A 96,937-nucleotide genomic window follows, 5' to 3' on the forward strand; every position below is an offset into this window, starting at 1 on the left:
AGAAGAGGCGGGTTTCTAACAGAGCAGTATGTTACTTAGTCGTTAACTGGCTGCGGTTTAGTGGCTGGCGCAGTGGCTTGATTGGCCGCTGCATGAGCACCAGCAGAACCTTTGCCTTCAAAATTGAAGGAAGGGCGCTGCCATTCACTTTGCTTAGGTGCTTCTGGCTCGTAGCTTGGAGCCGGTGCCTTGGTCATCGGAGCGGTAGCAATATGCTTATAGAGCACATCCGGCACGTCCTGAACAGGTGAAGACGGTGCTTGTTCAACAACTTGCTGTTGCTGCACAGGAGCAGAAACCGTTTCCTGTACCACTTCTTGAACCGCTTCGGTTTCAACTTCCGGCTGTGCTGCTATTTCCTGTTCAGGAACGGCTGCGAACGCTGGAGCTTCGACTTCTGCTGGCACATCAACTACAAGGCTAATGAATGTTTCAGCCACAGTTTCAACCGGAGCTTCTACAGGTTGTACAACATCTTCGGCCGCTGGGCTGCTGATGGTAGCCTGACTGACTTCGGTTTGTGGTTCTGCGTATTCTACAACAGGTTGAGTTTCAACCACTTGCTGCTCCTGCACGGCTTGTGCAATAACCGGAGCAGCAATGCTGGCGACAGCGACGACTTCAGTTGTGATATCAGCAGCAGATTCCACCTGAACTTCAGTTGGCTCAGCCAGTTGCGTCACTTGAGTGACAGGGTAACTTACCCATACCTTGCCTGACGCCATTTCTGGTGATGCAAAAGCACCGGCCAATGGCATTGGAGAATGGTTAGGATAACGCTCGTCACGATAACGACGACGACGCTGACCGCTAACGCGCAGGTGTCGCGGTGAGCGGCGTGAGCGGCGTGGCATGCCGTTTTCACCGTTATTACGGCTGTCTGCCTGTGCATTATCTTCAGAATGAACAGCAACGGTTTCAGGCAGCAGTTTCACGTTTTCTGCCGCTACGACAACCTGAGGCACTTCAGCTCTCACTGGGAGCGCTTTGGGTGCCAGCAGTTCTTCTGCTGCACGATGCAGTTCCTCTTCCGCAGACAGTACGCGAACTTTCTGCGACAGCGGACGACGCTGACGGCGCTGCATTGGCTGCTGGTGACGCTCTTCCTGATCTTCGTCGTTGCTGACCACTTCGCTATCAACGGTTTCCAGCACTTTGACGTCTTGCGGAGCCTGGCGTTTTTCTTCCTGGCGGCGGCGTTGACGTTCGGAGCGCTGTTCACGGCGTTGCTGTTGCTCATCACGCTGTGCTTTAGCGGCTTCTTCAGTCTGGACTTCATCGGTAACAACAACAGGTGCCGTTTGTTGTGCATTGCGGCGGTTATTACGACGCTGATCGTCACGGCCTTCACGTGGTTCGCGGTTTTCGCGCGGTTCACGGTTATCACGCTCGCGATTGTCACGGCTCTCGCCACGCTCTTTACGATCCCCACGCTCGCCACGTTCTTTATTACGGGCAGTACCCTGACGGCGTTGACCACGACGATCTTGACGGCGGTTGTCACTGTTTTCTGTCTGAACAACTTCTGCCGGTTGGGCTTCGGTTTTCGGCTCTTCTTCGCTGGCGAAGAAAGATTTCAGGCCACCGAACAGACGGCTTAACAGACCAGGCTTGGTTTCCACTGCGACTGGTGCTGCCGGTTTGACGGCGGCTACAGGTTTGGCAACAGCAGGTTCTTCGTCCGGCGGTGGAGCATCAGCACCCAAGGAGAAGGAAGCCAAAGCCGGTTGTTCAGGACGCTTGCGCTCAATTGGCGCATCTTCCTGTGGCTGAGCCATTTCTTCTTCATGCAGTTTCGGCAGTAGGTAGCTGAGGGTAGGGGTTTCTTCGCCCTTGCGCACGCGCAGTACCGAATAATGCGGAGTTTGCATTTGATCGTTAGGCACGATGATCGCTTTCACGCCACCCTGACGTTTTTCGATCGCACTGACAGATTCACGCTTCTCGTTCAGCAGGTAAGAAGCCACCTGAACGGGAACGATGGCATGAACTTCTTTGGTGTTCTCTTTCAGCGCTTCTTCTTCGATCAAACGCAGAATCGACAACGCCAGCGATTCGTTATCACGAATGGTACCCGTGCCGCTACAGCGTGGGCAGACGTGATGGCTGGATTCACCCAGGGATGGGCTGAGGCGTTGACGCGACATTTCCAGCAGGCCGAAACGCGAGATTCTGCCAATCTGGATACGGGCACGATCCTGACGGACCGCATCGCGCAGACGGTTTTCCACTTCACGCTGATGTCGCACTGGCGTCATGTCGATAAAGTCGATAACGATCAGGCCACCTAAGTCACGTAGGCGCAACTGGCGGGCGATTTCGTCTGCGGCTTCCAGGTTGGTATTAAACGCGGTTTCTTCGATATCTCCGCCGCGGGTTGCACGCGCGGAGTTGATATCGATAGCGGTCAAGGCTTCGGTGGTGTCGATAACAATGGAACCACCAGAAGGCAGACGCACTTCACGTTGGAATGCAGATTCGATCTGCGATTCGATTTGATAATGGCTGAACAGCGGGATTTCACCACTGTACAACTTGATTTTGCTGCTGAAATCCGGGCGGCCCAGGGCTGCGATATGCTCTTTGGCCAGATCGAGAACTTTCGGGTTGTCGATCAGGATTTCACCGATGTCAGGGCGCAGATAATCGCGGAAGGCACGTACGATAACGTTACTTTCCTGATGGATCAGGAATGGCGCAGGGCGACCTTCGGCGGCTTTTTTAATCGCTTCCCAATGCTTCAAGCGGAAAGAGAGGTCCCATTGCAGCGCATCGGCAGACTTACCCACGCCTGCGGTACGGACAATCAGGCCCATGCCATCTGGCAATTGCAGGGAAGAAAGGGCTTCTTTCAGTTCGGTACGGTCGTCACCTTCGATGCGGCGGGAAATTCCCCCGGCACGCGGGTTGTTCGGCATCAGTACCAAATAACTACCGGCCAGACTGATAAAGGTGGTTAATGCCGCGCCTTTGTTACCGCGCTCTTCTTTATCAACCTGAACGATAACTTCCTGGCCTTCGCGCAGCACATCTTTGATGTTCGGGCGACCATGGGAAGAGTAATTGCTGGGGAAATATTCGCGAGCGATTTCTTTCAGGGGGAGGAAACCATGTCGTTCTGCGCCGTAATCTACAAACGCTGCTTCAAGACTGGGTTCGATTCGAGTGATTTTGCCTTTGTAAATATTCGCTTTTTTCTGTTCATGGCCTGGACTTTCAATATCCAGATCATACAGCCGCTGTCCATCTACAAGGGCAACACGCAACTCTTCCTGCTGAGTTGCGTTAATCAACATTCTTTTCATCTTAACTTACTCGTTATTTTTACATTATCGACAAAGCTGCGGGCAAAATAACCTCATGGCCGGGTTAAAAACCGAAAACCCCGTGTCTTCTCGCAAAGCCGTCAACCTCACGGTTGTCGCCTGCATAGGGGCGCATTATCTCGGTAAGCCTGTATTTCTTTGTGAAAACAGCGCTTTTTGACTCAGGGAATAGCCTCTGATTTACGTCGACAGAGCTGATTCCATTTGCCGGCCAAGCTGCAACCCGCAGCCCGCTAATTGTTTGATTTCACATTACGTCTTACGCCATTGCTGCGTTTTTGTGCTACCAGACAAACTGTATAATTCCACACTTCTCCCTGTTTTAACGGGAATCAGCACGGAAAGTCACTTCATTATTCCATTGCTGACACCGTTATAGCAAGGTGACTTTTCCTTAACTGCGGAAGAAATCGCAAACGTTCAAACCGGCTTGCTGCCTTATTGTTCGCTGTAATTTCTCTTGCAGTCAGAATGACAGTTAAGCACATAAAAAGAGGTGGCGCTATTTACTCGCTCTATTTAGAATCCCGCCTCATGAAAACGAACATTCCCGCAGTACAATTAATCACGATTTCTGACGATGAAGCCGGTCAAAGAATCGACAACTTTTTGCTGGCCCGTCTTAAAGGCGTACCTAAGAGCATGATTTATCGCATCGTGCGTAAGGGTGAGGTGCGGGTAAATAAAGGTCGCATCAAAGCCGAATATAAACTGGCGGCTGGTGATGTGGTGCGCATTCCACCAGTGCGCGTGGCTGAACGTGAGGACGCACCGGTATCCGTCAAACTGGATAAAGTGGCGGCGTTAGCCGATTGCATCCTTTATGAGGACGATCATCTGTTGCTGCTGAACAAACCTTCAGGGACTGCGGTACACGGCGGCAGCGGCCTGAGTTTTGGCGTGATCGAAGGGCTGCGCGCGTTGCGGCCTGAGGCACGATTTCTGGAGTTGGTACACCGTCTGGACCGTGATACCTCTGGCGTGCTGATGATCGCCAAGAAGCGTTCCGCGCTGCGTTCATTGCATGAGCAATTGCGCCTTAAAGGGATGCAGAAAGATTATCTGGCCTTGGTGCGTGGTCAGTGGCAATCGCACTGTAAGGTGGTTCAGGCACCGTTATTGAAAAACATCCTGCAAAGTGGGGAGCGTATCGTACGCGTCAGCAGCGAAGGCAAACCCTCGGAAACCCGTTTTAAGGTGGAAGAGCGCTTCGAGCATGCCACGCTGGTGAAAGCCAGCCCGATCACCGGGCGGACTCATCAGATCCGCGTACATACCTTGCACGCTGGGCATCCTATCGCTTTTGACGATCGCTATGGTGACCGTGAGTTTGATCGTCAACTGGCGGGCAGCGGGCTAAAGCGTCTGTTCCTGCATGCGGCGGCATTACGCTTTGAACACCCGGCCACCGGCGAAACGATGCGTATCGAAGCGCCAATGGACGATGAGTTGCGGCATTGCCTACAGGTTTTGCGCAAGCAAACCGCAAAATAGCCTTATGCCAGCGGGTTGATCCCTTCAGCCCGCAACATTTCCAGCAGTGCGATCAGCGGTAAACCAATCAACGTATTCGGATCGCGCCCTTCAAGCCGTTCAAACAGGGCAATACCCAAGCCTTCACTTTTGAAACTGCCAGCACAGTTGAGTGGTTGCTCCAGGTGCACGTAGGCTGCGATCTCGGCATCGGTTAGCGGTCGAAAATGGACATGATAGGGTTCACACAGCGCCTGCATATGCTGGCTACGGCTATTATAAAGTGCCAGTCCAGTATAAAAGGTGACTTTTTGGCCGCTGGCTTGGCGCAGTTGCTCGCGGGCATTCTCCTCGGTGTGCGGCTTGCCGGTGATATGACCGTCGATGACACAGACTTGGTCGGAGCCGATAATCAGATGATCAGGATAAGCAATGGCAAGTGCCTGAGCCTTGGCAGTTGCAAGCCGCAATACCAGAGCTTCGGCACTTTCACCAGCCAATGGCGTTTCATCCACTTGCGGTGCTGCACAAATAAAAGGCAGCTGTAATTTTTCCAGCAGCATTTTGCGGTAGGTCGATGTTGAGGCAAGTAATATTCTTTGCATATATTTTTTTCGCAAACCGTAGCGTTAATAAGGCAGCCATTTTAAACTGTCGGCCGCTGTGGAAGCGAATATTGGTGAAAGGTGCCGTTTTACGGCCTTTTTCTTTGACTCTATGTCGTTACAAAGTTAATATGCGCGCCCTATGCAAAAGGTAAAATTACCCTTGACCATTGATGCGGTACGTACCGCTCAGAAACGCCTGGACTATGTTGGTGTCTATGGTTCTGAGCAGGTTACACGTGTTGCCGACTCCGTGGTCAGTGTGGACAGTGATGTCGAGGTTTCGTTGTCGTTTGATATCGACAATCAGCGCCTCGCGGTGATAACAGGGCAGGCAGATGTTGCGGTAACGCTAATGTGTCAACGCTGTAACGTCCCGTTCGAGCATCATGTTCACACAACATATTGTTTTAGCCCGGTCGTCAATGATGAGCAGGCTGAGGCATTACCGGAAGCGTACGAACCGATCGAAGTTGACGAGTTTGGCGAAGTCGATCTGTTGGCAATGATTGAAGATGAAATTATTCTCTCGCTGCCTGTCGTTCCGGTACATGAATCTGAACACTGTGAAGTGTCCGAAGCGGACATGGTGTTTGGCAAACTGCCTCCAGAGGCGGAGAAACCAAACCCATTTGCCGTATTAGCCAGTTTAAAGCGTAAGTAATTGAGGAGTAAGGTCCATGGCCGTACAACAGAATAAACCAACCCGTTCCAAACGTGGCATGCGTCGTTCACACGATGCGCTGACCACCACCACCTTGTCTGTAGATGCGACTTCTGGTGAAACTCATCGTCGTCACCACATCACTGCCGACGGTTTCTACCGCGGTCGCAAGGTTATCGGCTAAGTCAGCGATACTTTGAATCGTCTAACCCTGGCGTTAGATGCTATGGGCGGGGATTTCGGTCCCTGCGTCACAGTGCCTGCTTCATTGCAGGCACTGGCCTCTAATTTACAGCTTCATCTCCTGCTCGTCGGCGATCCCGACATCATCTCTCCTTTACTTGCCAAAGCCGATCCGCTTCTGCTGGAACGCTTGCAAGTTGTGCCCGCCGAGTTTGTTATTGCTGGCGATGCCAAACCTTCACAAGCGATCCGCGCCAGTCGTGGGACTTCCATGCGTATTGCGCTGGAACTGATTAAAAGTGGTGAAGCGCAGGCCTGTGTCAGTGCGGGTAATACCGGTGCCTTGATGGGGCTGGCCAAATTGCTGATAAAGCCGCTGGACGGCATTGAGCGCCCGGCCCTGATGACGGTGCTACCGAATCAGCGGCGCAGTAAGACCGTGGTGCTGGATCTGGGGGCCAACGTGGAGTGCGACAGCACCATGCTGGTGCAATTTGCGGTGATGGGGGCGGTGATGGCGGAAGAAGTGTTGGGCATTGCGCAGCCCCGTGTGGCGCTGCTCAACATTGGTGAAGAAGAGACCAAAGGCCTGGATAATATCCGCGAAGCTGCGGCCGTGCTAAAAAATACTCCGGCAATCAACTATATTGGTTACCTGGAGGGAAACGATCTGCTCACCGGTAAAACCGATGTCATGGTCTGCGACGGCTTTGTGGGTAACGTCACCCTGAAAACCATGGAAGGTGTGATAAGGATGTTCTTATCGCTGCTGAAGTCATCCTCAGAGGGTGGCAAGCAGGCATGGTGGTTGAAGTTGTTGGGCCGATGGTTGCAAAAAAGGGTGGCAAAGCGTTTCGGTCATCTGAACCCCGACCAGTATAATGGTGCATGTCTGTTAGGATTGCGGAGCACCGTAATCAAAAGCCACGGCGCGGCGAACCAAAGCGCGTTCGCGGTCGCTATCGAACAGGCTGTGCAGGCGGTGCAGCGGCAAGTTCCTGACAGAATTGCTGCGCGCCTTGAAGCTGTATTACCCAAGAGTGACTGATCGTACATGTATACAAAGATTCTCGGTACGGGGAGTTATTTACCCGTACAAGTGCGCACCAACGCTGACTTAGAAAAAATGGTGGATACCTCTGACGAGTGGATCGTCACGCGTACCGGTATCCGTGAGCGTCGTATTGCTGCTGCCGATGAAACCGTGGCAACCATGAGCTTCCAGGCCGCGACCCGCGCCATGGAAATGGCAGGTGTGGCTAAAGAAGATATCGGCTTGATCGTGGTGGCAACCACCACGTCGAGCCATGCGTTCCCAAGCTCTGCCTGCCAGTTGCAGCAGATGTTGGGTATTGTGGATTGTGCGGCTTTCGATATTGCTGCGGCCTGCGCCGGTTTTACCTATGCCTTGAGCGTGGCCGATCAGTATGTGAAAAATGGCGCGGTGAAACATGCGTTGGTGATCGGTTCAGACGTACTGTCACGCACGCTGGATCCTGAAGATCGCGGCACTATCATCCTGTTTGGTGATGGTGCGGGCGCGGTAGTGCTGGGCGCATCCGAAGAGCCGGGGATTATCTCAACGCATCTGCATGCCGATGGCCGTTACGGCAATCTTCTGGCTCTGCCTAACAAAGATCGTCAGAACCCGGATCAACCGGCCTATGTCACCATGGCAGGTAACGAAGTTTTCAAAGTGGCAGTGACTGAACTGGCACATATTGTTGATGAAACGCTGAAAGCCAATGATTTGGATCGCAGCGAGTTGGATTGGCTGGTACCGCATCAGGCCAACCTGCGTATCATCAGCGCAACAGCGAAAAAATTGGGTATGGGGATGGATAAAGTGGTGGTGACGCTCGATCGTCATGGTAACACCTCTGCTGCCTCCGTACCGTCGGCGCTTGATGAGGCCGTGCGCGATGGGCGTATCCAGCGTGGTCAGTTGGTGTTGCTGGAAGCGTTTGGCGGCGGCTTTACCTGGGGTTCGGCGCTGGTTCGTTTTTGATTTAACAGGAAGATAAAAATGACGCAATTTGCTTTTGTTTTTCCAGGTCAAGGATCACAAACCGTTGGCATGTTGGCCGATTTGGCCGCACAGTTTCCGATCGTGGAACAGACTTTTAGCGAAGCTTCTTCGGCTTTGGGTTACGACCTGTGGCAACTGGTGCAGCAAGGTCCGGTAGAAGAACTGAACAAAACCTGGCAGACCCAGCCAGCACTGCTGGCGGCATCGGTGGCGGTTTTTCGCGTCTGGCAGCAGCAGGGCGGTAAAACCCCAGCCATGATGGCGGGCCACAGCCTGGGTGAATACTCAGCGCTGGTGTGTGCGGGCGTGCTGGAGTTTGCTGCGGCAATCCGTTTGGTAGAGCTGCGCGGTAAACTGATGCAGGAAGCCGTACCGGAAGGTACCGGTGCCATGTACGCGATTATCGGTCTGGACAACGAAGCCATTGCCAAAGCTTGTGAAGAATCTGCCCGAGGGCAGGTGGTTTCGCCGGTAAACTTCAATTCGCCGGGGCAAGTGGTTATTGCAGGCAATAAAGATGCGGTTGAACGCGCGGGGGCTGCCTGTAAGGCTGCTGGCGCCAAGCGTGCGCTGCCATTACCGGTGAGCGTTCCTTCGCATTGCGCATTGATGAAACCTGCTGCCGATAAACTGGCGGTAGCGTTGCAGGACGTGACATTCAGTGCGCCGCAGGTGCCGGTGGTCAATAACGTTGATGTCCGTGCTGAAACTTCGCCAGAAGCTATTCGCAGCGCGTTGGTGCGCCAGTTGTACAGCCCGGTGCGCTGGACTGAAAGCGTGGAGTTTATGGCAGCAGAAGGCGTGACATCACTGCTGGAGATCGGCCCAGGGAAAGTTCTGACCGGTCTGGCCAAACGTATTGTTGATACCCTGACGGCTGCGGCGGTCAATGACACCGCCACTTTGTCAGCGGCGCTTGAACAATAAAGAGGAAAACAATGAGCTTCGAAGGAAAAGTTGTTCTGGTCACCGGTGCAAGCCGTGGTATTGGCCGAGCTATTGCAGAGTCATTTGTTGCACGCGGTGCTAAAGTGATCGGTACGGCCACCAGTGAAAGCGGTGCGCAGGCGATCGGTCAGTATCTGGGTGATAACGGTAAAGGGTTCATGTTGGACGTTGTTGATGCTCAATCTATCGACAGCGTACTGAAATCGATTCGTGAAGCATTTGGCGAAATCGACATTTTAGTGAATAATGCCGGCATTACGCGTGATAACCTGCTGATGCGAATGAAGGATGATGAGTGGCAGGATATCCTGGACACTAATCTGACCTCGGTATTCCGTCTGTCAAAAGCGGTAATGCGAGCTATGATGAAAAAGCGGTTTGGCCGTATCATCACCATAGGTTCTGTTGTAGGTACCATGGGTAATGCAGGGCAGGCAAACTACGCGGCGGCTAAAGCCGGTCTAATAGGTTTTAGTAAGTCTTTGGCACGTGAAGTTGCTTCACGTGGCATTACGGTCAACGTCGTGGCACCTGGCTTTATTGAGACGGATATGACACGGGCGTTGACAGAAGATCAACGCGCAGGCATTTTAGCCCAGGTTCCGGCTAGCCGGCTTGGGGACGTTAAAGAAATTGCCAGCGCTGTTGCATTTTTAGCCTCTGATGAGGCTGGCTACATCACCGGTGAAACGTTACATGTCAATGGCGGCATGTACATGATTTAAAAAATGTGAAAACCATTTGCGTTATTTGCGGCAAAAACCGCAAAATAGCGTAAAATCGTGGTTTGACCAGCCGGGATTTAGTTGCATCTTTTTCAACATTTTATACACTACGAAAACCATCGCGAAAGCGAGTTTTGATAGGAAATTTAAGAGTATGAGCACTATCGAAGAACGCGTTAAGAAAATCATTGTTGAGCAACTGGGTGTTAAACAGGAAGAAGTTTTAAATAACGCTTCTTTCGTTGAAGATTTGGGCGCTGATTCTCTTGACACCGTTGAGCTGGTAATGGCTCTGGAAGAAGAATTCGACACCGAAATTCCAGACGAAGAAGCTGAGAAAATCACTACTGTTCAGGCAGCTATTGATTTTATCAACGCTAGCCAGCAGTAAGCGAACATATCTAGGCGGTCACTCGACCGCCTAAGTTTTTTCTATCCCTAGTGTCATATTTTCCCTCCTTGGAGGACAAACGTGTCTAAGCGTCGAGTAGTTGTGACCGGACTGGGCATGTTGTCTCCTGTCGGCAATACGGTAGAGTCCACATGGAACGCTCTTCTTGCCGGTCAGAGTGGCATCAGCCTGATCGACCATTTCGATACTACTGCCTATGCAACCCGTTTTGCTGGCTTGGTAAAGAATTTTAATTCTGAAGATTTCATCTCGCGCAAAGATGCGCGCAAGATGGACGCCTTCATTCAGTACGGCATCGCCGCCGGCATGCAAGCCATGCAGGATGCGGGGCTGGAAATTAACGAGGCCAACGCTAGCCGCATTGGTGCCGCTATTGGCTCCGGTATTGGTGGCTTGGGTTTGATCGAAGAGAACCACAGTTCACTGGTTAATGGTGGCCCACGGAAAATCAGCCCGTTCTTTGTGCCTTCGACCATTGTGAACATGATTGCGGGTCATCTGACTATCATGTACGGCATGCGTGGCCCAAGTATCTCTATTGCCACCGCTTGTACTTCAGGTGTCCATAACATCGGCCATGCCGCGCGGATCATTGCTTACAATGATGCTGATGTGATGCTGGCCGGTGGTGCAGAGAAAGCCAGCACCCCGTTGGGCGTGGGGGGCTTTGGTGCTGCTCGTGCGCTCTCTACCCGCAACGATAACCCGCAGGCGGCGAGCCGCCCTTGGGATCGAGACCGTGATGGTTTCGTGCTGGGTGACGGTGCGGGCATGATGGTGCTGGAAGAATACGAGCACGCGAAAAAACGCGGTGCGAAGATTTACGCAGAAGTTGTCGGCTTTGGTATGAGCAGCGATGCTTACCATATGACGTCACCACCAGAAAACGGTGCAGGCGCCGCGTTGGCAATGGAAAATGCGCTGCTTGATGCAGGTATAACCGCGTCACAAATTGGCTATATCAACGCGCATGGCACCTCGACGCCGGCCGGTGATAAAGCCGAAGCTCAGGCGGTGAAATCCGTGTTTGGCAGCAATGCTAAAAGCGTGATGGTCAGTTCCACCAAATCGATGACCGGCCATCTGTTGGGTGCTGCAGGTGCGATTGAGTCAATCTTTACCGTGCTGGCATTGCGCGATCAGGCCGTGCCGCCAACCATCAATCTGGATAATCCGGATGAAGGTTGCGATCTGGATTTTGTTCCGCACGAAGCACGCCAGACGAAAGAGATGGAGTATACCCTGTGTAACTCCTTCGGTTTTGGTGGTACTAACGGCTCGCTGATTTTCCGTCGCGTGTAGTTAAGCTCATCAGCAATTGATAAAAGCCCGGTTCATTTTGGATCGGGCTTTTTTTATGTGCCCGGCAGTAGTGCCTCTGCTGCTATCGTTTTATGCGGCTGTTATGCTGTGGTGAAGCCTATAGGGAGGGGGAACATATGTACTGGATCAACGGACAACAGCATGATGCCTTGGCACCCAGCGATCGCGGTTTGCAGTTTGGTGATGGCTGTTTCACTACGGCGAGAGTTGTGGCAGGGAAAATCGATCTTTTGCCCTGGCACATTGACCGGATGCAGCAGGCGGCGCAACGTTTGCTGTTGCCTGCCGTTGACTGGCTGGCGTTTGAACGTGAAATGGTGCATGCGGCAGAATCTATCCCATTGGGCGTGGTCAAAGCGGTATTGACGCGTGGCAGCGGCGGGCGGGGTTACAGTCCGCACGGCTGCGAACATCCCACTCGTATTATTTCACGCAGCACTTACCCCCAGCATTATCTGCAATGGCGCGAGCAGGGGATCCGTTTGGCGTTAAGCCCGATCCCGTTGGCTCGCAGCCCGTTACTGGCCGGGTTGAAACACCTTAACCGCCTGGAGCAGGTGTTGATTCGCGCGCATCTTGACCAGACTGATGCCCACGAGGCGCTGGTGCTTGACACTACCGGTATGCTGGTGGAATGCTGTGCGGCTAATTTATTCTGGCGTAAAGGGAAAACGGTCTTTACGCCGAATCTGGATCAGGCGGGCGTTGCCGGGTTGATGCGCCGACGGGTGATTGAGTTACTGACAGGCAGTGAATATCAACTGCACCTGGTCAGTGAACCGCTGGAAACGCTGGCCGATGCTGATGAGGTCTTGGTGAGCAATGCGTTGATGCCATTGCTGCCAGTGAATGAAGCACAGTCATGGTGCTATCACTCGCGCCAGCTGTATGACTTTTTGCGTCCACATTGTTAATGATGGCTGATTGATGAAGAGAAAAAAGCTCAAAATTGCGTTGCTGGTTCTTGTCCTGATTGTGGCTCTGCCGTTTTGGGGGCACCAGAGAGTTGAACGCTTCGCTGACATGCCGCTGGCGATCCAGCAGGAAACCCTCTTCAAGCTGCCCGCTGGTACCGGACGCGTGGCGCTGGAAGGGCTATTGGTGCGCGATAAACTGATCCACAACGGCAGATGGTTCCCTTGGTTGCTGCGGCTGGAACCAGAATTGGCCATGTTCAAAGCGGGTACTTATCGTTTCACGCCGGGGATGACGGTGCGTGAAATGCTGAAACTGCTGGCGAGTGGTAAAGAGGCGCAATTCAGCGCGCGCTTTATCGAAGGCTCGCGCCTGCGTGACGGGTTGCAAGTGTTGCAGCAAGCCAAATATGTCAAACACACCCTAGCGGGTAAAAGTGAGGCTGAGATTGCGCTGGTGCTGGGGCTACCCGCCGGTAGCAGTCTCGAAGGGCGCTTGTATCCTGATACTTATCTTTATACCGCTGGAACCAGCGATCTGGCGCTATTGAAACGTTCACATCTGCGCCTGAACAAGGCGTTGCAGGAGATTTGGGATTCGAGAGACACCACTCTGCCGTATAAAACGCCGGATGAGTTGTTGATCATGGCCTCAATCGTTGAGAAAGAGACCGCCATAGCGGAAGAGCGTACCAAGGTGGCTTCGGTGTTCGTCAACCGCTTACGCCTGGGGATGCGTTTACAGACTGATCCAACGGTGATCTACGGCATGGGTGACAGCTATACTGGCAACATCAGCCGTAAAGATCTGGAAACTCCAACGCCCTATAACACTTATGTGATCGGTGGCTTGCCGCCAACGCCGATTGCGATGCCGAGCCGGGCTTCATTAGAGGCAGCAGCCAATCCAGAAAAAACGGCTTATCTCTATTTTGTTGCCGACGGTAAGGGCGGGCATACGTTTACCACCAATCTGACCAGCCACAATGAGGCGGTGCGCACTTATCGCCAGGTGTTAAAGGAAAAGAATGAAAAGTAAATTTGTGGTTATCGAAGGGCTGGAAGGCGCAGGCAAGACTACCGCGCGCAACACTATCGTCAGCGTGCTGAACGAGCAGGGGATCACCGATATCGTTTTTACCCGTGAGCCCGGTGGCACGCCATTGGCAGAAAAACTCCGCGACTTGTTCAAGCGCGGGACTGACGGCGAATTGCCGACCATCAAAGCAGAAGTGCTGATGCTGTATGCCGCCCGTGTCCAGTTAGTTGAAACCGTGATCAAACCCGCGTTAGCACGCGGTGCCTGGGTGGTAGGCGATCGCCACGATCTCTCTTCACAAGCCTATCAGGGCGGTGGAAGAGGGGTCGATCCGCAGTTGATGGCGTCACTGCGCGATACCGTACTGGGCGATTTTCGCCCTGACTTGACTATCTATCTCGATCTGCCACCGCTGGTTGGGCTGCAACGGGCGCGGGCGCGTGGTGAGTTGGACCGTATTGAACAGGAAGCGTTGCCGTTCTTCGAACGCACCCGCGAGCGCTATCTGCAACTGGCTGCACAAGACAGCGCCATTGTGACCGTGGATGCAGCCCAACCACTGGATCAGGTGACCGCCGATATTCGCCGAGTGGTAGCGCAGTGGCTGCAACAGCAGGAAGGGGCGTAATGAACTGGTATCCGTGGCTTAACGGACCTTATCGCCAGTTGGTGGGGCAATATGCGGCTGGTCGCGGCCATCATGCCTTGCTTGTGCATGCCGCACCGGGCAACGGTGATGAGGCGTTACTTTACGCATTAAGCCGCTGGCTGATCTGCCAGCAGCGCAATGGCGAAAAAAGCTGCGGGGAATGCCATAGCTGCCGGTTGATGCTAGCGGGGAACCACCCGGATTACCACGTGCTGGCGCCGGAAAAAGGCAAAAGCAGCTTGGGCATTGAACCTATTCGCCAAGTGATCGAGATCCTCTACTCCCACGCGCAGCAGGGCGGTGCGAAGGTGGTTTGGCTGCCGCAGGCTGAACTGCTGACCGAGGCCGCGGCCAATGCGTTACTGAAAACGCTGGAAGAGCCGCCAACCAACACTTTCTTCTTACTGGCCTGCCGTGAACCTTCGCGCCTGCTGGCTACGCTACGCAGCCGCTGTTTTTATTGGCATCTGGCGAGCCCTGATGAAGCCCTTAGTCTGCAATGGTTAAACCGTCAGGCCCCGGGTAATCAGAGCGATCGTCTTACTGCATTGCGGCTGCATGACGGTGCGCCGATTGCTGCCGAACAGTTACTGCAACCACAGTACTGGCAGCAGCGTACGGCGCTGTGTACGGCGCTGAATACTGCCTTGCCGCAGCGCGATATGCTGGCGCTACTCCCGGTTCTTAATCATGACGACGTCGCTGAACGGTTGCACTGGCTGTGCACTTTGTTGGTAGACGCAATGAAGTGGCAACAGGGGGCGGTGGGTTATGTGTTGAATCAGGATCAGCAACCGTTGGTACAGCAACTGGCCAGCCGCCTGAGCAGCACTTCATTGCAGCAGATCGTGCAACAGTGGTTGCATTGCCGCCAACAATTGCTCAACGTTATTGGTGTTAACCGCGAGCTATTGCTCACCGAACAGTTACTTAGCTGGGAGCAGATGTTAGGCTCCGCTGGCTATTCACAACCCCACTCGCTGTAAAAGAGTTTATTACTATGTTGTTAGTTGATTCGCATTGCCATCTTGATAGCCTGGATTTTGATGCATTGCATCAGAATGTTGATGATGCCTTGGCAAAGGCCAAAGCGCGGGATGTAGGCTACGTGCTGGCGGTAGCTACCACGCTGCCGGGTTACCAAGCCATGACACAATTGATCGGCTCGCGTGCCGATGTGGCCTTCTCCTGCGGCGTTCACCCGTTGAACCTGGAAGATGGCTACGATTACGCTGAACTGCGCCGCTTGGCGGCGGCAGAGCAGGTGGTGGCGTTAGGGGAAACCGGGCTGGATTATTTCTACCAGAAAGACAATATCCCGCTGCAGCAGGCTTCTTTCCGTGAGCATATCCGTATTGGCCGCGAACTAAGCAAGCCGGTAATTGTGCATACCCGCGATGCTCGCGAAGACACATTAGCTATTCTACGTGAAGAGAATGCACAGGAATGTGGTGGGGTGCTGCACTGCTTCACCGAAGATTTACCCACGGCTCAGGCATTGCTGGATCTGGGTTTCTACATCTCTTTTTCCGGCATTGTCACCTTCCGCAATGCGGAGTCATTGCGTGAGGTGGCGCGCTATGTGCCGCTGGATCGCATGCTGGTGGAAACCGACTCTCCCTACCTTGCGCCAGTGCCACACCGGGGCAAAGAAAACCAACCTGCCTATGTACGTGATGTTGCTGAATATCTTGCCGTATTAAAAGGCGTAAGCCTGGAAACGCTGGCAGAAGCGACCACCGCCAATTTTTCACGCTTATTTCATATCAAATTGTGATCTTTCGCCTAGGCTTAGGGTGCAGTTGATAGGAACGCAATTCTTTTTAAGCTCGTAATTAATCGCCGAAACGGGTAATGTTCCCACCCGTTTTATGGCGGTAGTGGGTCTCTTTTTCATCGAAAAAGACAAAAAGTAGGCGATTTAGACAGAGGCCTACGGTCTTATTCATTGAAACGTGACTGCCATCAAACATTACTCGGGGTATTTATTTTACTCTGCGTAAAAATTCAAGGGGTGCTCAGACACCCTGAATTGCAGGGGTTTTCTCCCCTCCTTGCAGCGCGAAAATTCGCGAGAAGTAGCAAAGCATCATTACTCAGGAGCACACTCAACTATGTTCAAGAACGCATTTGCAAACCTGCAGAAAGTAGGTAAATCGCTGATGCTGCCGGTATCCGTATTGCCTATTGCAGGTATTCTGCTGGGCGTCGGTTCCGCCAACTTTAGCTGGCTGCCTATGGTAGTCTCCCACGTAATGGCAGAAGCTGGCGGGTCTGTATTCGCCAATATGCCGTTAATTTTCGCCATCGGTGTGGCCTTGGGCTTCACTAACAACGACGGTGTTTCCGCACTGGCCGCTGTGGTGGCTTACGGCATCATGGTGAAAACCATGGCCGTGGTTGCTCCGCTGGTTCTGCATCTGCCAGCCGAAGAGATCGCAGCCAAACACCTGGCCGATACCGGTGTGCTCGGGGGGATTATCTCCGGCTCCATCGCTGCCTACATGTTCAACCGCTTCTTCCGCATTCAATTGCCGGAATACCTGGGCTTCTTTGCCGGTAAGCGTTTTGTGCCGATCATCTCTGGTCTGGCGGCGATTATTCTGGGCGTGATTCTGTCCTTTATCTGGCCTCCAATCGGTACGGCTATCCAGACCTTCTCACAATGGGCGGCTTATCAGAACCCAGTGGTTGCGTTTGGTATTTACGGTGTCGTTGAGCGTGCTCTGGTGCCGTTTGGCCTGCACCACATCTGGAACGTACCATTCCAGATGCAAATCGGTGAATTTACTAACGCAGCAGGTCAAGTGTTCCACGGTGACATTCCTCGTTATATGGCGGGTGACCCAACTGCGGGTAAACTGTCCGGTGGCTTCCTGTTCAAAATGTACGGCCTGCCTGCTGCTGCGATTGCCATCTGGCATTCAGCTAAGCCGGAAAACCGCGCTAAAGTCGGCGGTATCATGATCTCCGCCGCGTTGACCTCGTTCCTGACTGGTATTACCGAGCCGATCGAGTTCTCCTTTATGTTTGTTGCGCCGATCCTGTACGTGATCCACGCACTTCTGGCGGGCTTGGCATTCCCAATCTGTATTCTGTTGGGTATGCGTGACGGTACCAGCTTCTCGCACGGTCTGATCGACTTCATCGTACTGAGCGGCAACAGCAGCAAAATCTGGCTGTTCCCAATTGTCGGTATCATTTACGGTCTGGTGTACTACACCATCTTCCGCGTGCTGATTGCAAAACTGGATCTGAAAACTCCTGGTCGTGAAGATACGACGGCTGATCAGGTTACTCAGGGCGGTTCTGAGATGTCTGCAGCTTTGGTTCAGGCATTCGGCGGCAAAGAAAACATCACTAACCTGGATGCTTGTATCACTCGTCTGCGCGTTAGCGTGGCCGATGTATCCAAGGTTGACCAGGCTGGGCTGAAGAAACTGGGGGCTGCGGGTGTTGTGGTCGCAGGTTCTGGCGTTCAGGCCATCTTTGGTACCAAGTCTGATAACCTGAAAACAGATATGGACGAGTACATCCGTAACCACTGATTCAGGCTGGGGAGCTTATGGGGGAGGCCGATGGTCTCCCTTTTTTTGTTTGCAGCTTGGCTGGGTAAACAAAAAGACCAGCCTGAAAGCTGCTCTGGATTATACGGGGGCTGCTACTGGTGGATGCCGCTGATTTGCAACAGCGCAGCTTCAGCTAAAAATGCGGATCGGCTTTTAAATTCTGGATGTGTGGCGACACAGCGGTCGATACGGTCAATTAACGATTTGGGAAGAGTGACGTTAATTTTTTCTGACCCACCAAGCAGACGAGAAACATCAATGTCTACAACAGCCCAAGTATAACCAGCGAATTCAGGATCCTTTGCTAATTTGCCAACACTGGAAACGGCAGGAATATCCTGACCCATTTCTACCATAACTTCGATATGACCATTAATCGCCTCTTTGGCGGCTGAGATAGCTTCATCCAGAGTGTCACCTGCTGAAAAACAACCGGGTAAATCTGGAACGATCACGCCGTATGCATGCTGATCGTCGCCTGCTTCAATTGCAATGGGATAAAACATAATTTAAACCTCTTTCGGGAAAGCAGGATTAAATCCCCGCTTGTTTCCTGATGCTCTTAACCGTGCCTGCCGGTAAATCTTTTTTAGGGTGCGGGATAGTGACTAAGCCTGGCTTAGTCGGGTGAGTGAAATGGTGGTGGCTGCCGTTAACCCTGACCAGAATCCATCCATCTGCAACCACCTCCTTCACAATCTGTTTACTGTTCATCTCCCCACCCTATCTCGTCCTATTGAAAAATAATAACCCCAATAACTCCCAAATGAAAGTATTCTAGGGTTATTGGGGTTATCATCTTTGCTGCTACAAGCCAACCGTCCCTGGATTACTGCTAAGAAAATCAATATAACAGGTTGATAACATTTTAATTTTTTATTGAGAATGGCGGTGAGAATTTCATTTTTTATGGTTTTTCGGTAACGTATTGAGATGCTGCTTTCCCGTTCATTCTGAAGAGGTCTATTGATCAAGATGAATAACCAAGAGAGGCTCGAACCTTTGTCGTTGTTGAGTACTCAGGTGGAGCTGCGGCCATTACAGGCAATTCATCGTGAAGCATTGGTTAATGCGGCTGCGGATGGTGAGCTATGGACGCTGAAGGTGACCGTGGTACCGAATGCTGACACGGTTGATAAATATATCGAGACCGCGCTGGCAGGGCGTGAAGCGGGAACGATGTTGCCGTTTATTATTGTACAGCGTGCTACGGGTCGCATCATTGGCAGCACTCGTTTCTGGAAGCTTGATCGCCTCAATCGCAAAATGGAAATTGGCCATACTTGGCTGAGCCAATCGATGCAGCGCACCGGTATCAATACAGAAGCGAAATATCTGTTGCTGACTTATGCCTTCGAGGTATTACAAGCGGTGCGGGTGCAGTTCACTACTGATGAGTTAAACGAGAGATCCCGTGCGGCGATCCTGCGTATTGGTGCCAAGCAGGAAGGGATCATACGGCATGAGCGAATTATGCCGGATGGTCGTAAACGCAACTCGGTCAGATTCAGCATCATTGATGATGAATGGTATGCAGTGAAAGCCGCATTGGAGCGGATGATGGCGCGTTAATTGTCCACAGAGATCAGTTACAGATTGATGAGTCACCCGATCTGTAACTGCGTGAGCAAGCACCTAGTGTTGAGTCGTCTGCTGCATGGTGTTATGGCCGTCGGTCAGGGCTTTTTCATCGGCGGAAATGCTACCCGAATTCTTGGCCCAGACCCCTTACTGAGTTTTAGTGACCAGTTGGTGAGACGCATTCAGATCCCCATTCAGCCCAAGCCCGCAGGTTTACCGTTCAAACCGACGATAGGTTCCCCACGCCACCATCAATTAACAACTCGATAGACCGGTCCGCTTTAGTGAATTGCAACGAGCGATCGCCCCGATTGCGCAAAAAGAGCTGACGCGCCAACTGCGCCAGTTTGAACAATGTGGTCTTGTCACCCGCAAAGTGTATGCACAAGTGCCTCCACGAGTGGAGTACCAGATTACGCCACTAGGTAAAACGTTGCGTCCAACGCTGGACTCGCTTGCCGAGTGGATGCGTAGCAATGCGCCGCAATTGATTAGTGGCTAGCATAAGCACGGCTGTTCTGATGCGATACCAGCGCTTGTTGAGTAATTCTCCATCACTCAATGCAGGAAATGCGCAATCAGGTTGAAAGCGGTAGAATCTGTCACTCATACTGCGTAAATCTTTTTATATTGCACAAGGAGCTTGAGATGGCCGAAGAAACTATTTTCAGTAAAATTATCCGCCGTGAAATCCCAGCAGATGTGGTCTACCAAGATGAGTTGGTCACTGCATTTCGTGATATCGCCCCACAGGCACCGACCCATATTCTGATCGTGCCGAACGTGCTAATCCCTACCGTGAATGATGTCACTCCCGCGCATGAAGCGGCGTTGGGCCGCATGATCACCGTCGCGGCCAAAATTGCCGAGCAGGAAGGGATTGCTGACGATGGTTACCGCCTGATCGTTAATTGCAATCGCCACGGCGGGCAAGAGGTCTATCATATTCACATGCATTTGGTCGGTGGACGCGTGCTGGGCCCGTTGTTACCACGTTAATTGAACATCACGCACAATCCCTAAACAGTGCGTTGTTTCTTATCAGCTTTGGGTTCCGTTGAGAGGGTTAATGAAAAAGTATCTATTTGTGGCATTGGCTGCGTTAGTGTTGACCGGCTGTCCGTCGCATCCACCAGAACCGCAGCAACCCCCCGTGGTCGTTGAACCGGTTCCACAACCACAACCAGAACCTAAACCGCAACCCCCCGCTCCCGAACCGGTGCCACAGCCGCCGAAACTCCAGCAGCTTGACTGGTTGAGCAGCGTGCAGCCGTTAGTCAATGACATGCTGAAAGCCGATGGCGTAAGCACCGGCAGTGTATTGCTGCTGGACAGCGTCAAAAATAACACCAACGGTGCGTTGCAAATCGCGCAGGCGACTTCTGCCTTGCATCAGGCGTTGGCGTCTAACCAAACCTTCAGCATCGTGCCGGAAGCGCAGTTGGCCAGCGCCAAACAAACGCTCGGCCTGTCAGCGGAAGACAGCCTGGGTTCGCGCAGCAAAGCTATCGGCCTGGCGCGTATCGTCAATGCACAGTACGTGCTGTATAGCGACGTCAGTGGCGACGTAAAGGCCCCGACGATGGACATGCAACTGATGCTGGTACAAACCGGTGAAATCGTCTGGTCGGGTAATGGCGACGTCAAACAGTGAGGCTGAACTTCGGCGCTTAATCAGTCACAGGCTACCGGCGGTCAATACCGCCGGTTGTCGTTTCAGCCCGGTGCAGGGGCTGACCGGTGAAAGCTGGCGGATCGAAGGTGAGGGGATAGATCTGCTGGCACGCCAGCAGACGCAGGATAAGTACGGGCTTGGCGTTAGCCGCCGCCGTGAGGGGCGTTTGTTGCAGCGCTGTGGGGCGGGGGTCGGGCCGCAGATTTTGCTGCAAACGTCTGGCTGGCTGATTGTCCAATGGCTTACAGGCGAAAGCGTTAGTGAATCGTCTTTTCTGGCATTAAATGAAAGTGGCGAACTGGCGGCGTTGATGGCTCAACTGCATCACCAGCCGCTAAGCGGTTATCGGTTGAATCTGCAACAACAGTTTGCCCATTATTGGCAACGGCTTGACCGGCGGCGCATCACCCCTGCCTGGCTAGGTTGGCAACAGGCATTTATGCAACGCACGTCGCCGCAGCCGTTAATGTTGGCTCCGTTACATATGGATGTTCATGCTGGCAATCTGCTGATGCAAGGTGAGCGGTTAAGGCTGATTGACTGGGAGTATGCCGCTGACGGCGATATTGCCCTCGAACTGGCCGCACTGTTTCGTTTCAATCAGTTCTCACCTGCCGCCCAGCAACATTTTTTACGCCACTATGTGCAGCAGGGCTATGCAGATCGGTGGCAACTGGCTGCGCAGATACAACGCTGGCTGCCGTGGGTGGATTACCTGATGCTGATGTGGTTTGAAGTCCGTTGGTGGCAAAGCGGGGATCGGGAGTTTTTGCGCTGGGGCGCAGCTTTATACCGGCGTTTTTGTTTATCATCCCCCTGTTCTCAATGAATTAATCAAGTGAGGTGGCCGTGGGCCCAGTAATGCTAGATGTCGTCGGCTACGAGTTGGACGCAGAAGAACGTGAGATTTTAAAGCATCCTTCGGTTGGCGGCTTGATCCTGTTTACCCGTAATTTCCACGACGCCGAACAGTTGCGTGAACTGGTGCGTCAGATCCGTGCGGCATCCCACGATCGGCTGGTGGTGGCGGTGGATCAGGAAGGCGGACGCGTGCAGCGTTTCCGCGAAGGATTCACCCGTTTACCGGCGGCACAATCGTTCGCGGCGCTCAACGATGCGCAGGAAGGTGGACGGTTAGCTGAGGAGGCAGGGTGGTTGATGGCAGCGGAAATGATCGCCCAAGACATCGATATCAGCTTTGCTCCGGTGCTGGATTTGGGCCATGCCAGCGCGGCGATCGGTGAGCGATCTTTCCACAGCGATCCGCAGCAGGCGTTGGCGATGTCCGAACGTTTTATTCAGGGGATGCACAGCGTGGGCATGAAAACCACCGGTAAGCATTTCCCTGGGCACGGCGCGGTGACGGCGGATTCTCACAAAGAAACCCCGCGCGATCCGCGCCCGCTGGCACAAATTCGTGAGCATGATATGTCGATTTTCCGCGAACTGATTGCCCGTAATCTGCTCGATGCCGTGATGCCTGCTCATGTCATCTATACTGAAGCAGATCCGCGCCCGGCCAGCGGTTCGCCTTACTGGCTGAAACAGATTCTGCGCCAGGAACTGGGTTTTGACGGTATTATTTTCTCTGACGATCTGTCGATGGAAGGGGCGGCGATCATGGGCAGCTACGCTGAGCGTGGTCAGGCGGCGCTGGATGCTGGTTGCGATATGATTCTGGTATGTAATAACCGTGCAGGTGCGGTCAGTGTGTTGGATAACCTGTCCCCGGTCAAAGTAGAAAAACTGAAGCGGTTATATCATCGCGGTCAGTTCACCCGTCAGGAACTGCGCGATTCCGATCGCTGGCAGCAGGCGCACCAGCAGTTGAGCGCGTTGAGCGAACGCTGGGAAGAACACAAACAGCGTTCAGCAGGGTGAATGATTAGGGCGTCGCGTGCGGCGTTAATGATGGGGGCAGGTGGCCCCTAGCTTGTTGCGAGGATCTACATGATTATCTATTTGCATGGCTTCGATTCCAACAGTCCCGGCAATCATGAAAAGGTTTTGCAGTTACAGTTCATCGATCCGGACGTGCGTTTTATCAGTTACAGCACTTTGCATCCACGCCATGATATGCAGCATTTATTGAAAGAGGTGGATAAAGCGGTTCAGCAGGAAGGGGATAACCGCCCGCTGATCTGTGGTGTAGGTTTGGGGGGCTTTTGGGCTGAACGTATCGGTTTCCTGTGCGGAATTCGTCAGGTGATTTTCAACCCGAACCTGTACCCGGAAGAACACATGCATGGCAAGATCGATCGGCCGGAAGAGTATCGCGACATTGCCACCAAATGTGTGGAGGATTTTCGTGAGAAAAACCGCGAGCGCTGTCTGGTGGTGCTTTCCCGCCATGATGAGGTGCTAGACAATCAGCGCAGCGCAGAATTGCTGGGCAAGTACTATGAGATCGTCTGGGACGAACAGCAAACGCACAAGTTCAAAAATATCTCGCCGCATCTGCAACGCATTAAGGCGTTCAAGACTCTCGCGTAACAGTTTTATAACGTTATTTAAGGTCACAATGGCAGCTCCCTAAAGGGCAGCCATTGTGGTTTTTTCGGCTCTTTCACGTCTTTTTCTGTTGGCCAGCGATAAAATTCGAAATTGTGATCGGGGGCTAACTATTTGAATCACAATCCCCAAAAAATCCCTTCGTCCAGCCTTTAACCAAAAAAGTTTGATGTACATCAATTTTGGTATGACCAAATAACCTCTCATGCTATTCTGGCCTCAGATAGCAGGTTTAATTTAAGCGAACTGACTGTATTCTAAGGATATTATTCTTTACCCTTAGATAACAATAGGTTCACATTTAGGGGGTTATTTTGACAACGCCAATGAAGAAAATTGTGATTGTCGGCGGTGGTGCCGGTGGTTTGGAACTGGCGACCAGTCTGGGGCACAAATTGGGCCGCAAGAACAAAGCCGAGATCACGCTGGTGGATCGCAACCACAGCCATCTATGGAAACCGTTGCTGCATGAAGTGGCTACCGGTTCGCTGGATGACGGCGTTGATGCGCTGAATTATCTGGCACATGCCCGTAATCACCATTTCAATTTCCAACTCGGCTCGCTGACCAACATCGATCGTGAAAAACAGACGCTGCAACTGACTCAGATCTGCGATGAGCAGGGCATTGAGCTGGTTCCTGCGCGCGAACTGCGTTACGACATTCTGGTGATGGCGCTCGGCAGTACCTCAAATGATTTCGGGACTCCAGGGGTGAGAGACCACTGTATCTTCCTGGACAACCCGCATCAGGCGCACCGTTTCCATAATGAAATGTTGAACCTGTTCCTGAAGTTCTCGGCCAAACCCGGCGATAAAGAAAGCGTCAACATCGCGATTGTGGGCGGTGGTGCTACCGGCGTTGAACTGTCTGCTGAACTGCATAACGCGGTGAAACAACTGCACAGCTACGGTTTTGAAGGGCTGGACAACAGCGCGCTGAAAGTCACGCTGGTTGAGGCCGGTGAGCGCATTCTCCCAGCGTTGCCACCGCGTATTTCTTCGGCAGCCCACCAGGAGCTGAATAACCTGGGCGTGCGCGTGCTGACCAATACCATGGTGACCAGCGCCGATGAAAATGGCCTGAATACTAAGGGCGGTGAGTTTATCAATGCCGATCTGATGGTGTGGGCGGCCGGAATCAAGGCCCCGGACTTTATGAAAGATATTGCCGGGCTGGAAACCAACCGTATCAATCAGTTAGTGGTAGAGACCACGCTGCAAACCACCCGCGATCCTAACATCTTTGCCATCGGTGACTGTGCTTCTTGCCCGCGTGAAGGCGGTGGTTTTGTACCACCACGAGCACAATCTGCGCACCAGATGGCATCACGCTGCTTTACCAATATTCTGGCGCTGATAAATGGTCAGCCTTTGAAGCCTTATGTGTATAAAGATCATGGCTCACTGGTATCGCTTTCGCGCTTCAGCACCGTCGGCAGCCTGATGGGTAACCTGATGCGAGGTTCGATGATGATCGAAGGGCGCGTGGCACGCGTGGTGTATATCTCACTGTACCGCATGCACCAGGTAGCACTGCACGGCTATACCAAAACTGGCCTGATGATGCTGGTGGGGGGGATCAACCGCGTGATCCGCCCGCGCCTGAAAATGCACTGATACCGCTTTACCGTTTTAGTGAGATCGATAAACCCACGCAGGTTCGCCGCGTGGGTTTTTTTATACTAACGTGCCGCAGAATGAGCGGTAGGTGAGTGATTGACTAGCAGAGAATATGGGGTTACTAGGCAAATATCTTAAGAATTATCTCAAATGATAAGAATTGGTGCGGTTTTCCTGCTATTTGCTCACTGAGTCTTATTGCGGGGGGGCGGATTATTACGCAGACTTCATCTCGTTTACAGACGGCGCGTCGCGCACGCCGTAAACCGGAGACCGCGTACCGCCGATGCGCAGAAGAATAAACGTGGTGCAACGTCGGTAGATTTTCCGGTACAAAATGCGTGGTAACACATTCAGGAGGACTTCCTGTGAACAAATCAATGTTAGCCGGTGTTGGGATTGGGATTGCCGCCGCTTTGGGGATTGCTGCCGTAGCCAGTCTGGACGTGTTTTCTGCCGGTCCGCAATATGCGCAGGTTCTCACCGCAACGCCAATCAAAGAAACGATTAAAACCCCACGTCAGGAATGCCGTAACGTCACGGTTACCCACCGAGCGCCGGTGCAGGATGAGAATCGCATTGCTGGTTCGGTGTTGGGAGCCGTCGCTGGTGGCGTGATTGGCCATCAGATCGGCGGTGGCAGAGGCCGCGATGTGGCAACCGTGGTGGGGGCTTTAGGTGGCGGTTACGCTGGTAATCAGGTTCAAGGGAGCCTACAGAATAATGACACTACCACCAGCACACAGCAGCGCTGCAAAACGGTTTACGATAAATCGCAGAAAATGCTGGGTTATGACGTCACCTACCAGATAGGCAACCAGCAGGGCAAAATCCGTATGGAGCACGATCCCGGCACCCAGATCCCGCTGGATAGAAACGGCCAACTGGTGCTGAACAAGGTCTGAGCTAAACGGTAAAAATTAACCCCATGCCAGCCTGACCCTCTCCTTTGTGGAGAGGGTCAGGCTGAGGGGAATATCACCGCACGAAAAACACCTCACCCCGGCAGCAAACGCCCCCATCGTGACACTATAAACATGTACCTTTCAAGTGATTGCACAGGAAGGGTTCACGCCACTCTTTTATCAATCTTTTTTCTAACCCACCGCCGGTTTACGGATTAATGGTTAATAAAATTAATCACTGGAGGCTATTTTTTTTTGAGTTGTGACAGGAGTGGCATCAAACCATCCTATTTACTAGTACATATATCGACGTTTATTAAAACGGCAAGGAAGCACAAGTGAATGAATTTAAATTAAATTAAGGCTGATGTCGCCAACCTTGGCAGGCCTTGTTGTGGTTCAAGCATAACGCGTATCCACCCTTCTTTAATTTCAGGACAAAAAGATACCATGTCGAAAATCTCCAGCTCTCATAATCGTTTGCTTTCCTTAGATGTTCTACGAGGTATGACAATCGCAGGAATGATTCTGGTCAATAACCCGGGTTCTTGGAGCTACGTTTACGCTCCTCTCGGCCATGCTTCTTGGCATGGGCTGACGCCAACCGATCTGGTTTTCCCATTCTTCATGTTCATTATGGGCATCTCTACGTATATTTCTCTCCAGAAAAGCCAGTTCTCCGCCAGTTCAGCGAACATAACCAAAATTCTGACCCGTACCTTGGTTATCTTTATGATTGGGTTACTGATTGCCTGGTTTGCCCTTTTTCTCAGAACCTCCTACAAGCTTACCGCTGAGGGAGTTGAATTCTGGCAACGACTAGGGCCTTCACTGTGGAATTTTGAGCATATCCGTATTTTAGGGGTGATGCAGCGCTTGGCTATCTGTTATGCAGCCACCGCAATCATTGCCCTTTTGGTCAACCATAAGTACATCCCGCATATCATCGTCACGCTCCTGTTGGGATATTTTGCAATTTTGCTTGCAGGCAATGGGTTTGAGCAAAGTGAGCAAAATATTATTTCGCGACTCGACCAGGCCGTTCTCGGCGTCAACCACATGTATAAAGATGCCGGACTGGCGATTGACCCTGAAGGTTTGCTGAGCACGCTCCCGGCGATCGCCCATGTCCTGTTAGGTTTTTATTGCGGCAAAATACTTTCACGCACCAAGGATATTCAGCAGAAAGTACAAACGTTATTTATCATAGGCACCAGCCTGACCTTCATCGGCTTTTTACTCAGCTATGGTTGCCCGATCAATAAAAAGATCTGGTCGCCCACTTTTGTATTGGTGACTTGTGGCTTAGCCGCATCTTTCCTCGCATTACTCATGTGGATTATTGATATTCAGGGCAAGGTAACCTGGAGTCGCCCTTTTGAAGCGTTCGGTATTAACCCACTGTTTATCTACGTCAACGCGGCTTTTCTTTCTTTGCTGCTAAACACTATCCCATTTGGCAGTTACGATGCGTTGGTCACGATTCACCAGTTAGTCTACGAAGGATTGTTAAGACCCGTATTAGGTGACTACCCGAGTTCACTGGCTTACGCCTTGCTGTTCCTTTGCGTCAACTGGTCTATCAGTTCAATGCTATATCGCCGGCAAATCTATATCAAAATCTGACCAGTGCTATGCCCATAGCGCATACTGGAGCATAGAGACCGGTGGGAGTGATGATCCCTAATGCCGGTCAGTTAAGCGTAAAACCGCATAATTATGCGCAATGGCTAAAGACGTCGCCCCCTCTCCCTGTGGGAGAGGGCCGGGGTGAGGGGCTTGTCGTGCGGTGATCGCCCCCTCATCCTGGCCCCAAGGGAATGGGTTAGCCTTAGCTGACAAGTATTATGAACTCATCCCACGCATTTATGCGTTCAACGGTACGCTATCCTGCAAAGCTCCATCTGTAGCACCATTAGTGCGTGGTCATTTAGTGCCCATTTTGTAACTGTGTTAACAACGCTTTGGTTAGAGCATGGTCAGAGAATGGGTTTTGACCTGTGATCAACTCACGATCAACAACGACATTCGGTGACCAGGCCTTTGCCTGCGTCAACTCGCCGCCAGCAGTTACCATGGCTTTGGCCGGGTAATAACGGATCTTATCTCCCTTCAGCGACTCCTCAAAAACCCGCTCTTCTTCATCTGCAAAAATAGTCATGCGGTATCCCTGATATATCCAGTTCTTCGCCTGTGGCGTTTTGCCATCAATCAACCCAGCTTCAAAATCCTGCGGATCGTCTTGTGCTGCGAGCAGGGTAATCGGGCCGTGGCAGATAGCCGCTGTGGGCTTGCTTGCAGAGTGAAAATACTTCAGCAACTCGCCCACCTGCGGGTTATTGGCGAGGTCGATCAGCGGCGCATGGCCCCCAGGGATCAAGAGACCTGCATATTGAGAGAGGTCACTGGCAAGTACGTCAGTCAGTTTCTGCGGCTTGTTAATTCCGGGGAGGTTTGCCACCACCGATTGAATGCGCAGCATTTCTGTACGATTACCTCCAAAATAGAGTGGGTCAACCGAACGTTGATCGACGCTCGGTGCCTGACCATTGGGTGTAACCAGTACCAGTTCATATCCCGCTTTTTGCAGGCCATCTGCCGGCACGCCAAATTCATTGAGGTAATATCCGGTCGGATAGGTTTTTCCCCCTTTAAGCGGTAACTGGTTTTCGCCTGAAAGCAGTACCAGTATCCGCCCATGGGTTTCTGCCGCCAAGGCGGTGGCACTTATACCCAGGCAAAGTAACAGTGCAGTAATATATTTAGCTAATCGCATAACAAATATCCGAGTCAGTAAGGTTTTATAATGGCCAGAGTTGCTTAGAGCAATTTTAACAATGCTTCAGCCGTAGCATCTGAAGACGCCGGGTTTTGCCCGGTAATCAACAAACCATCTACCGCGACGTGGCTCTGCCAGTTTTCGGCACGGCTATAGTGGCCTCCGTTAGCCTTGAGCATATCTTCTACCAGGAAGGGGACGACCTGAGTCAGCTTTACAGCTTCTTCTTCACTGTTGCTAAAACCCGTGACCTGTTTTCCCATTACCCATGGTTTGCCTGCCGCGTTTTTGGCATGACGCAGTACCGCAGGCGCGTGACACACCGCCGCCACCGGTTTGCCCTGTGCCAAGAATTGTTCTATCAGTGCAATAGAGTGGGCATCTTCTGCCAAATCCCACAATGGACCATGGCCGCCGGGGTAAAACAGTGCATCAAAATCATTGGCGCTAACATCCTGCAGTTTCAGGGTATTTCCCAGAGTTTGCTGCGCAGTAGCGTCTTGAGCGAACCGATCAGTGGACGTCGTTTGTGCATCCGGCTGGTTGCTTTTTGGATCAAGAGGTGGCTGGCCCCCTTTGGGGGAGGCCAGAGTAATGTCTGCACCCGCATCGCGGAAAACATAATAAGGTGATGCAAACTCTTCCAGCCAAAAGCCGGTTTTTTGGCCCGTGTTGCCCAACTTGTCGTGCGAGGTCAGTACCATCAGGATTTTCATCATTTTCTCCGTTGAGCGCCGTAGCGCATGAATAAGTTAACTGGAGATCAGCTTAGGCTATTCGCTATAATTCTAAAAATTAAGAATTTTCATTTCTGGTATTCAAAAAATGAATATATCTAGCAAAGACCTTAACCTGCTGCTGTTTTTCCATGTGCTTTACCAGGAACGTAACGCCTCACAAGCTGCGGCGCGGATGTCTCTGAGTCAGCCGGCAATGAGCCATAAACTCAACAAGTTACGGCATGAGTTTGGCGATCCGCTTTTTGTCAGGGCACCACGTGGGCTGGCCCCTACGCCACTAGCCCATCAAATTGCTCCCCAGGTTCAAAAGCTGGTTGAAGATATCGAGACGTTTTACGATCAATGTGAGGGGCGCGATTTTCTTGCGCGGGCAGAACATATCCATATTTATACGACCGATTACATGGAGCAGATTCTGTTGCCGGGGTTATTACCGATATTGCGACAAGAGGCCCCTAATCTGGTGCTGATAACCCATAACACGCGGGGAGTATTGCCGCGTGAAGAGCTTGAGAAGGGCACCTGTGACTTAGCTATTGCGGGTTTTTATGAGCAACTTCCAGATACTTTTCATCAGCAGCGTCTGTTGAGCGAAGACTTTGTGGTGTTGGCCGCCGCAGGGCACCCTTTGCTGCATGAAGGACTTGATCTGAACACCTATCTGGCTTGCGAGCACGTTCTGACAACGTTGACCGGCGATCTGAACGGGCTGGTTGATCGTGAGTTGCAGCGTCAGGCATTGGCTCGGAAAGTGGTCGCCGGGCTGTCCAGTTTTCTTGCGCCAAGCCGCTTGATCAGGGGAAGTGAATTGCTGCTCACCTGCCTGCGCTCGTTGGGCGAAGAGGCCGTTGCGCACGATCCTGAACTGCGTATTTACCCGCTACCGCTGGTTTTACCGAGCATCGACATGATGCAGATCTGGCATGAACGAACACATAGCGATCGGTTACGCCGCTGGTTGCGTCTGAAAATTCAGCAGCATGCACAAGTTCTAGCATGCACGAAGTGATTTTGTGTAGAAGCATCCCCCAGACGAATGCAGCAAAAAGCATCTGGGAGCTATAACTTAAAATAACCAATTAAATATCATTAAGTTATAGGGTTATGAACCCTCTCCCACAGGGGGGGTTCATCATGTAAGCATGGTATTATCACGCCGCCAGCGTATGTTCCCTGAAGGCGACCAGCAGTTCTTCGATAAACTTCAGCCTGGCCGGGCGATCGGTGAGATCCAGCATAAACTTCAGCTTGGCCGGGCCGTCGAGGCGGTAAACCTGCGGTTTGCTTTGCAGTAAGCCAATCAGATAGCTCGGATCGACGCGGTTTTTCTCGCCGAATTCGATAAACCCACCGCGCTCGTTGCCCTCGATACGCTTGATCCCCAGGGTCTGCGCATGCTGGCGCATCGCCGCGCTTTGCAGCAGATGGCGTGCCGCATCCGGCAGCAGCCCGAAGCGATCAATCAACTCCACTTTCAGCTCTTCCAGTTCACCGGTGTTTTTCGCACTGGCGATGCGCTTGTAGAAGGACAAACGGGTATTCACATCTGGGATAAAATCGTCCGGCAGCAGGGCTGGCATGCGCAGTTCGACTTCGGTCTGATTGCTGGTGAGATCTTCCAGCGAAGGCTCGCGCCCATTTTTCAACGCATCGACGGCGCTTTCCAGTAGTTCCATATACAGCGAGAAACCAACAGTGGTCATCTGGCCGCTCTGATCTTCACCCAGCAATTCGCCAGCGCCACGGATTTCCAGATCGTGGGTTGCCAGCGCAAAGCCTGCGCCCAAATCTTCCAGCGCGGCGATCGCTTCCAGACGTTTGTGCGCATCGGCACTCATGGTTTTTGGATGCGGCGTGAGCAGGTAGGCATAAGCCTGATGGTGTGAGCGCCCAACGCGGCCGCGAAGCTGGTGCAGTTGCGCCAGGCCGAAGCGATCGGCCCGCTCAATAACAATGGTATTGGCACTCGGGATATCGATACCGGTTTCGATAATGGTGGTGCAAACCAGCACGTTGAAGCGTTGGTGATGGAAATCGTTCATCACCCGCTCCAGATCGCGCTCGCGCATCTGGCCGTGGCCGATGGCGATACGTGCCTCTGGCACCAGCTCGGCCAACCGCTCAGCGGCTTTATCGATGTTTTCCACATCGTTGTACAGGTAATACACCTGCCCACCGCGCAGCACCTCACGCAGAATGGCTTCGCGTACTACCAGGCTATCGTATTCGCGCACGAAGGTTTTTACCGCTAACCGGCGCGCAGGCGGGGTGGCGATAATCGATAAGTCGCGCATGCCGCTCATCGCCATATTCAGGGTGCGCGGAATTGGCGTGGCGGTGAGCGTCAGGATATCCACGTCAGCGCGCATCGCTTTAATGCGCTCTTTGTGGCGCACGCCGAAGCGGTGTTCTTCATCGACGATCAACAGCCCCAAATCTTTCCAGCGCAGATCGCTTTGCAGCAGCTTGTGGGTACCGATGATGATATCCACTTTGCCTTCTGCGGCTTCTTCCAATACCTGCTGTTGTTCTTTGGCGCTGCGAAAACGCGACATCATCTCAATACGAATCGGCCAGGTGGCAAAACGATCGCGGAAGTTATCGAAGTGCTGCTGCGCCAGCAGGGTGGTTGGCACCAAGACCGCCACCTGCTTATTGTTCTCCACCGCCAGAAACGCGGCGCGCATTGCTACTTCGGTTTTACCGAAGCCGACATCGCCACACACCAGACGATCCATCGCCAACGGCTGACACATATCGCTCAGCACGGCGTTGATCGCCTGTTCCTGATCGGGTGTGGTTTCAAACGGGAAGGTTTGGCAGAACAGCTGATACTGTTCGCGGTTGTGCTTAAAGGCAAAGCCTGATTTGGCGGCGCGCTGGGCGTAAATATCCAGCAGCTCTGCTGCCACGTCACGCACGCGCTCGGCCGCTTTCTGCCGCGCCCGCGACCAGACATCGCCACCCAATTTGTGCAGCGGCGCATTCTCGTCGGCGCCCCCGGCATAGCGGCTGATCAGATGCAGGGAGGAGACCGGCACGTACAGTTTGTCTTCGCCCGCGTAAGAGAGGATCAGGTATTCCGCCTTGATGCCGCCGGTTTCCAGCGTGGTCAGGCCGACATAGCGCCCGACACCGTGTTCCAGATGCACCACCGGTTGACCAGAGTGCAGCTCCGCCAGGTTGCGGATCAGCGTATCGGTATTAATGGTGCGGCGATTATCCTGCCGACGGCGGCTGACGCGTTCACCCAGCAGATCGCTTTCGCAGATCAGCGCCCGGTCGCGCAGGCTATCGAGAAAACCGCGCTCGGAGGCGCCGATCATCATATAGCGGCCGGGCGCTTCCGCCTCATCAAGGTGCTGGATCAGGCTGGTGCTCAGCTTGATGCGGCCCAGCAAATCTTGCAGGGTTTCACGGCGGCCTTCGCTCTCGACCGAGAAAATGACGCTGCCGCTGAAGCTTTCGATAAACCGGCGCAGATTATCCAGCGGAGCTTTCTGCTGGGCCTGGACGGACAGATCGGGCAGGGTCTGATAACCCAGATTGGTACTCCCTGCTTTGGCAGGCAGATCGTCGGTTTTCAGCGCCATACGCGGCCAGGCTTTCAGCTCGGCGAACAGGGCATCCACGCGCAGCCACAGCGTATCGGGGGCCAGCAAAGGGCGCATCGGGTCAACCCGGCGGCTCTCAAAACGCTGATTAACATCCAACCAGAAACGTTCGGCGGCGCTTTCCAGGTTGCCGGTGTTAACGATCAGCGTATTGGCGGGTAGATAGCTGAATAAAGAAGGCAGCGGCTGGCTGAAGAAGAGCGGTTGCCAGTATTCGATACCGGCTGGCCAGGTGCCTTTGCTCACCTGCTGATAAATATGCTCAGCGTCGCGGCGCACTTCAAACTGCTCACGCCACTGGCTGCGGAACAGTTCAATGGCGGTTTTATCGGTGGGGAATTCATGGGCGGGCAGCAGATTGATGGCATCCACTTCGCTCAGGGTGCGCTGGGTATCCACGTCGAAGGTGCGCAGGCTGTCGATTTCATCATCGAAAAAGTCGAGGCGGTATGGCTCCTCGCTGCCCATCGGATAGAGATCGAGCAGCGCACCGCGGGTGGCGAACTCGCCGTGCTCCATCACCTGGTCGACGCTACGGTAACCGGCCTGCTCCAACTGAGCACGCAGGAGATCCCGTGAAAGTCGCTGACCTTTTTTCATCACCAGCGCATGGCCGTGCAGAAACTCATGCGGGCAAACGCGCTGCATCAGGGTATTGACCGGCAGAATAATAATGCCGCGTTCCAGGGTCGGAAGATGGTACAGACTGGAAAGGCGCGCCGAGATGATTTCCTGATGCGGCGAGAAACTGTCGTACGGCAGCGTTTCCCAGTCGGAAATGCTGGTCACCCTCTGATCGGTAAACTGCTGGATTTCGTCACGCAACCGCAGCGCGTTTTGCATATCCGGGGCGACGAGCATCACCGGGCCGTGATGGCGCTCGGCGATCTCAGCGCACTCAACGGCACAGGCAGAGCCGGTCAGTTGCCCCAGTTGGCGCAAATCACCCGCGCGGTCAGGTAGAGAGTAACGAGAAGATGATGAGGAACGGCGGCTATTATCAGAAGTGCTCATTCAGTTATCTTTAATCAATGAATTGAATAACAGTTTTTGTGGTGTTCACCGTGATGGTTGACGCGTGAATACCACAAAACCCTGTTTACCTGGCGCAAATAACAGTGCGCCTTTACCTCCTTTATACTAGCCCAGCGGCTAATAAACTGACACAGCTAAAAGCATACACCAGGCTGCTGTTGGGCGTTATTTAACCGCAGGTAAGAGAATAAAACCTGCCGGGTGGTTCCATAAACCGGGTGGAGCCATTATTATCCATGCTCATTGTGCTTAAGCTACGGCAACTAAACGGATTTCATGTATCAACCTGTCGCGTTATTCATTGGCCTGCGTTATATGCGCGGGCGAGCTTCAGACCGCTTTGGGCGGTTTGTCTCCTGGCTGTCCACCATTGGCATTACGCTGGGTGTGATGGCATTGGTCACCGTGCTTTCGGTGATGAACGGTTTCGAAAAAGATCTCGAAAACAACATTTTGGGCTTAATGCCGCAGGCGCTGATTACCAGTAAACAGGGTTCGATCAACCCTGAGCAACTCCCGGCGTCTGCCGTGCAGGGGTTGCAAGGCGTGGCCCGCGTCGCACCGCTGACCACCGGTGACGTGGTGTTGCAAAGCGCGCGCAGCGTCGCTGTGGGGGTGATTCTCGGGGTGAATCCGGATGACGCCGATCCGCTGTCGCCGTTCCTGGTTAACGTCAAGCAGCAACAGTTGCAGCCGGGCGAATACAATCTCATCATCGGCGAACAGCTTGCCGGGCAGTTGGGCGTCAAACGTGGCGATCAGCTGCGCCTTATGGTGCCGAGCGCCAGCCAGTTTACCCCGATGGGCCGCATTCCAAGCCAGCGGCTATTTACCATTATTGGTACTTTCCACGCCAACAGTGAGGTGGATGGTTACCAACTGTTGGCTAACCAGCAGGATGCTTCACGCCTGATGCGTTATCCGGCGGGGAATATCACCGGTTGGCGTCTGTTCCTGCAACAGCCGTTGCAGGTGGATACCCTCAGCCAGCAAACGCTGCCGGAAGGCACCGTATGGAAAGACTGGCGCGAACGTAAGGGCGAGCTGTTCCAAGCGGTGCGCATGGAGAAAAACATGATGGGGCTGCTGCTTAGCCTGATCGTGGCGGTAGCGGCATTCAATATCATTACCTCTCTGAGCTTGCTGGTGATGGAGAAGCAGGGCGAAGTCGCCATTCTGCAAACTCTGGGCCTGACGCGGCGCCAGATTATGTTGATCTTTATGGTACAGGGGGCCAGTGCGGGCATTATCGGTTCGCTGCTGGGTACCTTGCTGGGCGTGCTGCTGGCCAGTAATCTGAACAACCTGGTGCCGATTCTGGGAGTCTTGCTTGACGGCGCTACGCTGCCGGTGGCGATTGATCCGCTACAGGTGACGATCATTGCCGTCGCGGCGATGGCGGTTTCCCTGTTATCCACGCTTTACCCTTCATGGCGCGCTGCCGCCGTACAACCCGCTGAGGCTTTACGTTATGAGTAACCATCTTTTGTTGCAGTGTGACAACCTGTGCAAGACCTATCAGGAAGGCAATCTGCATACCGATGTGCTGCGCAATGTCAGTTTTGCCATGCAACCGGGCGAGATGATGGCGATCGTCGGCAGCTCGGGTTCCGGTAAAAGCACCTTGTTGCACCTGCTGGGAGGGCTGGATTCGCCCACTTCCGGCGAAGTGATCTACAAGGGCCAGTCATTGAATTCGCTCTCTTCCGCCGCTAAGGCCGAATTGCGTAACCGCCAGCTTGGCTTTATCTATCAGTTCCACCACCTGTTGCCGGATTTCACCGCGCTGGAAAACGCCGCGATGCCGCTGCTGATTGGCGGTATGAAACCTGTACAGGCGCAGGAAAAAGCGCTGGAAATGCTGGCGGCTGTCGGGCTGGAAAAACGCAGCAAGCACCGACCCTCTGAGCTTTCCGGCGGCGAACGCCAGCGCGTGGCGATCGCTCGTGCGCTGGTGAATAACCCGTCGCTGGTGCTGGCGGACGAACCGACCGGCAACCTCGATCAGCGCACCGCCGACAGCATCTTTGATTTGCTGGGTGAACTGAACGTGCGTCAGGGCACTGCGTTTCTGGTGGTGACCCACGATCTGCAACTGGCACGGCGTTTAAGCCGTCAGTTGGAAATGCGTGATGGCCATCTGCAATCTCACTTGACCCTGATGGGGGCCGAGTAATGAGCGCTTCGCCACTTTCCTTGCTGATGGCGCTGCGCTTTAGCCGTGGCCGGCGGCGCGGCGGCATGGTGTCGCTGATTTCGGTGATCTCCACCATTGGTATCGCGCTAGGGGTGGCGGTGTTGATCGTCGGCCTGAGTGCAATGAACGGCTTTGAGCGTGAACTGCAAAACCGCATTCTGGCGGTGGTGCCGCACGGTGAGATCGAACCGGTTAATCAACCGTTCGAAGGTTGGCCCGAGATCCAGCAGCGGGTGGAAAAAGTGCCGGGCATTTTGGCTGCCGCGCCTTATATCAACTTTACCGGCCTGATGGAAAACGGCACCCAGTTGCGTGCGGTGCAGGTTAAAGGTGTGGATCCCGCGCAGGAAAGCCAGCTTAGCGCACTGCCGAAATACGTGCAGGGCGATGCCTGGGCCAATTTCAAAAGCGGTGAGCAGCAGGTGATTCTGGGCAAAGGCGTTGCCGAAGCGCTGGGGGTGAAGCAAGGCTCCTATGTCACGGTGATGATCCCGAACAGCGATCCGGAAATGAAGCTGCTGCAACCGAAACGTATTCGCCTGCAAGTGGCCGGTATCCTGCAACTCAGCGGCCAGCTTGATCACAGCCTGGCGATGGTGCCACTGGCCGATGCGCAACAGTATCTGGATATGGGTGACAGTGTCACTGGTCTTGCTATCAAAGTAAATGACGTGTTCGCGGCGAATAAGCTGGTGCGCGATGCCGGTGAAGTCACCGATGCCTACGTCTATATCAAGAGCTGGATCGGCACCTACGGTTATATGTATCGCGATATCCAGATGATCCGCGCCATTATGTATCTGGCGATGGTGCTGGTGATCGGGGTGGCCTGCTTTAACATTGTTTCCACCTTGGTGATGGCGGTGAAGGATAAAAGCGGAGATATCGCCGTGCTGCGCACCCTTGGTGCCAAAGACGGGTTTATCCGCGCCATCTTTATCTGGTACGGCTTGCTGGCCGGGCTGGTGGGCAGCCTAAGCGGCGTGGTGGTCGGCGTGATTGCTTCGCTGCAACTGACCAATCTTATCAAAGGGATCGAAAAGCTGATGGGGCACTCTTTCCTGTCTGGTGATATCTACTTTATCGATTTCCTGCCGTCCGAACTGCACTGGCTGGACGTACTTATCGTTCTGGCAACCGCCATTGTGCTCAGCCTGCTGGCCAGTTGGTATCCGGCCCGGCGTGCGAGCCGCATCGATCCCGCTCGCGTACTGAGCGGACAATAATAAAAACCTGGGGCTGATTAAGACGCCCCATTTTTTTAGCCTGAGGTCGAGTTATGTACTACGGTTTCGATATGGGCGGCACCAAGATTGAATTGGGTGTGTTCGATGCCGATCTACGGCGTATCTGGCAGAAACGGCTGCCAACGCCGCGTGACGACTACCGGCAATTGCTGGCGGTGTTGCGCGATCTCACCCATGAGGCCGATGCGTTTTGCGGTACGCAAGGTTCAGTAGGGATTGGAATTCCGGGCCTGCCGAATGAAGATGGCACCTTGTTTACCGCCAACGTGCCCGCCGCGATGGGGCAACCACTGCCGCGCGATCTGAGCATGCTGATTGGCCGTGAGGTCAGGGTAGATAACGATGCTAACTGCTTCGCTTTGTCAGAGGCCTGGGATGATGAATTCCGTCACTATCCCAGCGTGTTGGGTATTATCCTTGGCACCGGAGTAGGCGGTGGCTTGATTGTGGATGGCAAAGTGCTGTCTGGGCGTAACTATATCGCCGGTGAGTTCGGCCACTTCCGTTTGCCAGTGGATGCGCTGGAAGTGCTCGGGCGTGATATACCTCGCGTAGCCTGTGGCTGTGGCCATGATGGTTGCATTGAAAATTACATATCGGGCCGCGGATTTGAGTGGATGTACCACCACTTTTATCAGCACCACTTGCCTGCGCAGCAGATTATTGCGCATTATCAGGCGGGTGAGCCGCGGGCAGTGGCGCATGTTGATCGTTTTCTGGACGTGCTGGCGATATGTCTTGGCAATCTGCTGACTATTATCGATCCACATCTGGTGGTGATTGGCGGTGGGTTATCGAATTTCGACGCGATCTACCAGGCGTTACCGCAACGCTTGCCAGCGCATCTGCTGCGTGTGGCTAAACTGCCACGTATCGAGAAGGCGCGTTACGGTGATGCAGGCGGGGTTCGTGGGGCTGCGTTTCTCAATTTAGTGCATAATAAATAAGCAAGGAGAGTTCATGCACACTCGCCATCGGTTGTGTCGGTTTCGCAAGAATAAGCATGTGCTGCATCAGCGCTTTCGCTCACGGATTTTCCACCGAGATACTATGGCGGCGGCAGAGCTGAAGAAGCCGTTTGTCGTGGTGCTGACGGGAGCAGGGATTTCTGCTGAATCGGGTATCCGCACGTTCCGCGCAGACGACGGGTTATGGGAAGAACACCAGGTGGAAGATGTAGCCACCCCGGAAGGCTATCGGCGCGATCCTACGCTGGTGCAGGCGTTTTATAACGCGCGCCGTCAGCAGCTTCAGCAACCGGGCATTGCCCCGAATGCTGCTCACCGCGTGCTGGCCGATCTCGAAGAGTGGCTGGGGGATAACTTCCTGCTGGTGACGCAAAATATCGACAATCTGCATGAGCGTGCTGGCAGTAAGCGAGTGCTGCATATGCACGGTGAATTGCTGAAAGTGCGTTGTACTAATTCCGGGCAGGTATTCAACTGGCCTGGCGATCTGAGCGTCGATGAGCGTTGCCACTGTTGCCAATTCCCTGCGCCGTTGCGCCCGCACGTGGTGTGGTTTGGTGAAATGCCGTTGAGGATGACCGAGATTTACGACGCGCTGGCAAAAGCCGACTTCTTTGTAGCCATCGGCACCTCTGGCCATGTTTATCCGGCGGCTGGCTTTGTTCATGAAGCGCGATCGGCAGGGGCCTATACCATTGAGCTGAATCTGGAACCCAGTCAGGTCGAAAGCCAATTCGATGAGAAGCACTATGGCCCGGCCAGTGAAGTGGTACCACGGTTTATGCACAAGCTGCTGATGGGCAAGTTCGAACGGGCCGATATCCCCTATGACGGGGCGGGCTAAGATTGTTGCTGATGCGTATTCAGCTATCTCGGCGCCAAACTATCATTGATTCTAATGATTTCAGGTAAATCTGATTATTAATGACCTGTCTCAATATTTGATCCGAATCGGTTCCGCATAATGAAACGCGAAATTCTGAGGGCGGAACCATGGATAAACTACTTGATCGCTTTTTTAACTACGTCTCTTTCGACACACAGGCTAAAGCGAACGTCAAACATGTGCCGAGTACCGATGGGCAACTGAAGCTGGCGCGTGCGTTGCGACAGGAAATGATTGAACTGGGGTTTGAACAGGTATCGCTCAGCGAGCACGGCTGCGTGATGGGAACCTTGCCAGGCAATGTCGCTTGGCCGGTACCTACGATTGGATTTATTTCCCACCTTGATACTTCACCGGACTTTTCCGGTAAAAATGTGACGCCGCAGGTGGTGGAGAATTACCGCGGTGGCGATATTGCTTTGGGGATTGGTGATGAAGTGCTTTCGCCGGTGATGTTCCCGATCCTGCACCAGATGCTGGGGCAAACGCTGATCACCACCGACGGCAAAACGCTGCTGGGGGCCGACGACAAGGCCGGTATTGCCGAAATTCTTACCGCGATGATGCGGCTGAAACAGCAAAAAATCCCGCATGGTGATATCCGCGTCGCCTTTACGCCTGACGAAGAGGTGGGTAAAGGGGCACATTTCTTTGATGTGGAAGCGTTCAATGCCGAGTGGGCCTATACCGTTGATGGCGGCGGCGTGGGTGAGCTGGAGTGTGAAAATTTCAATGCGGCATCGGTGACGGTGAAAATCGTCGGCAACAATGTGCACCCTGGCACTGCCAAGGGGGTGATGGTCAATGCGTTGTCGCTGGCATCGCGCTTCCACCAGGCACTTCCACCTGATGAAACACCTGAAAATACCGAAGGTTATGAAGGGTTTTATCACCTGAGCAGCATCAAAGGGCACGTTGAGCGCGCGGAGATGCATTACATCCTGCGTGATTTTGAGCGTGAAGGTTTTGAAGCACGTAAGCGCAAAATGATCGAAGTGGCGCAAATCGTCGGGCGCGGGCTGCCGCGAGATTGCTATATCGAAGTGGCGATCGAGGACAGCTATTACAATATGCGCGCTCAGGTTGCCGATCATCCGCATGTCATTGCGCTGGCGCAGCAGGCGATGCGCGATTGCGATATTCAACCGGTGATGAAACCGATTCGTGGCGGCACCGACGGGGCACAGCTGTCGTTCAAAGGGTTGCCTTGCCCAAATCTGTTTACCGGGGGATATAATTTCCACGGTAAGCATGAGTTCATTACGCTTGAAGGCATGGAGCAGGCCGTGGGTGTGATTATGCGTATTGCGGCATTAACGGCGGCGCGAGCCAAACGATAGAAGTGTTTGTCGGGCGCAGCGTACTGCGCCCGCTTAATATCGATTAGTCGTTAAAATACCAGTAACCGCTGTTGATCAGCGTGGTCAGCAGGGCGAGGAAGGAAGGATCGTTCACCGCGTCGCCCAGCAGGGTTGCATCAACGCTGAAATGTTGGCACAGCGCATCCGCCGCCTGTAGGTGCTGGGTATCAATCAGTTCACCGTTAACAAAGCACTGTTCGCCAATGCGCAGCACGCGCAGGCCACCCAAGCGTTGTAATGCTTCGCCCTGTTGCAGCAGTTCGTAGATCTCCCCAGCTTGATACGGCGGCTCCGGTGGCGCAATGTCCAACTCGTGGCGCGATTGCGAAATAAACTCACCAAACCAGTGCTGGAAATGTTCCGGCTGTTGCACCAGATCCAGCATCATCTGACGCAGCGCATCCACCTCTTGCGGCAAGACGTTGGCCGGATGATCGCGCAGAGTTATGTCTGGATCGCTGTAGCGCTGGCTGCCCAGATCTCGTGCCAGTACGTAATCGGCAAAGCCGCTGACCAGTTCACGGCCATTTGGGGCGCGGAAACCTACGGAGTAGTTGAGCGAGTTTTCCTGCGAATAGCCTTCGTGTGGGAAGCCCGGTGGGATATACAGAATATCGCCCGGCTCCATCTCTTCATCGATGATGGCATCGAAGGGTTCAACCTGTAGCAGATCTGGATGCGGGTTGTGCTGCTTCATCGGCACTTTTTCACCCACGCGCCAGCGACGACGGCCAGTGCCCTGAATAATGAAGACGTCGTATTGATCAAGATGCGGGCCTACGCCACCGCCTGGCACAGAGAACGAAATCATCAGATCGTCCATACGCCAGTCCGGCAGCTTGCGGAACGGGCGCATCAGCGCACTGGAAGGCTCATGCCAGTGATCGACCGCCTGTACCAGCAACGACCAGTTGGTTTCCCCCAGATGGTCGAAGCTTTCGAAGGGGCCATGTGCAACCTGCCAACGGCCATCCTGGTGGCTGACCAAGCGGCTGTCTACTTCGTTTTCCATTGCGAGTCCGGCCAACTCATCCGGGGAGATCGGATCGATAAAATTTTTGAAGCCGCGCTTCAGGATCACCGGGCGTTTTTGCCAGTAACGTTGTAAAAAGTCGTTCCAGTCCAGATCTAATTGATAATCCATGTTCTATTCCAGGATTGAGTGAGCTTGGGGGGATTATAACGGAAGTTAGGCCCCATGGATCGGGGCCTGAACGACAGAATTTACTCGTGATGGTGGGAGTCATGCTGGCGGGCGAAGGTCACCTCCATGCGAGCCCCACCCAGCGGGCTGTCGCTGATGGTAATGTGGCCGTCATACTGTTCGATAATCTCGGCGGCTACCGATAAACCCAGGCCCTGACCAGGGCGCAGGGTATCGACGCGTTGACCGCGCTGGAAGATCAGCTCACGTTTGCTCTCAGGGATGCCAGGACCATCGTCATCAATCACAATGGTCAGGTATTTGTCGGAATGCAGCGACGTGATCTCCACAAACTCCAAGCAGTATTTACAGGCGTTTTCCAGTACGTTGCCCATCACTTCCATAAAGTCGTTTTTCTCGCCCATAAAAGTCACTTCAGGCGAGATATCCAGGGTGATCACCACCCCTTTGCGTTGGTAGACCTTATTCAGCGCCAGAGCAAGGCTGTCGAGCAGGGCTGAGACCGAATGGATCTCGCGCGTCAGCACGGTTTGACCCGAATTAATGCTGGCCCGGTGCAGATAATAACCAATCTGCTGTGAAATACGGCCGATCTGATCAAGCATGATCGGCTCCGCTTCTTCGATGGTGGTCTGCTTGCCGGAACGCAGCGAGCGCAGCGTGGTTTGCAGCACCGCCAGCGGGGTTTTCAAGCTGTGGGTCAGGTCTGACAGCGTGGTGCGATATTTGGTGTAACGCTGCCGTTCATTGCGCAGCAGAATATTGAGGTTACGTACCAGCCCGCGCAGTTCACTGGGGAGGTTTTCATCCAACTGTTCGCGCTCGCCATTCTCCAACTGACCGACCTGGCTCACCAGCGCCTTGATGGGCCGTAGGCTCCAATAGGCCGCCAGCCACAGCAGTGGCACCACCAACAACAGATTAGCCAGCAAGACGTAGCTGAACCATTCCCATACCACGTCTGAACGCTGTAGCTCCTGGGGGATACTGTCTACCACCACAATGGTCAACGCGGGCAGGCGCGAGGTGGCGGCGTAGGTATTGACGGCCACCGAGTGAGTCAGGGCGTTCTGATCGGCGTCATCGTAATCTTTCAGTTGATCCTGGGCTTTAGGGTTATTGCCTAACACTTCACTACTGATGCGGGTATCGGTATCAATCTCATAAAAACCCGACTCTTCCAGCCAGCTTTTCTGGATCAGCTTTTCTAGTTTGGGTACTTGGCGTTGGCTCCACAGCAGGTTGCCTTTATCGTCATAGATAAACACCAGCGTCGGGGAGTTGAGGTCGAGATCGGGCGGAATGGCGATGGTCAGCTTCTGGTCTTTCCATTGCGCCAGGCTGAAAAACAGGTTGCTCTCACCGCGCAGCAGGCGGAAAGCGGTTTTATCGAAGCTGACGATATAGCCCACTACCGCCACCAGCCCATAGGATAACGACAGCGCCAGGATCACCCCGGCGGTGGCCATCAGAAAACGGGCGCGCAGCGAGAAGGGTTTTTTATCCTTTTTGAACATGATGTTCACTTAGCATCAAAGCGATAGCCCTGACCACGCACGGTCGTGATCACTTCCTGTGGATATTCCGCTTGCAGTTTTTTGCGCAGGCGGCCCATCAGTACGTCAATGGTGTGGCTCTCGCGCAGCTCGGCATCTGGGTAAAGTTGCAGCATCAGCGAATCTTTGCTCACCACTTTGCCCGCGTTACGGATCAGGGTTTCGATGATGGTGTACTCAAACGCCGTCAGCTTGATTTGCTGTTCGTTAACGCTTAACTCGCGGCGCGAAAGGTCGATCTGGAAGGGCGGCAGGACGATCACCTGTGAGGCCAGGCCACTGTTGCGGCGCATCAGCGCTTGCATACGGGCGATCACTTCTTCCAAGTGGAATGGTTTGGTGACGTAATCATCGGCACCGGCTTCCAGCACGGCGACTTTATCCTGCCAGCTTTCACGGGCGGTCAGCACCAGAATGGGCAAATTCATCTGGTGGGCGCGCCAGCGGCGGATCAGGCTCAGGCCGTCTTCCCCTGGCAGGCCGAGATCGACGATGGCGATATCAGGCGCATGTTCCTGCAAAAAATAATCAGCCTCTTTGGCGTCTTCCGCCGCATCCACCTGATGCCCCATTTCGCGCATCTGCACGGAAAGGTGGTGGCGCAATAGACCATTATCTTCAACAACCAGTACTCGCATGGGACAGACTCCTGTAAATACGCGGGTGAAGTTCCGACTACCCAGAGCGCGCTAAGTTATGGTAGGTATAACCCGTTGATGCCGCAGGCGGGTGCTGGAAAATCCGTGTTATCACACAATGGGATGCAGCAATTATCGGCAGTAGGTAATAAACGCAGGATAAACAGCATAGAGACAAAGGTAAACCAAACTTAAACGAAGGGGTTGCTTTCGAACCCAACATAATCAAATTTGCAGCAATCAGATGGAAGATGTTTATGGTGATAAATCAATACGGTCAGCCGGTGGGGGATCCATTACCGCAGTGGCAACCGCGGATACGGCCGACCGGTGCAACCCTAACCGGTAAGTTTTGCCACCTCGTAGCGTTAGACGCCGAGCGAGATTTTACCGCGCTATTCAATGCGTACCAGCAAGCAGCGGATGGCCGCGATTGGACCTATCTTATGGGCGAACGGCCCGAAAGCTTGCCGGAAATGCGTGCACATTTGGCAAAGCTCGAAGCCAATACGGGTCTGGCGAATCTGGTGGTGATCGACTCGCATAATCAATTGCCGGTAGGAACGGTGGCTTTTATGCGCATTGAAGAGGCGATCGGCGTGTTGGAGATTGGCCACGTCAACTGGTCACCGCTGATGAAGCAGCGTTCTTGTGCCACTGAGGCGATTTACCTGATGTTGCGCTACACCTTTGACGAATTGGGTTATCGCCGCTGTGAATGGAAGTGTGACAGCCTGAATGAGCCATCCCGGCAGGCGGCGCTGCGTTTCGGTTTCAGCTATGAGGGGCGATTTATGAAAGCCCTGGTGACCAAAGGGCGCAGCCGTGATACCGACTGGTTTGCAATGACCGAAGATCGCTGGCCCGCAGTGCGTACCGCGTTCGAGCAGTGGCTGGATGAGAGTAATTTTACCGCCGACGGGCAACAGAAACAGCGGTTGCAGGCGTTTATGTCGTAAAAAATTGAGGCGACTGAAAAGCCGCCTCATTAGTCTTGCCGCGAGCTTATTTCAGCTCATCAACCATGCTGGTGGCACGGCCAATGTAATTGGCGGGGGTCATGGCTTTCAGGCGGGTTTTCTCTTCTTCCGGCAGTTCCAGGCTGTCGATAAACGCCTGCATCCCGGCCGCATCCACGCGCTTGCCACGGGTCAGCTCTTTCAGCTTCTCGTAGGGCTTTTCGATGCCGTAACGGCGCATCACCGTCTGGATTGGCTCAGCCAGCACTTCCCAGTTGTGATCCAGTTCGTCCAGCAGGTGCGCCTGATTCACTTCCAGCTTGCTGATGCCCTTCAAGGTGGCCTGATAGGCGATCAGTGCATAACCCAGGCCGACGCCCAGGTTGCGCAGCACGGTGGAGTCGGTCAGATCGCGCTGCCAGCGGGAAACCGGCAATTTGCTCGCCAGGTGGCCCAGCACGGCATTAGCCAGGCCCAGATTGCCTTCGGAGTTCTCGAAGTCGATCGGGTTAACTTTGTGCGGCATGGTGGAGGAACCAATTTCACCGGCAATGGTTTTCTGCTTGAAGTGATTGAGGGCGATGTAACCCCAGATATCACGGTCAAAGTCGATCAGAATAGTGTTGAAACGCGCGATGCAGTCGAACAGCTCGGCGATATAGTCGTGCGGTTCGATCTGAGTAGTGTACGGATTCCAGGTAATGCCCAGCGAAGTGACAAACTCCTCGCTGAAATGGTGCCAGTCCACTTCCGGGTAAGCCACGATGTGGGCGTTGTAGTTGCCTACGGCACCGTTGATTTTCCCGAGGATCTCAACGCGTTCCAACTGACGGAACTGGCGCTCCATACGGTAAGCCACGTTGGCGAACTCTTTACCGACGGTGGAAGGGGTCGCTGGCTGGCCATGGGTGCGGGACAGCAGCGGAATATCGCGGTATTCCAGCGCCAGCCCTTTGAGTGCATCAATGATTTTGCGCCAGAACGGCAGCACCACGTCCTGACGTGCCGTTTGCAGCATCAGCGCGTGTGACAGGTTGTTGATGTCCTCTGACGTACAGGCGAAGTGGATAAACTCCGATACCGCCTGTAGGGCAGGGACGGCTTCCACCTTTTCTTTCAGGAAGTATTCAACCGCTTTCACGTCGTGATTAGTGGTGCGTTCAATGGTTTTAATGCGCTGTGCGTCTTGTTCGCTGAACTCTGCGACGATTTTATCAAGGTAAGCGTTTGCGTCGGCATCAAAAGCCGGAACTTCCTTGATTTGTGTGCAGGCAGCCAGTTTTTGCAGCCAACGTACTTCAACCTGCACGCGGAATTTCAGCAAACCGTATTCGCTGAAAATGGTGCGCAGTGCGCTGACTTTATCACCGTAGCGTCCGTCAACGGGGGAAACGGCGGTCAGTGAGGATAATTCCATCGGTAGCAACTCCTGGGATCGATTAACAATGAGCAACGATATTTTGCGCCTGTTTGAACAGACGATTACGGGAAAACATTAATTGCAGGCGGCTGCCGCCAACCTGTTGCCACAGCACCGCAGCACGAATGCCTGCGAGCAGCGTGGCGCGCACCTTGGCCTGCACCTGCGAATTTTGCAGGATAGCCGGTGAGCCGGTCACCTGAATACGCGGCCCCAGCGGTGCAACCACGTCGACATAAATACCGGCCAACGCGCTGATAATGGTGTCTGACTCCAGCTCAAAATGCGCCAGTTGGCGCTCTAACTGGCTCAGGCGATCGCCGAGGGTATTCATCGCCGATTTGTTGGCATTCAGCTTACGCTCCAGCACCATCAGGCTGATGGTGTAACGGGTTAGCTCGGCAGCCGGGCCTTTATTGTTGGCATTGAGCACGCCCATTAGCGTCTCAAGGCCCATTTTCAGGTTACGCTCTTCGCCACCGAATACCGCCAGCGTAGAAGGGGGATCCATCTGCAACAGGCTGCTCAGCGAAGTGTGAAACGCTTCGCGATCGGCTTGCCCTTCGTGCGCCAGTTGCTGTACCAAGCGCGCTGACTGGCTGATTCCAGCCATTGCCAACGTGATGTCGTAATAATTCTTCGCCACGATTACTCCTGTAAGCGTTGTTCGATAATGCCGCCGCCCAGGCAAATATCGCCGAGATAGAACACGGCGGATTGGCCTGGGGTCACGGCAGCCACCGGTTCGTCGAAGCGTACTTCAATACGCTCTGCGTCGATCGGTGTTACGGTGCAAGGAATGTCTTGCTGGCGATAACGGGTTTTCACCGTGCAACGCAGGGTTGCCGTCAGTGGCTGACGATCGACCCAGTGCAGCTGTTGTGCGATCAGGCCAGTGGACATCAGGCGCGGATGATCGTGGCCCTGGGCAACGATCAGAATATTGTTGGCAACGTCTTTATCCACCACATACCACGGGTCTTCGCTGCTGTCTTTCATCCCGCCAATGCCCAGCCCTTTACGCTGGCCGAGGGTGTGATACATCAACCCCTGGTGTTCACCGATGGTCTGGCCGTCAACGCTGACGATCGGGCCGGGTTGCGCAGGCAGGTAGCGGCCGAGGAAGTCGCGGAATTTACGTTCGCCAATAAAACAGATACCGGTGGAATCTTTTTTCTTGGCGGTGACCAGCTCCAGTTGTTCCGCGATGCGGCGAACTTCCGGTTTTTCCAGCTCACCCACCGGAAACAGGCTTTGTGCGACCTGCTTGTGGCTGAGGGTATAGAGGAAATAGCTCTGGTCTTTGTTGCCATCGATGCCGCGCAGCAGGCGGCTTTTACCGTCAACGTCCTGGCGGCGCACATAGTGGCCGGTAGCGATGTAATCTGCCCCCAGATCTTCTGCGGCAAATTCCAGGAACGCTTTGAATTTGATCTCTTTATTACACAGGATGTCCGGGTTTGGCGTGCGACCCGCTTTATATTCTTCGAGGAACAGTTCGAACACGTTATCCCAGTATTCGGCGGCGAAGTTCACCGTGTGCAGCTCAATGCCAAGTTTGTCGCAAACCGCTTGCGCATCGGCCAAATCGGTGGCGGCTGAACAGTATTCCTCGTCATCGTCCTCTTCCCAGTTCTTCATAAACAGCCCAGCGACCTGATAGCCCTGTTGCTGTAACAGATAGGCAGTAACGGAAGAGTCGACACCGCCGGACATCCCGACGATTACTTTTTTCTGGCTGTTGTCTGACATGGGGATCTCACGAACTTGAACACATGACTGTGTGATAAAAAACAAGCGCAGTACTTTACCATGTTGGCCGCCTGCGCGCACGGCACTTATATGTTGTCTATGCCGTCAAAATGGCCAGTTGAAGCTGGCGACCAGTGATAAAGGATAACGCTCCGGCTGCTGATAACAGCGAATGCTCTCGGCAACCAGCGGGGAACGCAGGTTGCTGGCGGAGAAAATCTCTTCGGCGGTCAGCCACAGGCAACGATCGATATCGCTGTCGTGCGGCTCGGTGGGCAACGGGCTTTCCAGTTCAATCACAAAGCTGAAGCGCAGAAACGGCGTGCTGTCCGGCGCGATCCACTGATGCATGCGCAGGAACGCCTGCGGTGTGGCGCGAATGCCCGTTTCTTCCCACAGCTCGCGCTCGGCGGCCTGGATCAGCGTTTCATCCGCCTCCAAATGACCTGCCGGCTGATTCCACAAGGCTTTGTGATTGATGGTTTCTTCGACGATCAAAAATTTACCGGCGGCATGAACCACGCAGGCAACGGTAACGTGTGGCTTGAACATGGTGGTTCCTCTAGCGGTTACAGCGAATCAAGAGATTGCCATTCACCGGGTTGCAATGTACCCAAGGAAAGGTTTCCCATACTGTAGCGAATCAAGCGTAGGGTAGGGAAGCCGATATGCGCCGTCATGCGTCGCACCTGGCGGTTACGGCCTTCATACAAGGTGATTTTCAACCAGCAGGTCGATATGGATTTGCGCTCGCGGATTGGCGGGTTGCGTGGCCATAACCACTGAGGTTCCTCCACAAGCTCCACGCCAGCGGGCAACGTTGGGCCATCTTTTAACGTCACGCCTGTGCGCAATTGCGCCAAATCGCTGTCCTGCGGTTCGCCTTCGACCTGCACGTAATACACTTTACCGGTACGTTTACCCGGTTGTGTCAGCTGTGCCTGCAACTTGCCGTCATTGGTAAGCACCAGTAACCCTTCGCTGTCGCGATCGAGGCGTCCGGCCGCATAGACGTCGGTAAAGGGAATGAACGCTTTCAGCGTGGTACGCCCGGCTTCGTCGGTAAACTGCGGCAATACATCAAAAGGTTTGTTGAATAACACGATTCGACGCGGCCCCTGCGGCGCTGCGCGAGCGGCGGGTTTAGCTGGGCTGAATCGTTTAACTTGGTGATTTTTAACAGGGAATTTATTCATAGTCGTTGATATTACGGATGATAGGCGCATTATAACCGAATCCGTTTCGGATTGGCGCGGACTGAATATTCAAGTAGTATTGACACGCATCTTACAAAGCATTAACAAAAATTGCGCTTGAAGAATGAAGGAGAGGTTGATGGAAAGCAAAGTAGTTGTTCCGGCAGAAGGTAAAAAGATTACGGTTGATGCCCAGGGTAAACTGGTTGTTCCGCCTAACCCGATCATCCCGTTCATCGAAGGTGACGGTATCGGTGTCGATGTTACCCCTGCTATGATTCACGTGGTTGATGCAGCAGTAAAAAAAGCCTACCACGGCGAACGTAAAATCTCCTGGATGGAGATTTACACTGGTGAGAAATCCACCCACGTTTATGGGAAAGACGTGTGGCTGCCGGACGAAACACTGAGTCTTATCCGTGACTACCGCGTTGCTATCAAAGGCCCGCTGACCACTCCGGTTGGTGGCGGCATCCGCTCCCTGAACGTTGCCCTGCGCCAGCAGCTCGATCTGTACGTGTGCCTGCGCCCGGTGCGTTACTACCAGGGCACGCCAAGCCCGGTAAAACAACCTGAACTGACTGATATGGTGATCTTCCGTGAAAACGCCGAAGACATCTACGCCGGTATCGAATGGAAAGCCGGTTCAGCAGAAGCTGATAAAGTGATCAAATTCCTGCGCGACGAAATGGGCGTGAAGAAAATTCGCTTCCCAGAGCAGTGCGGTATTGGCATCAAGCCATGTTCTGAAGAAGGCACTAAACGCCTGGTACGTGCGGCGATCGAATATGCGATCACCAACGACCGTGATTCTGTGACCCTGGTTCATAAAGGCAACATCATGAAGTTCACCGAAGGTGCCTTCAAAGATTGGGGCTACGAACTGGCGCGTGAAGAGTTTGGTGGTGAACTGATCGACGGTGGCCCATGGCTGAAGATCAAGAACCCGAACACGGGCAAAGAGATCGTGGTTAAAGACGTGATCGCCGATGCATTCTTGCAGCAAATCCTGCTGCGCCCGGCGGAATACGACGTTATCGCCTGTATGAACCTGAACGGTGACTACATTTCTGACGCCCTGGCCGCTCAGGTTGGTGGTATCGGTATCGCCCCTGGTGCCAACATCGGTTCCGACTGTGCGCTGTTTGAAGCTACCCACGGCACTGCACCTAAGTACGCTGGCCAAGATAAAGTGAACCCAGGTTCCATCATCCTGTCCGCTGAGATGATGCTGCGTCATATGGGCTGGTTCGAAGCGGCTGACCTGATTGTTAAGGGCATGGAAGGCGCTATCGCTGCCAAGACCGTGACCTATGACTTCGAACGCCTGATGGAAGGCGCTAAGCTGCTGAAATGTTCAGAGTTTGGCGACGCTATCGTTAAACACATGTAAGTGTGTTTTGGCGCTGAATGATTACGGGAGCTTATGGCTCCCGTATCTTTTTCCCCTACAAAAATTCTTCTGCAAAACCCCTGCAAAACGGTATGAAAAGTGAGCTATTTTCATCCTCCCACATCCTACATGCTGCGCATCAAAGGTAAGCCGGTGCGGATTTATGCCGTAAACATTCCGGTTACTGGCGTGACTTTGGATAAGGCCACAACCTCTTTGGCTCTCGGTACCAGTCTCACGTTAACCCCAGCGATCGCACCAGCCTCAGCGACCAATCGTGGGTTAACGTGGACATCCTCTGCGCCGGGTAATGTCATGGTATCCAATAAAGGCGTTGGCCTCGGCCCCAATGGCGGGATTTCGCACCAAAACCGTCACAGTTGAGGAATGGGAGGGGGCCGCAGTGATTTTGCGCGAGTCCTCTCCGGAAAGTTGGGGGCTCTGGCTGATTAACTTACTACGCTATGCGTAGGTAGGTAAGTTTGTAGGGTTTTGCCAATCAGTTGATCTCTGCTACGATATTCTCACACCAAATAAAGAAAGGGGATTTTATGTATTACGGGGATTCAAGTGAGTTTGCCGTTGCATTTTTATATTTTGTAATTTCATCATTTATTATCTTTTTCATAATTAGATATGCAGTTATGGCTAAGCAAATAATAATGGAATTAAAGAGTATTAACGAAAGTCAAGAAAAACAGTTGAAAATAATGTCTGCAATTCTTGATGATTACTTAACTAGAAAGTCAGAGCAAAGACGTGAATGAATGCTTCATGTTCATTGTAGTGATTTCCTAATATTAATTTTGCTATAAATGAACTAATTTACTCTGGTAAGAAAGCAAGTGTTAATTAACAGCCCGCCGCGTGCGCTGAGGGATCCCCATAAACCAGCACCATATTTCGGTATGTTCTGGCGAGGTGATTAAGAACGGTGCTCAGCACCGTTCGCCTTAAAATTAGCGGGGAGTGTCGTAAGACATTCTCCGCTAACGTCAGATACGAGATAACACGCCGTGATTTAATGCTGTTGGCCTGACACCTCAAATGGAGTCCTTTTTTTTCAGTATGATAGCCAATAAGCCACAGGACTATTGTGATCAACGTTGCCAGCAGGCTCAGGACCAGCATTCTTCCCGCTGAACGACTGTAACTGGCATGCAGACCGAACCCGAAGCGTTCGCTTTTCTCATCCCGGAAGTTCTGCTCGATCTGCATTCGACGACTGTACAACTTCATGATTTCACGTGGTTTGAGGTCATCTGTACTGCTGAAGAGCAGCCACGACTCTTTTGCTGCTTTACGGGCATCACTGATCTGTGATTTATGCAGGATCCAACACCTGCTGTGCGTAACTACCCTCTGGTCCAGGTGAAAGCTTTTATTGCCATATTCTCTCCGGGTATAAAAAAACGCACTTAGACGGTTCAAGGTTTAACTGCGATGAAATCGTATTTAAATCGCATTTATATTGAGATTTTTGAGATAAAGACTTATTATCTAATCATCCAAAGCGGATAGCTCTTCAACAAAAATGGGGAAACGATGGCTACGGTTCAGTGGACGAAAAAGCACTCAAACAGTTGCTTTCAATCGACATAAGATACCGCAAAATCATCAGTGAGAAGGTTAATCAGCTCGAAACCTTTCCCGCCGTAACGCTAGATATCAAGAAGCTCCAAGTGACTGATAAGCAATACAGGCTAAGGGTCGGGGACTACCGAATAATCTTCGAAATCACTGAGGGTGAACCGGTTATCTGCGAGATTACCGCAGTTAAGCGCAGGTCATCGACAACATACTAAGGCGGGGAAACCTGCCCTTTCCCCTGAGCGCTGCGCCTGAGTTCACACTGGAGTAAACGAAAATGACCGTGCAAATCATCCGTAACGATAAAGGCGAACCACAATATGCTGTGGTGCCATATGACGAATACGAAAACCTGATCAACGCAAAGGATGAATGGGAAGATGTGCCTTATGTGCCATCAAAAAATGATGATGTGACTATCCCTAACGCGGTCGTCAATATCATGGTTAGCCAAGATGTTTCTATCCTGGCTGCCTGGCGTATCTATCGTGACCTGTCTCAGTACGATGTTGCGGAGAAGCTCGGCACAACACAATCAACAGTTTCACAATGGGAGGCGTCAGATCGCCCTCAGAAGCGTACTCGTGAAAAACTGGCTGCGCTGTATGATTGCCAGCCTGAGCAGTTGATCCCGTAACGCCCTATTCACCGATAGCAAAAACCCGCCGAATGGCGGGTTCTAAGAAGATATACTTTTGGTTAACGGACTGAAATTACTTATCATCTTTATGAATAGCGGCGATCAACAGGTCTATCTGAGCGTTTTGCTTTTCGCAGATCGTTTTTAACAACGCAACTTGTTCATTTGCCCTAACAGCAAATCGAATTAATTATCCGTGAAAATGAAATAAAAAAATATAGAATGGCAATAAGGTACGGAGAGGGTGTGAGTATTGAACCAACAACCCAAATATAAAAAAACCGCTTCGGCGGTTTTTTTATCAGGGTAATGTGAATATTATTTGAAGTATTTATCTAGCGGATCGAAGTATCTATATTTCCTGTAGAACGCAAACCAGTAAGCTAACCCCATCAAACTTCCGACAGCAGAAAGTTTAAGGTAGATTATTTTCCGCTGCTCAAGAAAATCAAAGAATGAATATTCACCTTTCCACATATCAGCCAGCGCACCACCAAAAACCAGACCCATAATCATATAAATTAATGGGATAGCAACAGCGTAAGCCGCTGTTAGATAGATCAGTATGAACAGCTTGTGTTTTGTATTGATGTGCATGTAAGTAAAACCGTTGCTTGCAATATTACTGATAATATAACACCCAACCCCTTCAATGTCTGGGGTTTTTTTACAACTTGGGAAGTGCCCCGTCCTGACGTAATCTGTACCAGGATGCGGTTGCGCCAACAATCAAAAACGCACACCGGAACCGATTCCAATCGTCGCACTTGAAACCCCTGAACTGCCACCTGAAACCGAAGCTGAAACGCATCCAGCCAGCATGGCGACTAAAACGGTACATATAATAATCTTCATAAAGCCTCTTTGCATCGGCAGATGGTATACGATCAGTAAAGGTGGTTGACGACATTTGTGCAATAGCGCGGGCAAGAATGTGGGATAACCGAGAGTGCTGACACAATCTGGAGCTGTTTTGCATAAGGTGGAGCTCGTTAAACGTTTTGAAAGATTGTCAGCAGAGTTTAATTCTTTTTTATTGGGTATTTTGCAGTTTATAAAACCAGAAAAAAGAGGTTTTTCCACGCTCGGTTAGAAAATTCTCGGGGAAGATAGATAGCGTGACAGCAGGAAATTCTGACATGGTGCTTGCTGACTTTTGTAGAAAGATGAAGTCACCATTGTTCTAAATTCAATCAACGGTCTTAACAGCGTGAAGTTTCTAACGATCCCATCTGGGTACAGCCAAAGCCCCCCAAGAAGGGAAGTTCGGCTACTTTTGTTCGCATCGAGTATCAAAAAATTTCCGGCTTAGCCCACCAGTGTATAAACCATTCAGCCAGATTGGCGATGTATAAAATACTCAGGATCGTCGCAATGACGAGGAGAGTGGGGATTATATAATGTTTCATAACACTGCCCTGCTTTTAGCGATCCTGACTTCTGCACCGTAGGTTAACTAGGGATTTAACATGGAGCAAGTTGCGCCACGGTGATTTGAGCCTGCGGGGTCAGTGAAAAGCGGCAAACAGCGGGATATGAGGGAATAAAACGCTTGATGAGCGGCAGTGCTGGCAAGATATTTTGACAAAAGACGTTATGAATAATGTCTTTAATTCTCGTTCTTACGGAAATAATGTCCGCAGTGGGGGCAGATCATCGTGATGTTCTTGTTGAGTTTCTGGCGGTTCTGTGGCGAAACTTTAGAACATTTTGGGCAAGTGACATTGGCTGATGATGTATCACTAAACATCTTGAAGGCATCAAGGAGAGACATATCTTTCACCGGGTAGATGTGTGGTGAAGGCAGTGTACTCTGTTCGGTGATCGATAGCTCACTATTGTTTAATGCACAGAGTGAAACCGTGAACTTTGCCGGATTCTGCTGAAATTCAAGGGAATAGTGTTTGCTGGCAACGTAAGGAAAAAAAGCCCCTGCAAAAGTGAGGGGCAAGTGTAACAACACCAGGGAAATCGGTGATTTTTCATCTGCCAGTACTATATGTTTTTTGAGACGATAGTTCATCAAAATATCGATGCAATATTGCATCATAATGATGAGTATTTCCGTATGAAATCGCCTGCAATCATAATTTTGAATAATTATTGATCGTGTTGTCGATTGTTTAATCAAGCTAATGTAAGGTTCTCCGGCGCTTAAACCCCAATCCGATCACGCAGCGTGTAGTAAGCTGCACCAATGGCGGTGAACGGGATTTGCAGATTGCGTCCGCCAAAGAATGGCAGGTGCGGCAATTTGGCAAAGGCGTCAAAGCGTTCGGCATCGCCGCGCATCAATTCTGCAATCAGCTTGCCCGCCAGGTGGGTACAGGTCACGCCGTGACCGCTGTAACCCTGCATATAGTAGATATTATTTTCCAACCGACCGAACTGCGGCATGCGCGACAGCGTCAGCAGGAAATTGCCGGTCCAGCGATAATCAATGCGTACCCCTTTTAGCTGTGGGAAGGTTTTCAGCAGTTTGGGGCGGATAAGATTATCGATATCGTCAGGATCGCGCGCACCGTAAACCACGCCACCGCCGTAAAGCAGGCGGTTATCACCGGTGAGACGGTAATAATCCAGCAGGTAGTTACAGTCTTCCACGCAATAGTTTTGCGGGATCAAAGAGGCTGCGACTTCCGGGGCCAGAGGTTCGGTCGTCACCACCTGGGTGCCGCACGGCATACTGCGCTTGGCTAAACGAGGTTCCAGTTTGTCACCCAAATAGGCGTTACCGGCGACGATGACATAGCGCGCGGTCACTTGCCCGTTGGCGGTGCTGACCAGGGCGGGCTCACCGTGGCGGATGTTGGTCACCGCTGATTGTTCGAAAATCCGGCCACCCTGTTGGCGAATGGCTTCGGCTTCGCCCAACGCCAGGTTGAGCGGATGAATATGGCCACCGCTGCGATCGAGCAATGCGCCGACGTAGCGATCGCTGGCGATCTCCTGGCGGACGCGTTCGCTGTCCAGCAGTTCAAGCTGCGTATTGCCGTAACGCTCCCAGTTTTGTTTCTGCTCGATCAGTGCGTGGTATTGCTTGTTGTTGAGTGCGGCAAAAATACCGCCAGGGCGATAGTCACATTCAATGGCGTAACGTTCGATGCGGCTGCGGATAATGTCGGCCCCTTCAAACATCATGCTGCCCAGCATGCGGGCACTTTCTGCTCCGTAGCGCGCTTCAATCACATCAATGTCGCGGCTGTAGGAGTTGACCAACTGCCCGCCGTTGCGGCCGCTGGCACCGAAACCAATGCGTGCGGATTCCAGCAGCACCACGTTGAAGCCAGCCTCCACCAAGAACAGCGCTGAAGACAGGCCGGTATAGCCGCCACCAACGATACAAACGTCACATTCGATCGATTCATTCAACTGCGGATAAGGCTGATGGGGATTGGCCGTCGCAGCATAATAACTCTTTACGTGTTCAGTCATGATTCGGTCCTTATTCCAGAGAAATCCAGGTGGTTTTCAGTTCGGTAAATTTATCCAGCGCATGCAGTGACTTGTCGCGTCCGTTGCCACTTTGCTTGTAGCCGCCGAAGGGCACGGTCATATCGCCGTCGTTGTAGTTGTTAACGAACACAGTACCCGCTTTCAACTGGCGTGCCATGCGGTGTGCGCGGGAGAGATCGCGCGTCCAGACGGCAGCGCCCAGCCCATATTCGCTGTCATTAGCCAGCGCTAGCGCCTGCTGTTCACCGTTGAAGGTGGTTACTGCCAGCACCGGGCCGAAAATTTCGTCGCGCGCTACGCTCATGGCGTTGTCCACTTGGGTAAGAATGGTCGGGCCGAGATAGCTTGGCTGGTGGCCTTGAGAGTGCTCGCGGCCATCAAGGAACAGAGCGGCTCCTTGCTCCAGCCCCTGCTCAATATAGCCAACTACCTTTTCGCAGTGGCCATGGTCGATCAGCGTCCCCATAATGGTCTGCGGATCGAGCGGGTTACCGGGCTCGAAGGCCGCTGCATGCTTGCGCAGCGCCTGGAGGAATTCCTGCTGGATGCTTTCTTCCACCAGCAAACGCGTACCGGCAATGCACACCTGGCCTTGGTTGTAGAAGATACCGGCGGCGGTACCCTGTGCGGCTTTATCCAGGTTCGGGCAGTCGGCGAAGATGATGTTGGCACTTTTGCCGCCAGCCTCCAGCCAGACGCGCTTCATGTTGGATTCACCGGCATATTTCATCAGTTGCTTCGCTACCTGAGTGGAGCCGGTGAAGGCGAGGGCATCGACGTCATGGTGCAGCGCCAGCGCTTTCCCGGCATCATGACCATAACCTGGCACGATATTCAGCACGCCGTCCGGCAGCCCGGCCTGTTGTGCTAAAGCACCCAGATAGACCGCCGTCAGCGGTGATTTTTCGGAAGGTTTCAGCACCACGCTGTTACCGGCCGCCAGCGCAGGGCCGAGCTTCCAGCAGGCCAGCAATAGCGGGAAGTTCCAGGGCACTATGGCACCGACTACGCCGATCGGCTCCCGCTGGATCAGCGCCAACGCATCGTTGCCGGTGGGGGCGATTTCGCCATAGACTTTATCAATGGCTTCCGCATACCAGCGGATGCAGCGAATGGCACCGGGAACGTCATCACGCAGGCTGTGGCGGATCGGTTTACCGGTATCCAGCGTTTCCAGCAGCGCCAACTGTTCATGGTGTTCTTCCATCAGCACCGCCAGCTTCAGCAGCGTGGTTTTACGCTGGCCGGGGCTCGCCTGCGACCAGTCACCGCGTTCGAATACTTCACGTGCGGCTTGCACTGCCAGATCGATATCCGCCTGGTCGCCGCGCGCCATTTGCACCAGTTCACGCTGAGCGGCAGGATCTTCCACGGTGAAAGTTTCGCCTGCGGCGGCCGGTTGGTAACGGCCATTGATAAACAGCCGGTTCTCAATCTTCAGGGTCTGTGCCCGTTGTTGCCAATACTGTAGATGGTGGAAATCCATACCTTGCTCCGTTAATCAGAAGGTGGTCGGCGTGTGGGCGCTGATAATCCGGCAAACCCGTGCCGACGTGTTGCTGAAACTGTGGGGAATACCGGTATTGATGGTGTAGCTCTGGCCTGCTTGCAGGTGATAGGTCTGCCCATTCACCTGTAGCATGACTTCACCTTCCAGCAGAGTGCCGATCTCTTCCCCCTGATGTTTGAGGCGTTCGCCGGTGGTGGTCCCCGGTTCATAGGTTTCGATCATCATCGCCAGCGTGCGCTCGGGGTCACCGTTATGGATCAGTTTCATCGAAACCCCTTGGCTGCCGATTTCAATCAGATCTTCATGATTGATGACGATCCGTGGTTCATCCGGTTGCTCCGGCTCGGCGAAAAAAGCCGATAGTGACAGCCCATACACCGTCAGTAATTTTTGCAGCGTACTGATGGCCGGGCTGACTTTGTCCTGTTCAATGGTGCTGATAGCGCTGTGCGTTAATCCAGACAGTTCGGCAACCCGGCGCTGCGACAAGCCTAATTGCTGGCGGATCTGCGACAAGCGTTTCCCCGGTGCCAAGCTGACATCGCTCATAGGCGTTTTTCCTTCTGATAATTCTGGCAAGCGGTAATGAATCCATCAAATAGCAGGCGGGATAGCGCATATTCATCACTGTTCCATTCCGGGTGCCACTGCACGCCCAGCGCAAACGGCTGATCGCGGATGCTGATGGCTTCCACCAGCCCATCGGCGGCATGCGCCTCAATGCGCACGCTGGGGCCGAGCGTTTTAGCCCCTTGGCCGTGCAGTGAGTTCACCCAGAATTTGTTGCAATCCGGCAGCAACTGCGCCAGCAAGCCACCATCCTGAACAATCACCTCATGCGCGGGAGCATATTGCTGTTCCAGCGGCAGATCGTGATCTTCCCGGTGCTCAAGCAGTTCAGGTAATTCATACAGGCGGCGATGCAGGGTGCCTTGGGTGGCGACCACCATTTCCTGCATACCGCGGCAAATGGCGAAAAGGGGAATGCGCCTGTTGAGCGCCAGGCGGAGCAGCGCCAGGCTCAATTCATCTCGCCCAGGATCGGCGTCAGGCTCATCGCCGTTTTCACCATAAAGGTGCGGCTGCACATTACTGGGGCTGCCCGGCAGCAGGATGCCGTCGAGGTGTGGCAGTAATTCTTCCAGCATATCCGGCTCTGCCAGCGCGTGTGGCAAGGCGACAGGTAACCCGCCGGCGGCCAAAACCGCATTCAGGTACTTTTCTTGCAAGGTCTGTGTGAGGTGTTGGTTTAACCTATACCTGCACATCACAACGCCGATGATTGGTCTGTTAAATATATTGCCCATACTATCCCCTTGATGTGTTCGAAATTATGACCGTTATGCCAAAATATCGCCTTTTTTGTTCAATATTGACTAAATCTAGCAGCGGAGTGGCCAATATTCAAACCAAAAGTAACACTTGCAAAACAATTTTGTTGCATCTATGTTTCATTGGTGGACATTATATTGAGCAAGATGGTCAATAAACATCGAAAGCAATAAGTGTGAGAACCACAGACCAAACACAACGACGGGTGAATCATGCAAACCAACATCGTAGAAGTGGAAAACTTTGTGCAGCACAATGAAGAAAGGCGAAGTAGCGCGTTCCAGCGCGAAGTGAAGAAGTATCTGGAACGTTATCCGTTAACCCAGCATATCGATGTTTTACTGACCGATCTCAACGGCAGCTTCCGTGGTAAACGTATCCCGGTTGCTGGCTTGGGCAAATTGGAGAAAGGCTGTTACTTCCCGGCCTCGGTGTTTGCAATGGACATTCTGGGCAACGTGGTGGAAGAGGCCGGGTTAGGGCAAGAGCTGGGTGAGCCGGATCACATCTGTGTCCCGGTCGCTGGCACCCTGATGCCGTCGGCGGCCGATCCGGAATATATCGGGCAGGTACTGCTCACCATGCTGGATGAAGATGGTACTCCCTTTGACGTTGAACCGCGTAATGTGCTGAACCAGCTGTGGCAGCGTTTGCGTCAGCGCGGGTTATCCCCCGTAGTAGCGGTAGAGTTGGAGTTCTATCTCATCGATCGCCAACGCGATTCAGAAGGTTACCTGCAACCGCCATGCGCGCCCGGCACTCAGGAGCGCAACACGCAAAGCCAGGTGTATTCGGTCGATAACCTCAATCACTTTGCCGATGTGCTGAGTGAGATTGATGAACTGGCACGTTTGCAAGGGATCCCGGCAGACGGCGCGGTAGCAGAAGCTTCCCCCGGCCAGTTCGAGATTAACTTGCATCACACCAACGATGTGCTGTTGGCTTGCGATCACGCGCTGGCGCTGAAACGCCTGGTGCGCATGGTGGCAGAGAAGCACAACATCCAGGCCACCTTTATGGCCAAGCCTTATGAAGAGCACGCGGGCAGCGGTATGCATGTGCATATCAGCATGCTGGACAATCAAGGCAACAACGTGTTTGCCGACGACGATGGTGAAGACTCCGGGCTGCTAAAACAGGTGCTGGCGGGGATGATCGCCCTGATGCCTGCGTCTATGGCGCTGCTGGCACCCAATGTGAATGCCTACCGCCGTTTCCAACCCGGCATGTATGTGCCGACGCAGGCTTCTTGGGGTCACAACAACCGCACCGTTGCACTACGCATTCCTTGCGGCGATCGCGACAGCCATCGCGTGGAGTACCGCGTGGCGGGGGCTGATGCCAACCCTTATCTGGTGATGGCCGCGATATTGGCCGGGATGGTGTACGGCCTCGACACCTCATTACCGCTGCTTGAACCTGTGACCGGTAACGGATTAGAGCAGGAAGGTTTACCGTTCCCCATTCGCCAGAGCGATGCGTTGTATGAATTCGAACACCAGCCGGTGCTGAATGCGCTGCTGGGGGAGAGATTCAGCCATGTCTATCTGGCCTGCAAGACCGATGAACTGGTGCAGTTTGAACGACTGATCACCGAAACCGAAATCGAGTGGATGCTGAAAAACGCCTGAGGCGTTCAGCCTGATCCCACCGCGCGCCCGGCGTATTCCCGCGGGTTCCCTGTGGCCCGGCGAAGCCGTGCGCAGCGGTGACTATTTTCTTCCAACTTGGCGTACAGGACGCCGGCGAGGAATAACCCATGACGATAAGTGCCATCGACCGTAATGGCGCGGGCAAACCGCAACTGCGTAAAACATTAAAACTGTGGCAAGTGGTAATGATGGGCCTGGCATACCTGACGCCGATGACGGTGTTTGACACTTTCGGCATTGTTTCTGGCGTAACGGACGGCCACGTTCCGGCCTCCTATCTGCTGGCGCTGGCGGGGGTACTGTTTACCGCCATCAGTTATGGGAAACTGGTGCGCCAGTTTCCCACCTCGGGTTCTGCCTATACCTACGCGCAAAAAGCGATTAACCCGCACGTTGGGTTTCTGGTCGGTTGGTCGTCGTTGCTGGATTATCTGTTCCTGCCGATGATCAATACGCTGCTGGCGAAGATTTACCTCACCGCGCTGTTCCCCGAAGTGCCTCCATGGATCTGGGTAGTGGGTTTTGTGATTATCATGACGGCGATCAACCTGAAAAGCGTCAATGTGGTTGCCAACTTCAACACGCTGTTTGTGCTGGCTCAGGTGGCGATTATTGTAGTATTTATCTTCCTGGTGGTGCATGGCCTGCATAATGGCGAAGGGGTGGGCACGGTCTGGAGCCTGCAACCTTTCGTCAGTGAAAATGCCCATTTGGTGCCGATTATCACCGGTGCGACCATTCTCTGTTTCTCGTTTCTGGGCTTTGATGCCGTTACGACGTTGAGCGAAGAAACGCCGGATGCTGCCAGGGTGATCCCCAAGGCAATCTTCCTCACCGCCTTATACGGCGGGGTGATTTTCATCAGCGTGTCCTTCTTTATTCAGCTGTTTTTCCCCAATATAGAGCGTTTTAAAGAGCCCGATGCGGCGCTGCCAGAAATTGCGCTGTATGTGGGTGGGAAACTGTTCCAGGCGATTTTCCTCTGCACCACCTTTATTAATACGCTGGCCTCCGGTTTGGCTTCTCATGCCAGCGTTTCACGGCTGCTGTATGTGATGGGGCGCGATAACGTGTTCCCGGAAAAATTCTTCGGCTATGTGCATCCGAAATGGCGCACGCCCGCGCTTAACGTGCTGATGGTCGGGCTGGTGGCGCTGTCTGCGCTGTCCTTTGACTTGGTCACTGCTACCGCGTTGATCAACTTTGGTGCGCTGGTGGCGTTTACCTTCGTTAACCTTTCGGTGATCAGCCACTTCTTTATCCGTCAAGGGCGCAATAAAACCTGGAAGGATCGTTTCCACTTCCTGATCCTGCCGCTGGTGGGGGCACTGACCGTCAGCGTTCTGTGGCTGAACCTGGAGAAAAGCTCGCTTACCATGGGGCTGATCTGGGCGGCGCTGGGGTTTGCCTACTTGGTGTACCTCACCCGTCGTTTCCGCCAGCCGCCGCCACAGTTTGAGCGGCAGCCACAGCAGTAATCTTGCAAGGCGGGTGATCCCGCCTTTCTTTTTGCCTTTCAGGCCAGTAGAGTGAAAATCCTAAAAAATCGATGATTGGATCCTACCTTGATGCCTGCCTTATCCGTATCCCATAAAGCAACTCTGTTTGGCCTGCTGGCGATTGTGTTGTGGAGCAGCGTGGTCGGCCTGATCCGCAGCGTCAGCGAAGGCTTGGGGCCGGTAGGCGGTGCGGCGATGATCTACAGTGTGAGCACGTTGTTTTTGCTGATCGTGATGGGTATCCCGAAGCTGCGTGATTTCCCTCGTTCTTACCTGATTATTGGCAGCCTGCTGTTTGTGGCCTACGAGATTTGTCTTTCTCTGTCCCTGGGTTATGCCAGTAACCGCATGCAGGCGATTGAAGTGGGGATGATCAACTATCTGTGGCCCTGTTTTACCGTGTTGATGGCGATCCTGTTCAATGGCCAGAAGGCTACATGGTGGGTGATCCCTGGGCTGCTGCTGTCGCTGTTTGGCATCGGTTGGATCATGAGCGGCGATGGGGGATGGTCCCCGGCGCAAATGCTGGTCAATGTGCGCACTAATCCCCTGAGCTATGGGCTGGCGTTCAGCGGTGCGGTGATCTGGGCGGTCTATTGCAACGTCACCAAGAGGCTCGCCCAGGGCAAAAACGCGGTGGTGCTGTTTATTACGCTGACCGCGCTGGCCCTGTGGCTGCAATATCCGTTCAGTAATGAAAGCGGCATGCATTTCAGCCTGCCGGTTAGCGTGGCATTGCTGTCTGCCGGGATCGCCATGGGGGCTGGCTATGCGGCATGGAATGTCGGGATCTTGCATGGCAACATGACCTTGCTGGCCACGGTTTCTTATTTTACGCCGGTGCTGTCGGCGGTATTTGCCGCCGTGGTTCTCAGCACGTCGCTGACCATTAACTTCTGGCAGGGAGTGGCCATGGTCACTGCCGGTTCGTTGATTTGCTGGCGGGCCACGCGCGCAGGTTAACCTTGGTGATTCGCGAAGTGATGGATTTAAGCTAATCTCAAATTAACTGTTCTGCCTGAAGGAACGTGAAAAATGAGAAATGATATTCAGTTTATTCAGCAACCTGCGCTTGACGGGCATAGCTTCAGTACCGGCGACATTGTGCGCTTGACCACCGCTAACTTACTGCACGAATATCAATTGGATGTGGTTATTCTGCGCCGTGACGATAAGCTGATTTATGGTTCCGTAGTGGTTGCGGCACCCAAGACCGACATTCCGGTCGCCCGTTGGGAAATTGCCCGGGGGGATGAAGTGGTATTCCGCCAGGAGAATATTGCCAAGGCGCTTCCCGGAGTGCGCTAGTTCACCGTTTTGCACAGTGCCACCCCTCGAGTTAAAGCCGACACTCATAGTCGGCTTTTTTACGCCATTATTCTGAATCCGGCTAATCCCACGGGCCGTAGATAAAGGGTACAGATTCCGTGCTAAAACCCTTTTTTAATGATGGGTATCACATTGAATATGAATGTAAATGAAAAATAATTCAAAAAATGAGAACGCAATCGATTACCTCATCGTAAAATGTCTCACTGGATCACAGATTCTTGCACCCGCTGGTTTCTATAATGCGCGCGTCGGATTAACCGTTCGTTACACCAGACTCATCGTCATCTTTCTAACGGGCCGCCAATGGCCCTTTAAGCATGTGGTAATAAAATGAAAAAAATCGCTCTCGCAGCAGGTGTGCTTCTCACTGCGTCTTACAGCACATCATCAATGGCGGATAGCAAAGATAGCCAGTTCGTTTCAGATTGGTGGCACCAGAGTGTCAATGTGGTAGGTAGCTACCACACCCGCTTCGGGCCACAACTGAACAATGACGTGTATCTGGAGTACGAAGCCTACACCAAGAAGGATTGGCTGGATTTTTATGGCTACGTGGATGTGCCGAAATTCTTTGGTACGGGCAATACGCCAAACCGGGGTATTTGGGATAACGGCTCACCGCTGTTTATGGAGATCGAACCGCGTTTCTCGATCGACAAACTGACCGGTGCCGATCTGAGCTTTGGGCCATTTAAAGAGTGGTATTTCGCCAACAACTATATCTACGACATGGGTCGCAACAACGCATCGCGCCAGAGCACTTGGTATATGGGGCTAGGGACTGACATCGACACGGGTTTGCCAATCAGCCTGTCGATGAACATTTATGCCAAATATCAGTGGCAGAACTACGGTGCGGCGAATGAAGACAGTTGGGATGGCTACCGTTTCAAAGTGAAATACTTTGTGCCGTTGACTCAGATGTGGGGCGGCAACCTGAACTATATTGGTTTCACTAACTTTGATTTTGGTTCCGATCTAGGTAAGAACGATTTCACCGTTAATGGCCGCCAAGCTCGCACCAGCAATTCCATTGCTTCCAGCCATGTGTTGGCGCTGAACTACGATCACTGGCACTACTCGTTCGTTGCCCGTTACTTCCATAACGGTGGTCAATGGCAGGATGGGGTTGATATCGGTACACCGCAAGGCCCAATCAAGTCTACCGGTTGGGGTTATTACGCGGTTGTCGGTTATAACTTCTGATTTTCCGTGGTATCTAATAGCAAAAAACCCCGTTCAAACGGGGTTTTTTTGTCTCCGTTACAATGTTGACTCAACCGGGCAAATGCTTAACCGGTATGACCAATTTCCCTTTGACGACATAACATTCGTTATTTATCCATTTGAGAATTTGCTCACGGCTCACACCTTCATACCGGGCATAGCGATAGAGATCGCCATTGAAGTATTGCGTGATGTATTCCATAAGGGTCATTTGCATAGCTGTAACTCCTGAACGCCCACCCGTTGCCAGCCTGGCCACCGCGGGAGGTTAAGGTTTGTGAGTACTGAAATTTAGTTTATCACTAATAAAAGCTCAAGAAAGAGCACGAAAAATAACAGTAACCTACAAAAAGAAATCCCGCACGGGAAGGCGGGAAATAATAAGTATCACCACTTTCTGATGACATTAAATAGTATTTTGAGGTGCAACGAAAAAGAGCACACTAACTCTTTTTTGTGACCCACACAAATTACTGGATGGCCTATTTTGTCGCAAGAAAAATATGCGAATTTTATTCGGTTTTTATGAATAGTTTTATGTGTGAACAAATTTTCAGCATTTTGGTATGAATAACCACAGTGAATATGATGTGCTGTGCCGACGGGTCGATATCGGAGCCTGAGACAACGTTAAGCGTGCATGGTTACGTCACGTTTGAACGTTAAGATTCGGCTGCGATTGGCGATCAAGTCCACACTGTAGCCGCGAAAATAGAGACAAAAACGTTTGAGCCATGGGCCGTCTTGGCTTTCAACCAGCATCCGCCCGTTACCGAGAGAACTCAGAGTACCAACTTGTGCGGCGGGGCCAACACCAATGTGGATTTTGTTGCCACGGATCTCGAAGGCGGTGCGGTATTGCGGGTGATACCAGATGCCCTGTACCTGCTTCAGGCAACCGAGGTCGGTGGTCACCGGCAAGAAACTGTGTTCCAGATGGCCAACTTCCCCCTCGACCGCTTCCCCGGTCCATTTCAGGCGCATCGGTAGATGGGCAGACAGCGACACGGCATAGCCGTCGGCGCTTTGATAAAGCGGTTCGCTGGTCCCCAGGTAGGCAACGTTACCGTCTTTCACTTCCAGCCAGTAAGGCTCGGCGATAGTGGCGTAGATCCCATCGGGGATCGCGGTACTGCGTTCGGGCAAGGCTTCACCTAACAGCGCGGCCATGACCTGCAAAATCATGCTAAAACTGTCGCAGTCTTCGCGGTTGGCCACCAACAAGGCACCGGCTTGCCGTTCAGGGGCTAACAAAAAGTAGCTTTTATAACCGGCGAGGGAACCCCCGTGGCCGAACAGGGTATGGCGACCAAGGGGCGTTTGTGCCAGCCCAAGCCCATAGCGGCTGGCTGGGCCCTGGCTGAGCCTGCGTGGCGCGCTAAGTTGCGCCAGTACGCCTTTACCGGGGCCGCTGTCTGCCAGCAAAGATTGCAGCCAGCGGGTGAGGGCGTTGGCACTGCCGGTCAGGCTGCCGGAAGCTGAAAGATGCAGCCCACTGCTGGTTTGTTGCCAACCTTGCGCGGCGTGCCAATAGCCGGGTACCAATCCTGGCACCACATCGAACCAGCTTTCTGGAGCCTGTAGCTGAACGTCAAGCGGGCGCGCCAGATGCTGCTGCACTAAAGCGTTGAAATCATAGCCCTTGGCGTTTAACGCCGCTTCCACTAAGCGGTAACCGGTGTTGGTGTAGGCGACTTCGCTACCCGCCGGGTAGTTGAGTCGCCCTAGGCTGCGGATAAATTCCAGCACCGGCTGTGCATCACTGACGGTATTGACGGAGATCCCAAGCAGGCCCAATGTTTCGCGCACGTCCGGCAGGCCGCTGGTCATATCCAGCGCCTGGCCGACGGTCACGTTTGCCAACTGTTCACCCAGTTCAGGCAGCAGATCGCCTAATCGATCGCCAAGGTGGATGGCGTTATCGGTTGCATTGAGCGCCAGTGCGGCAAAAATATGTTTAGTGATAGAGGCATAGCGCACTACGCTGTCGGCAGTGAAAGGTTCATTGCGGGCCAGATCGGCCAATCCTGCACAGACCACTGCCTGGTTTTTTGTGCTGTCAAACAGGGTAATTGCCCCACCGGGCTCGCCCGCCGTTTGCCAGTCGGTCAACAGCCCGACGGCCATTGCCTGCGCAGCGCGCCAATTTAGCGGGGTGTCAAACATAGTTGCCTCCAGAACTGATGGTTGTTCCCGTTCGGCTTCAGGTATCTGGATACAGCGGCTTGAGTCTGGGCTGAAGCATGGCCGGGTTTTCGCCAGATTGTCGCGCACGGCAAAATGTGCAGGCCGCTGTTTTGTGCGCTGTGCAGATTCGCTGGTTATCTTTCCATCAAAATTGCGATGCAGTACGCAAATCGCAGTGATAACAACAGATTCGGAAACAAGATCAGGCGGCTGGCAATGGATGACATTCGGGAGGGAATCGGGGGGAACGCTTCGGCGTATCAGGTACGCCGAAGCTGAAAGGTTAAGCCTGCTGTTCGCCCCAGGCCAGCATACTTTCAATCATCTGTTGCAGCAGATGCTGTAACGGTGCGGCGCGCGGTGCGTCAAACGCAAATGGATACTGTTCTGACATGTAATTCACCTGCGCCAGCTCCAGTTGCACCGCATGTTGGTTTTCCTGCGGCTGGCCATAAGCGCGGGTGATGTAACCGCCCTTGAAGCGCCCGTTGAGCACGTGGGTGAATTGCTGCTGTTGTTCACAACAGGTAACCAACCGACCGCTCATCGCAGGGGCGCAACTGGCACCGCTGTTGGTTCCCAGGTTGAGATCCGGCAGTTTGCCGTCGAACAGCCGCGGGATCACCGAAGCAATGGAGTGTGCATCAAACAGCAGCGCATAGCCGTGCTGGGCTTTCAGCCGCGCCAGCTCGTTCTGCAACTGCTGGTGATAGGGCTGCCAAACGTTCTGCAAGTAGCCCGCACGTTCTTCATCGCTCGGGGCCAGGTCCGGTAGAAAACTCGGGCGGCCATCGAACAGCACGTCAGGGAACAGGCCGGTGGTGGCGGTGGTGTACAGCGGTTTATCGTCTGCGGGGCGGTTAAGATCGATCACAAAGCGTGAATAGTTACCGACCAACATACTGGCACCCATCTTACGGGCAAAATCATACAGCAGTGGAATATGCCAATCGGTGTCCGGCAGTGGCCGCGCATCATCGCTCAAGCCGCGTTCAACCGCCGGAGTCAGTTTGGTACCGGCATGGGGAATGCTAATCAACAGCGGCAGGTTACCGCTGTGGAACTCAAAGGGATCGCAAATCATTGACGTACTTCTCCTCGGAAAATCACCGTGCAGGGCAGTTGGCCGCCCAACCAGTAAGCCAGTTCTGCCGGGCGTGCCAGCGGCCAGTGAACAAAGTCTGCCACCTTGCCGGTCTCCAGTGAGCCATGGCTGGCCTGCAAGCCCAGCGCTTTGGCGGCATGCAGCGTCACGCCGGCCAGCGCCTCTTCCGGTGTCAGGCGGAACAGCGTACAGGCCATGTTGATCATCAAGCGCAGCGACAGCGCTGGCGAAGTGCCGGGGTTGGCATCGCTGGCGATGGCTATCGCCACGCCGTGTTTGCGGAACAGCTCAACCGGCGGGCATTGGGTTTCACGCAGCATGTAGTAAGCCCCTGGCAGCAGCACAGCTACGGTGCCAGAGGCGGCCATGGCGGCGGCGTCTTCTGCGGTGGCGTATTCAAGATGATCGGCAGAAAGGGCATGATGGCGTGCCGCCAGTGCGCTGCCACCGAGAGCAGAAAGCTGCTCGGCGTGCAGTTTGACCGGCAACCCGGCTTGTTCTGCGGCGTGAAACACCCGCTCGACCTGTGCTGGAGAAAACGCCAGATGTTCGCAGAAGGCATCCACCGCATCCGCCAAACCTGCCGCCGCCGCTTCTGGGATGATGGTGTGGCAGACCAGATCGATGTAGTCGTCAGCCCGCCCGGCGTATTCCGGTGGCAGTGCGTGTGCCGCCAGGCAGGTGGTTTTCACTTCAACCGGTAACAACTCGCCTAGCTGGCGCGCCACGCGCAGCATTTTCAGCTCGCTGTGCGGCGTTAAACCATAGCCGGATTTGATCTCTACACAGGTGACGCCCTCTGCCAGCAGCGGCCGCAGGCGAAACAGGGCCTGCTCTAATAACTGTGCTTCTTCAGCGTCGCGCGTGGCTTTTACCGTGGAGATAATGCCACCGCCTTGTGCGGCGATCTCGGCATAGCTGATGCCGTTTAAACGCTGTTCGAATTCAGCGCTGCGGTTGCCGCCAAAGACCAGATGCGTGTGGCAGTCGATCAGGCCGGGGGTAATGATCCCGCCGTCGAAACGCACCGTTTTAGCCGCTGCCAATACTGGCATGGTGGCCTCTTCGCCTATCCAGACAATCTTGCCGTCGCGCACGGCGATCGCGCCATTGCTGATAATGTGATATTTGCCGTCGCGCATGGTGACAATATCTGCACCGTGCCACAGGTTGTCGCAGTGGATCTCAGACGTCATGGTGTTCCTGCTCCCACATGGTTGTATATACAATTAAAACCAAGCTAACGCATTCGTCGAGATGCTACAAGAGAGGGGATAAGAATTTGTTATGAGAATGTGATGAAGCACGGGGCAGCGTTTGCCCCGGTGGAATTCAGACCTGATTGGTAAAGCGGCCAAACAGCTGGTAGCGGCTGCCCGGATACAGCAAACGGGCGGAGGTCACCACCGTCTTTCCTGACCAGGTACGGCGGTGGATCAACAGGCCCGGTTCATGAGCTTCTAATTGCAACAGCTCACGCTCGTGTTGCGTGGGCACCACGGCTTCCACGATGTGCTCACCGGCGGTCAGCGGCGCTGATTGCATGAGATAGATATAGGGCGTGACCTGATCGAAATCCTGCTTCATGTAATCCGGTGCGACCAGCGGGTTAACGCAGCGATCTTCTATCTGCACCGGGATGTCATTCTCGTAATGAACGATCTGCGAATAAAACAGGGGCTGGCCGGGTTGAATGCCGAGCGCTGCTGCCTCTTCGTCACTGGCCGGGCGAGCCTTAAGCTCCAGGATCTTGCTGCTGTGGCGATGGCCGCGCGCGGCAATCTCGTCGGCAATATTGTGTACTTCCAGCAAGGCAGTGTGCGCTTTGGCTTCGGCGACAAAAGTGCCAACCCCCTGCATGCGGATCAGAAAGCCTTCGCTGGTCAGTTCGCGTAAGGCGCGGTTGATGGTCATGCGGCTGACGCCAAGCTCGGCCACCAGTTCGCTTTCAGAGGGTACGCGCTGGTGTGGTTGCCAGTGGCCCGCGCGGATTTGGCTCACTATCGCCTGTTTGACCCGTTGATAGATCGGGGCGGGCGTATCGCTCATTGCTGCAGCCAGTTGCAGCATGATCTGTTGATCTACCACGACGTTAACCTCGTCAAATAAAAAAATAATAACATCAGTTTACTGTTGATGTTGGCATATGTATATGTATATACAAGTAGGGCCAATTCACCCGATGAGTGAAATTGGTTCACAAAATTTTAACCTATGCGCCTGCCGCGCTTTCTTAGCTGTTACACCTACTTTGGAATACTGCTATGCCTGCTTATTTTGCTTCTCGCGCACTGCTCCCGTCCGGTTGGGCTCACAACGTGCGGCTCGATGTCGATGCGCACGGCCAACTGACCCAGGTTACTCCGAATGCCGAATCTACCGATTGTCTGCGCTTGCACGGTGATGTGGTGCCGGGCATGCCAAACCTGCATTCCCATGCTTTCCAGCGCGCGATGGCGGGCTTGGCAGAGGTGGCAGGCAATCCGCAAGACAGTTTCTGGACCTGGCGCGATCTGATGTATCGGCTGGTGCAGCGCTTAACCCCAGAGCAGGTTGAGGTGATTGCCCGTCAACTGTATATCGAAATGCTCAAGGGCGGCTATACCCAGGTCGCAGAGTTTCATTATTTACACCATGCCCCAGACGGTAAACCTTATGCCGATCGCGGCGAGATGACTGGCCGCCTTAGCCAGGCCGCGCAGCAGGCGGGGATTGGTATGACGCTGCTGCCGGTGCTCTACAGCTATGCCGGTTTTGGTGCTCAGCCAGCGCAAGCGGGGCAAAAACGCTTCATTCAGGATGTGGAGAGCTATCTGGCGCAGCAGCAGACCATCGCTCGCCAACTGGCTGGGCAGCCGTTACAGAATCATGGCTTGTGCTTCCATTCGCTGCGGGCGGTGGAGCTTAGCCAGATGCAGCAGGTTTTGGCCGCATCGGACTCTGCCTTACCGGTGCATATCCATATTGCGGAACAGCAAAAAGAGGTTAACGACTGCCTGGCATGGAGCGGCCAACGCCCGGTGGCCTGGTTGTATGAGCATCTACCGGTGGAAAGCCGCTGGTGTTTGGTGCATGCCACCCATCTGGATCGTGAGGAACTGGAACAACTGGCGCGCAGTCAAGCGGTCGCCGGGCTGTGTTTAACCACCGAAGCCAACTTGGGTGACGGCATCTTCCCCGGCGATAGCTATCTGCATCATCAAGGGCGCTGGGGGATTGGTTCGGACAGCCATGTTTCATTGAACGTGGTGGAAGAGTTGCGTTGGTTTGAATATGGCCAGCGGCTGCGCGATCAGCGCCGCAATCGCCTGACCACGCCGGAACAACCTGCGGTGGCCGATGTGCTTTACCAGCAGGCATTACAGGGCGGCGCACAGGCCTGCGGTACGGCGATCGGTCAACTGGCGGTGGGTTACCGTGCAGATTGGCTGGTGCTGGACGGTGACGATCCCTATCTGGCTGCGGCACCGGATGAATCCATCCTCAGCCGCTGGCTGTTCGCCGGGGGCAAAGAGCAGATCCGCGACGTATTTGTGGCGGGCCGTCAGGTGATTGAGCAGGGGCGTCATGCGCTGCAACAGCAGAGCAGCGCCGAGTTTCTGCAAGTGCTGAAAACTTTCCAACAGGAGGCATGATGAGCCTGAACCGTTTCGATTTTGCCAGTCTGCCGGTTAGCCCATGGCGCAACGGCGGCGGCGAAACCCGCGAGATCACCAGCCAACCGCCGGGCAATGCCGATTTTGACTGGCGCGCCAGCATTGCCACTATCGCGCAAGATGGCCCGTTCTCGGCCTTTAACGGTATCGATCGCTCAATCACTCTGCTGGAAGGCGATGGCGTACATCTGTACAGCGCGGGCCTGATCGACCATCGTTTGCAGCATCTGGGGGAGCCGTTTGCCTTTTCCGGTGATGTGGCGCTGGAGGCATTTTTGCTCGGCGGTAGCAGCCAGGATTTCAACATTATGACGCGGCGCGGGCGCTGTAACGCCAACGTTAGGCGCATCACGACTGAGGTGATTGCCCCAGCATCACATGCTGGCGTGTTGTATGTGTTGCAGGGCGAGTGGCAACTGGAGGATGGCAGTCCATTGAGCCAACGTCAGGGCTGCTGGTGGCAACAGCAACAGCGATCGCTGCGCTTTTCGCCACGAGAAGGGGCGATTGCACTGTGGGCGGATATTACTGCCCGCTAGAGTCTGTGGCTAAGTTATGGGATTATCAGACTTTCTATCCCAGACAGAGAAGGGCGCATGGCCTCGCTGAAAGATGTTGCTAAACTCGCTGGCGTATCGTTGATGACGGTGTCCCGCGCCATTAACGAACCCGGCAAACTTCGGCCGGATACCTACCAGCGCGTAAAGCAGGCGATTGATCAACTGGATTACGTGCCGGATCTTGCAGCACGGCGTATTCGTGGTGACAGTCGCCGGGTGAAAACCCTTGGCGTGCTGGCGCTCGATACGGCAACCACACCGTTCTCGGTTGACATGATCCTCTCGATTGAAAAAACCGCCCGTGAACAGGGTTGGAACAGTTTTGTGGTCAACCTGTTTGCCGACGATAATGCCGAACAGATGGTCGATCTGCTGCTGGCGCACCGGCCAGACGGCGTGATCTTTACCACTATGGGGCTGCGTCAGGTCACCATTCCGGCTAAATTGCTGGACCAACAACTGGTACTGGCCAACTGCATTAGCCCAGAAAGTTCGGTCGCCAGCTATATTCCCGATGATGAACAAGGCCAGTACGATGCCATGCGGGCGTTGATCGCTCGTGGCTATCGTGCGCCATTGTGCATTCAACTGCCGGAAAATACCTTAGCGGCCGGGCTGCGGCGGCGTGGATTAGAGCGCGCTTGGCGCGAAGCCGGTGGCGATGTGGGGCAACTGCGTCAATATCACTTGGATCTCAGCGGTGGGGATGAACATTACCGTGACGTTGTCACGATTGTAGCCAGGCATTTCTCCCCAGGCGTGCAGGATTGTGATGCGGTGGTGTGTGGTAACGATCGTGTGGCGTTTATGGTCTATCAAACCTTACTGGCTCAAGGTTGGAAAATTCCTGAGCAGGTGGCAGTCTTGGGTTACGACAATATGGTGGGGATTGGCGAGCTGTTCCAACCGCCGTTAACCACCGTGCAGTTACCGCATTATGAGTTGGGGCGTCAGGCAGCGTTGCATCTGATTAATCAGCTTACGCACAAGGAAACGGTGCGGGTTGCCTGCCCGTTGCTGATGCGCGATTCGATGTAACAACCTGCTCCTGCCAGGCAGGAGCAGGTGAGGTTTTACCGCCAAATGGTGGCCAGTTGCCATGCCTGCACGCCAGCAAACTGCGCGCTGCCCGCTTCAGCGAACAGGCTGAGATGACGATCGCCATCCGTAGGGTAAATACGGCTGGTCAGGCAGGCTTCTCCCTGATTGACAAACACTTCTAGTGAAGACTGGTCAACAAAAATCCGCAATGTCAGCGTATCGCCTTCCGGCAACGGCACGCTGCGGCAACCGCACAGGCCAGGTTCAGGGCTAAAGCGCTCTAAAACCAAGCGACGGGCCTGATTATCAACATATACGCGAGCGGCTTTGCCCACGGCCATACCATAGCGTTCCGCCTCGCTGGCGTTGATATCCACAATCAGCAGCAGTTCATGCAGGTTGCTACCCAACAACTGTTGCTGGTTGTGGCACTGTAGAGCACCCAAGCGTTGCGGTTCAGTGCGCAATGCAGCCAGTTCTCGGGCTGGGTTCATCAGCACTTTACCCTGAGCGTCCAGCGTCAGTTCGCGCGGCAAGGTTAATGCCCCGGCCCAACCATGCGCTTTACTGGGCATGGCGGATTCCCACATATCCATCCAGGCAAACAGCATACGGCGGCCATCGGCGGCGGTGAAGGTCTGCGGCGCATAGAAATCATGCCCGGCATCCAGTTCACAGAAAGGCTGGGTGACGGTAAAATCCTGCCCCGGCTGCCAGTTGCCTAGCAGGTAACCACTCTGGAAACGGTTACGGTTGCGGTAACCTTGCGCAACCAACCCCTGCGGCGAGAACAGCAATACCTGCCGTTCACCCAGCGGGAAGAAGTCCGGGCATTCCCACATATAGCCCTGGGCCGCATTTTGCGCCTGAGCGAGAACGCGTTCGAACTGCCAGTCACGCAGGTCGGAAGAACGATATAGCCGGGCCTGGCCGAGGTTGTTCTCTTTAGCACCGATCACCATCCACCAACTGCCCGCTTCGCGCCACACTTTGGGATCGCGGAAGTGCTGAATACTTGCCGGCGGAACCAACACTGGCCCCTGTTTAACAAAGTTCACGCCGTCGTGGCTGGTGGCCAGGCATTGCACTTCGCGCACCTGGTCGTCGTCGCCGGTTTTGCCCAGCCAGACGTGGCCGGTATAGATCAGCGTCAGTACGCCATGATCGTCAACCGCACAGCCGGAGAAACAACCGTCCCGATCGTAGTCATCGCCCGGAGCTAGTGCGATAGGCTGATACTGCCAGTGCACCAGATCGCTGCTGGTAGCGTGTGCCCAGTGCATAGGGCCCCAGTTTTCATCGTAAGGGTGATGTTGGTAAAACGCATGATAAACCCCGTTAATGCAGATCAGTCCGTTGGGATCGTTGATCCAGCCAGCCTGTGCGGCCAGGTGGAAGCGTGGGTAGTAATCGTCCCGGCGCTGTGCGCGCAGAGCCTCAATCGCGTGATCGGCTTGAGCTAAGGCTTTTTTCATTGAATCGACTCGCTTGATTTAATTACAGGTTGAAATTGGGGTACTTGGTTTGCCTGCTCAGCGCGCAGCAGGAAGCAGGAAATGAGAGTGGTACTGGCGACGGCAAAGCCCATCAGCAGGTAGGTGGGGGCAAAGCCGATGTGGTCGTAGCCGTAGCCAGCCAGCGGCGACAAGAAGCTGGCCATCACCTGGGTAACGAACTGGAAACCCACCAGATACAGGGTGGAGGATAGGCGGCTATCGAAGCGGGTGGCGATGTATTTGAAAATGGCAATCAGCAGGATTGGCAACTCAACGGCGTGCAGCAGTTTCATAGCGGAAATCATCAGCGCACCGCTTGCCAGGCCGGAACCAAGCATACGCAACGCCATCAGGCCACCGGCCAGCAACAACCCTTGCTTGGCACCGATGCGGTTCACCAGCAACGGTGCCAGGAACATCCCACCGGCTTCGAGGAATACTTGCAGGGAGTTGAGGAACCCGTACATCTCATTGCCTTGCTGCGAGGTTGGGAACTGCGAGGCAAAATATACGGAGAACTGCTGATCAAACACGTTGTAAACGCTGATGCCGAGCACAAATACCACCAACGCCCAAAAGCTCGGCAGGCGCAGCAAAGCCAGCGCATCCTGTAGCTTCAGGTTCTCCGGCTTACCGAACTCCAAGCCAGACAGGGCATTGGGTTTCAACTCGCGTATCTGGCTCAGCAACAGCAGGAATATTATGGCAGAGGCGGAAGCCAGCCAGAAATTGATGTTGGGGTTGATGTTAAAGATAAACCCGGCAAAGAAGGTGGCACAGGCCCAGCCGAGCGAACCCCACATGCGGGCGCGGCCAAACTCAAAGCCGATAATACGGCTGACGCGTTCGGTGTAGGACTCCAGTGCACCGATCCCGGCGAAAAAGGTGGCGCCGATAAACATGCCACCTACCAGTGCACCAAGCAGTAAATTGGTTTTTAGCAGCGGTGCATAGACGTAGATAAAGAACGGCCCGGTGAGCAGTAACATCACGCCGAGAAATTGCAGCAGATGCTTGCGTAGCCCGAGTTTGTCCTGAATAAAACCGTACAGCGGCTGAGCGCACAGGGCGACTAGCGAGATGGCTGAGAAGATCAGGCCGGTTTCAGCGCCTTTCAAGCCAATTTTTTGATTCAGCCAGATGGAAATCAGTGAAAAACTGGATGACCAGGTGAAGAAGAAAAAGAACAGCAGGCCACTTAGAAGCACATAATATTTTTTGGTTTCGCGGTTCATGGGAAAACCCTGATGGATGAGAGTGCTTTATTGTTAACGTTAACTTTTGGCTAAATAAAGCCATCACGCTATCTAATTGCGATGTTAATCACAAAAGTTAACGTTAACATTTATACTTTGCGATCGACGTCACGGGTGAAAATTGAATACGGCAGCAGCAGGTGGAAGGGATTCTCTGGGGGCTAGCGGCTTTGAAATAAAAAGGGGTTCAACATACAGAACCCCGATATTAAGCATCCAAAGAAGAGTGCAAGAGAGTGCACTCTTTAGGAGGAATTACAATTTAGGCCCGGCACTCACCAGCTTTTTACCCGCTTCTGTCACGGTATATTTGCTGAAGTTATCGATAAAGCGCTGTGCCAGATCCTGCGCTTTCTCTTGCCACAGCGATTCATCGGCATAGGTTTTACGCGGATCGAGAATCGACGGATCCACGCCAGGCAGTGCCAGTGGTACGGCCAGATCGAAGATCGGCAGCGTGAAGGTTTCTGTCTGTTCGATCTTGCCACTCAGGATGGCATCGATAATACCGCGGGTATCCTTAATAGAAATACGCTTGCCGCTGCCGTTCCAGCCGGTATTCACCAGATAAGCCTGCGCCCCGGCCGCTTCCATGCGCTTCACCAGCACCGAAGCATATTGCGTTGGGTGCAATGCCAAAAACGCGGCACCGAAGCAGGCAGAGAAGGTTGGGGTAGGCGTGGTGATGCCCCGCTCGGTACCGGCCAGTTTGGCGGTGAAACCAGAGAGGAAGTGGTATTGGGTCTGTTCTGCGGTCAGGCGTGAAACCGGCGGCAGTACGCCAAAGGCATCCGCCGTCAGGAAAATGATTTTCTTGGCGTGCCCGGCTTTGGAAACCGGCTTAACGATGTTCTCGATATGGTAAATCGGGTAGGAAACGCGCGTATTCTCGGTCTTGCTGGCATCGTCAAAATCGATACTGCCATCCGCCAGCACTTGAACGTTTTCCAACAGCGCGTCGCGGCGGATTGCCTGATAAATCTCTGGCTCGGCCTGGGCAGAAAGTTTGATGGTTTTGGCGTAGCAACCGCCTTCGAAGTTGAACACCCCATCGTCATCCCAGCCGTGTTCGTCGTCGCCAATCAGTTGGCGCTTCGGATCGGTGGAAAGCGTGGTTTTGCCGGTGCCAGACAGGCCGAAGAAGATCGCCACATCGCCTTTCTCACCCACGTTAGCCGAACAGTGCATGGAAGCGATGCCTTTCAGCGGCAGCAGGTAGTTCATGATAGAGAACAACCCTTTCTTCATTTCACCGCCGTACCAGGTGCCGCCGATCAACTGTATACGTTCGGTCAGGTTGAAGGCGACAAAGTTTTCTGAATGCATGCCCTGCTGTTGCCAATCGGGATTGGTGCATTTAGCGCCGTTCATCACCACAAAGTCGGGTTCGAAACTTTGTAGCTCCTGCTCCGTAGGGCGGATAAACATATTCTTGACGAAATGCGCCTGCCAAGCTACTTCGGTAATGAAACGGACTTTCAGCCGGGTATCGGCGTTGGCGCCGCAAAATGCGTCCACGACAAACAGGCGCTTATTAGAAAGCTGATTGCCAACCAGGGTTTTCAGATGCTGCCAAACCTCTGGCGAAAGCGGCTGATTATCGTTTTTACCGGTACCGCTGTCGGACCACCAGACGGTATCGCGCGTAGTGTCGTCACGCACGATGTATTTGTCTTTTGGCGAACGGCCGGTGAACTCGCCGGTATCGACGTTGACCGCGCCTAACTGGGTCAGCGTACCGCGTTCCAATGTGGGCAAATCAGTGCGGGTTTCTTCGGCAAACAGTTGTTCATAGCTAGGGTTATAAACGATCTCGCTAGCGTGATGAATACCGTAACGAGTGAGAGTTTGTGGGGTAACAGTTGAAGACATATCTACTTCCTTATTGGCTATGTTCTGCCCGTTTTGTACGGTGTCGCGTGCTAAAACGGGGGGCGATTCCTGCTGACCGGATTCAGCTTTTACCGTTCCGGCTCTATTTATTAACCAAGCGGCTACTATAGCATAACATCGCCTGTCCGCCTGATGATTTTAATAATCAGACATTGACGAGAGTTAATTAAGAAAATATGAAAGCAAAGGGGGATATCGAATTAATATGGCAATATAGTAAATTGTATTGCTATAATTTTACTGGGTATTTTTATTAAAACGGTGTTTCAGCATATTCTTGAGTTAAAAGAATGATTTCAATTCATTACTTGCGGGCGTTCATTTTTTCATCGGGTAAATAATAAACTGAGTAAACTATAAAAGCGTATTGTCATTACAAAACGCTTTTACATGGCATAAATTATGCTAATAACCGTAATTTCCCGATAAATCCTATTAATGTCGACGGATTTCGTGTGCAGAGTATCGCCCTGAGAGAGGCCGGGCTTGCATACCTCGGGCTTTCTTCGAATCGCCAGCCATCAGGTTGGCGATTCACTTGTCATCTTTCAGCATGCTGATCGCCGCACCGATCAGGATCCGGCGTTCAACGTCATGGCTGGCTGCTAACTGTTGTGTCAGATGTTTGGCCAGTGTTTCTACCGATAAAACCTCGCCGCGATGGCGCAACTGCATCACGCTGTCGCCAATCAACCGGGCAACTTCATCCCATATGGGCTTTATCTCCTGCTCCGAGAACTTCATCGTTAACCTCGGCTGGGTGATTTTTGGTCAATGTAGCAGTTGCTTGTCAGCTTCGCCACCCGTGAGGTTGAACAAAAAATAAAACCGGAAGTATAAAGAATAATCCGTCAGTGTTTCTTCTGGTTTTTATATTCAATACTGGTGGTGTCAAACAACGGGAGGATGAAATCATGCAATTGGTTGAACAATTGGCAGAGTATTATCGGCTCAGCAAGCGGGCAGAAGTTCAAAACCGCTGGTGCCGCCTGTGGTTACCGCAGGGCGAGGCGCGTATCGCTTACTTACGGGAATTGCTGGAGCCAACAGCAAAATGCCCGGCCAAGCGAGCCACTGAGGCTGTCAGCAGGGGAACTGATTAACCGAAGGCGATAGCCGCCCAGCGCAGTAATAACAGGGCCAGACAGATCAACACCAGAACCACAAACATTTTCCAATGTTTGGCACGCATACGTTTGGTTGGCAATTTCGCTTCCTCATCCTTTTAGAGGCAGAGATACCCAATGCCCAGGCCGACGATCGCAATAGCGGTAAAAGCCACGATCTTCAGCAAATCACTGAAGGTGTCATCGGGGTCTTTCTCTGCCTTCTTCATGTGTTTGCCCAGCGACTATTGAGTAGATCTTGAACCACAGTATGCCTGCTGGCGCGTGCCACGCACAGGGGTTTACCCTAAAATCGCGTAAAAGGGGCTTGGAACGCTGGACGATGCTCCGCCTGCCCGGTGCAATACGGCAGGCGCAAGTGTACTATCCTGTGTGCATCAGTGACTCAATCGATAAAGGTAACGCTATGGCATTTGCGGCAAAATATGAAGATATAGAACGTTGGGCGTTCGGTGATACCGTACAGCAGGCGGATGATTTGGCTAAACGGGTTTTGGACGGTGTTAAAACGGCCACCTGTTCAAGTCTGGATGGCGAAGGTATCCCACAACCTGGCGACATTTTTGTGGTGGTCGACGGTAAGAATGAGCCGGTCTGTGCGATCGAGCTGACCACCGTAGAGATGAGCACTTATGATCAAGTGAGTGAAGCCCATGCGATGGCCGAAGGTGAGGGCGATCGTTCGCTGGCTTACTGGCGCAAAGAGCATAAACGCTTTTTTGAAGAGTACGAGCTGTTCTCACCGGATATGACGCTGGTGCTGATGCACTTTAAGGTGATCGAAAAGTTTTAAGCGGGATCGATACGGTATAAAAAAACGCGCGGTGTCCAATGGGAATACCGCGCGTTTTTTGGCTTGTAGGGTCATTCCAACCGCATTACCCAAGCATCGGCCTGCCGATCGTAATGCTGTTTGTACAATAAGGACTGTTTGCCATCAAGCATGGCTGGGATGCTGGTATGTTCATCCCAACCGTCCAGTTGCATACACAGATCGGGATCAGATTTACAGGGAATGGCGAGAGTGACTTTTCCTTCGGCATGTTCAGACGCAGACGTTAAATGTGCGTCATCGACCTCGAAACTGCCTATCTTTACAACGGTTTTGCCCATTGGAACTCCTTGCTCAAGCAGGTGGTAGGAGGTAAGACCAGTTGAGGTCGCCTGTATGAGCATAGCCAACGGAACAGAAAAAGCTACCGAAAAAGCTCAAGCTGGGACAACGTCTGCGATTCCACAGCAAACTGAGGTTGTCTTGATAGATGCCGATATCTGTTCAGGCCAGGTGGAGTAACGGTGTCAAACGGGTTAAGCGTGGTAAACAGACGCTATTAAGCAGGGTTTTGTGAAGTTACAGATGATTAACCTTGTGGCTATGGGTGTTTAATGCTTATTTTATACGGGTTAAGCTTCGGCTCTCTGAAAGTGTGAACGGTTAATAATGACTAAAGAACAATTCTACGCGGAATTAAAACGTGACTTGGGTGCGTTGCTTGAGGGGGAAACCCATTTTATCGCCGCTTTGTCCAACGCCAGTGCGTTGCTCAATGAACGTCTGGCGGATGTGAATTGGGTGGGATTCTACCTGATGGATGGTAACCAACTGGTGCTCGGTCCGTTCCAGGGCAAGATTGCCTGCGTGCGTATTCCAATCGGGAAAGGCGTATGCGGCACGGCAGTGGCAGAAAATCGGGTGCAACGTGTCGGCGACGTCCATGCGTTTCCGGGGCATATTGCCTGTGATGCAGCCAGCAATGCCGAAATTGTGCTGCCGTTGGAAGTCAATGGTCAGATTATCGGCGTTCTGGATATTGATAGCACAGTTTATCAACGCTTCGATGAACAGGACGAAATTGGCCTGAAAGCGGTGGTGGCAGGGCTTTGTGCGCAGTTAGCACAAGGCAATTGTGCGAAATACGTCACTGTAGCAGCAAGTTGATCTACGGTTAACGTGGCATTTAGCGATGACGTCATTATAATGACGCCTGTTCATGCCTGCGGCTTGTTGGCAACCCGTTGTAATCAGGAAATTTCATGGAAAATCAACCTAAGTTGAACTCTAGTAAAGAAGTCATTGCTTTTCTTGCAGAGCGTTTCCCGCTCTGCTTTAGCGCCGAGGGTGAAGCTCGCCCGTTGAAAATCGGTATTTTTCAGGATCTGGTAGAACGTGTGCAAGGGGAAGAAAGCCTCAGCAAAACGCAGTTGCGTTCTGCCCTGCGCCTGTATACTTCAAGCTGGCGTTACCTGTACGGCGTTAAAGTTGGCGCACAGCGCGTTGACCTTGACGGTAATCCGTGCGGTGAGTTGGAGCAGCAGCATGTCGATCATGCCCGCCAGCAGCTTGAAGAGGCCAAAGCGCGCGTTCAGGCTCAGCGTGCTGAGCAAAACGCCAAAAAACGTGAAGCCGCCGGTGAATCTGCTACCGCTGAACCTCGTCGTCCGCGTCCTGCTGGCAAAAAGCCCGCTGTACGTCGTGAAGGTGGAGCCGCGCCAGAGAACCGCAAGCCGCGCCCACAAACTCGCCCACAGCCAGCTCGTGAACCTCGTGCAGTCAAAGAGGAAAACCAGCCGCGTCATGTGCCAGTCACCGATATCTCTAAACTGCAAATTGGCCAAGAAATCAAAGTCAGAGCAGGGCAGAGTGCGATGGATGCAACCGTACTCGAAATCGCTAAAGATGGCGTACGTGTGCAGCTCTCCTCCGGTCTGGCGATGATTGTGCGCGCAGAACACTTGCAGTTCTGATACGGAGGCCAACCAAGGCATGAACAAATTTGTCAGATTAACAGCAGTCGTTGCTCTGCTGTGGGCGGGTGTCAGTTACGGAGCGGATACAGCCAACATCCGCCTCGACCAACTGCCGCAGCTCGTGCAGGAACCGCAGCATGCTACCGTGAGTGAGCGCGTTACTTCGCGCTTCACTCGCTCTCATTATCGCCAGTTTGCCCTTGATGCGGACTTTTCAGGCAAGATTTTCGATCGCTTCCTGAATATGCTGGATTACAGCCATAACGTATTGTTGGCTTCCGATGTCGCGCAGTTTGCCGACAAGCGCAATACGCTGGGTGAAGAGCTGAAATCTGGCAAGCTGGATACGCCTTACGCGTTATTTAACCTGGCGCAGAAACGCCGGTTTGAACGCTACCAGTATGCGCTGTCGCTGCTGGAAAAGCCGATGAACTTCACCGGCAATGACACTATTGATATCGACCGTAGTAAAGCGCCGTGGCCAAAAGACAGAGCGGAGCTGGATCGCCTATGGGATGCAAAGGTCAAGTATGACCAACTCAACCTGAAGCTGACCGGCAAGACCGAAAAAGAGATCCGTGACACGCTGACCAAGCGTTACCAGTTCGCGATCAAACGCTTGACGCAAAGCAACAGCGAAGACGTTTTCACGCTGGTCATGACGGCCTTCGCCCACGAGATCGATCCGCATACCAATTACCTGTCGCCACGCAATACCGAGCAGTTTAATACCGAAATGAGCCTGTCGCTCGAAGGTATCGGTGCGGTGCTGCAGATGGATGACGACTATACGCTGATCAACTCCATGGTGCCGGGTGGCCCGGCGGCGAAGAGCAAAGCGATCACCGTGGGTGACCGCATTGTCGGCGTAGGTCAGGCGGGTAAACCGATGGTGGATGTGATCGGTTGGCGTCTGGACGACGTGGTTTCCCTGATTAAAGGGCCGAAGGGCAGCAAGGTACGTCTGGAGATCCTGCCAGCAGGCAAGGGCACCAAAACCCGAGTGGTGACGCTGACCCGTGAGCGCATCCGCTTGGAAGACCGCGCGGTGAAAATGACCATCAAAACCGTTGGCAACCAGAAAGTCGCGGTGATGGACATTCCGGGCTTCTATGTGGGTTTGACCGATGATGTCAAAGTTCAGTTGCAGAAAATGGCCAAGCTGAACGTTGATAGCCTGATCATTGATCTGCGTACCAACGGCGGCGGTGCGCTGACGGAAGCGGTCTCGCTTTCCGGTCTGTTTATCCCGAGCGGCCCGGTGGTGCAAGTGCGCGATAACAACGGCAAAATCCGTGAAGATGCGGATGCCGATGGCGTGATTTACTACAAAGGCCCGCTGGTGGTGCTGGTTGACCGTTTCAGCGCTTCGGCGTCTGAGATTTTCGCTGCGGCAATGCAGGACTATGGCCGTGCCTTGGTCGTCGGTGAGCCTACCTTCGGTAAAGGTACCGTGCAGCAGTATCGCTCGTTGAACCGGATTTACGATCAGATGCTGCGCCCTGAGTGGCCAGCGCTGGGCTCCGTGCAGTACACCATTCAGAAGTTCTACCGTGTTGATGGCGGTAGTACCCAACGTAAAGGTGTAACGCCAGATATCCTGATGCCAACCGGTATCGATCCGGCAGAAACCGGTGAAAGCTTCGAAGACAACGCCATGCCGTGGGATAGTATCAACGCAGCTACCTACACCAAGACGGGGGATATGAAGCCATTCGAACCGCAACTGTTGAAAGATCACGAACAGCGCATTGCCAAGGATCCGGAGTTCCAGTACATCGCGCAAGACATTGCTCATTACAAGGCATTGAAGGCTAAGAAAAACATCGTTTCCCTCAATCTGGCCACGCGCGAGAAAGAGAACCATGACGATGATGCAACACGCTTAAAACGAATTAATGAGCGTTTGCAGCGTGAGGGGAAAAAGCCGTTGAAATCCCTTGATGATCTGCCGAAGGATTACAAAGATCCGGATCCGTATCTGGATGAGACGGTCAGGATCGCGCTGGATCTTGCCAATGTCGAAAAACAGCAGCCATCGCAGCAAGCGGCTCCTGCCAAGTAATCTGCTGGATTCTGAGTTGAAAACGCACCCGCATTAGGGTGCGTTTTTTATTGCAGCGTACTGGCACAATCCATCTTTATTATTGCTATAAAGTCTCACACTTTTACGCAACAATCGTTTACAATTTACAGAATCGCTATTGAGCACCGTTTTTGTAAAGTTTCGTATTTTTAGTAGGTTAATGGCGCATAACTCTTGAAACTGTGACGCATGCCCATACGATCAGAGTATCTGAGGCAGTGTTTTATTAACATTTATGAGGAAGTAAACATTCTATGATGCGTATAGCTCTGTTCCTGCTTACCAACCTGGCGGTGATGTTGGTTTTCGGGCTGGTGCTCAGCCTGACAGGAATCCGATCCAGTAGCGTTCAGGGCCTGATGATTATGGCCGGTCTGTTCGGCTTTGGTGGTGCGTTTGTTTCACTGCTGATGTCTAAATGGATGGCGCTGCGTTCTGTCGGTGGAGAAGTGATTACACAACCGCGTAACGAAACTGAAAACTGGTTGCTGGAAACGGTACGTCGTCAGTCACAGCAGGCTGGCATTGCCATGCCGCAGGTGGCGATCTACCACGCACCGGATATCAATGCCTTTGCCACTGGCGCACGTCGTGATGCTTCACTGGTGGCCGTCAGCACCGGCCTGCTGCAAAGCATGAGCCGTGATGAGGCGGAAGCGGTTATTGCGCACGAAATCAGCCACGTTGCTAATGGTGACATGGTGACCATGACCCTGATCCAAGGGGTGGTGAACACCTTCGTGATCTTTATTTCGCGCCTGATTGCGCAGGTGGCTGCTGGCTTCCTGGGTAACCGCGATGGTGAAGGTGAAGGCAATGGCAACCCGATGATTTACTTCGGTGTTTCGATGGTGCTTGAACTGGTCTTTGGTATTTTGGCCAGTATCATCACCATGTGGTTCTCGCGTCACCGTGAGTTTCATGCTGATGCCGGTTCTGCCAAACTGGTGGGTCGTGAGAAGATGATTGCCGCACTGCAACGCTTGAAAACCAGCTACGAACCGCAGGAAACGGGCAGCATGATGGCGTTCTGCATCAACGGCAAATCCAAGTCGTTCAGCGAGCTGTTTATGTCTCACCCGCCGTTGGACAAACGCATTGAAGCACTGCGTTCCGGCCAATACCTGAAGTAATTGTCAATAGACAGTAAAAGACCCCGCTTGCCGGCAATGCCGATCAGTTAAGGCTAACCAGTTCCCTCTCCCTCGGGGAGAGGGTTAGGGGAAGATCACTAAACTAAAGCCCCTCACCCCGGCCCTCTCCCACAGGGATAGGGGGCCACACCTTCAGCACCTGCTGCATAATTATGCTGTTTTACGCTTAAATGAACGGCATTGCCGCTTGCCGGGTTTTTTCTATGTCGGTGAGTTGGGTTCATTGCTGCGCGCTGGTGGTGCAGAACGGGGCTGAGTGATGCGCAGGCAACTGACTATTGCCGCCACACTGGCGAAGGCTCCTGCAAGCACCAGCGAGGCGTGAGTGGCGTTGCTGTGGAACAGGTTGAACATCAGGGCAACCAGTGCGGCACCGGAGGTTTGCCCCAGCAGGCGCGCAGTACCGAGCATGCCGCTGGCACCGCCGCTACGATGGCGTGGCGCGGCGGAAATGATGGTGTGATTGTTGGGGGATTGGAACAACCCGAACCCGATGCCGCAAAGTACCATGCGCCAGATGATATCCAGATCCGTTGGGTCTTGTGGCAGCATCGCCAGCAGGAACAGGCCGAGAGCGAAGGTCGCCAGGCCAATACCCCCCAATAATCCGGCGTGAATATGCTCTACCAGACGGCCTGCAATCGGTGCGACCACGATGATCGCCAGTGGCCAGGGTGTTAACAGCAGGCCGGTAGCGACTTCATCACGGCCCAGCGCACCTTGCAGGAAGAACGGCAGCGACACCATCGCCAGCATTTGTGCGGTAAAAGAGCAGATCGAGGTGCCCATCGACAGCGCGAAGATAGGTATGCGCAGCAAATCCACGGGTAAGAGCGGGGATTCCTGGTTTAACTGGCGGCGCACAAAGAAGTAGCCAATCACTAATAGCGCGGCAACTTCACCGGCGATCAGCAGCAGGCTCTGCCCTTGGGCAAATCCGCTGATGGCGGTGATCAGCAGGCCAAATGTCAGGGCGTTCATAACCGCGCTGATAGGATCAAAGCGCTGGTTACTGCTTTTCTGGCTGTTTGCCGGTAGGAATTTCATCCCCAACAGTAGCGCGACAATACCTATCGGTAAATTGATGGCAAACAGCCACTGCCATGAGGCGACAGACAGGATGGCAGCCGCTATCGTCGGGCCAGCAGCGGAAGAAAAAGCCACAATCAGTGAATTGATGGCGATACCACGGCCAAGAAAGCGTTGTGGATAGATAATGCGGATGAGCGCCGTATTGACACTCATAATTGCCGCCGCGCCAAAGCCCTGCAGCACACGGGCAATCGTCAGGGTGGCCAGTGAATCAGACAGGGCACAGAACAGTGAAGTTATGCTGAAGACCAGTAAACCGGCCAGATAGATACGGCGATAACCAATCAGATCGCCGAGCGAAGCCAGAGAAAGTAATGAGATAACAACGGCCAGTTGATAGGCGTTCACTACCCAAATCGAGCTGGCTGGGCTGGCTTGCAGATCGCGGGCAATCGTCGGCAGGGCGACGTTGGCGATCGTGCCGTCGAGCACGGAAACGGTAATACCTAATGCAATAGCAAGGATCGCGCCATACCGCTGTGGGACGGGGAGGCCGTCGGAACAAGAACGCGTCATAGTCAGGACATTTATAAACAGGGGAAGTATTAACATGCTAATCATATTTGCTGCTGAATGCACCCACCGTTTTCCTTGGTAAGTGTAAAAGGTGGTGAGAAGTGTGTCGCTAATTGCTTCATTGCTGGTCATTATTCCGCAACTTTCATTGCGCGGGGTGAAATGTTCCGATTATACTGAAACTCTTGTTCAAATTTCCTAAAACAAAAACAGGTGAGTAAGGTATTGACCATGGCTAACGCAGATCTAGACAAGCAACCGGATTCGGTCTCATCAGTGCTGAAAGTGTTTGGCATCTTGCAGGCATTGGGCGACGAACGCGAAATCGGTATTACCGAACTTTCTCAACGGGTAATGATGTCCAAAAGCACCGTTTATCGTTTCCTACAGACGATGAAGTCGCTGGGGTACGTCGCTCAGGAAGGGGAATCTGAGAAGTATTCTCTTACCCTGAAATTATTTGAGCTGGGGGCCAAATCGTTGCAGAACGTCGATCTGATCCGCAGTGCCGATATCCAGATGCGTGAGCTGTCGAACCAGACTCGCGAAACTATTCACCTGGGTGCGTTGGATGAAGACAGCATTGTCTATGTCCATAAAATTGACTCAATGTATAACCTGCGTATGTATTCGCGCATTGGTCGTCGTAACCCTCTGCACAGTACCGCCATTGGTAAAGTGCTGTTGGCATGGCGCGATCGCGGTGAAGTGGAAGAGATCCTCTCTCACGTCGAGTTTACCCGCAGTACTCCTCATACCATCGTCAGTGCTAAGGCGTTGTTGCCGCTGTTGGATAAAGTGCGCGAGCAGGGGTTTGGGGAAGATATTGAAGAGCAGGAAGAAGGGCTGCGTTGCATCGGGGTTCCGGTGTTTGACCGCTTTGGCGTGGTGATCGCTGGCTTGAGTATTTCCTTCCCAACTATCCGTTTCTCTGAAGAAGCCAAAGATGGCTATGTGGCACAGTTGCACACTGCTGCTCGCTTGATTTCAGAGCAGATGGGGTATCACGACTACCCGTTTTAATCGCTTACCCCGTATCACGACAATAAAAAACCGGCGCATTTATTATTGGCGCCGGTTTTTTTTCACTGCGATAAACCTTTACCGATGAGCCAGATCGACTTCGTCTTCACTGTCCATGATGGATTTGTCGGTCTGCTTCATCAATTGGCTGGTGACGGTGCCGGCGGTCATCGCGCCGCTGACGTTCAATGCGGTACGGCCCATGTCGATCAGTGGTTCAACGGAGATCAGCAAGGCAACCAGCGTTACCGGCAAGCCCATGGCGGGTAAAACAATCAGGGCGGCGAAGGTTGCACCACCACCGACCCCGGCAACACCGGCGGAACTGATGGTCACGAGGCCTACCAGCGTCGCGATCCACACCGGATCTAGCGGGTTGATACCCACGGTGGGTGCGACCATTACGGCCAGCATCGCTGGATACAGACCCGCACAGCCGTTCTGGCCGATAGTGGCGCCGAACGAAGCGGAGAAACTGGCGATGGATTCCGGCACACCCAAACGGCGAGTTTGCGCTTCTACGTTCAGCGGGATGCTGGCGGCGCTGGAGCGGCTGGTGAAAGCAAAGGTAAGAACCGGCAAGACCTTGCGGAAGAATTTCAGCGGGTTAACCCCGGTGAAGGTCAGCAACAGGGCATGAACCGCGAACATAATCGCAAGGCCGAGGTAAGAGGCTACCACGAAGCTACCCAGCTTGATGATGTCTTGAATGTTGGAACCGGCAACTACTTTGGTCATCAGCGCCAGTACACCGTATGGCGTGAGCTTCATCACCAGGCGCACCAGTTTCATCACCCAGGCTTGCAGAGTGTCGATCGCCGCCAATACGCGTTGGCCTTTTTCTTTATCGTCTTTCAGCAGTTGCAACGAGGCAACGCCCAAGAAGGCAGCAAAGATCACCACGCTGATAATAGAAGTTGGATTGGCACCGGTCAGATCGGCAAAGGGGTTTTTCGGTATAAATGATAATACCAACTGTGGCACGGTCAGATCGGCCACTTTACCCACATAGTTGCTCTCAATCGCTAAAAGACGTGCGCTTTCCTGCGTGCCTTGCACTAAGCCTTCGGCAGTCAGGCCGAACAGGTTGGTCACTAATACTCCCACCAATGCGGCGATCAGTGTAGTGAACAGCAGGGTACCAATGGTCAGGACGCTGATTTTGCCCAAAGAAGCGGCGTTATGCAGTTTGGCTACCGCACTCAGGATCGAGGCAAATACCAGTGGCATCACGATCATCTGCAGCAGTTGCACGTAGCCGTTACCGACGATGTTGAACCAGGTGATGGATTCTTTCAGCACTGGGTTGTCTGAACCGTAAACCCATTGCAATGCTAAACCGAACAGCACGCCGATCACCAGACCGACCAAAACTTTCTTCGCCAGACTCCATTGCTTATGGCGGGTTTGCGCCAACAGCAAAAGGAGGGCGACAAAAACCAGCACGTTTAATACGAGCGGTAGATTCATCCCATATCTCCATCATCTTTTTATAGTCTAAAAGTGCTACCCAGCAGAGGTGTAGCGATGTAAATATCGTAACAGTTTGCTGGAAAGCCCACTTATATCCAAATGGAATTGAATATAACTTTCAGCTCGAATTTGTTTAATTTATAGGCCTAAAGAGGAGGAAATCATCGATTTTTTGTGATCACAATCGAATATTTTTTATTTGCTCAAAATATGACTGCACGGGGAAGGTGTATCCCCCTTGCCAATAGAGAGCAAAAGCGACCAGGCACAAACACAAGACACGTTCCAGTTGGTTACCTTTCTGCGAATTCAGCAGCGGCAGACCGAAGCGCCAACGGCAAGGCCAAAGCAGCGGTACTCCGGCCGGGGTCAGCATATCGGCCAGTAAATGACTGAAGTAACCGATGATCATGGCGTGCAGCACATCAATAGGAATTGGCCAACTGTGTGGCACATCTAAACGGAATAACATCATGCCACCGACGATCGCCAGCAGGCTGTGAGTGAAGCCGCGGTGGCCGAAAGCGCGTGATATGGGAATCGCGATCCAGCGCAGGCGCTGGCCAAGCACTGATTTAGGATGGTCGATGTCCGGCAATAACGATGTCAGCAAGGCCGCAGGAATAATGTGCCACCAGTCACCGTTGGCCAGTTCAGGCGTGACCTCTGCCTTTTTGGCGAAGATCGCACAGGCAACAGAGAAAATAAGATGTCCTTCCGCGGTCATGCTGTGGTTATTCCGGTTACTAAACTGTTAATTTATCCAGTATATGGTTTTTTTTACAGTTGCGGAAGATGTTACCACGTAACTAATTGTTTATTTTACGGCGTATTACAATGGGTTGAGCCAATAAAAAGGCTCTGCATGCAGAGCCCAGAAAAGTGTTTTGTTGCTGGTGCTTAACGTGCCAGCCAACCGCCATCAACCGCGAGGGTATAACCATTCACATAGTCGGAAGCCGCGGAGGCCAGAAAGACGATCGGCCCCATAATGTCTTCCGGTGTTCCCCAACGTCCGGCGGGAATGCGCTCCAGAATTTGCTGATTGCGTTCTTCATTAGTGCGCAGTTGCTGGGTGTTGTTGGTGGCCATGTAGCCAGGGGCAATGGCGTTCACGTTGATACCATATTGCGCCCATTCGTTCGCCAGCAGGCGGGTAATGCCCAACACGGCGCTTTTTGAGGCGGTATAGGAAGGAACGCGGATACCGCCCTGGAAAGAGAGCATCGAGGCAATATTAATGATTTTGCCGCCGCTCCCTTGGCTGACAAACTGTTTCGCCACGGCCTGCGCCATAAAGAACAAGGTTTTGATGTTAACGTCCATCACATCGTCCCAATCTTTTTCATTGAAGCTGAGCGCGTCCTCACGCCGGATAATACCCGCGTTATTTACCAGAATATCCACCCTGCCGAATTCGCGGATAGTTTCTTCCAGCAATGAAGGAATGGCGTCAATCTTGCCGAGATCGGCGTTCAAATTCAGGAAGCGGCGCCCAAGCTGAGTCACTTTAGCCATCGTTTCATGCGGATCGCTGCGGTTGACGCCGATAATGTCGCAGCCGGCCTGAGCCAGCCCAACCGCTATACCTTGGCCCAAACCGGTATTGCAGCCGGTGATGAGCGCCACTTTGCCTGTTAAATCAAAGGAATTCAAAATCATGACTGTATTCTCGTGCTGCACGGCGCGGGTGCACCGTGCAGATGCTGGCTGAAGGGATTTAACGCAGATCGCAGGTAGCGAGATGGTCCATGTCACCAAAGACCTGATTTTCGCCAACCATACCCCAGATAAAGGTATAACGTTTGGTGCCGACACCAGAATGAATGGACCAGCTTGGTGAGATCACCGCCTGTTCATTCTGTACCAGTAGATGACGTGTTTCCTGCGGTTGCCCCATCATGTGGAACACTGCGGTGTCGTCGTCCATGTCGAAATAGAAATACACTTCCATGCGGCGATCATGGGTATGACAGGGCATGGTGTTCCAGAGATTGCCTTCCGCCAGTTTGGTCAGGCCCATGGTGAGCTGGCAGGTGGGTAAGACGTCCGGAACGATGAATTTGTTGATGGTACGGCGGTTGCTGGTGGCATCATCACCCAACGTTTGCGGTGAGGCTTCTGCCAGGGTGATCTTTTTATTGGGGTAATGGGTATGCGCAGGGGCGCTGTTGTAATAGAACTTGGCAGGTTGCTGGGCATCCACGCTGCTGAATTCAACACGCTGTGCACCTTTGCCCACGTACAACGCTTCTTCGTGGCCAATTTCGTAGGTATGACCATCCACTACCACGATGCCCGGCCCGCCGATATTAATCATGCCTAACTCACGGCGCTCAAGGAAATAGCTCACGCCCAGTTGCTTACCCACTTCGTCGCCGATGCTGACCGTAGTATTCACCGGTTTAACCCCACCGATAATGATGCGGTCAATATGGCTGTAGGTCATCGTGTAGTTGTCGGTTTCGAAGATATTCTCAATCAGGAATTCGCGGCGTAATCCAGCGGTGTCGAGCTGTTTAGCGTGGTCACTGTGAATGCTTTGACGAACGTCCATGGCAATGTCTCTCTTCTTTGAAGTTCACCATTGAGGAAGAAAGCACCGGGCCGCCAACTGGCGCTGTGTGGCAGTAACAGCGGTCATCGGCTGCCCGGCGTTTTCTTTATGGCGCCAGCATAGAACGCCTGACATATGAATTCAATAAAAATGAAATGCCGTTTTATTTATTTTATGACGCAGTCGGGGTTTTGCAGTAAAAAAGCGCGAGCGATACAACATGAGGGGAAATAAACGGCATCAGCAGGGGCCGATGCCGACAGGGTTTTATGCCAGGTGCTCGGCGGTCAACTGCTCAAGACTGTGCAGTTTATAATCTGCCAGAGCCCAGCGAGGATCCTGACGATACTCTTGTGCTGGAATGACAATGGAGCGCATCCGTGCCGCTTTGGTGGCAATCATGCCGTTGAAGGAGTCTTCCAGTGTAATACAGTGCGACGGTTCGCTGCCCAAGCGCTCTGCGGCAATCAGATAAACCTCTGGGTGCGGCTTGCTGTAAGGCAGATACTCGGCAGAAACCAGCTGATCAAAATAGCTTTCCAGATCGAACATCTTCAAAACCTGTTGCTGCATGTGCAGCGGTGAAGCGGAGGCCAGGCCGATATTCAAATCCAGGCTGCGGCACAGTTCTAGCGCTTGTTGTACGCCAGGCAGCAGTGGGCGTTGTTCTCGCACCAGCTCTATGGCCCGTTCGATAATGCGCCCGGCGACCTCTTCTTGCGACACCCCTTGCCACGGCATCGACTGGTACCACATTTTCACCACCAGATCGATACGCAGGCCAAGCGTATCTGGCAGTTTGTGACGATCGGACAGATCCAGCCCCAGCGAGCCGAAGATATCCAATTCCGCTTGTAGCCACAGGGGTTCCGAATCGATCAATAAACCATCCATGTCAAAAATAGCGGTTTCTATGCGTTGCGAATAAGTCATTTAATGATTAGCTCCTACTGCGCCGGTAAAAGATCACGTTTTCCCCACTTTATCATTTTTGCTGGTGGGTCTGTACCTCTCTGGCTTGGCTCGTTTGGTCAAAACGCAGTATCTGCCCATCGATCGATAAAGACGATAAAGAAAACGGTGGGCGAGCTTCCTTAACTACGGGTAGACTTAGTCCATTGACGGTTACGTCACTTACAAGGGGAACACATGACGTATCAACAGGCTGGGCGCATCGCCATACTGAAACGTATTTTCGGATGGGTGGTTTTCATCTCGGCGTTACTTTCCACGCTGGTTTCACTGTTGAGCTTTGTTTATCAACACAGTGAGAAAACCAAAGGCATTAACGCCGTGATGCTGGATTTTGTTCACGTCATCGTGGATATGCTGCGTTTTAATACCTCGTTCCTGAATATTTTCTGGTACAACTCGCCAGTGCCGGATGTCGACAAGAGCCTGTTCAGCGGCGCCAACCTGATGTTTATCATCATCTATTTTCTGATTTTTGTTGGGCTGGCGTTACAAACTTCTGGTGCGCGGATGTCGCGTCAGGTGAAGTTTATCCGTGAAGGGCTGGAAGATCAGATGATTTTAGAGCAGGCGAAGGGGAACGATGGGCAGACGCGTGCGCAGTTAGAAGAACGAATTACGCTACCGCATCATACTATCTTCCTGCAGTACTTCCCGTTGTATATTCTGCCAGCGGTGATCGCGGTGGTTGCCTATTTCGTGTTTAAACTGCTGGGGCAGATGGCTGGGGCAGCGTAATGTGGCAAGGGCTTGATAATAGGGGCGCTGCTTGCTGCGCCCCTATTATTTAGAACAGCTCAGGATGTAGCAAGGCGTCGATGGCGCGCTGTGCGGTGACCAGGTGCTGGCCGCCGAACAGATTGCTGCGGTTAAGCAGGTAGTAGAGTTGATACAGCGGCTGGCGCTCAATAAAACCGGTCTCTAGCGGCCAGATGCTTTGGTAGCCATCATAAATCTGTGCTGGCAGGTCCGGGTAAAGTGGCAACATGGCAAGATCGCACTCGCGATCGCCCCAGTAACAGGCTGGGTCAAACAGGAACGGGCCATCGGCGGCCAACGCGCAGTTGGCAGGCCATAAATCCCCGTGCAACAGGGAAGGCTGCGGCTGGTGGTGTTGTAGCCGCAGATACACTACGTCGATGATTTCATCGATATCGCCGAAGGTCATGCCCTTTTCGGCAGCCAATTGCAACTGCCAGCCGATGCGCTGTTCGGCAAAAAATTCGGCCCAGCGGCGTTGCCAGGCATTGGGCTGCGGTGTGGTGGAAAGATCGTTATCGAAATCCAGACCGAACTGCGGTTGTTCGCTCCATTGGTGCAGGCGGGCCAACTGTTGGCCCAGGCAATGCGCACCGTGCGCATCTAACGGTTTAAGCGGTTGATATTCCAGCAGCAGAAAACTGTAATCGCGATCGCTACCCACTCCGTACACCTCGGGTACGCGTACGGTCTTACTGCGCGCCAAGAGTGCCAGTTGATCGGCTTCGGCAGTAAATATCGGCAGCAGTTCGCGGGTATCGCATTTCACAAACACCTCGCTGTCACCGTAACTCACGCGCCACGCCGAATGAATTTCTCCCCCGGGTAGTTCAGTCCTTTCGCGGATTTCTGCGCTGCCAAGATGTTCACTTAACAGACGACTAACGGCTTGCCACATAGTCATTCCCCTCTGTGTTGCCTGCGATTTCATTAGGTTAGCGTCTTTCCTGTTGCGAAAACACGACATGGCGCACAGCTGTATCAACTACTGGTGATAATTCCACTGCCGCGTGTCTGGTCAAAGTATATACGCTATTGATTAATTTAAGTACGCCTACGCTTGCAACTTGCTGGTTGCTCGGCGATGTTTGTGCACTGTGTCCTTAAATCAGCGAACAGAAGGAGTGAGGATGGAACAAAACATGCAGTGGCAGCGCGGCGAATTTCACATTAGCAGTGATAAGAGTGAGTTGGATCTGGTTTTTACCCACACTTTCTTGACAACTACCAGTTGGGCGAAAGGGATTTCGCTGGAAACGGTACGCCTATCGATAGAGAACAGCCTGTGTTTTGGGCTTTATCATCGTAACCAGCAAATCGGTTTTACCCGCTTAGTGACCGACTACGTGACTTTTGGCTATTTGTGTGACGTTTTCGTCACTCCAGAGTTTGAACGTCAGGGGCTGGCACGCTGGCTAATGGAGTGTTCGCTGGAGCATCCGGTGTTGCAGCGCCTGCGGCGCATCATGTTGGTCACCAATAGCGCCCCTTGGCTATATCAAAAAGTGGGGTATCAGCCAATCAATGAGGAGAACTTCGCCTGGCATATTGTTCGGCCTGACATTTATCAGCAGCAATAGGGTGAGATGCGTTCAAAGTGAGTGGGGTGACCGTCGCAGGTTTCGTTACCAAAGTGAGTAATGAATTCCGCGACGGTGAATGATTCTGTTTTATGTATCAGTATGTAACCGCTTGACGTAGTCCCAGGAGGTAGCCACGGTGACCTTAGGGGGCTTTCCTAAGGCAACCTGACCGAACCCTTGGGCCAGTTGTTGTACAATCTGTTGATCCAACGGCGTTATCAAAGCAAAACTGGTGCTCTCCAGTTGATGTTGGATGCCTCGTTCATCAGTGACCGAGGTGGTAAATCCTTCGCGAGTGAGTTGCCCACTTAGCTTGGATAAATCGGTTAAACCGTCTTCCTGAACGTTGAAAGTCACCACAAAACAGGTGGGTGGAGATTGACTCATAAATCACCTCTTGGTATATGGATACCCTGAGAATAGACCAAAAAAGTTATACAGGCGTCCTTACAGGTTGTATATGCTACGCAACTCATTGAAAGGAGTGAGGGATTCTGTGAAAACAAAAATCGGTTGCCTGATGGCAATCTTACTATTAGCCGGTTGCGCGAACGATCCGCAGACAACGGGCAACACGGCAGGCAGTGGTACATCAGGCGGTTGGCTCAAACCTCCATCGCCAACACCCAGCAACCGAACCGGCACGCCGGTCGCCTATAATGATTACATTCGTCAGGCTGCCAGCAACTATGGCGTCGACGAAACCTTGATTAAAGCCATCATTCAGGTGGAGTCCGGGTTTAACCCGAACGTTGTCAGCACCTCGAATGCCGTAGGATTAATGCAACTGAAGGCATCAACCGCCGGGCGCGATGCCTACCGTATGAAAGGAAAAGATGGGCAGCCAAGCTCACGTGAGTTGAAGGATCCGGCGGTCAATATTGATCTGGGAACGGCCTATATCAATATTCTTCAAAGCCAGCAGCTAGCCGGGATCACCGATCCACAAACGTTACGCTATGCCACCATCGTCTCTTATGTGAATGGTGCCGGGGCGATGTTACGGACATTCTCATCCGATAAGCGTGTGGCGGTAAACCGTATTAACCAGATGAGCCCAGACGAGTTCTATCAGCATATCCAGAAGAAGCACCCGGCACCGCAGGCGCCGCGCTATCTCTGGAAAGTCACTACCGCCTATCAGGCGATGTCTGAGTAATACGCCGTCACATAGCTACAAGGCCTCTTAACCGGGCCTTGAGGTTGATGACAAAGTGGTTTTTAAGCCCGAGATACTCGGGCCTAGCGCACCGAGGGGCGCTCCGGCGGCTTATGCCGCTACGACCCCTTCGGCACGCTCTCCCTAATATCTGGCTTTGTCTAATAAGGTCAGTGCAAAAAATGGACTGACTGCCA

Annotated in this window: 97 protein-coding genes and 2 pseudogenes; 57 read left to right on the forward strand and 42 right to left on the reverse strand. The window is 53.2% G+C overall.

Translation table 11 applies throughout. From position 1 onward, the window contains the following. Window positions 1-35: 35 nt before the first annotated feature. A complete protein-coding gene (rne, locus tag AC2A1E_RS16415) occupies window positions 36-3,305 on the reverse strand; it encodes a ribonuclease E (RefSeq protein ID WP_484384632.1) in 3,270 nt (1,089 codons plus the stop codon). A 555-nt stretch (window positions 3,306-3,860) separates the two neighbouring features. On the opposite strand from rne, the gene rluC reads away from it, so the two are divergent. Next, the gene (rluC, locus tag AC2A1E_RS16420; RefSeq protein WP_459398799.1) at window positions 3,861-4,820 is read left to right on the forward strand and encodes a 23S rRNA pseudouridine(955/2504/2580) synthase RluC; all 960 of its coding nucleotides are present in this window, start codon (window positions 3,861-3,863) and stop codon (window positions 4,818-4,820) included. A gap of 2 nt (window positions 4,821-4,822) precedes the next feature. Here rluC and AC2A1E_RS16425 read toward each other — a convergent pair whose 3' ends face one another. Continuing rightward, window positions 4,823-5,404 (reverse strand): Maf family protein, encoded by a 582-nt coding sequence (locus AC2A1E_RS16425; protein ID WP_484384633.1) that lies wholly within the window; start codon window positions 5,402-5,404, stop codon window positions 4,823-4,825. Between the two features lie 142 nt (window positions 5,405-5,546). On the opposite strand from AC2A1E_RS16425, the gene yceD reads away from it, so the two are divergent. From yceD to ptsG, 14 genes are all read left to right on the forward strand, one after another. Next, the gene (gene yceD, locus AC2A1E_RS16430; RefSeq protein WP_459398797.1) at window positions 5,547-6,068 is read left to right on the forward strand and encodes a 23S rRNA accumulation protein YceD; all 522 of its coding nucleotides are present in this window, start codon (window positions 5,547-5,549) and stop codon (window positions 6,066-6,068) included. Window positions 6,069-6,084: 16 nt separating this feature from the next. Beyond that, on the forward strand, window positions 6,085-6,252 hold the full coding sequence (gene rpmF / locus AC2A1E_RS16435) for a 50S ribosomal protein L32 (RefSeq protein ID WP_004943042.1): 168 nt from the start codon (window positions 6,085-6,087) through the stop codon (window positions 6,250-6,252). A 12-nt stretch (window positions 6,253-6,264) separates the two neighbouring features. Further along, window positions 6,265-7,299, forward strand: coding sequence for a phosphate acyltransferase PlsX (plsX, locus tag AC2A1E_RS16440; protein ID WP_473191141.1), 1,035 nt, complete (start codon window positions 6,265-6,267; stop codon window positions 7,297-7,299). A 6-nt stretch (window positions 7,300-7,305) separates the two neighbouring features. Next, complete coding sequence (locus tag AC2A1E_RS16445) at window positions 7,306-8,259, forward strand: beta-ketoacyl-ACP synthase III (RefSeq protein ID WP_484384634.1); 954 nt, start codon at window positions 7,306-7,308, stop codon at window positions 8,257-8,259. 18 nt (window positions 8,260-8,277) lie between these two features. Further along, on the forward strand, window positions 8,278-9,207 hold the full coding sequence (gene fabD, locus AC2A1E_RS16450) for an ACP S-malonyltransferase (protein WP_484384635.1): 930 nt from the start codon (window positions 8,278-8,280) through the stop codon (window positions 9,205-9,207). Between the two features lie 11 nt (window positions 9,208-9,218). Further along, window positions 9,219-9,953 (forward strand): 3-oxoacyl-ACP reductase FabG, encoded by a 735-nt coding sequence (gene fabG, locus AC2A1E_RS16455; protein WP_484384636.1) that lies wholly within the window; start codon window positions 9,219-9,221, stop codon window positions 9,951-9,953. Between the two features lie 154 nt (window positions 9,954-10,107). Beyond that, window positions 10,108-10,344, forward strand: a complete 237-nt coding sequence (acpP, locus tag AC2A1E_RS16460; RefSeq protein ID WP_004719003.1) for an acyl carrier protein — start codon at window positions 10,108-10,110, stop codon at window positions 10,342-10,344. Between the two features lie 81 nt (window positions 10,345-10,425). Next, window positions 10,426-11,667 carry a beta-ketoacyl-ACP synthase II gene (gene fabF, locus AC2A1E_RS16465; protein ID WP_484384637.1) on the forward strand — a complete coding sequence of 414 codons (1,242 nt, stop codon included), beginning with the start codon at window positions 10,426-10,428 and terminating at the stop codon, window positions 11,665-11,667. 137 nt (window positions 11,668-11,804) lie between these two features. Further along, window positions 11,805-12,602, forward strand: a complete 798-nt coding sequence (gene pabC / locus AC2A1E_RS16470) for an aminodeoxychorismate lyase (protein WP_484384638.1) — start codon at window positions 11,805-11,807, stop codon at window positions 12,600-12,602. 13 nt (window positions 12,603-12,615) lie between these two features. After that, entirely contained in the window at window positions 12,616-13,641 is a 1,026-nt protein-coding gene (gene mltG / locus AC2A1E_RS16475; protein WP_484384639.1) for an endolytic transglycosylase MltG, read from the forward strand. Continuing rightward, window positions 13,631-14,269: a dTMP kinase gene (gene tmk / locus AC2A1E_RS16480; RefSeq protein WP_484384640.1), complete on the forward strand. Its 639-nt coding sequence runs from the start codon at window positions 13,631-13,633 to the stop codon at window positions 14,267-14,269. Before mltG ends, tmk begins: the two co-directional genes overlap by 11 nt. Continuing rightward, complete coding sequence (holB, locus tag AC2A1E_RS16485) at window positions 14,269-15,276, forward strand: DNA polymerase III subunit delta' (protein ID WP_484384641.1); 1,008 nt, start codon at window positions 14,269-14,271, stop codon at window positions 15,274-15,276. Before tmk ends, holB begins: the two co-directional genes overlap by 1 nt. Before the next feature lie 14 nt (window positions 15,277-15,290). Then, window positions 15,291-16,067, forward strand: a complete 777-nt coding sequence (locus AC2A1E_RS16490; protein WP_484384642.1) for a metal-dependent hydrolase — start codon at window positions 15,291-15,293, stop codon at window positions 16,065-16,067. Window positions 16,068-16,404: 337 nt separating this feature from the next. Further along, complete coding sequence (ptsG, locus tag AC2A1E_RS16495; protein WP_484384643.1) at window positions 16,405-17,838, forward strand: PTS glucose transporter subunit IIBC; 1,434 nt, start codon at window positions 16,405-16,407, stop codon at window positions 17,836-17,838. A 113-nt stretch (window positions 17,839-17,951) separates the two neighbouring features. Here the strand turns inward: ptsG and AC2A1E_RS16500 are convergent, their stop codons facing one another. After that, on the reverse strand, window positions 17,952-18,365 hold the full coding sequence (locus AC2A1E_RS16500) for a type II toxin-antitoxin system HicB family antitoxin (RefSeq protein WP_484384644.1): 414 nt from the start codon (window positions 18,363-18,365) through the stop codon (window positions 17,952-17,954). 28 nt (window positions 18,366-18,393) lie between these two features. Then, entirely contained in the window at window positions 18,394-18,573 is a 180-nt protein-coding gene (locus AC2A1E_RS16505) for a type II toxin-antitoxin system HicA family toxin (RefSeq protein WP_484384645.1), read from the reverse strand. Between the two features lie 261 nt (window positions 18,574-18,834). Here AC2A1E_RS16505 and AC2A1E_RS16510 point away from each other — a divergent pair, with 261 nt between their 5' ends. From AC2A1E_RS16510 to AC2A1E_RS16555, 10 genes and pseudogenes are all read left to right on the forward strand, one after another. Beyond that, a complete protein-coding gene (locus AC2A1E_RS16510; protein WP_484384646.1) occupies window positions 18,835-19,431 on the forward strand; it encodes a GNAT family N-acetyltransferase in 597 nt (198 codons plus the stop codon). A gap of 271 nt (window positions 19,432-19,702) precedes the next feature. Continuing rightward, window positions 19,703-19,942, forward strand: a pseudogene (locus AC2A1E_RS16515) (winged helix-turn-helix transcriptional regulator); the annotation flags it as partial. A 146-nt stretch (window positions 19,943-20,088) separates the two neighbouring features. Beyond that, entirely contained in the window at window positions 20,089-20,439 is a 351-nt protein-coding gene (hinT, locus tag AC2A1E_RS16520; RefSeq protein WP_484384647.1) for a purine nucleoside phosphoramidase, read from the forward strand. A gap of 70 nt (window positions 20,440-20,509) precedes the next feature. Further along, window positions 20,510-21,094 (forward strand): penicillin-binding protein activator LpoB, encoded by a 585-nt coding sequence (gene lpoB / locus AC2A1E_RS16525; protein ID WP_484384648.1) that lies wholly within the window; start codon window positions 20,510-20,512, stop codon window positions 21,092-21,094. Continuing rightward, window positions 21,075-21,944 (forward strand): phosphotransferase, encoded by an 870-nt coding sequence (locus tag AC2A1E_RS16530; protein ID WP_484384649.1) that lies wholly within the window; start codon window positions 21,075-21,077, stop codon window positions 21,942-21,944. The genes lpoB and AC2A1E_RS16530 overlap by 20 nt, the downstream gene beginning before the upstream one ends. A gap of 32 nt (window positions 21,945-21,976) precedes the next feature. Then, on the forward strand, window positions 21,977-22,996 hold the full coding sequence (gene nagZ / locus AC2A1E_RS16535; RefSeq protein ID WP_484384650.1) for a beta-N-acetylhexosaminidase: 1,020 nt from the start codon (window positions 21,977-21,979) through the stop codon (window positions 22,994-22,996). A 69-nt stretch (window positions 22,997-23,065) separates the two neighbouring features. After that, window positions 23,066-23,608 (forward strand): alpha/beta hydrolase YcfP, encoded by a 543-nt coding sequence (gene ycfP / locus AC2A1E_RS16540; RefSeq protein WP_484384651.1) that lies wholly within the window; start codon window positions 23,066-23,068, stop codon window positions 23,606-23,608. Window positions 23,609-23,940: 332 nt separating this feature from the next. Then, a complete protein-coding gene (locus AC2A1E_RS16545) occupies window positions 23,941-25,245 on the forward strand; it encodes an NAD(P)/FAD-dependent oxidoreductase (protein WP_484384652.1) in 1,305 nt (434 codons plus the stop codon). Window positions 25,246-25,616: 371 nt separating this feature from the next. Next, window positions 25,617-26,153 carry a glycine zipper 2TM domain-containing protein gene (locus AC2A1E_RS16550; RefSeq protein WP_484384653.1) on the forward strand — a complete coding sequence of 179 codons (537 nt, stop codon included), beginning with the start codon at window positions 25,617-25,619 and terminating at the stop codon, window positions 26,151-26,153. Between the two features lie 450 nt (window positions 26,154-26,603). After that, complete coding sequence (locus AC2A1E_RS16555) at window positions 26,604-27,779, forward strand: acyltransferase family protein (RefSeq protein WP_484384654.1); 1,176 nt, start codon at window positions 26,604-26,606, stop codon at window positions 27,777-27,779. Window positions 27,780-28,083: 304 nt separating this feature from the next. On the opposite strand, the gene AC2A1E_RS16560 is transcribed toward AC2A1E_RS16555, so the two are convergent. Beyond that, window positions 28,084-28,869, reverse strand: coding sequence for a type 1 glutamine amidotransferase domain-containing protein (locus AC2A1E_RS16560; RefSeq protein WP_484384655.1), 786 nt, complete (start codon window positions 28,867-28,869; stop codon window positions 28,084-28,086). Window positions 28,870-28,973: 104 nt separating this feature from the next. After that, on the reverse strand, window positions 28,974-29,648 hold the full coding sequence (locus AC2A1E_RS16565; RefSeq protein WP_484384706.1) for a type 1 glutamine amidotransferase domain-containing protein: 675 nt from the start codon (window positions 29,646-29,648) through the stop codon (window positions 28,974-28,976). A 109-nt stretch (window positions 29,649-29,757) separates the two neighbouring features. On the opposite strand from AC2A1E_RS16565, the gene AC2A1E_RS16570 reads away from it, so the two are divergent. Then, on the forward strand, window positions 29,758-30,681 hold the full coding sequence (locus AC2A1E_RS16570) for a LysR substrate-binding domain-containing protein (RefSeq protein ID WP_484384656.1): 924 nt from the start codon (window positions 29,758-29,760) through the stop codon (window positions 30,679-30,681). A 142-nt stretch (window positions 30,682-30,823) separates the two neighbouring features. Here the strand turns inward: AC2A1E_RS16570 and mfd are convergent, their stop codons facing one another. Beyond that, a complete protein-coding gene (gene mfd, locus AC2A1E_RS16575) occupies window positions 30,824-34,300 on the reverse strand; it encodes a transcription-repair coupling factor (RefSeq protein WP_484384657.1) in 3,477 nt (1,158 codons plus the stop codon). A 297-nt stretch (window positions 34,301-34,597) separates the two neighbouring features. On the opposite strand from mfd, the gene lolC reads away from it, so the two are divergent. From lolC to pepT, 6 genes are all read left to right on the forward strand, one after another. Next, the gene (gene lolC / locus AC2A1E_RS16580; RefSeq protein ID WP_484384658.1) at window positions 34,598-35,800 is read left to right on the forward strand and encodes a lipoprotein-releasing ABC transporter permease subunit LolC; all 1,203 of its coding nucleotides are present in this window, start codon (window positions 34,598-34,600) and stop codon (window positions 35,798-35,800) included. Then, window positions 35,793-36,497, forward strand: a complete 705-nt coding sequence (gene lolD / locus AC2A1E_RS16585) for a lipoprotein-releasing ABC transporter ATP-binding protein LolD (RefSeq protein ID WP_484384659.1) — start codon at window positions 35,793-35,795, stop codon at window positions 36,495-36,497. The genes lolC and lolD overlap by 8 nt, the downstream gene beginning before the upstream one ends. Then, window positions 36,497-37,744 (forward strand): lipoprotein-releasing ABC transporter permease subunit LolE, encoded by a 1,248-nt coding sequence (gene lolE / locus AC2A1E_RS16590; RefSeq protein ID WP_459398770.1) that lies wholly within the window; start codon window positions 36,497-36,499, stop codon window positions 37,742-37,744. Before lolD ends, lolE begins: the two co-directional genes overlap by 1 nt. Window positions 37,745-37,797: 53 nt before the next feature. Further along, a complete protein-coding gene (nagK, locus tag AC2A1E_RS16595; protein ID WP_484384660.1) occupies window positions 37,798-38,712 on the forward strand; it encodes an N-acetylglucosamine kinase in 915 nt (304 codons plus the stop codon). A 13-nt stretch (window positions 38,713-38,725) separates the two neighbouring features. Then, window positions 38,726-39,577: a Sir2 family NAD+-dependent deacetylase gene (cobB, locus tag AC2A1E_RS16600; RefSeq protein WP_484384661.1), complete on the forward strand. Its 852-nt coding sequence runs from the start codon at window positions 38,726-38,728 to the stop codon at window positions 39,575-39,577. A gap of 149 nt (window positions 39,578-39,726) precedes the next feature. Then, complete coding sequence (gene pepT, locus AC2A1E_RS16605) at window positions 39,727-40,959, forward strand: peptidase T (protein ID WP_484384662.1); 1,233 nt, start codon at window positions 39,727-39,729, stop codon at window positions 40,957-40,959. A 43-nt stretch (window positions 40,960-41,002) separates the two neighbouring features. On the opposite strand, the gene AC2A1E_RS16610 is transcribed toward pepT, so the two are convergent. The 3 genes from AC2A1E_RS16610 to phoP form a co-directional block, all read right to left on the reverse strand. Beyond that, on the reverse strand, window positions 41,003-42,124 hold the full coding sequence (locus AC2A1E_RS16610) for a ribosomal protein uL16 3-hydroxylase (protein WP_484384663.1): 1,122 nt from the start codon (window positions 42,122-42,124) through the stop codon (window positions 41,003-41,005). Between the two features lie 80 nt (window positions 42,125-42,204). Next, the gene (phoQ, locus tag AC2A1E_RS16615) at window positions 42,205-43,662 is read right to left on the reverse strand and encodes a two-component system sensor histidine kinase PhoQ (protein WP_484384664.1); all 1,458 of its coding nucleotides are present in this window, start codon (window positions 43,660-43,662) and stop codon (window positions 42,205-42,207) included. Between the two features lie 5 nt (window positions 43,663-43,667). Further along, window positions 43,668-44,339: a two-component system response regulator PhoP gene (phoP, locus tag AC2A1E_RS16620; RefSeq protein ID WP_459398764.1), complete on the reverse strand. Its 672-nt coding sequence runs from the start codon at window positions 44,337-44,339 to the stop codon at window positions 43,668-43,670. Between the two features lie 257 nt (window positions 44,340-44,596). Here phoP and AC2A1E_RS16625 point away from each other — a divergent pair, with 257 nt between their 5' ends. Continuing rightward, entirely contained in the window at window positions 44,597-45,298 is a 702-nt protein-coding gene (locus AC2A1E_RS16625; RefSeq protein WP_484384665.1) for a GNAT family N-acetyltransferase, read from the forward strand. A gap of 46 nt (window positions 45,299-45,344) precedes the next feature. Here the strand turns inward: AC2A1E_RS16625 and purB are convergent, their stop codons facing one another. The 5 genes from purB to rluE all read right to left on the reverse strand — a co-directional run bounded on the left by purB (window position 45,345) and on the right by rluE (window position 49,666). After that, window positions 45,345-46,715 carry an adenylosuccinate lyase gene (purB, locus tag AC2A1E_RS16630; protein ID WP_484384666.1) on the reverse strand — a complete coding sequence of 457 codons (1,371 nt, stop codon included), beginning with the start codon at window positions 46,713-46,715 and terminating at the stop codon, window positions 45,345-45,347. Window positions 46,716-46,737: 22 nt separating this feature from the next. Then, window positions 46,738-47,364: a high frequency lysogenization protein HflD gene (hflD, locus tag AC2A1E_RS16635; RefSeq protein WP_484384667.1), complete on the reverse strand. Its 627-nt coding sequence runs from the start codon at window positions 47,362-47,364 to the stop codon at window positions 46,738-46,740. Between the two features lie 2 nt (window positions 47,365-47,366). Next, on the reverse strand, window positions 47,367-48,470 hold the full coding sequence (gene mnmA / locus AC2A1E_RS16640) for a tRNA 2-thiouridine(34) synthase MnmA (protein WP_484384668.1): 1,104 nt from the start codon (window positions 48,468-48,470) through the stop codon (window positions 47,367-47,369). Between the two features lie 105 nt (window positions 48,471-48,575). Continuing rightward, window positions 48,576-49,022, reverse strand: coding sequence for an NUDIX hydrolase (locus AC2A1E_RS16645; RefSeq protein WP_484384669.1), 447 nt, complete (start codon window positions 49,020-49,022; stop codon window positions 48,576-48,578). A 17-nt stretch (window positions 49,023-49,039) separates the two neighbouring features. Beyond that, entirely contained in the window at window positions 49,040-49,666 is a 627-nt protein-coding gene (rluE, locus tag AC2A1E_RS16650) for a 23S rRNA pseudouridine(2457) synthase RluE (RefSeq protein ID WP_484384670.1), read from the reverse strand. A gap of 139 nt (window positions 49,667-49,805) precedes the next feature. Between rluE and icd the strand changes: the two genes are divergently transcribed. From icd to AC2A1E_RS16670, 4 genes are all read left to right on the forward strand, one after another. Continuing rightward, a complete protein-coding gene (icd, locus tag AC2A1E_RS16655) occupies window positions 49,806-51,059 on the forward strand; it encodes an NADP-dependent isocitrate dehydrogenase (RefSeq protein ID WP_459398757.1) in 1,254 nt (417 codons plus the stop codon). 129 nt (window positions 51,060-51,188) lie between these two features. Beyond that, entirely contained in the window at window positions 51,189-51,443 is a 255-nt protein-coding gene (locus AC2A1E_RS16660; protein ID WP_484384707.1) for an Ig-like domain-containing protein, read from the forward strand. Then, window positions 51,370-51,531, forward strand: coding sequence for a phage tail assembly chaperone (locus AC2A1E_RS16665; RefSeq protein ID WP_484384671.1), 162 nt, complete (start codon window positions 51,370-51,372; stop codon window positions 51,529-51,531). The genes AC2A1E_RS16660 and AC2A1E_RS16665 overlap by 74 nt, the downstream gene beginning before the upstream one ends. Before the next feature lie 79 nt (window positions 51,532-51,610). After that, on the forward strand, window positions 51,611-51,826 hold the full coding sequence (locus AC2A1E_RS16670; RefSeq protein WP_484384672.1) for a hypothetical protein: 216 nt from the start codon (window positions 51,611-51,613) through the stop codon (window positions 51,824-51,826). Window positions 51,827-51,911: 85 nt separating this feature from the next. Here the strand turns inward: AC2A1E_RS16670 and AC2A1E_RS16675 are convergent. Continuing rightward, window positions 51,912-52,361, reverse strand: a pseudogene (locus AC2A1E_RS16675) (transposase); the annotation flags it as partial. A gap of 257 nt (window positions 52,362-52,618) precedes the next feature. Here AC2A1E_RS16675 and AC2A1E_RS16680 point away from each other — a divergent pair. Then, on the forward strand, window positions 52,619-52,864 hold the full coding sequence (locus AC2A1E_RS16680) for a type II toxin-antitoxin system RelE family toxin (RefSeq protein ID WP_484384673.1): 246 nt from the start codon (window positions 52,619-52,621) through the stop codon (window positions 52,862-52,864). 62 nt (window positions 52,865-52,926) lie between these two features. Then, a complete protein-coding gene (locus tag AC2A1E_RS16685) occupies window positions 52,927-53,286 on the forward strand; it encodes a helix-turn-helix domain-containing protein (protein WP_484384674.1) in 360 nt (119 codons plus the stop codon). 76 nt (window positions 53,287-53,362) lie between these two features. Here AC2A1E_RS16685 and AC2A1E_RS16690 read toward each other — a convergent pair whose 3' ends face one another. The 7 genes from AC2A1E_RS16690 to puuD form a co-directional block, all read right to left on the reverse strand. Then, complete coding sequence (locus AC2A1E_RS16690) at window positions 53,363-53,476, reverse strand: YebO family protein (protein ID WP_484384708.1); 114 nt, start codon at window positions 53,474-53,476, stop codon at window positions 53,363-53,365. A gap of 131 nt (window positions 53,477-53,607) precedes the next feature. After that, entirely contained in the window at window positions 53,608-54,018 is a 411-nt protein-coding gene (locus tag AC2A1E_RS16695) for a hypothetical protein (RefSeq protein WP_484384675.1), read from the reverse strand. An 880-nt stretch (window positions 54,019-54,898) separates the two neighbouring features. Beyond that, a complete protein-coding gene (locus tag AC2A1E_RS16700) occupies window positions 54,899-55,312 on the reverse strand; it encodes a YnfU family zinc-binding protein (RefSeq protein ID WP_484384676.1) in 414 nt (137 codons plus the stop codon). Between the two features lie 131 nt (window positions 55,313-55,443). Next, on the reverse strand, window positions 55,444-56,724 hold the full coding sequence (locus AC2A1E_RS16705; RefSeq protein ID WP_484384677.1) for an NAD(P)/FAD-dependent oxidoreductase: 1,281 nt from the start codon (window positions 56,722-56,724) through the stop codon (window positions 55,444-55,446). A 10-nt stretch (window positions 56,725-56,734) separates the two neighbouring features. Next, a complete protein-coding gene (gene puuC, locus AC2A1E_RS16710) occupies window positions 56,735-58,231 on the reverse strand; it encodes an aldehyde dehydrogenase PuuC (RefSeq protein WP_484384678.1) in 1,497 nt (498 codons plus the stop codon). A 15-nt stretch (window positions 58,232-58,246) separates the two neighbouring features. Further along, window positions 58,247-58,804: an HTH-type transcriptional regulator PuuR gene (gene puuR, locus AC2A1E_RS16715; RefSeq protein ID WP_459398699.1), complete on the reverse strand. Its 558-nt coding sequence runs from the start codon at window positions 58,802-58,804 to the stop codon at window positions 58,247-58,249. Next, on the reverse strand, window positions 58,801-59,562 hold the full coding sequence (gene puuD / locus AC2A1E_RS16720) for a gamma-glutamyl-gamma-aminobutyrate hydrolase (RefSeq protein WP_484384679.1): 762 nt from the start codon (window positions 59,560-59,562) through the stop codon (window positions 58,801-58,803). The genes puuR and puuD overlap by 4 nt, the downstream gene beginning before the upstream one ends. A 237-nt stretch (window positions 59,563-59,799) precedes the next feature. Between puuD and AC2A1E_RS16725 the strand changes: the two genes are divergently transcribed. The 5 genes from AC2A1E_RS16725 (at window position 59,800) to AC2A1E_RS16745 (ending at window position 65,276) form a co-directional block, all read left to right on the forward strand. Continuing rightward, window positions 59,800-61,218, forward strand: a complete 1,419-nt coding sequence (locus tag AC2A1E_RS16725; RefSeq protein ID WP_484384680.1) for a glutamine synthetase family protein — start codon at window positions 59,800-59,802, stop codon at window positions 61,216-61,218. 128 nt (window positions 61,219-61,346) lie between these two features. Next, window positions 61,347-62,717 carry an APC family permease gene (locus AC2A1E_RS16730; RefSeq protein WP_473191256.1) on the forward strand — a complete coding sequence of 457 codons (1,371 nt, stop codon included), beginning with the start codon at window positions 61,347-61,349 and terminating at the stop codon, window positions 62,715-62,717. A 90-nt stretch (window positions 62,718-62,807) separates the two neighbouring features. Then, complete coding sequence (yddG, locus tag AC2A1E_RS16735) at window positions 62,808-63,701, forward strand: aromatic amino acid DMT transporter YddG (protein ID WP_484384681.1); 894 nt, start codon at window positions 62,808-62,810, stop codon at window positions 63,699-63,701. A 72-nt stretch (window positions 63,702-63,773) separates the two neighbouring features. Continuing rightward, a complete protein-coding gene (locus tag AC2A1E_RS16740; RefSeq protein ID WP_484384682.1) occupies window positions 63,774-64,046 on the forward strand; it encodes a hypothetical protein in 273 nt (90 codons plus the stop codon). Between the two features lie 354 nt (window positions 64,047-64,400). After that, window positions 64,401-65,276 carry a nucleoside-specific channel-forming protein Tsx gene (locus tag AC2A1E_RS16745; RefSeq protein ID WP_473191259.1) on the forward strand — a complete coding sequence of 292 codons (876 nt, stop codon included), beginning with the start codon at window positions 64,401-64,403 and terminating at the stop codon, window positions 65,274-65,276. Between the two features lie 70 nt (window positions 65,277-65,346). Here AC2A1E_RS16745 and AC2A1E_RS16750 read toward each other — a convergent pair whose 3' ends face one another. The 5 genes from AC2A1E_RS16750 to hutC all read right to left on the reverse strand — a co-directional run bounded on the left by AC2A1E_RS16750 (window position 65,347) and on the right by hutC (window position 70,659). Continuing rightward, complete coding sequence (locus AC2A1E_RS16750; protein ID WP_484384683.1) at window positions 65,347-65,514, reverse strand: hypothetical protein; 168 nt, start codon at window positions 65,512-65,514, stop codon at window positions 65,347-65,349. Window positions 65,515-65,927: 413 nt separating this feature from the next. Beyond that, on the reverse strand, window positions 65,928-67,463 hold the full coding sequence (locus AC2A1E_RS16755; protein WP_484384684.1) for a serine hydrolase domain-containing protein: 1,536 nt from the start codon (window positions 67,461-67,463) through the stop codon (window positions 65,928-65,930). 304 nt (window positions 67,464-67,767) lie between these two features. Next, on the reverse strand, window positions 67,768-68,568 hold the full coding sequence (hutG, locus tag AC2A1E_RS16760) for an N-formylglutamate deformylase (protein WP_484384685.1): 801 nt from the start codon (window positions 68,566-68,568) through the stop codon (window positions 67,768-67,770). Continuing rightward, window positions 68,565-69,785 (reverse strand): imidazolonepropionase, encoded by a 1,221-nt coding sequence (hutI, locus tag AC2A1E_RS16765; RefSeq protein ID WP_484384686.1) that lies wholly within the window; start codon window positions 69,783-69,785, stop codon window positions 68,565-68,567. The genes hutG and hutI overlap by 4 nt, the downstream gene beginning before the upstream one ends. A gap of 136 nt (window positions 69,786-69,921) precedes the next feature. Further along, window positions 69,922-70,659, reverse strand: a complete 738-nt coding sequence (hutC, locus tag AC2A1E_RS16770) for a histidine utilization transcriptional repressor HutC (RefSeq protein ID WP_459402803.1) — start codon at window positions 70,657-70,659, stop codon at window positions 69,922-69,924. A gap of 194 nt (window positions 70,660-70,853) precedes the next feature. Here hutC and AC2A1E_RS16775 point away from each other — a divergent pair, with 194 nt between their 5' ends. The 3 genes from AC2A1E_RS16775 to AC2A1E_RS16785 are packed head-to-tail and all read left to right on the forward strand — an operon-like array spanning window position 70,854 to window position 73,843. Next, window positions 70,854-72,224, forward strand: coding sequence for a formimidoylglutamate deiminase (locus tag AC2A1E_RS16775; RefSeq protein WP_484384687.1), 1,371 nt, complete (start codon window positions 70,854-70,856; stop codon window positions 72,222-72,224). After that, a complete protein-coding gene (locus AC2A1E_RS16780) occupies window positions 72,224-72,784 on the forward strand; it encodes a HutD/Ves family protein (RefSeq protein WP_484384709.1) in 561 nt (186 codons plus the stop codon). Before AC2A1E_RS16775 ends, AC2A1E_RS16780 begins: the two co-directional genes overlap by 1 nt. A gap of 57 nt (window positions 72,785-72,841) precedes the next feature. After that, entirely contained in the window at window positions 72,842-73,843 is a 1,002-nt protein-coding gene (locus AC2A1E_RS16785; RefSeq protein ID WP_484384688.1) for a LacI family DNA-binding transcriptional regulator, read from the forward strand. A gap of 35 nt (window positions 73,844-73,878) precedes the next feature. Here AC2A1E_RS16785 and AC2A1E_RS16790 read toward each other — a convergent pair whose 3' ends face one another. The 4 genes from AC2A1E_RS16790 to AC2A1E_RS16805 all read right to left on the reverse strand — a co-directional run bounded on the left by AC2A1E_RS16790 (window position 73,879) and on the right by AC2A1E_RS16805 (window position 79,235). After that, entirely contained in the window at window positions 73,879-75,321 is a 1,443-nt protein-coding gene (locus tag AC2A1E_RS16790; RefSeq protein ID WP_484384689.1) for a glycoside hydrolase family 32 protein, read from the reverse strand. Then, the gene (locus AC2A1E_RS16795; protein ID WP_484384690.1) at window positions 75,318-76,577 is read right to left on the reverse strand and encodes an oligosaccharide MFS transporter; all 1,260 of its coding nucleotides are present in this window, start codon (window positions 76,575-76,577) and stop codon (window positions 75,318-75,320) included. The genes AC2A1E_RS16790 and AC2A1E_RS16795 overlap by 4 nt, the downstream gene beginning before the upstream one ends. A 276-nt stretch (window positions 76,578-76,853) precedes the next feature. Further along, window positions 76,854-78,470, reverse strand: a complete 1,617-nt coding sequence (gene pckA, locus AC2A1E_RS16800; protein WP_484384691.1) for a phosphoenolpyruvate carboxykinase (ATP) — start codon at window positions 78,468-78,470, stop codon at window positions 76,854-76,856. A 555-nt stretch (window positions 78,471-79,025) separates the two neighbouring features. Then, entirely contained in the window at window positions 79,026-79,235 is a 210-nt protein-coding gene (locus AC2A1E_RS16805; protein WP_484384692.1) for a hypothetical protein, read from the reverse strand. A gap of 170 nt (window positions 79,236-79,405) precedes the next feature. On the opposite strand from AC2A1E_RS16805, the gene AC2A1E_RS16810 reads away from it, so the two are divergent. Then, a complete protein-coding gene (locus tag AC2A1E_RS16810; RefSeq protein ID WP_484384693.1) occupies window positions 79,406-79,594 on the forward strand; it encodes a hypothetical protein in 189 nt (62 codons plus the stop codon). On the opposite strand, the gene yniD is transcribed toward AC2A1E_RS16810, so the two are convergent. Beyond that, complete coding sequence (gene yniD / locus AC2A1E_RS16815; RefSeq protein WP_459398675.1) at window positions 79,591-79,698, reverse strand: small membrane protein YniD; 108 nt, start codon at window positions 79,696-79,698, stop codon at window positions 79,591-79,593. The two genes, AC2A1E_RS16810 and yniD, sit on opposite strands and share 4 nt — an antisense overlap. 326 nt (window positions 79,699-80,024) lie before the next feature. Between yniD and AC2A1E_RS16820 the strand changes: the two genes are divergently transcribed. Then, window positions 80,025-80,411, forward strand: a complete 387-nt coding sequence (locus AC2A1E_RS16820) for an ASCH domain-containing protein (protein WP_484384694.1) — start codon at window positions 80,025-80,027, stop codon at window positions 80,409-80,411. Window positions 80,412-80,482: 71 nt separating this feature from the next. Here the strand turns inward: AC2A1E_RS16820 and AC2A1E_RS16825 are convergent, their stop codons facing one another. Continuing rightward, window positions 80,483-80,731, reverse strand: a complete 249-nt coding sequence (locus AC2A1E_RS16825; protein ID WP_459398673.1) for a DUF1480 family protein — start codon at window positions 80,729-80,731, stop codon at window positions 80,483-80,485. Window positions 80,732-81,059: 328 nt separating this feature from the next. On the opposite strand from AC2A1E_RS16825, the gene AC2A1E_RS16830 reads away from it, so the two are divergent. The 4 genes from AC2A1E_RS16830 (at window position 81,060) to htpX (ending at window position 85,585) form a co-directional block, all read left to right on the forward strand. After that, window positions 81,060-81,557 carry a GAF domain-containing protein gene (locus AC2A1E_RS16830; protein ID WP_484384695.1) on the forward strand — a complete coding sequence of 166 codons (498 nt, stop codon included), beginning with the start codon at window positions 81,060-81,062 and terminating at the stop codon, window positions 81,555-81,557. A 95-nt stretch (window positions 81,558-81,652) separates the two neighbouring features. Then, window positions 81,653-82,363 (forward strand): RNA chaperone ProQ, encoded by a 711-nt coding sequence (gene proQ / locus AC2A1E_RS16835; protein ID WP_484384696.1) that lies wholly within the window; start codon window positions 81,653-81,655, stop codon window positions 82,361-82,363. 19 nt (window positions 82,364-82,382) lie between these two features. Continuing rightward, a complete protein-coding gene (gene prc / locus AC2A1E_RS16840) occupies window positions 82,383-84,431 on the forward strand; it encodes a carboxy terminal-processing peptidase (RefSeq protein ID WP_484384697.1) in 2,049 nt (682 codons plus the stop codon). A 275-nt stretch (window positions 84,432-84,706) separates the two neighbouring features. Next, entirely contained in the window at window positions 84,707-85,585 is an 879-nt protein-coding gene (gene htpX / locus AC2A1E_RS16845) for a protease HtpX (RefSeq protein WP_459398669.1), read from the forward strand. 222 nt (window positions 85,586-85,807) lie between these two features. On the opposite strand, the gene AC2A1E_RS16850 is transcribed toward htpX, so the two are convergent. Beyond that, window positions 85,808-87,214 carry an MFS transporter gene (locus tag AC2A1E_RS16850; protein ID WP_484384698.1) on the reverse strand — a complete coding sequence of 469 codons (1,407 nt, stop codon included), beginning with the start codon at window positions 87,212-87,214 and terminating at the stop codon, window positions 85,808-85,810. Between the two features lie 231 nt (window positions 87,215-87,445). Between AC2A1E_RS16850 and kdgR the strand changes: the two genes are divergently transcribed. After that, entirely contained in the window at window positions 87,446-88,237 is a 792-nt protein-coding gene (kdgR, locus tag AC2A1E_RS16855) for a DNA-binding transcriptional regulator KdgR (protein WP_459398667.1), read from the forward strand. 78 nt (window positions 88,238-88,315) lie between these two features. On the opposite strand, the gene AC2A1E_RS16860 is transcribed toward kdgR, so the two are convergent. The 5 genes from AC2A1E_RS16860 to hxpB all read right to left on the reverse strand — a co-directional run bounded on the left by AC2A1E_RS16860 (window position 88,316) and on the right by hxpB (window position 93,200). Beyond that, window positions 88,316-89,707, reverse strand: coding sequence for an L-cystine transporter (locus AC2A1E_RS16860; RefSeq protein WP_484384699.1), 1,392 nt, complete (start codon window positions 89,705-89,707; stop codon window positions 88,316-88,318). A gap of 181 nt (window positions 89,708-89,888) precedes the next feature. Further along, window positions 89,889-90,437, reverse strand: coding sequence for a metal-dependent hydrolase (locus tag AC2A1E_RS16865; RefSeq protein WP_459398665.1), 549 nt, complete (start codon window positions 90,435-90,437; stop codon window positions 89,889-89,891). A 173-nt stretch (window positions 90,438-90,610) separates the two neighbouring features. After that, window positions 90,611-91,372, reverse strand: coding sequence for a 2-dehydro-3-deoxy-D-gluconate 5-dehydrogenase KduD (gene kduD, locus AC2A1E_RS16870; protein ID WP_459398664.1), 762 nt, complete (start codon window positions 91,370-91,372; stop codon window positions 90,611-90,613). A 58-nt stretch (window positions 91,373-91,430) separates the two neighbouring features. Continuing rightward, window positions 91,431-92,267: a 5-dehydro-4-deoxy-D-glucuronate isomerase gene (gene kduI / locus AC2A1E_RS16875; protein ID WP_484384700.1), complete on the reverse strand. Its 837-nt coding sequence runs from the start codon at window positions 92,265-92,267 to the stop codon at window positions 91,431-91,433. A gap of 267 nt (window positions 92,268-92,534) precedes the next feature. Beyond that, on the reverse strand, window positions 92,535-93,200 hold the full coding sequence (gene hxpB / locus AC2A1E_RS16880; protein WP_484384701.1) for a hexitol phosphatase HxpB: 666 nt from the start codon (window positions 93,198-93,200) through the stop codon (window positions 92,535-92,537). A gap of 216 nt (window positions 93,201-93,416) precedes the next feature. Here hxpB and AC2A1E_RS16885 point away from each other — a divergent pair, with 216 nt between their 5' ends. After that, entirely contained in the window at window positions 93,417-93,977 is a 561-nt protein-coding gene (locus AC2A1E_RS16885) for a YniB family protein (RefSeq protein ID WP_484384702.1), read from the forward strand. A gap of 49 nt (window positions 93,978-94,026) precedes the next feature. On the opposite strand, the gene AC2A1E_RS16890 is transcribed toward AC2A1E_RS16885, so the two are convergent. Next, complete coding sequence (locus AC2A1E_RS16890; RefSeq protein ID WP_484384703.1) at window positions 94,027-94,896, reverse strand: fructosamine kinase family protein; 870 nt, start codon at window positions 94,894-94,896, stop codon at window positions 94,027-94,029. 232 nt (window positions 94,897-95,128) lie between these two features. On the opposite strand from AC2A1E_RS16890, the gene AC2A1E_RS16895 reads away from it, so the two are divergent. Then, window positions 95,129-95,578: a GNAT family N-acetyltransferase gene (locus AC2A1E_RS16895; protein ID WP_484384704.1), complete on the forward strand. Its 450-nt coding sequence runs from the start codon at window positions 95,129-95,131 to the stop codon at window positions 95,576-95,578. Window positions 95,579-95,668: 90 nt separating this feature from the next. Here the strand turns inward: AC2A1E_RS16895 and ghoS are convergent, their stop codons facing one another. Further along, entirely contained in the window at window positions 95,669-95,968 is a 300-nt protein-coding gene (gene ghoS / locus AC2A1E_RS16900) for a type V toxin-antitoxin system endoribonuclease antitoxin GhoS (RefSeq protein ID WP_459398658.1), read from the reverse strand. Between the two features lie 109 nt (window positions 95,969-96,077). Between ghoS and AC2A1E_RS16905 the strand changes: the two genes are divergently transcribed. Beyond that, entirely contained in the window at window positions 96,078-96,740 is a 663-nt protein-coding gene (locus AC2A1E_RS16905; RefSeq protein ID WP_484384705.1) for a transglycosylase SLT domain-containing protein, read from the forward strand. Window positions 96,741-96,937: the final 197 nt, after the last annotated feature.

Source organism: Serratia sp. HNCC26DJ206 (assembly GCF_057180605.1).

Coding starts and splice junctions, on each gene's coding strand:
- rne (WP_484384632.1), bottom strand. CDS start 3,305: ATGAAAAGAATGTTGATTAACGCAACTCAGCAGGAAGAGTTGCGTGTT.
- rluC (WP_459398799.1), top strand. CDS start 3,861: ATGAAAACGAACATTCCCGCAGTACAATTAATCACGATTTCTGACGAT.
- AC2A1E_RS16425 (WP_484384633.1), bottom strand. CDS start 5,404: ATGCAAAGAATATTACTTGCCTCAACATCGACCTACCGCAAAATGCTG.
- yceD (WP_459398797.1), top strand. CDS start 5,547: ATGCAAAAGGTAAAATTACCCTTGACCATTGATGCGGTACGTACCGCT.
- rpmF (WP_004943042.1), top strand. CDS start 6,085: ATGGCCGTACAACAGAATAAACCAACCCGTTCCAAACGTGGCATGCGT.
- AC2A1E_RS16445 (WP_484384634.1), top strand. CDS start 7,306: ATGTATACAAAGATTCTCGGTACGGGGAGTTATTTACCCGTACAAGTG.
- fabD (WP_484384635.1), top strand. CDS start 8,278: ATGACGCAATTTGCTTTTGTTTTTCCAGGTCAAGGATCACAAACCGTT.
- fabG (WP_484384636.1), top strand. CDS start 9,219: ATGAGCTTCGAAGGAAAAGTTGTTCTGGTCACCGGTGCAAGCCGTGGT.
- acpP (WP_004719003.1), top strand. CDS start 10,108: ATGAGCACTATCGAAGAACGCGTTAAGAAAATCATTGTTGAGCAACTG.
- pabC (WP_484384638.1), top strand. CDS start 11,805: ATGTACTGGATCAACGGACAACAGCATGATGCCTTGGCACCCAGCGAT.
- mltG (WP_484384639.1), top strand. CDS start 12,616: ATGAAGAGAAAAAAGCTCAAAATTGCGTTGCTGGTTCTTGTCCTGATT.
- tmk (WP_484384640.1), top strand. CDS start 13,631: ATGAAAAGTAAATTTGTGGTTATCGAAGGGCTGGAAGGCGCAGGCAAG.
- holB (WP_484384641.1), top strand. CDS start 14,269: ATGAACTGGTATCCGTGGCTTAACGGACCTTATCGCCAGTTGGTGGGG.
- AC2A1E_RS16490 (WP_484384642.1), top strand. CDS start 15,291: ATGTTGTTAGTTGATTCGCATTGCCATCTTGATAGCCTGGATTTTGAT.
- ptsG (WP_484384643.1), top strand. CDS start 16,405: ATGTTCAAGAACGCATTTGCAAACCTGCAGAAAGTAGGTAAATCGCTG.
- AC2A1E_RS16500 (WP_484384644.1), bottom strand. CDS start 18,365: ATGTTTTATCCCATTGCAATTGAAGCAGGCGACGATCAGCATGCATAC.
- AC2A1E_RS16505 (WP_484384645.1), bottom strand. CDS start 18,573: ATGAACAGTAAACAGATTGTGAAGGAGGTGGTTGCAGATGGATGGATT.
- AC2A1E_RS16510 (WP_484384646.1), top strand. CDS start 18,835: ATGAATAACCAAGAGAGGCTCGAACCTTTGTCGTTGTTGAGTACTCAG.
- hinT (WP_484384647.1), top strand. CDS start 20,089: ATGGCCGAAGAAACTATTTTCAGTAAAATTATCCGCCGTGAAATCCCA.
- lpoB (WP_484384648.1), top strand. CDS start 20,510: ATGAAAAAGTATCTATTTGTGGCATTGGCTGCGTTAGTGTTGACCGGC.
- AC2A1E_RS16530 (WP_484384649.1), top strand. CDS start 21,075: ATGGCGACGTCAAACAGTGAGGCTGAACTTCGGCGCTTAATCAGTCAC.
- nagZ (WP_484384650.1), top strand. CDS start 21,977: ATGCTAGATGTCGTCGGCTACGAGTTGGACGCAGAAGAACGTGAGATT.
- ycfP (WP_484384651.1), top strand. CDS start 23,066: ATGATTATCTATTTGCATGGCTTCGATTCCAACAGTCCCGGCAATCAT.
- AC2A1E_RS16555 (WP_484384654.1), top strand. CDS start 26,604: ATGTCGAAAATCTCCAGCTCTCATAATCGTTTGCTTTCCTTAGATGTT.
- AC2A1E_RS16565 (WP_484384706.1), bottom strand. CDS start 29,648: ATGAAAATCCTGATGGTACTGACCTCGCACGACAAGTTGGGCAACACG.
- AC2A1E_RS16570 (WP_484384656.1), top strand. CDS start 29,758: ATGAATATATCTAGCAAAGACCTTAACCTGCTGCTGTTTTTCCATGTG.
- mfd (WP_484384657.1), bottom strand. CDS start 34,300: ATGAGCACTTCTGATAATAGCCGCCGTTCCTCATCATCTTCTCGTTAC.
- lolC (WP_484384658.1), top strand. CDS start 34,598: ATGTATCAACCTGTCGCGTTATTCATTGGCCTGCGTTATATGCGCGGG.
- lolD (WP_484384659.1), top strand. CDS start 35,793: ATGAGTAACCATCTTTTGTTGCAGTGTGACAACCTGTGCAAGACCTAT.
- lolE (WP_459398770.1), top strand. CDS start 36,497: ATGAGCGCTTCGCCACTTTCCTTGCTGATGGCGCTGCGCTTTAGCCGT.
- nagK (WP_484384660.1), top strand. CDS start 37,798: ATGTACTACGGTTTCGATATGGGCGGCACCAAGATTGAATTGGGTGTG.
- cobB (WP_484384661.1), top strand. CDS start 38,726: ATGCACACTCGCCATCGGTTGTGTCGGTTTCGCAAGAATAAGCATGTG.
- pepT (WP_484384662.1), top strand. CDS start 39,727: ATGGATAAACTACTTGATCGCTTTTTTAACTACGTCTCTTTCGACACA.
- AC2A1E_RS16610 (WP_484384663.1), bottom strand. CDS start 42,124: ATGGATTATCAATTAGATCTGGACTGGAACGACTTTTTACAACGTTAC.
- phoQ (WP_484384664.1), bottom strand. CDS start 43,662: ATGTTCAAAAAGGATAAAAAACCCTTCTCGCTGCGCGCCCGTTTTCTG.
- phoP (WP_459398764.1), bottom strand. CDS start 44,339: ATGCGAGTACTGGTTGTTGAAGATAATGGTCTATTGCGCCACCACCTT.
- AC2A1E_RS16625 (WP_484384665.1), top strand. CDS start 44,597: ATGGTGATAAATCAATACGGTCAGCCGGTGGGGGATCCATTACCGCAG.
- purB (WP_484384666.1), bottom strand. CDS start 46,715: ATGGAATTATCCTCACTGACCGCCGTTTCCCCCGTTGACGGACGCTAC.
- mnmA (WP_484384668.1), bottom strand. CDS start 48,470: ATGTCAGACAACAGCCAGAAAAAAGTAATCGTCGGGATGTCCGGCGGT.
- AC2A1E_RS16645 (WP_484384669.1), bottom strand. CDS start 49,022: ATGTTCAAGCCACACGTTACCGTTGCCTGCGTGGTTCATGCCGCCGGT.
- rluE (WP_484384670.1), bottom strand. CDS start 49,666: ATGAATAAATTCCCTGTTAAAAATCACCAAGTTAAACGATTCAGCCCA.
- icd (WP_459398757.1), top strand. CDS start 49,806: ATGGAAAGCAAAGTAGTTGTTCCGGCAGAAGGTAAAAAGATTACGGTT.
- AC2A1E_RS16660 (WP_484384707.1), top strand. CDS start 51,189: ATGCTGCGCATCAAAGGTAAGCCGGTGCGGATTTATGCCGTAAACATT.
- AC2A1E_RS16665 (WP_484384671.1), top strand. CDS start 51,370: ATGTCATGGTATCCAATAAAGGCGTTGGCCTCGGCCCCAATGGCGGGA.
- AC2A1E_RS16670 (WP_484384672.1), top strand. CDS start 51,611: ATGTATTACGGGGATTCAAGTGAGTTTGCCGTTGCATTTTTATATTTT.
- AC2A1E_RS16685 (WP_484384674.1), top strand. CDS start 52,927: ATGACCGTGCAAATCATCCGTAACGATAAAGGCGAACCACAATATGCT.
- AC2A1E_RS16700 (WP_484384676.1), bottom strand. CDS start 55,312: ATGAACTATCGTCTCAAAAAACATATAGTACTGGCAGATGAAAAATCA.
- AC2A1E_RS16705 (WP_484384677.1), bottom strand. CDS start 56,724: ATGACTGAACACGTAAAGAGTTATTATGCTGCGACGGCCAATCCCCAT.
- puuC (WP_484384678.1), bottom strand. CDS start 58,231: ATGGATTTCCACCATCTACAGTATTGGCAACAACGGGCACAGACCCTG.
- puuR (WP_459398699.1), bottom strand. CDS start 58,804: ATGAGCGATGTCAGCTTGGCACCGGGGAAACGCTTGTCGCAGATCCGC.
- puuD (WP_484384679.1), bottom strand. CDS start 59,562: ATGGGCAATATATTTAACAGACCAATCATCGGCGTTGTGATGTGCAGG.
- AC2A1E_RS16725 (WP_484384680.1), top strand. CDS start 59,800: ATGCAAACCAACATCGTAGAAGTGGAAAACTTTGTGCAGCACAATGAA.
- AC2A1E_RS16730 (WP_473191256.1), top strand. CDS start 61,347: ATGACGATAAGTGCCATCGACCGTAATGGCGCGGGCAAACCGCAACTG.
- yddG (WP_484384681.1), top strand. CDS start 62,808: ATGCCTGCCTTATCCGTATCCCATAAAGCAACTCTGTTTGGCCTGCTG.
- AC2A1E_RS16740 (WP_484384682.1), top strand. CDS start 63,774: ATGAGAAATGATATTCAGTTTATTCAGCAACCTGCGCTTGACGGGCAT.
- AC2A1E_RS16745 (WP_473191259.1), top strand. CDS start 64,401: ATGAAAAAAATCGCTCTCGCAGCAGGTGTGCTTCTCACTGCGTCTTAC.
- AC2A1E_RS16750 (WP_484384683.1), bottom strand. CDS start 65,514: ATGCAAATGACCCTTATGGAATACATCACGCAATACTTCAATGGCGAT.
- AC2A1E_RS16755 (WP_484384684.1), bottom strand. CDS start 67,463: ATGTTTGACACCCCGCTAAATTGGCGCGCTGCGCAGGCAATGGCCGTC.
- hutG (WP_484384685.1), bottom strand. CDS start 68,568: ATGATTTGCGATCCCTTTGAGTTCCACAGCGGTAACCTGCCGCTGTTG.
- hutI (WP_484384686.1), bottom strand. CDS start 69,785: ATGACGTCTGAGATCCACTGCGACAACCTGTGGCACGGTGCAGATATT.
- hutC (WP_459402803.1), bottom strand. CDS start 70,659: ATGCTGCAACTGGCTGCAGCAATGAGCGATACGCCCGCCCCGATCTAT.
- AC2A1E_RS16775 (WP_484384687.1), top strand. CDS start 70,854: ATGCCTGCTTATTTTGCTTCTCGCGCACTGCTCCCGTCCGGTTGGGCT.
- AC2A1E_RS16780 (WP_484384709.1), top strand. CDS start 72,224: ATGAGCCTGAACCGTTTCGATTTTGCCAGTCTGCCGGTTAGCCCATGG.
- AC2A1E_RS16785 (WP_484384688.1), top strand. CDS start 72,842: ATGGCCTCGCTGAAAGATGTTGCTAAACTCGCTGGCGTATCGTTGATG.
- AC2A1E_RS16790 (WP_484384689.1), bottom strand. CDS start 75,321: ATGAAAAAAGCCTTAGCTCAAGCCGATCACGCGATTGAGGCTCTGCGC.
- AC2A1E_RS16795 (WP_484384690.1), bottom strand. CDS start 76,577: ATGAACCGCGAAACCAAAAAATATTATGTGCTTCTAAGTGGCCTGCTG.
- pckA (WP_484384691.1), bottom strand. CDS start 78,470: ATGTCTTCAACTGTTACCCCACAAACTCTCACTCGTTACGGTATTCAT.
- AC2A1E_RS16805 (WP_484384692.1), bottom strand. CDS start 79,235: ATGAAGTTCTCGGAGCAGGAGATAAAGCCCATATGGGATGAAGTTGCC.
- AC2A1E_RS16810 (WP_484384693.1), top strand. CDS start 79,406: ATGCAATTGGTTGAACAATTGGCAGAGTATTATCGGCTCAGCAAGCGG.
- AC2A1E_RS16820 (WP_484384694.1), top strand. CDS start 80,025: ATGGCATTTGCGGCAAAATATGAAGATATAGAACGTTGGGCGTTCGGT.
- AC2A1E_RS16825 (WP_459398673.1), bottom strand. CDS start 80,731: ATGGGCAAAACCGTTGTAAAGATAGGCAGTTTCGAGGTCGATGACGCA.
- AC2A1E_RS16830 (WP_484384695.1), top strand. CDS start 81,060: ATGACTAAAGAACAATTCTACGCGGAATTAAAACGTGACTTGGGTGCG.
- proQ (WP_484384696.1), top strand. CDS start 81,653: ATGGAAAATCAACCTAAGTTGAACTCTAGTAAAGAAGTCATTGCTTTT.
- prc (WP_484384697.1), top strand. CDS start 82,383: ATGAACAAATTTGTCAGATTAACAGCAGTCGTTGCTCTGCTGTGGGCG.
- htpX (WP_459398669.1), top strand. CDS start 84,707: ATGATGCGTATAGCTCTGTTCCTGCTTACCAACCTGGCGGTGATGTTG.
- AC2A1E_RS16850 (WP_484384698.1), bottom strand. CDS start 87,214: ATGACGCGTTCTTGTTCCGACGGCCTCCCCGTCCCACAGCGGTATGGC.
- kdgR (WP_459398667.1), top strand. CDS start 87,446: ATGGCTAACGCAGATCTAGACAAGCAACCGGATTCGGTCTCATCAGTG.
- AC2A1E_RS16860 (WP_484384699.1), bottom strand. CDS start 89,707: ATGAATCTACCGCTCGTATTAAACGTGCTGGTTTTTGTCGCCCTCCTT.
- AC2A1E_RS16865 (WP_459398665.1), bottom strand. CDS start 90,437: ATGACCGCGGAAGGACATCTTATTTTCTCTGTTGCCTGTGCGATCTTC.
- kduD (WP_459398664.1), bottom strand. CDS start 91,372: ATGATTTTGAATTCCTTTGATTTAACAGGCAAAGTGGCGCTCATCACC.
- kduI (WP_484384700.1), bottom strand. CDS start 92,267: ATGGACGTTCGTCAAAGCATTCACAGTGACCACGCTAAACAGCTCGAC.
- hxpB (WP_484384701.1), bottom strand. CDS start 93,200: ATGACTTATTCGCAACGCATAGAAACCGCTATTTTTGACATGGATGGT.
- AC2A1E_RS16885 (WP_484384702.1), top strand. CDS start 93,417: ATGACGTATCAACAGGCTGGGCGCATCGCCATACTGAAACGTATTTTC.
- AC2A1E_RS16890 (WP_484384703.1), bottom strand. CDS start 94,896: ATGTGGCAAGCCGTTAGTCGTCTGTTAAGTGAACATCTTGGCAGCGCA.
- AC2A1E_RS16895 (WP_484384704.1), top strand. CDS start 95,129: ATGGAACAAAACATGCAGTGGCAGCGCGGCGAATTTCACATTAGCAGT.
- ghoS (WP_459398658.1), bottom strand. CDS start 95,968: ATGAGTCAATCTCCACCCACCTGTTTTGTGGTGACTTTCAACGTTCAG.